Raw genomic sequence first — 115,343 nt, forward strand, 5'->3', positions numbered from 1 at the left:
ACTGTAGTTTGTTGATACGAAAAAAGAGTCCTTTGCGGTTACTGAACCGTACATATAGGCATTGGGCATCGAGCGAAAGAGCCTCGAATCGACGCACGAAATCCCATTCGGCCTCATTCAGAAGATTACCATAAAGCCGTTTGACAAAGTCCAGTACGTAGCGGAAATTGTCGAGGTAATAGCGGGGAGTAAGGATAAGTTTCTGTCGTCCAACCATACTGTAGTGCGGGCGGAAACCCGCAACACGTTTATGAAATTTACGGGTTTCCACCCGCATTACATAACAAAAAAACAGCCATTTATGTCCCCGAACGACATACTGAATGAACTAGGTAAACAAGGTATTTTACGCGCCGATCAGCCGACAGAAATCGCTGAAATCGAGCGAAAAAGACCCTTTTCACTGCATTGGGAACTCCGGTCGATGCTTTATATTGGCATTTTGCTGTTGAGTACCGGGCTGGGCTTATTGGTCTACGATAATTTCGATCGAATTGGCCACGGCGCGTTACTGGCAACCATTGCGACAGGTTGTGCAGGCTGCTTTGTGTTTGCCTGGCGTTACCGGCCGGAGTGGACCATGGTGCAGGCCAAAAGCCGCTCGACATTTGGCGATTACGCTCTGATTATGGCCTGTCTGTTGTTTCTTACGCTGGAAGGCTATGCGCAATATGCCTATACCATTTTTGGAAATCGCTACGGTTTGGTAACCCTGCTGCCAGCTGTGCTGTTTGTGCCATTAGCGTATCGTTTCGACCATCGGGGTGTGTTGGGTATGGCATTGACCGCGCTTATCTCGTGGGTAGGCTTAACCGTTCGGCCGCTTGAATTGTATTTCAAGACTAACTTTTTTGAGCGGGAAACAGTATTTTCTGCCGTTATTCTGGCATTGATTCTGATTGGTCTGGCGTTCGTGCTGGAGCGGCAACGTATCAAAGCACACTTTACTTATACCTACCTCACCATCGCCGGAAATCTGCTGATGGTGGCCTTGTTGGGCGGCCTGTTCAATTTCGATGACCTCCGAATCGGGTTCGCACTTGGACTGGCGGCAACGTGTGTTACGTTCGACCAATACGCCCGCCGAATGCGCAAAAACCCAACCACGGCTGATGGGTCATTTCTGTTTCTTCTGATGAGCGTAGTGTACGGATACATTGGTGTTACGTACCTGTTTTTTCATTACCTCCGTCCAAAAGGCGACGATGCCTATTACTGGTATTTCATTCTGACCGGCATTGCCCTGGTTTATTATCTGATGAGTCAGTTACCTAAAGGAAACAGAACGAATGAAAGCCTATAACGAGCAGTGGATTTATAACCGCGAAATTCTTGGGCAGGCAGCGCGCTGGCATCGTCAACGGTTGTTGACGGATGAACAACTGGTTGCGGTGCAGAAAGCCTATCCGGTGGAGTTTCGGCAGACAAACGGCTTTATTGAAATTGGGTTATTTCTGTTTACGGCGGTTGCCATTCTGGCTTGTTACTTGCTACCGGCCAGCATTTTTTCGACCTTGCTGAGCGACCAGACCACTTATGGTATTTTCAACATAGTGTTTGGTATTGGCGTGGGCATTGTGGGGCATGTCCTAATCAACCGACGGCTTCTGTACCGGAATGGTATTGATAACGCCTTTGTCGTTACGTTGACCGGCTTTCTGGCTTTCGGATTGAACCAGCTTTTTCCGAATGGTCTTTCTCTGGCTACGCATTGTTTAATTACATTGCCCTTATTGCTTCTGGTGCTCTGGTATTATGGCGATACGTTGATTGCCTTCTTTACACTAGCTACGCTGTATACTTATGTTTTTGATAGCATATTGAAGGTGAGTGGAGGGAAAAATATGCTTCCATTTGTAATGATGGGCATTTCTCTGTTGATTTATACCGCGACAAAACAAATCATTAATCGAAATCCGAAACAGCTCTACTACGCTGATCCGCTGAATCTGGCGCAGTGGATTTCGCTGATTGTTCTGGCTGCCAGTGGTAATTATTACGTAGTGCGGGAGCTAAATGGTGTCCTGCTAAAAACGTCCATACTTCGAAGCCACGCTGCGGTCGCACCGGAAATTAGCCTGGCGTGGCTATTCTGGTTGCTTACCTTTCTGATTCCAACTATCTATTTGTGGCAAGGCGTAGCGAAGAGAAATCGGATGCTGATTATTCTCGGTATGCTGGGATTAATTGCCGCTTTTATGACGGTACACGAATATCATGCGCTGGTGCCGCTCAACGTAGCACTAACTATTGGTGGATTGGTGCTGATTGGCCTTTCCATTCTGGGCATTCAGTATTTGCGGACGGCAACGGCGGATCGTTCAACCAGCAGCTTTACCGACGATCCTGACGACGATTCGCCCAATGAGTTTTTTACGAATGCGGCATCTGTCGTAGCGATTCAGGCAGCAGGTACTACGTCGCCCGCACCACGAGACGATGTTCGATTTGGTGGAGGGGAGTTTGGCGGTGCCGGGAGCGAAGGGAAGTATTGAGATCATCGCGTTCGTGTCTGCCAAAAAAGCCCTAAGTTTGGCCCCGCAAACCAACGACCATACGCAGTCGCATGAAAACCCTGGATTCATACAATTTTGCCGGTAAGAAAGCCCTCGTTCGGGTAGATTTCAACGTACCGCTCGACAGAGAGTACAACATCACTGACGACACTCGTATCAAAGCCACCATTCCAACCGTCCTAAAAATCGTAAACGACGGTGGGTCGGCTATTCTGATGTCACACCTCGGTCGGCCGAAGGGTGGTCCCGAAGAAAAGTATTCCCTCAAACACCTCTTGCCCGCGCTGGAAAAAGCGTTCGGTCGCGAAGTGAAATTTGCTGACGACTGCATTGGACAATCCGCTACTGATCTGGCTGCCAGCCTGAAACCGGGCGAGATTCTGTTGCTCGAAAACCTGCGTTTCTACAAAGAAGAAGAGAAAGGGGACGTAGCATTCGCCGAAAAATTAGCCAAACTCGGTGATGTTTGGGTAAACGATGCCTTCGGAACGGCACACCGCGCTCACGCCAGCACGGCCGTTATGGGGCAGTTCTTGACGGATCGTGTTGCTGGCTACGTGATGCAGGCAGAGTTAGACAACGCTAAAAAGATTCTGGAAGAAGCGCAACGGCCTTTTACGGCTATTATGGGCGGAGCCAAAATCTCGGACAAAATCCTGATCATCGAAAAACTCCTCGACAATGTCGACAATCTCATTATTGGGGGCGGGATGACCTATACGTTTACTAAAGCGAAGGGTGGCCAAATCGGTAACTCGCTGCTCGAAGCCGATAAGCAGGAACTAGCGCTTGAACTGCTGAAAAAAGCTGAGGAAAAAGGGGTTAACATTTATATGCCGCTTGACAACCTCTGTGCCGACGATTTCTCAAATGATGCGAATCGGAAGGTTGTGCCTACAGGACAAATTCCTGATGGCTGGCAGGGGCTTGACATTGGTCCTGAAACCATCAAGCTGTTTAGTGATGTCGTTTCCAAGTCTAAAACTATTCTCTGGAATGGTCCAATGGGCGTTTTTGAGTTCGAGAATTTCGCTCACGGTACCAATGCCATTGCCGAAGCGGTGGTGAAAGCAACCGAAGAAAATGGCGCGTTCTCGCTTATTGGCGGGGGCGACTCAGCGTCGGCCATCAACCAGGCTGGCTATGGCGACCGCGTTAGCTACGTATCAACGGGCGGTGGTGCTTTGCTGGAATATATGGAAGGTAAAGTGCTGCCAGGAGTAGCAGCACTGGAATAACTGCCAAAATTTGTCACAGAAATGTAAAGGCTGTTCGGGATTGTCAATTATAATTAATAGCTTGACAATCCCGAACAGCCTTTACATTCTCTACCTATTCTTAGTCTTTCTTAAACTAAAACAGCTTTCAGAATCTGATCCAGAATCAGTCGACCGTCGGTATTGCCGAGAACAGGATCGGCCGCACGCTCAGGGTGTGGCATCATGCCAAAAACGTTTTTGCCCAGGTTGGTTACGCCTGCAATATTCTCTAAACTACCATTCGGATTTGAGGCATCCGTAATCGCTCCTGTTTCGTCGCAGTAGCGAAAGAGTACCTGACCGTTATCGTTCATTTCGTTGAGCGTATCGCTGTCCGCAAAGTAACGACCTTCGCCGTGAGCCATCGGAATTTTGTAGGCAGGGCGGTCCAATCCGGCGGTCAACAGAGCGTCGGGCGATTGGGGGGTCAGGTAAATGTTTTTGCAGATATACTGCTGGTTTGAATTACGCAGCAACACGCCCGGTACGAGCCGAGCCTCGGCCAGCACCTGGAATCCATTACAGATACCCATCAGATACCCACCCCTATTTGCATGGGCGATAACTTCGTTCATAATGGGTGAGAATCGGGCGACAGCCCCCGTGCGGAGGTAGTCGCCGTAGGAGAAGCCACCGGGTAGAATAATGAAGTCGCACCCTTGAAGGTCGTGGTCTTTATGCCAGAGTTTTACGACCTTCTGGTCCATCAGTTCCAGCGTATCGACTGCGTCCTGATCGCAGTTAGAGCCGGGGAAAACAACAACGCCAAATTTCATAGCGAGTGAAGAGCTAAATCAGATTGATACACAAAGGTAACATTTCGAACGCTACTTCTACGCTTCTACTCCCTTCTTCTGCCGTTATCAATAGACGTCTATAAGGCAAAATTGCTATAGTGGAGCGGTATAATGACAGCCTTGCCAATAGAATTCGGCAAAAGCTGTCAGAAATTTGCCTGGAAAGGATAGAGGAGAGGAATTACTAAATATAGTAAACAACTTGCGTATCAAATTATACCTCTTAGAATCCATTATTAGATTTTATGCGTATATAGCTGATAATGTGAAGATTTTGACGATCTGCAGTGTCGTGAAAGTAGACTATAGCTGGTGTTAACGGGGAATAAGTGTATTCCTTCTGCTATTAGTATGATTTTTTTTATTGAGCGGATTGCTTGATTACATCAGGTGTTATAAGCATATTTGTATCTACAGCAAAAGTATAGGCGACTTTTTAAGTAGTTAAGATTATAGCATAAGTTTACTAGTTCCTCTTTAAATACACAAAAACGATCCAGATGTATGAAAATTGTTAAGCGGAGAAACCGCCAGATGACCATGGAGCGTATTCTGCGCGCTATGGGCGACGTAATGGCCGAGCGAGGTACTGAGAAGGCTGGCATTAATGCCGTTGCCGAACGTGCTGGCGTAAACAAGGTGCTTATTTATCGCTATTTTGGTGGATGGAACGGATTGCTCGAAGCTTACGTGCAACGTGGTTTTTTCCTGTCAATGTTTAACGAAAAGTATCTGGATTCTGTACCGGATAATTTGACTCCCGAAGCCCGGAGCAAAGCCTGGTCAGATTATACGATTCAATTCATGAACGAGTTTCGTGACAGAAAAGCCTCGCAGGAGTTGATTCGCTGGGAGATGTCGAATGGGGAAACCGAGTTGGCCCGTCGGCTGGCCGATTTTCGTGACCAATCCTACAAAAATATGGTGTCTAAACTGGCACCTAATACTGATTTTGATCCAATCGCTATCAACAGTCTAATGACGGCAGCCGTCACTAACCTGGTGCTTACCAGTACCCAGCGGGATCACATTGGCGATATTGATCTTCGCTCCGATGCTGGCTGGGAGCGCCTGGAGAAGGCTATTCGTCGGATATATTCCAGCTTGAATACTGCGCTCGAAGTTGAACAGACGAAGAAAGCAGAAATCGCTTGATTAAGAAAAGTGAGTTAGTCAGCTAAAATCGTTTCTGTTGCTTAAGCTGGCTAACTCACTGTCCAGTGCCCGGTCAGGACTGATTATTTATTCATTAGCTCCTCAATCTCAGCGGCTTCCAGTGGAATATTTGCCATCAGGTCTACATTGCCCGATTCGGTAATCAGTACGTTGTTTTCCAGCCGGATGCCCAGTTTTTCTTCCCGAATATAAATCCCCGGTTCGACGGTAAATACCATGCCCGGCTCCATTTTACGGTATTTGTTGCCAACATCGTGAACGTCGAGACCCAAAAAGTGCGACGTGCCGTGCATGAAATACTTTTTGTATAAAGGAGCATCCGGGTCCTGCTTCTCCACCTCAGTTTTGTCTAGCAGGCCTAATCCAATCAGTTCCGATTCCATTACTTTGCCTACTTCGCGGTGGTAATCATCCCAAAGGTTGCCCGGACGTAGCATTTGTGTGGCTTCCTTCATAACACGTAGTACCGCGTCGTAAACAGCCCGCTGACGTTCCGTAAATCGACCATTAACGGGTATCGATCGAGTCATATCCGCATTATAGTTGGCGTACTCGGCCCCAATGTCCAGCAGAATTACGTCGCCATCCTGACACTGTTGACTGTTGTCAATGTAATGGAGCACGCAGGCATTAGCCCCCGACGCGATAATTGGGCTATAAGCCGCTCCCCGTGACCGATTCCTAAGGTATTCATGCATCATCTCGGCCTCAATTTCGTACTCCCAAACGCCGGGTTTGATGAAGCCAAGCAGCCGCCGGAACATCTTGTCGGTAATGTCGATGGCAGTCTGGATAAGGGGGATCTCCTGCGGTCGTTTAATGGCCCGGAGATAGTGCATCAATGGAGCTAGTCGCTCTAGCTGATGTAATGGATATTTCTGCCGGAACTCATTGATATAGCGGGCATCGCGGGTTTGTACCTCGATGCCTGCACGAGTATGCTCGTTGGTATTCAGATACACGTGCTCAGCCTCGAAGATCACCTGCATAAAAATCTGCTCAAACTGGCTGTTCCAGTAAATCTGCTTTTGGGGAATGCCCGTTACCTGCTCGGCTTCGGCCTTTGTCAGTTTGTGCCCTTCCCAAATTTCGATAAGCTCACTGGTTTCGCGTAAAAAAAGAAGTTCACGAAATTTAGGGTCCGGATGCTCGGGAAAAAGTACCAGTTGTGTTTCTTCCTGATCGACACCCGTTAGATAGAAAAGGTCGCTATTTTGCCGGAATCCCATAGTGCCATCGGCATTGGTAGGCATAATATCGTTCGCATTCAGAATGACTAATGACTTAGGTTTCAGCAGACTAACGAGCCGCTGGCGGTTTTTAACAAATAGCTGACTGTCGATTGGTAAATAACGCATATATCGGGCCGTTGGGGCTAAGTTTCTGATTAATTTTGCAAAGAAAACCAAAAGCTATAATAGTTTCCGGGCGTTTTTGTGTTTAATATACTACGTGGTCTTTCAGCCAAAGGCCCAACCCGTTTTCTTCCTGAACGAATTATGACGTTTCGACTGATCATGTTCTTTTGCCTGCTGTCGCTATCCACGCAGGCCCAACTCAACGTAGTACGTCCTCAACCGAACGTATCGAATGGAATCCAGCCCATGCAGTCGGGCACTAAATATTGGGTTTTGTTACGTGATAAAGATCAGGCATCGGCGCCCGCTTTGTCCCAACAATCGATCAATCAGCGGAAAACTCAGAATCTTCCACTGGATGCTACCGATCAGCCGGTTTCTGCTACGTACCTGAAGCAACTCAACGAGGCCGGTGTTAAACCCGTTTGTCAGTCGCGCTGGCTCAATGCGGTATCGGCAAAGCTAACCGCTCAGCAATATGCACAGGTTGCCGCCATGTCCTTTGTGAAAGAAATTCGGGCCATAGATCCGGCTATTGTCATTACGTCGCTCAACTTGCCGGTAAACCCTCAGCTGGCTCCTGTAATGACCCAGATTCAGGCGTCCGACTTTGCGCAGGCGGGTCTGACGGGTCGTTTTGTGAATATTGGCGTGATCGATGCCGGATTTTTTGGTGCCGACTCGGCCAACGCGCTCAAACATATATTTGCCCGAGATGGCGTGAAGCAGATACGTGATTATGTGAATGAAAAAAAGACGCACAATAACCTGCTCCGGACACTGGAGACCATGTCGGATTTTCATGGTACGGAAGTATTGGCGGCCATTGCCGGTAACGACCCTACCGATCATATTCAATATGGACTGGCTACCGATGCAAGTTTCTACCTCGCTCGATCTGATCAGGGAAACCGCGAATATCGGGGCGAAGAAGATAATTGGGTGGCGGCTATGGAATGGATGGATAGCCTTGGCGTTCGGCTTATCAATACGTCGCTGGGGTATGCCAGAGGCATGAGTAATCCCAAAGATAATTATGAGCCCAGCCAGATGGATGGGCATACGAGTCTTATCAGTCGAGCCGCGCAGATTGCCGCCGACAAAAAAGGTATTCTGATCATCGTGTCGGCAGGAAACGAGGGCGACGACCGTTCGTGGCGCATCATCAGCACCCCCGCTGATGCAGAGGGTGTATTAGCCATTGGCGCTACCAACGCCAAACTCTGGAATCGTATCGGGTACAGCAGCATCGGTCCTGAAAGTCTACCGTATTTGAAACCCAATGTATCGTGTTTTTCGCTGTATGGGACGTCGTTGTCGGCACCGGTCATTACGGGTTTTGCGGCTTGTGTGATGCAGGCGAATCCGAAGTTGACCAACAAACAGGTGATGCAGATTATCGAAAAATCCTCGCATCTGTATCCGTATGGCAATAACTTTATTGGTTATGGGGTTCCACAGGCGTCGCGGGCCATTGCGTTGCTCCGAAATCAGGAACTACCCGCGACAAACCGATTGGTGAAAGCATCAGGCAAAACCTTTACCCTGGCTGTGGAGACGAGCGAGACATCCGTATCGGTCTTTCACAAAAAAGACGCGACGCACGTATTACAGCAGGAAGCCACCAAAGTTGCAGGGGGCAAGTTGATCTTGCATCGAGCCGCCGATGAAAAACAGACAACGGTCGATCTGAAAAAAGAAGTGATTGAGGTCGTTTGGGAATAGAAATGAAGGAAAATTAATTTCGACCTCATACCGGCTTTACCTGGCGGCTGTAGGTTTGCTTCCGTAATCAACAGTAAACAACAATTGACTATGGAACTTCAAGCAAAATTAACCACCGCCGTTTTAGTCGCGACTCTTCTGGCCGCTCCCCTTATTAAGGCTCAGAATCAATCTGCGGCTGATGCATCCGCTCCCGCTGTAGCCATGACGCCACCTGGTCCGGATGGACCTCGCGGCCCACACGCAGGTGGTCCTGACCGAGGTGGACGTCAGGGAGAGAGGCATCAGCCGGGCCAACCAGGCCGCCCAGACGAAGGTCGTCGTGGTCTGACCTCCTTAACCACGGTTTCTGGAACTGTAGGGCAGTGGGTTAGTAACGATGATGCAATTCTCGACGGCTTCACGTTTACCGGAACGACCAATGCACCGACAACCGTAAAATTTCCACCGCATCTGGGCCAGCAGGTTCAGAAAGCGATCAAACCGGGGAGTAGCATTAGCGTAACGGGCTTCACTGACACAAACCCACAAGGTGAGTCGACGTTTAGGATGGTTAGCCTGACGGCTGGTAAAAGCGTTATTACCGACACGCCCCCGGCGGCACCGACAACCACTCCACCCACTCCAACACTCACAACCGTATCGGGTAAAATCAGCGATTATCGGCTGGGTCGCGATGGTCGGGTCAACGGCCTCGTGCTCGATGACAAAACGATTGTCCGTATTCCTCCGCACGTAGCGTATCAGCTCACAAATCTGGCTACCAAAGGCAGTGCCGTTACGGTGCAGGGCTATGCGAAAAACCTCCGTGACGGACAGGTTCAATTGGAGAAAACAAACATCCTGAATGCGTCGGTGTTGACCATCAACGGCCAGCAATACCTGGTTCGGTAACTAGATAGTGAAAGAGCGAATGAGTGAAATCGGACCACCGAAGCGGAGTGGTTAGCTCAGCGTTTCACTCATTCATTCTTTCGCTCATTCACTCTTTAAGCATCGTGAAAATCCTGATTATTGAAGATGAACGTAAGCTGGCTCGGTTTATCAAGCAGGGACTGGAGCAGCATGGCCATGTTGCCGACCTGGCTCACTCCGGGTCGGAAGGTCTCGATCATGTTGCCGGAGGGCTGTATGACCTTGTGCTGCTCGATTTGATGCTGCCTGGACAAACGGGCTTTGAAGTGCTTCAGAATCTTCGGGCCTTTGGTCTGTCGGTGCCCGTCATGATCCTGTCGGCGCTCAGTGATCCCGAAAAAGTGGTGCAGGGGCTGGATCTTGGCGCGGTCGATTATCTACGCAAGCCGTTTGATTTCAGTGAGTTGTTGGCCCGGATTCGCGTGTTGCAACGGCGTACTGATACCAGTGATAACATCGTTTTGCGTGTCGCCGATCTGGAAATGAGGCTTGTCTCCCACAACGTAGTAAAAGCCGGTACTACGTTGGAGCTGACCAATCGGGAGTTCGCGTTGCTTGAATTGCTCATGCGCCGGGCGGGACATGTCGTGACAAAAAACGAGATCGCGGAGAAAATCTGGGAGGTTGACTACGATATGGGTAGTAATGTCATCGAAGTCCACATCTATCAGGTCCGAAAAAAAATTGACGCTGTCGGGACAACGGGATTGATCGAAACGCTTATCGGGCGGGGCTACCGGCTCAAAACGGTATGAGTCTGCGTAGTCGGATTGTGCTGGCCGTAACGGCTGTGTTTGCAACGGTCAGTCTGCTGGCGGGCTGGCTAATGCTGGGCCGTGCTGAAAAAAGTTTGCAAACTGCCTTCGACCGGGCTGTTCAGACGCGGGCCGAGTGGTTGCTATCGCTGGTGAGTATGGACCCGGTGATACTACCCTTACCCACAGAAACGGAGCGCATGCAGGTAACCTACAACAGCTATGGAAGCATTCGGGAACTCTTCCGCAGTCCTGGTTTCCCTGAAAAAATCAACAGTGAACAGTCCAGCGACCAACATCAGCGTTCGTATCGGTTTATTACAGTGCAAACCACGCGCGACCAGTTGGCCAATGGTCAGGTTAGCCTTACACTGGCCGTACCTGACTGGAGCTTACGGCAGGATGCCAGCCAGTTACGCTGGGTCTTTGGACTAGGCTGGTTACTCAGTTTAGTGATGGCGTTTGCGGGTGGATACGTAGTAGCCGGTTTATTATTAAAGCCTATTCAACGTATTGTCAATCAGGCCAATCGAATTGATAGCGCATCCGTAATCGAACCAATTTCGCTGCCAGATTCCCGTGATGAACTTTATCAATTGACCGATACGCTGAACCGAATGCTGGCCCGGATTCGGGAAAGCGCTGAACAGCAGCGAAATTTTTTCGGGGCAGCGGCCCACGAACTTCGAACGCCCCTGGCCGTCATGAAAACGGGTCTGGAAGTAACCTTGGGTAGTGGTCAGGTAGACGGCCGGACGACACCATTTCTGATTGGACAACTCGATGAAGTAAGCCGCCTAAATCGCCTGCTCGATGAATTTCTGACACTTAGTCGGCCCGATAGTGCCGCTCCGTCGCTCAACATAGTGTCAGTCGATCTAGCTGAACTCATTAAAAAATGCTTAAATAAGCTAGAAATTCTTTCCACTGACTATGATGTAACGACCCGGTTTGATGATTCGAATATGGTAAGCCAAACTTTTCAGACAGACGTACTAAAACTGGAGCATATTCTGCTGAACTTAATCGAAAACGCTATTAAATACGCTGTTTCGGGGAGCGTCGTTAGTGTGCAGTTACACTATTTTGACAGCTGGACAGTTCGTGTGCAGAACCAGACAGTTCGTGAAACAGGCCCAACGCTCAATTTGATGCAACCCTATTTTCAGGCTGATCCGCTCAAAGAAGGGCATGGGCTTGGCTTGTGGATCAGTCATCGGTTAACAAGGCTACTCGGTGGAGAGTTAAGTCTCAACTGGCAGAACTTCACGTTTACCAGTACGTTACGTTTCACAACAACGTCGACGCATTAATTTTTCAACTCTATATCTATCAAATGAAAGCACTTTACTGCGTCCTGTTGTTGACGCTATCGAACATTTTTATGACATTGGCCTGGTATGGCCATCTCCAGATAAAACAGTATCCTACGCTGGCTAAATTGTCGCTCTTCGGCATCATTATGCTGAGTTGGGGATTAGCCTTTTTTGAATACATTTTTCAGGTGCCCGCCAACCGGATCGGGTCAGATGAAACGGGTGGGCCCTTCTCCCTTTTTCAACTTAAAACTATTCAGGAAGCCGTTTCACTGACGGTTTTTACGCTCATTACCGTATACGTTTTCAAGACTGATAAACTAGCCTGGAATCATCTGGTCGGCTTTGTGTTTATCGTCATCGCGGTGTTCTTCATCTTCAAAAAATGGTAGGCTCACTCGGGAAGACCGACACCCGCAAACCGTCGGATAAGAGCCTGAAAGCACTCGACTGGGCCAATTTTTTTCTGGCAGATGTTCGCGATGGTCTTGGGCCGTACCTGGCCATTTACCTGCTTACGTCGCTGCACTGGACTGCCCAAACCATCGGGTTCGCTATGTCGGTAATGGGTGTCGCGACCGTAATTACCCAGACTCCTGTTGGCATACTTGTCGACCGAACGCGCAAAAAACGGCTGCTTTCTGTCATAGCATCGCTGCTTATTGCAACGGCGGCTCTGTTGACGATTCGGTTGCCAACTTACAACGTTGTGATGGGTGGACAGGCCATTATGGGCGTAGCTGCGGCCTGGTTTACACCTGCAGTTGCCGCCATTACGCTTGGCCTGGTTGGCCATAAAGTGCTCGACGGACGGATCGGCCGAAATGAAACATTCAACCATGCCGGTAATGTGTTTGCTGCTTTGATGGCCGGACTGATTGGCTACTACGTTAATAATGAAGGCATCTTTATTTTGCTCGCCGTAATGTCACTCATTAGCAGCGTGGCCATCTGGCGCATCCGCGAAGACGACATTGATCACGATCTGGCGCGGGGCGATGGCCAGTCCGAAGAGGGAAATGCGGCCAGTGAGAAACCATCGGGCTGGCATGCCATTTTGAGTAACCGGGCTATTGTGTTCTTTGCACTGGCGTGTGTGCTCTTTCATTTTGCCAACGCGGCCATGCTGCCTTTGCTGGGACAGCGATTAGCCAAAGGGATCAATGCGGGCGCATCCGCTGCTTATATGTCGGCCTGTATTATTGTGGCGCAACTGGTCATGATTCCGGTTAGTAATATCACGGGGCGATTAGCACCCAAAGGCCGTAAGAACTTACTACTCATTGGGTTCGCCGTATTACCCATTCGTGGACTGCTCTACACGATGACCAACGATCCGGTCTTGCTGGTCGCTATTCAGATTCTGGATGGTGTAGGTGCCGGTACGTTTGGGGTGCTGTCTATCCTGATCGTTTCCGATCTGACCAAAGGAAGTGGCCTCTTCAATACGACGCAGGGGGCAATTGCTACCGCGATTGGGCTGGGGGCCTCTCTCAGCAATGCCTTCGCCGGAAGTATCGTCCAGCGGGCTGGTTATACTACGGCTTTCCTGACCCTATCGGGTATTGCGTTGGCTGCGCTGGCCGTGTTGTGGTTACTGGTACCAGAAACGAAAGTAGAGTAGCGGTCTTTACAAATACGTATTCTGGTTCATGTAATTCTTCACGTAATCAGCAATGCCATCTTCAAGGGATGAGAACGGCCGATCGTACCCAATGGACCGAAGTTTGGCCATATTCGCCTGGGTGAAATACTGGTAATTGTCACGGATATCGGCGGGGGTGTCAATAAAGTCGATATCGGGTTCAAGGCCAAGCGCGTGAAATGTGTTGGTGGCCAAGTCGTGAAACGTACGAGCCTTGCCGCTACCGAGATTATAGATACCGGAGTTACGCCGGTGGTGCATTAAGAATGAACATACATCCACTACGTCCTTTACATAAATAAAATCACGCATCTGTTCGCCATCGGCAAAGTCGGGATTATGCGACCGGAACAGTTTCATTTTTCCCGACTTCTGAATCTGCTGGAAGGTATGAAAAACTACCGATGCCATTCGGCCTTTGTGGTATTCATTGGGACCATAGACGTTGAAAAATTTCAGTCCAGCCCAGAAAAACGGCTTTTGCTCCTGCTCCAGCGCCCAGATGTCGAACTCGTTTTTGGATTCCCCATACGGATTCAAGGGCTTCAATTGTGGGATCAGCGATTCATTATCGTCGTAGCCTAGCTCGCCCAACCCATACGTAGCAGCCGATGAGGCATAGACGAGCGGTATTTGATACTCAATACAGCGTTTCCAGATTTGCTTGGAGTATTCGACGTTCAGATGCTCAAAAATCTGCCGATCAAACTCGGTCGTGTCCGTGCGGGCACCGATGTGAAAGATAAACTCAACTTCCTGATAATTCTGGTCAAGCCACTCAAAAAACACTTCTCTATCTACCCGCTCCTGAATCCGTTTTCCGGCTAAGTTGGCTTCTTTTTCAGGATATGAAAAATCATCTACAGCAATGATAAAATTGAAATTTTCCTGATTCAGCTTACTGATCAAACAACTTCCAATAAAACCGGCAGCTCCCGTAACGATAATCATAAAGTGGTAGTGGTAAACGTGTTTATAGGATAAATCAAGTATTAATAGCTTGAAATGAAGCGAAATAAGCTGTAAAGATACAGGTTTTAAATTGGAGAAATGAATAGCGTTTTTGGTGATTAAATTGTGTTTTTCCAATATGGATTTTTCTTCGCTTTAGGTAGTCAGCCATTGATACTTGTTTTTATCACGGCTTAAGAGTGTGTACCTTTGCAACCGATTTTTAACAACCGGCGTTTCTGGCAACCGCCCCATCTAAACCAGAAAAATGGTCTATATTAACAGAATTGAACATTTTAACGCGGCTCACCGGCTCTATAACCCAGCTTGGTCGGAGGAACGTAACAAGGAAGTTTTTGGCCCCTGCGCCAATGCGAACTGGCATGGTCATAATTTCGAATTGATCGTAACGGTCAAAGGGGAACCCGATCCTGACACCGGATTTGTGATTGACCTCAAAGTGTTGGGCGAGATCATCAAAAATGAGGTGATCGAGAAAGTGGATCACAAAAACCTGAATCTAGATGTGGATTTCATGCAGGGCAAAATGGCCAGTTGCGAAATCTTCATCATGGAAATCTGGAAGATCCTCGAACGGGCCCTTGAGCCCATCACCGAAGCTCATTTACACCAACTTCGGCTCTACGAAACTCCGAAGAATTTTGTCGATTTTTTTGGCGAGTAGAGACGCATAGTTGCCGGGGCCGCCCGTACGGCCTTCTTACACCGGACGGTTTGGCTGTCGCATAGGCGACCGCACGGGCGGCCCCGGCAATCATGCGTCTCTAGAATAGAACATGACTTACTATCTCATTGCCGGTGAACGCTCCGGCGACCTTCATGGTGCTAACCTGATTCGGGCTATCCGACAGCATGATCTTGATGCGACGTGCCGGGCGTATGGTGGTGAGCAGATGGAAGCTGCCGGTGCTACGTTGGTACGCCATTATCGGGAGATGGCGTTTATGGGGTTTCTGGAAGTGGCGAAAAATCTCGGAACCATTCGCCGGATTATGCGTGAATGTCAGGCCGATTTGCTGGCTCACCGCCCTGATGCGCTTATTTTGATCGACTATGCAGGTTTTAACTTGCGAATGGCCCGTTTTGCCAAAAAACACGGCATTCGGGTTTTCTATTACATCTCGCCGAAAGTGTGGGCCTGGAACCAACGCCGGGCGCTGAAAATAAAAGCGACCGTAAATCGGTTGTTTACGATTCTACCCTTCGAGACCGAGTTTTTTGCCAAATACGATTACAAAGTCGACTACGTTGGAAATCCGCTGCTCGACGCTCTCGCTGATTTTCGTCCCGATCCAGCTTTTCAGTCAAAGCTGGGGCTGAATGAGCAAGCGATTATAGCTTTACTACCGGGGAGCCGCCGTCAGGAGATCATATCCATACTGCCCAGTATGCTACGTTCCACCCGACAATTTCCCAACTACCGGTTTGTCGTTGGAACGGTTAGTAATCTGCCGGACGATTTATACGACGGCTTGTTAGCTGACTATCCCGATGTACTACGCATCAGTGATGCTGCTTATGACCTGTTACATATTTCTACAGCCGCGCTTGTTACGTCCGGCACAGCTACGCTCGAAACTGCGCTATTGAATGTACCGCAGGTGGTGTGCTACAAAACCACCGGCGTTTCTTATTTCATTGCCAAACGACTTATTGCTGTGCCGTTTATCTCGCTTGTAAATCTGATTGCCGGGCATGAAGTAGTCAAGGAGTTAATTCAAAGCGACCTCACAATCGACAACATAACTACTGAGCTGAAGGTCATTTTGCCCAGTAGCCCGCGCCGGGGTGTCCAGCTAGCGGGCTACGCTGAGGTGCAGCAAAAAATGGGCGAGCCCGGTGCTTCAGAACGGGCAGGACGCTTAATGGTCGATGACCTTCTTACAATAAAAAATAAGTAGGTGTGTCCGGGAAATTCCCTGATACACCTACTTGCTGAAATAGTTGATTTTGTCGGTATCCGAATTGTTATTGATCGTTATCTCCCCACATCACTACCCGTAATAACAGCACTTACTGTAAGCGTTCCTTTTGTCGCAGCAGGGGTAGATACACCATTCAGGCCAAAGGATAGTTTGCTTCCGACTCCGATTACCGTATTCGTGGTTAGTATATAGGCATCAGGATGGCTGGTAGCATCAAAAGTCGGCATTGGTCATGGTAACAAATTCTGTACCAGCCAGCTCACCCATAACGTAATTGGATAGACCTGGTCCCTGACCCTGACCAAGCGGAACGCGGCTCCGTAAATCAGGCAGGGCAAAGGTGGTCTGTCCATTGCCACCGTAGGTAGTTCCCAGCAATGAAAACAAGGCGGTATTTTGTGCGATAGATAATAGCGATCCATCACAGACAGCCCAGCCACGTGGGAGAAAACCGAAGCCAAACCGGGCAATCATACCAAGAAATGGGTCATTCATGAGAGTAATTGGCTAAAAAGAGGAAGTAAAGAGTTTACTTGCCAATTGACGTTTAGCCGGGAAATGGATCATTTCCTGCTTGTCAATGACCTGACAAAGGTGGGGTATGAGGAGAGGAGTGACGCTCAAATTTCAGACAATGATGATCACTTTTCGGATATCATTATCTCAGCGTTCAACTAAGAAAAGCAGACAGTGGGAGCGAAGTATACACAGGAGACTTACAAACCAGACTTTTGGGTCATGTATGATACAGTGACGTATCAATTGAAGTGGTTTCTCTTAGTTTTAATGAGGGTTATCTTTACTTTCGTCCATAAAATAAAAAATTAGGCTTGGCAGTCGCCCATGTTAGATCAGTACAAACAGCAGCATCCCTATTTACTGGCCCTTGATTCCATTATTTTTGGATTCGATGGTGAAAGCTTAAAGGTCCTATTGGTTAAACGTGGGGTAGAAGAAAAAACCTGGTCGCTGATGGGGGGGTGGTTACAGCCTGATGAGGGCCTCGAACAAGCCGCGGCCCGTATCCTGTTTGAACTTACCGGGCTAACCAATGTGTATCTTGAACAATTATTTGCCTTTGGCGATCCACATCGTGATCCGATTGTCCGCACCATATCGGTAGCTTACTTCTCATTAGTTAAAGTTGCGGACTATGAGTCGAAAATTTCGGAGACGTTTCAGGCTCAGTGGTTTTCAATCTACGACTTGCCTCCTTTACTTTTCGATCACGGTGACATGGTTAAACTGGCAATAAGACGGTTACGCTATAAAGCGGCACAGCACCCCATCGGTTTTGAACTGTTACCCGATAAATTTACGATCCCCCAATTGAAGAAACTGTACGACGCTATCTACAACACAGACTTTGATAAGCGTAACTTCAGCCGGAAAATTCTTTCAACGAATCTGTTGATCAAGCTCGATGAGAAACAGAAGGGATTCTCGAAACGTGGGGCATACTACTATCAGGTTGATATGGCTAAGTATCAGCAGACTACCGACTCCTTTTTAAATTTTATTCCTTCCTGATTAACTTTGTGGCCTGAGCTTCTTGCAGGGCTGGTTCCAGGTTTCTCTCAGAACCTATCACCAAGCTATTTTGTAAAAATTTTGTGTGTCGATTTGACATTTAAAATATTAGTGTCAAATTTACACTAATAAATCAACCGTCAGTATCAGCCGATTTTTAGCAGCGGATTTCCCGGCTACCCGTCTGTTGAATGCTCGTTTTGATTTTGTAAACCCAACGATAATTGTATAAAACCACTTATTAAATCATGTCGACGATCACATTAGGCGATCAGGAATATTTTAAAGGCATTGGTGCTATTGGCTACGAAGGCCCTAAATCCAAAAACCCGTTAGCCTTCAAATGGTACAACCCCGACTTAGTTATCGGCGGAAAAACCCTGCGCGAACAGTTGCGCTTTGCCATCAGCTACTGGCACACTTTCTGCGGAACTGGTGGCGATCCCTTTGGCCCCGGCACCCGCGTTTTTGCCTGGGATCAGGATAACGATGCCAATGTGCGAGCCCGGCTGAAAATGGATGCGGCCTTTGAATTTTTTACCAAAATTGGCGCACCCTATTATTGTTTCCATGACATCGATCTGGTCGATGAGGGCTCGTCGGCAAGTGAGTATGAAAGTCGGTTGCAGAAGATCGTTGAGTATGGCAAGCAGAAACAGCAGGCAAGTGGAGTGAAGCTGCTGTGGGGTACGGCCAACGTATTCTCGAACCCGCGCTACATGAACGGAGCATCGACCAACCCGGATTTTTCCGTGCTGGCTTATGCTGGAACGCAGGTGAAAAACGCCATCGATGCGACTATCGCGTTAGGGGGCGAAAACTACGTGTTCTGGGGTGGGCGGGAAGGCTATATGTCGCTGCTGAACACCAATATGAAGCGGGAGGTCGAACACCTGGCTAAGTTCCTGACCATCGCCCGGGATTATGCCCGTAAGCAGGGTTTCAAAGGCACGTTTTTTATCGAACCCAAGCCGATGGAACCGACCAAGCATCAGTACGATTACGATGCCGCTACGGTCATCGGCTTCCTGCGTCAGTACGGCCTGGATAAGGATTTTCAGTTGAATATCGAAGTTAACCACGCAACGCTGGCGGGCCATACGTTCGACCATGAATTGCAGGTTGCTGCTGATGCGGGGATGCTGGGTAGTATCGATGCCAATCGGGGCGATAACCAGAACGGCTGGGATACGGATCAGTTCCCGATTAACCTGTACGAACTAGTTGAAGCTGCGCTGGTGATTCATCAGGCAGGGGGCATCAAACCCGGTGGGATAAACTTCGATGCGAAAGTTCGCCGGAACTCGACCGATCTGGAAGACTTGTTCGTCGCTCACATCAGCGGCATGGATGCCTTCGCCCGTTCATTCATCGTGGCCGATGCCATTCTACAGGATTCCGACTACCTGAAATTCCGCCAGGAACGGTATGCTTCGTTCGATAATGGTCAGGGGAAATCATTTGAGGACGGCTCGCTGACGCTGGAAGACCTGCGGAACTACACACTCGAAAACGGCGAACCAAAACAACGTAGTGGCAAGCAGGAATGGCTCGAAAGCATCATCAATCAGTACATTTAACCTGGTTTCTCCAATCTTACCTCATGGTTTTTTTTAGCGATCATAAAAAAGTTAACCCGCTCCTTTCCGCATGAAATCTACTGACTTAGAAAAAGTAGCCTCGCAGGTGCGTCGGGACATTGTGCGCATGGTACATGGCGTGGCATCCGGGCATCCAGGCGGCTCCCTGGGTTGTACCGATTTGCTGGTCAGTCTGTATTTTGAGGCAATGGACCTGAAAACGGATGAGCAGGATTCGGTCGTGTTCGATATGAGCGGTTCGGGCGAAGACATGTTCTTTTTGTCTAACGGGCATATTTCGCCGGTGCTGTACTCCGTTCTGGCACGTCGGGGGTACTTCCCGGTTTCGGAACTCGCTACGTTCCGCAAACTGGATTCCCGTTTGCAGGGGCACCCGGCCACCGCCGAACATCTACCGGGTATCCGCATTGCATCGGGGTCGCTGGGACAGGGGCTTTCGGCAGCCGCTGGAGCTGCCTATGGTAAAAAACTGCGTAAAGATCCTCATCTGGTTTACTGCCTGATGGGCGATGGCGAACAGCAGGAGGGGCAAATCTGGGAAGCTGCCTCGTTTATTCCGCACCGGCAACTTGACAACCTGATTGCGTTTGTCGATTTCAACGGGCAGCAAATCGACGGGCCAACGGATGTTGTACTGAATAATCGGGACCTGGGTAAAAAATATGAAGCCTTTGGCTGGACGGTACTGCACATGGATGGGAACGACCTGACCGATGTAGCAGCAACGCTGAAAAAAGCGAAACAGGCTTCGGGCAAAGGGTCACCGATTTGCATCATCATGAAAACCGAAATGGGGCAGGGCGTCGATTTTATGATGCATACTCACAAATGGCACGGAACCGCGCCCAACAACGAACAGTTGGCGGCAGCATTGGCTCAACTGGACGAAACCCTCGGTGATTACTAACCCCGACGCAACATGAGAACCTACACATTTACCGAAAAGAAAGATACCCGGTCCGGTTTTGGCGCGGGCATGGCCGAACTGGGCCGGAAAAATCCCGATGTTGTGGCCTTATGCGCTGATCTGGTTGCTTCGCTCAAACTCGATACGTTCATCAAAGAAAACCCGGAGCGCTTTATTCAATGCGGGATCGCCGAAGCCAACATGATCGGTGTGGCGGCTGGCCTGACGTTGAGCGGTCTGATTCCATTCGCAACGACCTTCGCCAATTTTGGTTCCAGCCGGGTATACGACCAAATTCGACAGGCTGTGGCGTATTCGAACAAGAACGTCAAAATCTGCGTCTCGCACGCTGGCCTGACGCTGGGTGAAGATGGCGCTACCCACCAGGTGCTGGAAGACATCGGCATGATGAAATCGTTGCCCGGTATGACCGTTATCAATCCCTGCGATTTCAATCAGACCAAAGCGGCCACCATCGCCATTGCCGACTACGAAGGGCCGGTTTATCTGCGGTTTGGCCGACCGGTAGTTCCCAATTTCACGCCTGCCGATCAGCCGTTTGAGATTGGAAAAGCCATCGTGCTGAATGAGGGAGCTGACGTATCGATTTTCGCTACGGGTCACCTGGTCTGGCAGGCACTGGAAGCGGGTAAGTTACTGGTCGAGCAGGGTATCGATGCGGAAATCATTAATATTCATACGATCAAGCCATTGGATAAAGAAGCGATTCTCAAATCGATTTACAAAACGGGCTGCGCCGTTACGGCTGAAGAACACCAGATGAATGGTGGATTGGGCGATAGCGTAGCGCAGGTTTTGTCCTTAAATCATCCGGCTCCGCTGGAAATGGTAGCTGTGAACGATTCGTTTGGGGAAAGTGGCACGCCGGACCAGCTTATGGAAAAATATGGGTTAACGGCAGCTTCCATTGTGGCTAAAGCACTAGCGGTTATTCAGCGGAAGAAGTAATTAAGATTAACCTTAGGCCAGTTTGAATCCTGCTATAAATAATATTGTGCGGCTAGTATTGCCGACATACATTTCACCATAGGTTAGTAATCTGTAAAGCTCCACTGGAATCCAGTGGAGCTATTCTTAAAAATAGTACACCTGATGGATTTAAAATGGAGATGTATAAAGCAAGCAAAAATATAGGGCTATCATCTTGAAATTTATATTCTGCTTATTGTACAATTTAGTGTATATTTATATTTTTTCTTATTTTAGCTTAAGTATATATCCCTAGACTGCATGACTCCTGAAGACCACGTGTTATGGCACTTATACCGTGAGGGTAATAAGCAGGCATTCGGTCAATTGGCTGAACGCTATTATCGCACGCTGAAACACTATGGCCTGAAATTCATGGTCGATGACGTTGTCGTTGAAGACTGTATTCAGGAGTTGTTTCTACAACTCTGGCAGAATCGTTTGCAAATAAATGATACTGAATCGGTTAAGTATTATTTGTTAAAAGCACTCAGGCATCATATTCTCCAATATCTGCGGAATCTGAAGCGGCTGAATCAGGAAGAGGTGGACTGGGACGATTCGATAGCTGAAGAATTGGACTCAGAAACACTATTGATTCAGCAGGAATCTCTCACTTTACTAACCAATGCAATACAGGCTCAGTTAGCATCTTTACCAGCTCGTGAACGGGAGGCTCTTTATCTGCGCTTTTACGAAAGCTTATCCATACAAGAGATTGCCGAAGTGATGAATGTAAACCGGCAGTCGGTTTCCAATTTTCTACAAAAAGCCCTTAACAAGCTTCGTAATCAGTGGCTTGTCCACACATTTTTAACTAGTTGCATTTTTTTGTAAAAAAATTTGCTTTAAGGAGGGTATCATTGAAGCGATTCTCCATACTATCAATGAAAATCGCCGAAAAGTACTAATGGGCCTTCCTTCCGAGAATTTTTCTACTGTTGATGATTTTTTAGAAAACGACGCTTTTCGGACTTGGGTTCGTGAAAGGCGGCTGGAAGATCAGGTATATTGGCAACAATGGTTAGTCCAATATCCCGAGAAAAGACCTCTTTATGAACAGGCAGTAGCTACGTTATTGGTCGTTCAGGGAAAACAAATCGAGCTTTCAGATCAGTACAGTAAAGAAAATACAAAAAAAATTCTGGATCAGCTTACCCCACCAGTTACCGTAGTAAAGCCTTTGTTAGGTTGGCACTGGGGGCGTTGGGTTGCTGTAGCATCGGTAGTTTGTTTACTGATCTGGTGGCAAATGGATAACTCCAGTTTCAGGCAACTGACGGTATTTAATAAAAGGGTGGAGCAGCCCATACAGAAGGCCGACTGGAAGATAGTAAAGAACGTAACGGGTCAGCCACTGGTCGTGCTGCTGCCGGATAACTCCTCCGTATTGCTATCATCGGGAAGCCAGTTACGGTTTCATAAACACAACACCCATACGCTTCGGGAAGTGTATCTTCAGGGAGAGGGATTTTTTGAAGTAAGTAAAAATCCCGCTAAACCCTTTCTCGTTTACACGGCCAATCTGACCACTAAAGTGCTGGGTACCAGTTTTCAGGTACGTTCCTTTGATAAGGAAACGGCAGCCTATGTGAAAGTAAAGACGGGTAAAGTTTCGGTTACTACCGTTGATTCACCCGGCAAAACGGTTTTGCTGACAAAAAACGAACAGCTCAGTCTTGAAACAAAAACGGATAAGGTTGTTAAACGTACCATTATTCTAGCCAAAGAAAATTCGTCACTTATTGTCAATCAGCCATTTAAATTCGAATTCACGCCCGTACCAGACATATTTGCTCAATTGGCAGCCAGCTATCATATGCCTATTCACTATGATAAACAACTGCTTAGCAAGTGCACTTTTACAGGACAGCTCAACGATGTCCCTTTTTTAGAGAAAATCCGGCTTATCTGCCTAACTACGGAGTCTACCTTCGAAATTGTTGACAACCAAGTGATTATCCAAAGTCACGGTTGTAATTGATCGTCTCCTAACTTTTAATAAAATGGCTACTTATGGTATAAAAACTATCTCTTTTTAACAGAAAAGCGATAGTGCTACCAACACTATCGCTCGAATGTCTACAAATGTGTCAGACACACACATTGTCTCTTCAGGAAGAGACGAGACATGATTTTTGTCATTTTTTCCTAAAACCAACAAAAACGCATAAATGTATGCAATACCGTTTCACCAATCGCAATGTTTGGATCAGGATTATGAGAATTTCAAGCCTGCAACTCTTACTTGCCCTAACCTTAACTAACATCGGCTTTGCTTTCGATAGCAAGGCGCAGGAATTGCTAAGTCGACGAGTTAGTATCTCAGCTCAAAATGAGGATGTTGAAGTGACGATCAGCCGAATTGAAAAACAGGCTAACGTTCAATTTTTATTTAGCCGGGAGATCATCCAGTCGAAACGAAAAGTTAATTACCAGGCCAGAAATGAACAGCTATCTCTGGTATTAGATCATATTTTGACACCGCTCAATTTAAGCTACGAGGTCGTTGGTCAACAGATCGTGATAAGGAGAGAGGTCAGTCCTGCCAGCATCCAGCAGGACAAGACATCCGGCGAGATCAACGTAGAGCAGGCGCAGGATATCCAGATAACGGGTCGGGTTACGGGTGAAAATGGCGAAGGCCTGCCGGGTGTCAACCTTCAGATTAAGTCAACCCAGCGCGGAACGACGACCGACGGAAACGGTACGTACCGAATCAGTGTTCCGGATCGAAACGCCGTACTGGTTTTCTCTTTTATCGGCTACGTTACCCAGGAAGTGCCCGTTGGCTCGCAATCGACCCTTAATGTTACGTTGGCTACGGATGACAAAACGCTGAATGAAGTAGTGGTCGTCGGGTATGGAGTTCAACGTAAACGCGATGTTACGGGCTCGGTCGTTTCGGTTAATGAAACAACCCTACGGGAAGTACCTGCCCCTAACCTGGTCAATCAGTTAAAAGGCCGGGCTGCGGGGGTAACGATTATCAGTAATGGATCGACGCCAGGCTCTCAGGGACAGATCAGAATTAGGGGTAATCGCACCCTGACAAACGGCCAAGGGTCGAACAGCGATGGGCTTGATGGTCCATTGGTTGTGGTCGATGGTATACCCTACGGTGGACTCAACGATATAAATCCGGATGATATCGCCAGTCTTGAGATTCTGAAAGATGCATCCGCGACGGCCATTTACGGGTCGAGAGGCTCGGGGGGGGTTATTCTGATCACAACAAAACGGGGTAAAATCGGAAAGCCCGTATTCAGCTACGACGGCTATCATGGTATTACCACGGTTATGGGTAAATTCAATGTGATGAATGGCCCGGAGTATGCCCGGTTTAAAGACGATGCGGCCAAATATAACCGTACCAGCCCTGGCACGACCGCCTATCCCCTCACTCAGAAAGAAAGAGATGCCCTGGCGGCTGGTATTTCAACCGACTGGCAGGATTTATTGTACAAACCCGGCTTCAACACCAACCATCAGTTAAGTATGGCAGGCGGGGTTGAGAATACGCAGTATTCGTTGGGCCTGGGTTATTTCAATGAGACAGGTATCATTCCCAGTCAAAAGTTTGAACGTTACACCATCCGGGCGACGATCGATCAACGCCTGGGCAAACGTATCAAGATTGGCTTGAACACGCTGAATACCCTTACCTACACCAATACACCAGGTGGTGGTGGGGTTCCGGGTGGTCTGGTGCGATTAACGCCACTGGCAGCTCCTTACAATGCCGATGGTACGGTAAACCTGTTCCCATCGGAAGGTTCCATTGATGCCGCGGGAATAAGCCCCTTAACGATCATTACTAAAACCGATTCGTATCTGGGCCGTACACGCGCATTGCGAACGTTCAATAGTATATACGCCGAGGTAAATATTTTGCCCGGCCTGCGGTATCGGATGAATGCAGGGTTGAATTACAGCCAGTCGAGTTACAATGGATACGGTGGTCCGCTCACTTACTTTAATAGTGCTACGGTTCAGTCGTCTTCTACGGCCGAGGTTAGTAACACCGAATACTGGGATATCAACCTCCAGCACCTGTTGTACTATGACAAGACAATCGGGAAACATAGAATAGGCGTTACGGGGTTGTATGAGATTACAAAGAACCATTCGTTGGGCAGCCGATTTACTATAACGGGGGTTCCGGCCGATTACATCAAGACGTCTAATTTCTCGCTGGCTTCCGGAACACCCGTTGCTCCGTCGGACTTTGGCAACTCATTTTCAGAACTTGGTCTGCTTTCCTACATGGGTCGGGTAAATTATAGCTACAATGATCGCTATCTGTTAACCATGACGCTGAGACGGGATGGTTCGTCTACCTTATCGCCCGGTAACCAGTATTTTAACTACCCGGCCATTGGAGCTGGCTGGAATATTATCGAAGAAGGCTTCATGAAAGGAGTCCCTGCCATTTCGAACCTGAAATTACGGGGTAGCTGGGGTTTATCCGGAAACAGAAACGTAGGTGCTTATGCGACGCTGGGTGCATTGTCGGCTGGCTATTACAATTTCGGTACGAGTACGGCCGGACAGCAGCTGGCGTATACCGTCACCAGTTTACCGGCTACAGATTTGGGTTGGCAGTCGACCTCTCAGGTGGATCTTGGGATTGACTTCGGCTTCCTGAATAATCGCATTACGGGAACTGTCGATTGGTATCACCAGCAAACGAAAGACATTTTGCTGTCAGTACCGTTACCACCCAGCAATGGAGCCGGTTCGACCTTGAAAAACCTGGGACGAACGGAAGGGAAGGGCCTGGAAACGGCGCTGACGTTTGAGATTTTCAGAAACCCGAAAGGCTTCAACTGGAGTGCCGATGTAACGTATTTCTTTAACCGGGAAAAAATTACGCAGCTCACGACGCCAACTGAACTTTCCAATCTAGGAGCAGGCTGGTTTGTGGGACAACCCCTTTCGGTCATTTTCGATTACAAGAAGATTGGCCTCTGGCAAACATCGGATAAGGAAAACGGTACGCTGGCTAAGCAAACCTCACCGGTTCAGTTCCCCGGCCAGATCCGGGTGGAAGATGTGAATGGCGATGGTAAAATTGATCCGGCTGATCGGCAGATTCTTGGCAATTTCCAGCCCAACTGGGAGGGAGGCATTACCAACCGTTTCAGCTTCAAGAACTTTGATCTGTCCATTGTTACGTTTGCCCGCATGGGCATGAAAGTAATCGTACCCTATCTGACGGGGAACTCTACGGGCTCGGGCGGTTTTGCGTTCTATAACCAGGGTCGGGTAAACCAGGTAAAAACCGATTACTGGACCGAAACAAACCCGACTAATGCGTTCCCGGCGCCCGATGCCGGTGGTGCGGTTGCCAACTTTGGCTCTACGTTAGGCTATTACGACGGTTCGTTCATTAAAGTCAGAAGTATTAACCTGGGCTATACCTTTTCCAGCGCAATGATCAAAAAAATCGGGATGAGTTCGGCCCGGGTTTATTTCAACGCCACTAATCCGTTTATCCTGTATTCGCCCCTGGTAAGCCAGAAACTGGCCATCGATCCAGAAGGAAATAGCTATGCCAGTGGTCAGTCGACGCTGAATCCACAGAATGCCAGCGAACGCGGTACGCCGGAGCGTCAGATTTCCGTCAACCTGAACAATCCACCCGTGCGTCAATTCACGCTTGGGGTAAACCTTAAATTCTAATCATTGATAGAACCATGAAAACAATAAAAATCTGGTCCATCATTGGCCTTGCCGCATTGCTCAACACGGGCTGCGAAAAAATATTACAGGAGAACCCGCAGTCCCAAATTGTCCCTTCCTATTTCAATAGTCCCTCTGGCGTATTGGGTGGCATTGCCGGTGTCTACAACGACATCCGGGGTCAGTGGGGTACCGAAGGCTTCACGGTAGAAATGCAGGCTGGTACCGACGATTTTATCCAGGGTGCCAGTAGCGGAGGAGTGCCGCCCTATACGTATAATGGGCTAAACGGGAGTAACTTCGGTGCGGCCTGGGGCACAGCCTTTCAGGACATCAACACGCTGAACGGCGTACTCAAATATGGCCAAACGATCGATCTGCCGGAGGCTACCCGCAAGCAATACCTGGCACAGGCTAAGTTTCTGCGTGGGTTCTGGTACTTTTATCTGGTACAGACCTGGGGAGACGTACCGCTCAGTACTGAATTTATTACGGTACCCTCTCAGGCAGCCTCCCGCCAACCGGTAGCTCAGGTTTATGAGTTGATTATCAAAGATCTGACTGAAGCCGCTGCCGATTTGCCCAACCAGCCCACGGCTCCATTCCTGGGAAAAGCCGCCACGAAACCGGTGGCTCAGTTGCTGCTGGCCAAAGCCTATCTTACCCGTGGCTGGCTCAACAATACGGCCGCTGATTTTACGCAGGCAGCTACCCTTTGCGCCGACATCATCGCCAACAAATCAACCTACGGGCTCGATTTGTGGCAGGATTATGGCGATGCGTTTGTACCGGCAAACGACTACGGCAAAGAAACCATGTTTGTCAGCGATCACATGCTCGATCCGAAATATGGCTATTATAAAGTAGGCGCTGCCGAAGGTGGTGGATTTGCCAATAACCTGTCTCCCTGGTTTACAAACTGGAATTACCCGAACAATAGCGGCATCAACTCCTTCAAAAGTGCAACCGGTGCCTACGTTAACAGCGGAACGTCCCTGATGATCCGGGATTCGCAGTACGGCCGTCCCTATACGCGCATGCGCCCGAACAGCGACAAGTTGAAGACAGGGGCGAATGCCGGCAAGAACTACTTTCTGGATCAGGCGTTTACGAACCGGACTGTCGATTCACGGTTTATGAATTCCTTCTACACAGTTTACATTGCCAATACGGCTGTTACCAATACGCCTACGACCGCCAATAACAGCCGGGGAATCGGTTACACAACCGTGGTTGGAGCGGATACTGCCGTTTGGTTGCCTGATTTTGAAGTAGCTGGTGCGCCACAATTTATTGGGACGCGTCCCTTCAAGGGAATCGTAGTACCACCCAGCTTATGGGATAACGGAATTTTTCCGGCCTTGAAGAAATTCATGGACCCCAGCCGCGGTGCCAACTTCAACGATCCCTCGACCCGGCCCTGTGTGTTGTACCGCTTTGCCGACGTATATCTGACGGGTGCCGAAGCCTACCTGAAAGCAGGCGATGCTACCAAAGCAGCTGCCATGTTGAATACGGTTAGACAACGGGCTGCTTACCGCAAAACCAATACAGCCGCTCAAAATACTGCCGCAGCAACGGCCATGGCCATTACAGCAGCCGACGTAACGGTTGACTTTATTCTGGATGAGCGGTCTCGCGAGCTCTTTGGCGAATGGCAACGGTGGCATGATCTGGTCCGTACCCGGTCGCTGGTTCGTCGTGTAAAAGCCTGGAATCAGGAAGCGGCCCCCTACATTCAGGATTACCATATGCTACGTCCTATTCCGCAAACGCAAATTGACCGGGTTGTTGAGGGCCCCAAGTTCCCACAAAATCCTGGTTATTAACCCTGGCAATAACGTAGTGTCCCTATTTATAACCGACCAATGTCTTCCTGGAAATGATCAGGGACATTGGTCTGGTTTTATAAAATGGCATCTGGCAAACCAACCCGGGCAATACAGCAGCTAATTTTCCCCGTCTCAGTCGGTTCCGGCAGGCAGTTCGAAAATATTGCCAAACGAATTACAGTAATCTACTATAACCCCTATGAGAAAATACCTTTTCTTTCCTGTTATTTCGGCAATTTGCTTTGTATTGAGCCATACTCTATCGGCTCAGACCACGTTGGTCAACCCCATCCTGACCGGCTTCTATCCTGACCCAAGTATCGTGAAGGTGGGGTCAGATTATTACCTGATCAATTCGACCTTTTCCTATTTTCCGGGTATCCCGGTCATGCACAGCAAAGACCTGAAAAACTGGAAGCAAATCGGAAACGTCATTGACCGCCCTGAACAACTGGATTTCATGGGCGAACGACTGACCCGAGGCCTTTTTGCACCAGCCATTAGTTATTACAAAGGGACGTACTACGTGACCTGCACCGACATCGATCACGACGGAAACTTCGTTGTTACGGCCAAAAATCCCGCCGGGCCGTGGAGCAATCCTGTGAAGCTTCCGCAGGTACGCGGCATTGACCCATCCATTTATTTCGATGAAGAGGCTGGCAAAGCCTATATTCTTTACAACAGCGACGCCCCCGACCGTAAACCCTTGTATTCGGGGCACCGAACGATCCGCATGTATGAGTTCGATCCAGCGAAACTGACGGTTATTGGTGAAGAAAAGCAACTCGTTAACGGAGGTGTCGATCTGTCTAAAAAGCCGGTCTGGATTGAAGGCCCGCACATTATGAAACGTAACGGCTGGTACTACCTCTACGCGGCCGAGGGAGGTACGTCGGTCAACCACTCCGAAGTTATATTACGTAGCAAAGAGGTTTGGGGACCGTATGTACCGTTTGCCGGTAATCCGATCTTGACGCAGCGTGAGTTGCCTGCCGATCGGAAAGACGCCATTACGTCGGCGGGTCATGCTCAATTTGTGGATGGGCCGGATGGAAAGATGTACTGCATTTTTCTGGCGGTAAGACCTTACGAAGGTGATTATTACAACACTGGTCGTGAAACGTTTATTGCGCCCGTAACCTGGAAAGACGACTGGCCCATGATCGAGCATGGCGAGAAGGCAATTGCGTATAGCTATACAACCAATAGTAAAGAAGCTAAACAAAAGGGAGCGCTGCCGCAATCGGGTAATTTCGGTTATACGCTGACTTTCGAAAAAGAGCTTGATCCGGCGCTCTTGTTCATGCGGACAATTGACAAAAGTTCGTATTCACTGTCGAAGAAGGAGGGGCTGACGCTGAAATTGAAACCTGAAACCATCATGGAAATGGGCAATCCTTCTTTTATCGGGAAACGTCAGCAACACCTGTACAGCACGGCCGAAACCGAGCTGGTTTTTACACCGAAATCCGAGAAAGAGAAAGCGGGTTTCGTGATTTTACAGGATGAGGGTCATTTCTACTTCTTGTGCAAATCGAAGGCGCAGGATAAAGATGTGCTTCAACTTTACAAGAGCGTTCCCAAAGAGAAGACCATGGAACTGCTGAACGAAATACCACTGGAGGCAAAAGTCGATAAAGTAGGCCTGCGTATTAGCTCGCAGGGGGATAGCTATAATTTCGATTACTCCACTGATTCAAAAACCTGGATGTCGCTGAAAGACAAGGTAGACGGCAAATTTCTGAGCACGAAAGTAGCGGGCGGCTTTATCGGCTGCCTATATGGCATGTATGCTACATCATCGGGCGAGCCAACCACCAGCATAGCCTCTTTCCATTATCTGAAATATCAGGGCGATGACCCGATGTATAAAAAATAAGCGTACCGAATTCAGTAAAGATGTTCGTACATCACCTGCCCATTGCCAGATAAAAACCAGACGGGTAATTACGTAAACATGCATGCTTTTATGGACTACAAGCCCCCCGCTTTAATTAAACCAAAATTTTAACGCGTTAATGAATAATTCTTTTTAATAAGAAATAAGGATGATGACTATCTATAAATGTGTCCGAATAACACTATTAGTGCTTGTGAGCGGGTTAAGCACCTATGCTCAATCCAACTTCACTAACAAAACAATTGGCGTTGGGGTGGTTGTCGCCGACCTCGAACGTTCACTGAATTTTTACGTAAATGGGATTGGCATGGTCAAAACGGGCAGCTTCACGATCAACGAAGATTTTGGCAAACGCTCGGGCCTCACAAATGGCGTGCCGGTGAACGTAACGATCCTGAAACTCGAAAACAGCCCTGAAGCCACCGACTGGAAGTTGATGAGTTTCGGCAAAAAAGGCTCCCATCCGACGCCCAAAAATATTCAGGACGACACGGGCATGCAGTACATCACCATCAATGTAAAAGCCCTTCAACCTGTCATTGACCGGCTGACGCAGATGAAAGTGCCGTTTCTGGGCAGTACACCCACCCCGTTGAATGCGAAATCGCACTTTGTCTTCGTGCAGGACCCCGATGGTACATTCATTGAGCTAATCGGCCCGCTCCAATAGCCAAGGCAAGCAATTTAATTTCACTCATCCGCTTCTTTACCTTTAGATGAAAACCACCTTGTTCCGATACAGTCTGCTGGCAATTGGGTTACTGCTCAGATACGTAGCAGCGGTGGGTCAGACCGCCCGGAATCCGATCATTTTTGCCGACGTGCCTGATATGGCCATGATTCGTGCCGGTGATACGTATTACATGAGCAGCACCACCATGCATTTAAGTCCGGGATTGCCGATCATGAAATCGAAAGACCTAGTTAACTGGCAATTGGTTGGATATGCGTATGATACGTTGGCAACTATCGATGCACTGAATCTGACCAACGGCAAAAGCACCTACGGCCGAGGTTCATGGGCCAGTAGCCTGCGTTTCCACAACGGTACGTACTACGTGACCACATTTGCTCAGACGACAGGGAAAACTTACATCTACACCACAAAAGACATTGAAAAAGGACCGTGGCAGGAGGTCTCATTCAAACCTGCTTACCACGATCATAGCCTGTTTTTTGATGACGACGGTCGTGTGTACCTGATTTATGGGGCGGGCAAACTCCGACTTGTCGAACTTACCGCTGATGCATCGGGCGTAAAGCCAGGCACTACCGAACAAACCTTAATCGAAAATGCCAGTACGCCCTCGGGAACGTCGGGCGGCCTCCCGGCCGAAGGTTCGCAACTGTTCAAGGTGAAGAGTAAGTATTACCTCTTTAACATTACCTGGCCCAAAGGGGGGATGCGAACGGTGGTCATTCACCGCGCCGACAAATTAACTGGTCCCTGGGAAGGCCGGGTAGCATTACAGGATTTGGGCGTAGCACAGGGCGGGCTTATCGATACGCCCGATGGCAAATGGTACGCATATCTATTTCGTGATTTCGGCGGGGTGGGTCGGATACCATATCTGGTGCCGGTCAACTGGGAAGGTGACTGGCCGGTACTAGGTGTCAATGGCAGAGTCTCTGAAACGCTTACCCTTCCGGCCAGTAAAGGCTTGATTCCCGGCATTGTTGCTTCCGACGAGTTCACCCGCAAAAAAGGGGAGGCTGCGTTGCCTCTGGTATGGCAATGGAACCACAACCCCGACAATAACCTCTGGTCGGTTACGGAACGGAAAGGTTTTCTGAGGCTTAAAACCGGGCGTACCGATACGTCGTTTGTACTGGCCCGTAACACACTGACCCAACGTACCATTGGTCCCGAATGCTCAGGCTCGACGGCGCTGGACGTATCGAATCTGAAAGAGGGTGACTTTGCGGGACTGAGTCTGTTGCAGAAGAATTACGGACTGGTCGGCGTGAAGGTCGAAAATGGCGCAAGATCGATTGTCATGGTCAGCGCCAGTTCGGGAAAACCGGTGGAGGTACAGCGTGTTCCGTTGAGTCAGAAGACGATCTATCTAAAAGCAGCGTGTGATTTCCGGGATCGCGCAGACACCGCTCATTTCTTTTACAGCCTGGATGGTAAATCCTGGACACCGATTGGCGAACCGCTGAAGATGCCTTACACCATTCCGCATTTTATGGGCTACCGGTTTGGGCTGTTCAACTACGCGAGCCAGAACGTAGGTGGGTTTGCCGACTTCGATTATTTCCGAATTACCAATTCAACTACAACAAAGTGATGAAGCGGTTATTTCAAGGGTTGACATTTATGCAAAATGCGGCTTTGTGGCTGCTTGCATCTTCTTGTCTGGCTCCGATACAGGCCACCACCCAATCGGCAGCGGTCCCTAAACATAGCTTCATCTATACTAACCCTATCACCCGCGACACGGCTATTTCGATGCGCGACCACTTTATTATCAAGGTGGATAATAAATGGTATTGCGTTGGTACGTCCGAGTTGGTCTTGACGGGACATAATCCGGAGGTGCGGTTGCTGGAATCCGACGATCTAATTCACTGGAAGCAACATTCCTTTCTGATCGACGCGAAAAAACTCCCCCTCAATAGCCCGTACAATGGTAGGTCCCGGGCGCCCGAAATTCACTTTATCCAGAACAAATACTGGCTGACAGTTAACAACGGGAAAGTGACCGCCGACGATCCGAAAGGCATGAAAACGCACAGCGTCTGGTTGTTTTCGGCGGATAAGGTGACTGGCTCTGGCAGTCTCATGAACGGGCCATTGATGAACCAATACAATAACGACGCGACACTGTTCGAGGATGAAGATGGGCAAACGTACTTGTATCGCAGCGGTGGCGGCCTTTTTCAGGCCAAAATAGATCTGAAGTCGGGCAAGCTGACCACGCCGATTCAGAAATTCCTCGATAAAAAACAGCCCGGTTGGCCCGAGTGGATGGTGGGTGGCATCGAAGGGCCGTTTGTGATCAAGAAAGAAGGGACCTACTTCATGTTTTTCTCGACCTGGACGCGTGGGTACGAAGTGGGACTATTGAAATCGAAAACGCCATTAGGTCCGTGGGAACTGGTGTCGCCCGAACCCATTTTCAGCACCCGCAAAAAAGGCTACCGCCCCGAACTGGCGAAGGGTGGCGGCTACGATCATCTGAAATTCGAGGACACCGAAGACTCCTATCAGGACACCGGCCGCAACGCCCTGTTTGAAGGCCCCGACGGGCAGCTCTGGAGTTCATGCCACTATTTCATGTATGAAAAGCGGCCCTATCCTTACAGCCAGACGTTTGAGGCCTGGGAAAAGACGCCCCAGATGGGTTTCGAACCCGTGTATTTCAAAGACGGTCGTTTTTTATCAAAGGCCCAACCTGGACAAAACAGACAATTGAATGCTAACCGATTGACTGCACGAAAAAGAAGTTAATAGCCGTCAAATTAAGCCTAAACACCAACTTCAATGAACATTCACATAAAGGTTTTTTCCATCGCGTATCTGCTCCTGTTGAGCTTAAGTGCCTTTTCTCAGGACAAGAACTTCCACATTTACCTCTGTTTCGGGCAATCCAATATGGAGGGAAACGCCAAAATAGAACCGCAGGATACGGTTAATATAAACCCCCGTTTTCAGGTGATGGAGGCTGTAGACTGCCCCGATCTGAATCGAAAAATGGGCCAATGGTACACGGCCATTCCACCCTTGTGCCGTTGTAAAACGGGGCTAACTCCCGCTGATTATTTTGGTCGTGAACTGGTGGCCAATCTTCCCGAAAAAGTCCGGGTGGGCGTGATCAACGTGTCCATTGGTGGCTGTAAAATCGAGCTATTCGACAATGACCACTACGAGTCGTACGTCACGACGGTGCCGGGCTGGATGAAAAATTTCATTAGCCAATACAACGGAAACCCATATGCCCGGCTGGTCGAGATGGCGAAACTGGCACAGAAAGATGGTGTTATCAAAGGCATTCTGCTGCATCAGGGCGAGTCGAATACCAACGATACGCTGTGGACCCAAAAGGTGAAGGTGGTGTACGACAACCTGATGCACGACCTGAATCTGAAACCCAGAAAAGTGCCGTTGCTGGCGGGCGAAACGGTTAACGCCGATCAGGGTGGCATCTGCGCGAGTATGAACAAAATCATTGCTACGTTACCACAAACGATCAAAAATGCGCACGTAATTTCATCGGCAGGCTGCACCGACTCGGCCGATAATCTACACTTCAATGCCGCCGGTTACCGGGAGTTAGGCAAACGGTATGCTACGCAAATGCTGTCATTGCTGGGGCATAAACCGATGGCGACAAATTAAAGGCATACCACTATGAAGCGTTTTAGTTTGTCGATTTCGTCTGATAGCGCCCGGTTGAAAGGCGTAAAAATAACAACCAAAACACTGTTACTGGGTCTATTATGGCTTGCCTCGTACGCCACCCAGGCGCAGGAAATCATTCCGTTATACGCCGGCCCGGTTCCCAATTCAAAAGCATCGGATGTGCAGGAAACGGGGGCAGAATCGGGTGTGTTGAAGGGCACAACAAAACCCACGCTGGAATATTTCAAACCCGCCACTGGCAAGGCGTCTGGGGCAGCTGTGATCATCATTCCCGGTGGTGGCTACGGCGTAGTAGTGTACCAGGGCGAGGGCATCAATATAGCTAAGGCAATGGCGGAAAAAGGCGTCGCTGCTTTTGTGTTGAAATATCGTTTGCCCAGTGACGCGATCATGCCTGATAAGAAAATCGGCCCATTGCAGGATGCGCAGCAGGCCATCAAACTGGTGCGCGAGAATGCTGCTAAATGGGGCATCGACGCTAGTAAAGTAGGCATTATGGGCTTCTCGGCGGGTGGACATCTAGCCTCAACGGCAGCTACGCACTTTGAGAAAGCGTACGTCGATAACACCAGCAACACCAGTCTGCGGCCCGATTTCCAGATCCTGATTTACCCGGTGATCAGCATGCAGGATAGCCTGACGCATGGCGGCTCACGCGATAACCTATTAGGCAAAAACCCGTCGCGCCAGGACATCGATCTATTTTCCAACGAGCTACAGGTACAAGCCAACACGCCCCCGACCTACCTAACCCACGCGGCCGACGACAAGCTGGTCGATGTCGATAACAGTATCGTGTTTTTTGAGAAGCTCCGACGTCAGAAAGTACCTGTCGAGATGCACATCTACCCAAAAGGCGACCACGGTTTTATTTTCCGGCATCCCGGCTGGATTGACCCACTGTTTGCCTGGATGAAAGCGAATAACTGGCTCACTAAATAAGCCTACTTATGCCAAAGACCTTACTCTTTCGATCGGCCTTTTTTCTACTGACAAGTCTTGCCGGATTTGCTCAGCCAACACCGCCCCAACCCGTTGGCCCGCTGCCCAGCGAGAACCAGTTGCGATGGCAAAAAATGGAATATTATGCCTTCATCCATTTTTCGATCAACACCTATACCGACATGGCCTGGGGACTGGGCAACGAAGACCCGAAGCTGTTTAATCCCACCAAAATGGATTGTCGGCAATGGGCGCGGATTTGTAAGGAGGCTGGGATGAAAGGCATCATTTTTACGGCTAAACACCATAGTGGTTTCTGCCTCTGGCCCTCGAAATACACCGACTACTCCGTAAAAAATGTGCCCTGGCGCAATGGGAAAGCCGACATCGTGCGCGAATTGGCTGATGCCTGCAAAGAATATGGCCTGAAATTCGGCGTGTACCTGTCGCCATGGGACCGGAACCATGCCGACTACGGAAAGCCTGAATACATCACCTATTTCCGCAACCAGTTAACGGAACTGCTGACCAACTACGGTGACATTTTTGAGATCTGGTTCGATGGGGCTAACGGTGGTTCGGGCTATTATGGCGGGGCTAATGAAACTCGTAAAATTGACTCAAAAACGTATTACGACTGGCTCGATACCTATAAACTCGTGCGGAAACTCCAACCCAACATCGTCATCTGGAACGACGGTGGCGACCGGGCCGACCTGCGCTGGGTGGGTACCGAAGCCGGGTACGTGGGCGAAACCAACTGGAGTTTGTTGAATGCAACGGGCGATGTGGCGGAGGAGCAATTGCGCCACGGCGTCGAAAACGGCAATGCCTGGGTTCCCGGTGAAGTAAACACGTCCATCCGGCCCGAATGGTTTTACCACGAGCGGGAGGACAGAAAAGTAAAAACGTTACCTCAACTGATGGATATTTATTACAATTCCATTGGTCGGAACGCTACGCTGCTGCTCAATTTTCCGATCATGCCGAATGGCCTGATTAACGAGTTAGATGAAAAGGCCGTACAGGCCTTTGCCAACGCGACGAAAGAAGCATTTGCCGTGAATCTGGCTAGAAATGCGAAAGCGACGGCTCCGCAGGTACGCAGTAAAAGCGCAGCGTATGATGCCGGTAAAGCCATTGATGCCGACCTGGACAGTTACTGGGCTACGGATGATAACATTCGGAACGCATCACTGACGCTTCAATTTGCTAAACCCACGGCGTTCAATCGATTTCTGGTACAGGAACCCATTCGGTTAGGGCAGCGGGTCAAATCGTTCACGGTTGAGGCTTTGGTCGATGGAAACTGGAAAGAGATCGCCAAAGAAACGACCATTGGCTACAAGCGCATTCTCCGGTTCCCAACCGTCGAAGCCACGCAACTGCGCCTGACGATTCTGGACGCCAAAGGCAGCCCGTTGATCTCGAATCTGGAAGTGTACAAAGCTCCCCTGATCTTAACGCCCCCGATCGTCACCCGCAATCAGGCCGGGGATATTCAAATCAAACCGGGTGATGCCGAATCGGAGGTATACTACACCCTCGACGGGAGTATGCCAACGGCATCATCCAGTAAGTATACGGCTCCCGTAAAAACCAACAACGGCAAAGTTGACTTAAAGGCGATTGCCTGTAATCCGTTTACGAAGCAAAGTAGCGTGGTCAGTGAAGAAAAATTCGACATTGCCCGTAGCAACTGGAAAGTTGTGAGTACCGATGCGAAGTCGGCCTATCAGGCGCTGGATGGAAATCCGGGTACGTCATGGCACCAACCCAAAAGCCAGCGGCAGGCGTCCCTGACGATGCCCGCCGACCTGGTCATCGATTTGGGTAAGGAAGAAACATTGGTCGGATTCCGGTACTTACCCGCCCAGAACTGGTGGGAAGAGGCCAGTATCATTACTCACTATCAGTTTGAAGTTTCCGCCGATAACGCCAACTGGAAACGGGTCAGCGAAGGCGAGTTTTCGAATATCAAAAACAGTCCGGTCTGGCAAACCAAATCGTTTGAGCCAACCAAAGCCCGATACATCAAACTCAGCGCCCTGAAAAACACGCAGGAGGGTTCTGCATCTGGCTACGCGGAAATTGACATCGTTACCCAGTGAGCCTCTTTACCCCCAACCCCCTGAAGGGGGCTTTGCTCACATTTGGACTAAGCCCCTTCAGGGGGTTGGGGGTAAAGAGGCTTAAAAATGAACCACTTAAACCTTTTAAAGTCAATGAAAATAATATTTAAACTTTTACTATTCGCTGGCTTATTAGCCCTGTCGAATATAGTTTGGGCCCAGCCGCCACGCGGCCCGCTGGTGGTGTCGCCCCAGGTAAACGCCGACAAGACCGTTACGTTCCGGTATCAGGCTCCGCAGGCTAAAGCGGTGGAATTGAGCGCGCAATTTGAGAAAGCGCCCGTACCCATGACCAGAGATGCGCAGGGTATCTGGAGCGTTACGGTCGGCCCGGTCAAACCGGACATTTACCCCTACAACTTTCGCGTTGATGGTATATCCGTCATGGACCCGGCCAACGTAGCATTCTTCCCCAACGAGCGGTTCAAAGCCAGCCTTGTCGACGTACCCGGTGACGCGCCCTTCGTCCATGCCATGAAGGACGTACCCCACGGGTCGATCAGCTACGAATATTACCCGTCGATGGAAGGGACAACGGGCTCGGTGGTCGTGTATACACCACCGGGTTACGACCAGTCGCCGTCGAAGAAGTACCCCGTTTATTACCTGATCAGCGGTACAACGGATACGGAAGAGACCTTCTTTAAAGTTGGCAAAACCAACCTGATTCTGGATAATCTACTGGCCGAAGGCAAGGTTAAGCCGATGATCATTGTGATGCCTTACGGCAACATTGCGGCCCGTGTAGCCGAGCAAAAAGGGGGGACCAAACCCGCCGACCCGACCGTTCGGGACGGAGCCGATGCGGTGAAACGGGCCAACGATTTTACAACCGATCTGGTGAGCAACGTCATTCCGTACGTCGAGAAGAACTACCGGGCTATTCCCAACCGGGAGAACCGGGCTATTGGCGGATTTTCGCGCGGGGGCGGGCAAACGCTCCGGGCAGCATTCAGCAACATGGACAAGTTTGCGTACGTGTGCGCCTACAGCTCGTACCTGTCGCCCCAGGAGATGGATGGCAACTTCAGTCAGATTTTGACTAAACCCGACCAGACCAACAAACAACTGAAACTGCTCTGGGTGAGCGTCGGCAGTGATGATTTTCTCTACAAAGGCACGGTGGAGTTTATGGACTATCTAAAGGCCAAAAAGGTGAATTACAAAAGCCTGATTACCGACGGGGGCCATACCTGGATGAACGTGAAAACGTACGTTGCCGCTACCACGCCACTGCTGTTCCAACCATAAACCCAACCGACCATGAAACGTATTCTATCTATTCTGCTGGCTGTTGTCGTTTCGGGCGTTACGGGTGCAGCCCAGCAACGCCCGCCCGCCATCAGTTCGCCCGATGTTCATCCCGACCACAGCATCACGTTCCGGTACTTCTCCCGCAACGCGAAAAGGGTGATGGTTTCCGGCGAGTTTCTAAAGGTGCCGGTCGCCATGACCAAAGACACGTCGGGCATCTGGAGCGTGACAGTGCCCCCGGTTAAGCCCGACATCTATCCGTATAGCTTTATGGTCGATAGTGTGTCAATCGCCGACCCGAGTAACACGTACATCTTCGCCAACGAACGCTTCAAACGCAGCATCGTCGATGTACCCGGCGATCAGCCGCTGGTGCATTCGCTCCAGAACGTACCCCACGGCAAGATCAGCTACCGGTATTACAAGTCAGGTTCGTTAGGCACGACGCGGCAATTGCTGGTGTACACGCCACCGGGTTTCAACCCCAACGGCAAAACGAAATACCCGGTGCTGTACCTGATTCACGGCGGCTCCGACACCGAAGAAACCTGGACGAAAGTGGGCCGCGCCAACCTGATTGCCGACAACCTGATCGCGCAGGGGAAAGCCAAACCGATGCTGATTGTGATGCCCTATGGTAATGTTCGCCCCGCTCCCATGCCCGATTTTACTAAAGATATGGTGAACGACATTGTCCCGTTTGTGGAGGCTAATTACCCGGTCATCGCCGACAGCAAAGGCCGGGCCGTAGCGGGTTTTTCGGTGGGTGGCGGGCAAACGCTCAACATCGGCCTGACCAATCCCGATAAGTTTGCTTATGTGTGCTCCTATGCGCCCTACACGGCCACCGACGAGTTTAAAGCGAACTTCGCCAACTGGTCGCCTAATGTGGAGCAGATGAACAAGCAGTTGAAGCTATTCACCGTCAGCGTCGGTACGGAAGACTTTCTGTACGAGCCGGTGAAGCAGAACATTGCGATGTTTACCGAGAAGAAAATCAACGTCAAACCGCTCATTGTGCCGGGCGGACATACCTGGATGAACTGCAAACTATACCTGGCCAATACGTTGCCACAGCTTTTTAAATAGAACCCTGAGCCCTTATCCCCAACCGTATCCTCGGTCTGTGTCCTCACAGACCGAGAATATGATGTATTCAACCCGTTTGAATTTCCTAACATAACTCAATAATTAGATGATTACTAGAACTTTAGCTGCCTTCGTGGTAGCCACGATGATCAGCGTAAGCAGTTATTCGCAAACAGCTACGGCGTTTGCGGAAGATTTCAAACCCTCCTCATTGAATCAGCCGGGGCAGGAATACCCGCAGGTAAACTCGCAGGGCTACGCCCGATTCCGGATCAATGCACCCAAAGCCGATAGTGTCAGGGTAAGTTTGGGACTGGGTGGCCGGGGAGGTACCATTCTTACCAAGGGAGCCGATGGTTTCTGGACCGGTACTACGGCGGGGCCAATGGACGAAGGGTTTCATTATTACAACGTAACGATCGACGGTGGTAAATTCAACGACCCCGGTGCCAAGAATTACTACGGGTCCGTCCGCTGGGAAAGTGGCATCGAAATACCGGCCCACGATCAGGAGTTCTATACCTTAAAAGACGTACCCCACGGCCATGTGCAGCAGGTGCTGTTCCCCTCGAAAAGCACGGGTACACCACGTCGGGCGTTTGTGTATACGCCCCCGGGTTATGAGAAAGACAAGTCGAAAAAGTACCCGGTTCTATACCTGCAACACGGTTGGGGCGAAGACGAAACGGCCTGGAGTAATCAGGGGCACGCCAACCTGATCATGGATAACCTGATTGCCGAAGGAAAAACCAAGCCGTTCATCATCGTGATGACCTACGGCATGACCAACGAAGTGAAGTTTGGTAAGATAAGGGAGTTCAAGATCGACCCTTTTCAGACGGTGCTGACCGATGAGTTGATTCCCTATGTGGATGCCAACTTTCGCACGATGGCTAACCGTGACAATCGGGCGATGGCAGGCCTCTCGATGGGCGGTATGGAAACCAAAATGATTACCCTCAACAAGCCTGAGGTGTTTGGTTACTACGGCCTGCTGAGCGGTGGGGTCTACGCGCCGGAAGACCTCAACGGCAAGGCAAAACCAAAGCTTGTGTTCATTAGCTGCGGAAGCAAAGAACGGCCCGATGGTGTGAAGAAGTCGGCCACCGACCTGAAAGGGGCCGGTTACAATGCCGTCTCCTATGTGTCGGAAAACACAGCACACGAATTCCTGACGTGGCGTCGGAGTCTGCACGAGATGGCTCCGTTGCTATTTAAGTAATAGGCTAGAAAAATGAGAAAGAGATTGATACACAGCATGTTGTTGGGAAGTCGCTGGTTGCTGCCCTTGCTTACAGGTATTTGTTTGATGACCGCCCAAGGAGTTTTGGCTCAGAAAAAGAAGAGCCAGACAACTACAGCGTCTCCATCCCCCAACTATCGGAACCTATTCCGCGAAGCGGGCTACAAACAGGCCGACATCGACGCGAAATTGGCGAAAGCGTACCACGACGTGTTTGAAGGGCCGAACAAAGTCTATTTTGAAGTGGGCGATACGATGGCGTATGTGTCGGACGTAAAGAACAAAGACGCCCGGACTGAGGGTCTTTCGTATGGCATGATGGTGGCCGTTCAACTCGATAAAAAAGACGTGTTCGACCGCATCTGGCGGTGGTCTAAAAAGTATTTGCAGCATCAGAGCGGACCACGGGAAGCGTATTTCGCCTGGAGCATCAATCCGCAAACGATGAAGAAAAATTCGGAAGGATCGGCTTCGGATGGCGAGTTGTATTACGTCACCAGTCTGTTGTTTGCGGCCAATAAATGGGGCAACAATACGGGCATCAATTATTACGGCGAAGCCCGCCGGATTCTGGATGCGATGTGGAAGAAAGACGGTACCGGTAACATCTACAACCTCATCAACACCGATGCCAAACAGATTTCGTTTGTTCCGGAAGGCAACAACTACAAATGGACCGACCCCTCGTATCACCTGCCCGCTTTTTACGATGCCTGGGTGCTGTATGCCAAAGACGGTCACGAAGCATTTTATAAGGAGTGCGCCGATACGTCGCGGGTGTTTCTGCACCGGGCCTGTCACCCGGTAACGGGCCTCAATGCCGACTATACCGAGTTCAGCGGCAAACCGCACGATACCCGCTGGTCGCCCTCGGCGTTTCGCTACGATTCGTGGCGGGTGCCGATGAACATCGCCATGGATTACACCTGGTCGGGCAAGGACAAAGCCTGGCAGGAAGACTACGCCAAACGATTCCAGGGTTTCCTGCGCTCGAAAGGCATGGACACCTACGAGGACCAGTTTAACCTTGATGGCTCACGGCCCGAATTTATTCTTCAGGCCGGACCGGTGAAAAAACTCCGGCACTCGATTGGGCTGGTCTCAACGGCCGCTACGCTGTCGCTGATCAACAAGGAAAAGAACAGCCTCGATTTTGTGCATGTTTTGTGGAATGCCAAACTGGAACCCTTCGAGGATGGCTATTTCGACCCGTACTACGATGGGCTGCTGTATGTGTTCAGCTTGATGCACTTGAGTGGTAAATACCAGATGATTAAGCTACAATCGAAATAAATCCCTCAGTAATTCCTAAGCCTTTACCATGAAACCATTAATCGCATTACTCATCGGGGCAATAACCCTGACGGTGCCAGCCCTGGCTCAAACCACTGGCGTACCGGCCTCGACAAACATTCCGGGGCAGAAATACCCGCAGATACTGCCTGATAATCGGGTGGTGTTTCGCGTGAAAGCCCCGGACGCACGCAAGATGCAAATTGACCTGATGAAAAAGTACGACATGGTGAAAGATACCAGCGGCTTCTGGACGGTCACGACGGAGCCCGTCGGTGAGGGCTTTCATTATTACTCGCTCATTGCCGATGGCATGGCCATTTGTGACCCGGCGAGTCAGACGTTTTACGGTATGGGGCGCATGGCCAGCGGGATCGATATTCCGGACAAGGACATGGAGTATTATCAGCCCAAAAACGTGCCGCATGGTCAGGTACGTTCCGTCAATTATTATTCCGACATGACTAAAGCCTGGCGCCGGGCCAATGTATACACGCCCCCCGGCTACGACGAAAATCCGAAGAAACGCTACCCCGTATTGTACCTGCAACACGGCTCGGGCGAAGACGAAACCGGCTGGCCAACGCAGGGTAAGATGGATATGATTCTCGACAACCTGATCGCCGAAGGCAAAGCAACGCCGATGATCGTGGTAATGGAACGCGGCTACGCCACCGACCCTACCAAACCCGTCAGCGCAACTGGCGGCATGTCCGCCAACGTGTTTCCTGAGCTACTGGTAAAAGAGGTTATTCCAATGATCGACAAATCATTCCGGACGCTGACCGATCGCGACAACCGGGCGATGGCGGGGCTGTCGATGGGCGGTTTTCAGACCTTCCAGACCACGATGACCAACCTCGACAAGTTTGCCTACATCGGTGGGTTCAGCGGAGCGGGGCGTTTGCAACCCGGTACCGACATCAAAGAGCTTTACGACGGTGCCTGGGCCGACCCCGACGCGTTCAACAAGAAGATGAAACTAGTGTATGTGAGCATCGGCACCAAAGAACCGGAGCGGATGTACACCGGCGTGAAAGGCTTCCATGAAGGGCTTGAGAAAGCGGGCATCAGGCACGTGTATTACGAGTCGCCGGGTACGTTGCACGAGTGGCAAACCTGGCGTCGCTCGCTCCGGCAGTATGCGGGCTTGATCTTTAAGAAATAAACCCACGATTGACGGCCCGCTGGGCCGTCAGCCAGCATTAAAACTATGAAACGACTCCTTATACTAGCGATGGCTCTCGGCATTTTTTGCAGTAGCAGCTACGCGCAGAAAATTGAGAAAGAAGCCCCGAAAGGCTTCGATCAGGTACGTTCGGGCATTGCCACCGGTAAGCTCGACTCGGTTGCGTATCCGTCGAAGACGGTTGGTACCACCCGGAAAGCGTTGATTTATACCCCGCCCGGTTATTCGAAAAAGAAAAAATATCCCGTTCTGTATCTGCTTCACGGCATTGGGGGCGATGAAAAAGAATGGCTGAACGGCGGCCAACCACAGGTCATGCTGGATAATCTGTACGCCGAAAATAAACTGGAACCGATGATTGTGGTGATGCCCAACGGCCGCGCCATGAAAGACGACCGGGCCATCGGCAACGTATTTGAGAAGGACAAAGTCGAAGCCTTTGCTACGTTCGAGAAAGACCTGCTGAATGACCTGATTCCGTTTGTCGAAAAGAAGTACCCAACGCTGACCGACCGCGAGCACCGCGCCATTGCCGGCCTGTCGATGGGGGGCGGTCAGTCGCTTAATTTTGGGTTAGGGAATCTGGACAAATTCGCCTGGGTGGGTGGTTTCTCGTCGGCCCCGAATACTAGAACCCCGCAGGAACTAGTGCCTAACCCCGCCGATGCCAAAAAGCAACTGAAACTGCTCTGGATTTCGTGCGGTGACGCCGACGGTTTGATATCGTTCAGCAAACGTACCCACGACTATCTTTACCAGAACGACGTGCCGCACATCTATTACGTAGAGCCGGGCGGGCACGATTTTAAGGTCTGGAAAAACGGATTGTACATGTTCTCGCAGTTCCTGTTCAAGCCCGTCGATGTGGCGTCGCTGACGAAATACAGCATTCTGGGAACACCCGCTTCGACCAACATCCGTAACGCGAAGTACCCGCAAATTCTGCCCGACAACCGCGTTGTATTTCGCGTAAAAGCCCCCGAAGCGCAGAAAGTGCAGGTAGATTTGGGAAAGAAGTACGACATGGTGAAAGACACGGCCGGTTTCTGGACTGCCACCACCGATTCCATCAGCCGGGGCTTTCATTATTACTCCCTGCTAATTGACGGGGTAGCCATTGCCGATCCGGCCAGCGAATCGTTTTACGGTATGAGCCGCATGGCCAGCGGGATTGAAATTCCGGATAAAAACGGGGCCTTTTACGCGATAAAGGACGTGCCTCACGGCGATATACGTATCAAACGCTACCTCTCAAAGGCTACCAATAGCTGGCGCGAAATGTACGTCTACACGCCACCCGGCTATGAAAAATTGACCGACAAGTACCCGGTGCTGTACCTGTTACACGGTGGGGGCGAAGATCAGCGCGGCTGGTCGACGCAGGGCAAAACGGACATGATTCTGGATAACCTGATCGCCGAGGGTAAAGCCAAACCCATGATCATTGCCATGCTCGACGGAAACGTAAGCGCCGGTGGACTGGCGGGTTTCAACGAGAACGTACTGAAGGCGTTTGAGAACGAGTTAAAGCTGGGGGCTATTCCCTTCGTGGAAAGTAATTTCCGGGTCGAGACCGACGCGAAACATCGGGCACTCGCAGGCCTGTCGATGGGTGGGTTGCAGACACTATACGCGGGTATCAAAAACAACAACATGTTCTCGTCGCTGGGCGTGTTTAGCTCGGGCTGGTTCGCCAACAATCCCGCGCTGACCGACCCGCAGTATGCGTTTATGAAGACCAACGCGGCTGCCATCAATACCAACCTGAAACCGCTGTGGATTTCGATGGGTGGCAAGGAAGATATCGCGTATCAGAACTGCCAGGTGATGATGAAAAAGTTCGATGAGATGGGTGTCAAGTACCAGTACAGCGAATATGCCGGTGGGCACACATGGCCCGTCTGGCGGCACGATTTGTTCCAGTATTCGCAGGAGATTTTTAAGTAAATTAACTACCCCACCCCAACCCCTCCCCTTTTTTTAGGGGAGGGGTTGGGGTGGGGTAAATACGCAACCAAGATTCACTCAACTCAAAAATCACATAGCGTATGCTTCTGAAAAAATACATTCTTACCACTGGTGCAGCTGCACTGGTCCTATCAAGCCTGTCCCTGCCGAATGCCGCTTCAGCCCAAAAAATACCATCGTTGAAAGACACCTTCAAAAAGGATTTCGGCATTGGAACAGCGATGAACAACGCCCAAATCGACGAACGGGACCCGGCCACGACAGCCTTTATTGCAAGCCAGTTCAACATGGCCACGCCCGAAAATATCATGAAATCGGCACTGATCCATCCAAAGTGGGACACGTATAATTTCGAGATGGCCGATAAACTGATTGTCTTTGGGAAGAAGCACAATATCAAGATCAACGGCCATACGCTGATCTGGCATAGTCAGTTACCATCATTCATTCGGGGGATTAAGAATGCCGATTCGATTCGAACGTTCTTTACCGATCACATCAAAACAGTTGCCGGGCGTTACGATGGAAAGGTGCTTTCGTGGGACGTTGTCAATGAAGCGCTCAACGAAGACGGAACAATGCGGAAATCCGTATTTCTGCAATACCTGGGTGATGACTTCGTAACGGAAGCGTTCCGTCTGGCCCAGCAGGCGGCTCCCAAAACGGAGTTGTACTACAATGACTATAACAATGAACAGCCCGCCAAACGCGCTGGCTGTATGGCGCTGATCAAAAAGATAAAGGCTGCCGGGGTACGTATCGATGGCGTTGGTATTCAGGGCCACTGGCACGTGGGCAAAGTGCCGTTTAAAGACATTGAAGAAAGCATCCTTCAATATGCCGCATTGGGGGTCAAAGTCATGTTTACCGAACTGGACATTGAAGTACTGCCCCGAAACTTTCAGGGTGCCGATGTGGGCCAACGAATGACCGCTAATGCCCAATCGAATCCCTACCCTGAAGCCTTACCCGACAGTGTTCAAAATCAACTGGCTGCCGATTATGAGAATCTGTTCAGGCTGTTTTTGAAACACAAAGATAAAGTCACCCGTGTCACGTTCTGGGGTGTTAACGATGCCGACAGCTGGCTAAACAACTGGCCCATTCGCGGTCGTACCAGTTACCCGCTGCTATTTGACCGTAAGAATCAGCCCAAGCCCGCTTTTGAGAAGGTGATTGCGTTAAAAAATTAATTTTCAGTGAGTTATGTTTGTTTAAATTGTTTTTCTATTCCATTTCTTTTCAACTAATACTCAGTCAAGCCTGAGTTAACGTAACGAAATCTGATGAAACGCCTATACACAACAGTAGTCCTGACAGCCTTAACCGGTTGCTCGCTGACCACCCTTGCGCAAACCAGCGGTGGTAAAACACCGATTTCACAGCCCTTGGTATCGCATATCTACACGGCTGACCCATCGGCTCATGTATTCAACGGTAAAATTTATATTTACCCTTCGCACGACATTGATGCGAAGGACGTCAAAGAGGATGATGAAGGCGGGCATTTTGCCATGCGCGACTACCACGTATTGTCGATGGATAAGATTGGTGGCCCCGTCAAAGACAACGGCGTAGCCCTCGACCTGAAAGATATTCCCTGGGCGGGTCGTCAGCTGTGGGCACCCGATGCTACGGTCAAAAATGGTATATATTACCTTTATTTTCCGGTTAAAGACAAGCAGGATATTTTTCGCATCGGTGTAGCGACCAGCAAAAGTCCGACTGGACCGTTTAAGGCCGAACCGGAGCCAATAAAGGGTAGCTACAGTATCGACCCCACCGTCTTCCAGGATACTGATGGCAAGGCGTATCTGTACTTTGGCGGCATTTGGGGCGGGCAGTTGCAGCGCTGGAGTGGTAATCAGTACGACCCGAAAGGCGCGTTGAAACAGAAAGATGAGGTCGCGTACCTACCCCGCATTGCCCGGTTGAGCGCCGACATGAAATCCTTCGACGAGCCGGTTCGGGAGGTGCAGATTCTGGATGCGAACGGAAAACCGTTTCTGGAAAAGGACAACGACAAACGGTTTTTCGAAGCAGCCTGGCTCCACAAGTACAACGGCAAGTACTACTTCTCCTATTCGACGGGTGACACGCATAACCTTTGTTATGCCATCGGCGACAATCCGTACGGTCCATTTACCTATAAAGGCGTAGTGCTGAAACCCGTTCTTGGATGGACGAATCACCACTCTATCGTGCAAGTGGGAGGCAAGTGGTATTTATTTTACCACGATGTGCAGCTTTCCGGAAAGACCCACCTCCGTAATGTAAAAGTGACCGAGCTGACCTACAATCCAGACGGTACGATTAAGACCATTGATGCCTACAAGTAGTAAGCCTTTCAACTCATTTTGACCTATGCGTAAACTAAGCTGCTTCGCCCTGATTACCCTGACAATCGCCTTCGTAGCACCCGAAAAAGGGCTGAAAGATTATTACAAAAATTACTTTCCCATTGGCGTGGCTGTCAACCCGCGCATGGTGCAGTCCGGCCCGGATGCTGAGTTGATCAAAGTCCAATTCAACAGCATGACGCCCGAAAATGCGATGAAAATGGGACCCATTCATCCGGAAGAGAACCGCTATAACTGGAAAGATGCCGACGCCATCGCCGAATTTGCCCAGCAGAACAACATCAAACTGCGGGGCCATACGCTCTGCTGGCACAACCAGACACCCCGTTGGTTTTTTACCGATTCCACGGGTAAAACCGTGAGCCGGGAGGTGTTGCTAGCCCGCCTGAAACGGCACATCACCGACGTAATGGGCCGGTACAAGGGCAAAATTTATGCCTGGGACGTAGTGAACGAAGCTGTTCCCGATACCGGAACAAGCCTGTACCGTCAATCGAAATTTTACGAAATTATCGGCGAAGACTACATTGAAAAAGCGTTTCAGTACGCTCATGAAGCCGACCCGTCCGCGCAATTGTTCTACAACGATTACAACACGGAAACAGCTTCCAAGCGGGACCGGATTTATCAGGTGCTGAAGAAGTTAAAGGACAAAAAGGTGCCTATCAATGGCGTAGGCTTACAGGCGCACTGGTCCATCTACGAGCCTACCAAACAGGAACTGGAGGAATCCATCAACAAATTTGCCAGCCTGGGTCTAAAGATTCAGTTTACGGAAGTTGATGTATCGGTGTATCCTAAAGAACACGAACGCCGGGCTCGTCGCGATACAGACAAAAGCGAATTTACACCCGCGATGAACGACCAGCAGGCAGCCCATTACAAAATGCTGTTCGAGGTATTCCGCAAGCACCGCGACAAGATCACCGGCGTTACGTTCTGGAACCTCAGCGACAAGTACTCTTGGCTGGATAATTTTCCGGTTCCGGGTCGGAAAGATTATCCATTGCTGTTCGACCAGAACGGCCAGCCCAAGAAGGCGTATGAGAGTGTAGTGAAGTTCTAAGCAGAAATCATGTCAACAAAACAGTTTAGCAGCACAACGTCAACGAAAAAATGAAAGTAAATCTGATTGCTGGCTTACTAACGCTTTGGTTTTCAGTAACTGGATGGGCGCAACACATCACCAGTGACAAATCTTCCTTTGCCGTTACTGAGGCTGCGATTTACGTCGATAACAGCGAACCTGAACTTGTAAAAACAGCCGCAACGCTTCTCCAGCAGGACATTCAACGGGTTACCGGGAAAGAGATACCCATCGTTACGGACGTTAATCAAGTGCGCAAAAACGTGATTGCTATCGGAACGATTCAGCAGTCTTCTTTCCTGAAACAACTGGCTTCGCAGAACAAAATCAGTACGAAGGCTATCAACGGAAAATGGGAAGCGTCGCTGACACAAATGATTCGTAATCCTGCTCAGGGCATAGCCCAGGCCTTGATCGTGGTGGGTAACGACCGGCGGGGTGCGGCTTATGGCGTGTTCGAACTATCGAAACAATTCGGCGTTTCGCCCTGGTATTGGTGGGCCGACGTACCCGTTGTGAAGCGAGACGAGATTTACATTAAGAGCGATGTTCGCGTAACGGATGCACCGAACGTTAAATACCGGGGCTTATTCATTAACGATGAAGCCCCGGCGCTCTCCGGCTGGACTAAAGAAAAATTCGGTGGATTCAACCACAAATTCTACGAGAAGTTTTTCGAGCTGATACTTCGGCTGAAAGGCAATTACATCTGGCCCGCCATGTGGGGTAATGCTTTTTACGCGGACGATTCGCTGAACATCAAAGTTGCTGATACATACGGCGTTGTTATTGGTACCTCGCACCATGAGCCGCTGATGCGAGCGCATGATGAATGGCGCAGAACGGGGGGAGGGCAATGGAATTATGAAACCAACAAAGAAAAGCTGCAACAGTTCTGGCGGGATGGCATCAAACGGGCTACCAATGAAAAGATCGTAAGTGTAGGTATGCGGGGCGATGGCGATGCGCCCATGTCGAGGGAAACCGCTACGGCCTTGCTGGAACGTATCGTGGCCGATCAACGGAAAATTATCAGCGATGCAACGGGTAAACCGGCGGCCGAAACCCCGCAGCTATGGGCGTTGTACAAAGAGGTTCAGGATTACTACGACAAAGGGATGCGGGTGCCGGACGACGTGACCCTGCTGCTTTCCGACGACAACTGGGGGAACCTCCGTAAACTACCCCGGCTGGATGAAAAGCCTCGCAAAGGTGGGTATGGCATCTATTACCACTTCGATTACGTCGGCGGTCCCCGTAACTACAAATGGCTGAACACCAACCCGCTGCCCCGAATTTGGGAGCAGATGCACTTAGCCTGGGAATATAAGGTTCGGGATATCTGGATTGTGAATGTCGGCGACATCAAGCCCATGGAATTCCCAATTTCCTTCTTTCTGGACTATGCCTGGAATCCGGAAAAAATCGACGCTGATGAGTTGATGGCTTACACGGAAAACTGGGCAACAGACCAGTTCGGGAAACAATACGCCAAAGACATTGCTTTCTTGCTGGCGAAATATGGAAAGTATAATGCCCGCCGAAAGCCGGAACTGCTCGATGCCAACACGTACAGCCTGCCCACTGGCGAATGGAAAACCGTAGTTGACGAGTGGACGGCGCTGCTGAAAAAAGCGGAGGAAATAAACAACGTATTACCGGCTGCGTATAAAGACGCTTATTTTCAGTTGGTGCTGCATCCGATCAAAGCCTGCGCCAACCTGAATGCGATGTATTACAACGTAGCGCTGAATAAAGACGCTTATCAGCATAAATCGAAAGAAACCAACCAATATGCCGATAAAGTAAAGGAATTATACGCCAGCGATTCGCTGATCACGCTACAATACCATCAACTTAACAACGGTAAGTGGAATCACCTGATGAGCCAGACCCACATTGGCTATACGTACTGGCAACAGCCCGACCGGCAAAAAATGCCAGCCGTACGCTATATCTCGCCTGATTCAGTGGTGGCAGGTAACTCGACTCCCGTTCAGGTTGCGAAACGGGGGATTTCCATTGATGCCGATCAGTACGCCAAAACCGTAAACACCAATGGCGTCACGTGGAAAGTCTTGCCGGATCATGGCCGAACCGGTTCGGCCCTTACGCCTTTTCCGGTGACGGCGGGCGGACAGAAACCCGGTGGTAATTCGCCACACGTACAATACGATGTTGTCATGGATCGGGCGGGAGAGGTTACGATCAATGCCTATTTCTCACCCACATTGAATCTGTTCAGGGATGAAAATGGTTTGCAATACGCCCTGTCGGTGGACGACGAAATGCCACAGATTATCAGCCTCAACAGAGAAGACAAAACCAGCGATAAGGGCATCTGGAATAAATGGGTATCGGAGAATATTATTATCAAAGCCACGACCCATAAAATTGCCAAACCCGGAAAACATACCATAAAATTCTGGATGGTAAATCCCGGCGTTGTGCTGCAAAAGCTGGTCGTGGATTTTGGTGATCTGGAACAGAGCTACCTCGGACCGGAAGTACCGTAAAAAACAATGCAACGAATTAACCATATGCAAGCCAGATTAACCACCATCGTTGGACTGTATCTCGTCAGTTTACTGTTGATAATCACTAGTATAGCGCAGGCTCAAGTTCGTTTGCCCAAATTAATCAGCGATGGTATGGTGCTGCAACGGGATGCTACGCTGAAGATTTGGGGATGGGCAACCCCAGGCGAACGGATCACCATACGGTTCAATAAAAACAACTACAAAACCGTAACCGAGGCCAATGGGCAATGGCAGGTAAAGCTGCCCCCCATGCCCGCAGGTGGCCCCTACAGCATGGACATCGTGGGGAATGCCCAGCTTACTGTAAAGGATATTTTGGTGGGTGATGTCTGGTTTTGCAGCGGCCAAAGCAACATGGTCCACCAGTTAAATATTCATGACGTAACGTATGCCAAAGAAATCAGGGAGGCCGACTTTCCTCAGATCCGGCAGTTCTGGATACCGACCCTGACAAACCTGCAAAGTCCTCAAAGCGATCTGCCGAATGGGCAATGGAAATCGGCTGTTGGTGAAGATGTCCGGCCATTCTCGGCTGTGGCGTATTTCTTCGCCAAAAAATTGTACGATAAATATAAGGTACCCATTGGTATTATCAACGCCAGTGTGGGCGGTACACCCATCGAAGCCTGGACAAGCGAAGAAGGACTCAGGGATTTTTCTGACCTGAATGCGACCATTGAGAAGAACAAAGACACTACGTATATCAATAGTCTGACTCGGAAACCAACCGCACCGATAAACAGACCCGCCCCGCCCGTTGATTTCGGGATGGCGGGTACTGCCAAGTGGTTCGACGTTGCATACGTACCCAAAGGCTGGCGACCGATCAACGTACCCGGCTACTGGGAAGATCAGGGAATTAAAGACCTGAATGGGGTCGTGTGGTACCGAAAAGAGATTGACCTACCTGCTTCGATGACAGGCAAGCCCGCCAGGGTTTTTCTGGGCCGCATTGTCGACGCCGATGAGCTATACATCAATGGTAAATCGGTTGGGAAAACCACCTATATGTATCCGCAACGTCGGTACAACGTTGCGGCTGACGTACTGAAAGCCGGCAAGAATGTTTTTGTGGTACGGGTCACCAATAACGGGGGTAAAGGCGGCTTCGTGCCCGACAAACCCTACTGTATTTTCGCTGACGCCGACACAGTTGATCTGAAAGGCACCTGGCAGTATAAAGTGGGCATTGCCTACCAGCCCTTTGCCGGGGGAAGTCAAGCCGGGGGCATTAATGCCCAGAACCAGCCGACGGCGTTGTATAATGCCATGGTAGCCCCGGAAATCAACTATGCAATCAAAGGTTTTTGCTGGTATCAGGGCGAAAGTAATGCCGGTAAGCCCCAGGAGTACGAAAAATTACAGGTAGCGTTGATCCAGGACTGGCGAAACCACTGGAAACAAGGACCTTTACCGTTTCTGTCTGTCCAGCTTCCGGGCTTTATGGACTATAATTACCAGCCTACGGAAAGCAACTGGGCCGTGCTTCGGGAAGCGCAACGCAAGGCACTGTCGGTTCCCAATACGGCGATGGTCGTAGCCATTGACCTGGGGGAATGGAACGATATTCACCCCGATAACAAAAAAGATGTCGGCGAACGACTGGCTCTGTCGGCTATGAAAACGGCTTACAAAGAAAACCTTGTTTCTTCGGGTCCATTGTACCAATCATCAGCCATCGACGGCAACAAAATCGTGGTTAGCTTTACGAATGTCGGCGGTGGATTGATCACTAAGGATGGGGAAGAGTTGGGCGAGTTTGCCATTGCGGGTGCTGACAAAAAATTCATTTGGGCGAAGGCCAAAATTGAGGGCAATAACGTAGTGGTTTGGAGCGATGAAGTCGCTACTCCCCAATACGTTCGCTACGCCTGGGCCGACAACCCGGTTAATCCCAATCTGTATAATAAAGAAGGATTACCCGCTTCCCCCTTTCGAACCGACCAATAAATCCTTTCCAGTAGTCAGTATCCTCCGCTTAAAATTGGACGACCGTTCAGGATCAAATCAGCATGATGCAGCCGCTCGGCATCAAGAAGAAAATCGGCTATCCACCTGATTTACGTAGTAAACGGTCAGTGGCTTCCTCATCACTTTAAAACTGCTCCAATGGCCGTTTCCCGCACCAGCAAATCAACTACATCCTCAAGCTTACCCCCGCGTTCATAGGCCGCTCGTTGCCGAGCCGAGCCGGTCCCTCCCTGGATAACCTGATCAACTAAGCTCGAAACTTCATCCCAGTCGTTATACGCTTCCAGAGCTGACCGAACATAGCTCAGAAATTGATAAATGACACTCGACGCGGCAACTGCCCGACCAGCCAGGGGATCGATCAGGGTTTGAGCCAGTCCATACCGAGCGGCCTGCCATTTAACTGCCTGTAAGATTTCGGGACGTATCGTCGGTAAAGCCACATTTGCTTCAGCCTCCAGGGCGCAGGTTAGGACTAATGCCCGAACCAGACCCGCCACTAAAACAGCCTCGTCGATGGTTAGACACACATCGGTGACGCGAAATTCCAGGGTGTCGAAATGCGACGAGGGGCGCACGTCCCAATAAATTTTTGATGCGTCGGCGATACTGCCCATAGCCGTTAAGTCCTCGATCAGGCGGTCGTAATCAGCCCGTGAATCAAAGAACTGAGGAATACCCGCTGTCGGCCAGCGCCCCCAGATTTCGGTTCGAAAGCTGGCGTAGCCCGTGTCGTCACCCAGCCAGTAGGGCGAGTTACTGGCCAGAGCCAATAAGGCGCCTAGCCAGGGACGGACCCGGTTCATCACCTGAATGGCCAGTTCCCGATCGGGGATGCCCACGTGAATATGACAACCAAAAATGAGTTGTTCCCGGGTGAGTTGCTGAAAGTCGGATTCCAGACCTAAGTAGCGTTCGGTGGGTGTCAACTGCTGATCCTGCCAGTGGGAGAAAGGATGCGTACCGGCGGCCACCAGCCGACTCTCCGATTTTTGGGCGGCTGCGATAACCTGGCCCCTTAACACCTGAAGTTCAAGTCGGACCTGCTGGAGGGTTTGGCAAATGGAGGTGCCAATTTCGATCTGAGACAGATAGAGTTCCTGGGTTACCTGATCGCCCAGGGTTTGCTGGGCGTTGGCCAGAACGGATTTCGCCCGGGAGCGTAACTGCCGGGTTTGGGGATGAATGATCTGATACTCCTCTTCCACACCAAGGGTGAAAGCTTCCAGAGAGAGGGCCATGAAGGTAATAAGTTAGGTGTGCGCTGAGTAAAAAATAGTTCTACAAGGGTAGCCAGTTTTGGCAAACCGATTCAAGCGGTGACAGCTATGAAACGTTCTGGCTTTATACACAATTAAAAACGGAGATTACCCTTTTTAGCCAGCCTTGGTTAAATGACTTTCCAGGCCTTGATTCTAAGTTACCGATGTGACGTTCAGAAGCGATGGGCCTATAGTGCCGGAGCGAATAAGAATACGTCGCATCATCGGTTGTCACAGGCTCGATCCGTAGTATCCGGGAGGGCAGCATAAAGAGGTGACTCATGCTTACATAACAACGTAGCATGATGAGTGTTCATGGTCTCTACATGAAGCCGCTTGACTGCCAAAGAGCCAGTTGGTTACGCGGGTATGGCCCCTTTGTTTCTGATGATGTAGCCGCCTGCTTCCGATTCTTACCCAATTGGCCCTCAGTCTCTTTTAGCCGATCCGAAGCTGGTAGGCTATGTTTGGCCAAAATACGGGCCTGCTCGCTCTGCCCCACGTCGGTCTGGCGGGGTTGATGGAGTAGGATGCGGGCCTGGCGGGCCATCACCGAAGCATCGATGATCGGAGCAGGGTAGTCGATGCCAATCTGAAAATGTTCCATCATCTGTTCCAGCGGTGGCATCGTCCACGGGTGATGAATATAGGCCACCGGACAGTTGGCTAACTCGGGTACCCACTGTCGGATAAACACTCCCTGCGGGTCATGGTCCTGCGACTGCTTGACGGGGTTATAAATCCGGACCGTATTGGTGCCCGTCATGCCCGACTGCATTTGAAGTTGAGCGTAGTGGATGCCCGGTTCGAAATCGGTAAAAAGCCGGGCCAGGTGCCAGCCCCCTTCCTGCCAATGCTGAAACAAATGGTGCGTTAGAAAGGAGGTAAGCATGGCCCGCATTCGAAAGTTGATGTAGCCTGTGGCAGACAGACAACGCATACACGCGTCGATGAGCGGAAAGCCCGTACGCCCATCCCGCCAGGCTGCGTAGTGATCAGGATTGGTGTTTTTGGGGAGAGCATCGAAAGCCCGGTTCACATTCTCAAACTCCATGCGATCTTCGCCCTCAAACTTTTGTATGAAATGGCAATGCCAGCGCATTCGGGAGGCAAATGCGCCGAACTGCCGTCCTACACCTACTAACCCCGGATTTTTGGTGGCCTGCTGCTGGGCCTGATACACTTGCCGGATGCTTAGACAACCCCAGGATAAGTAAGGCGACACGCGACTACACCCTCGTCGGCTTTCGAGGGGCTTAGAGATAGAGGCCGCATACTGCCCGATTCGCTCGCTAAGAAAGCTGATCAGGTACCGATGCCCGTTATGTTCTCCGCCGGGTTGAAATGAAGGGTTCGGCATTTGCCATGCTGTGGGCAGATCCGGGCCGCGCTCCGTCTCAAACCACGTACTGGATACATTGGCCGGGTACCAGCGGGCCAGGTCGGGATGCTGCTGGGGAGCTTGCATGGTCTGCTGCCAGTTGGCAGCCCAGGTTTCCCGGTTTTTCAGGCGTCTAATCACGCCATTATGCTGGAATTCATGCCAGCTAATTCCCTGCTGGTGGCAGAACCGGGCAACAGCTTTATCCCGGTTGTAGGTTACGGCCAGGCCGGTTTCTTCGTGGGAAAAGATCGTACCGATGGCAAACTGCGTCTGCAAGGCAGTTAGTACCTCAAGTACTTCCCGGTGAAATACCCAAACGGTGGGTTGACCCGTTTCGGGCTGGGTATCTTCCTGGTGATCCTCGAATTCAAACGGCAGCCACTCGTACACCAGATGGTTTGTTTCCGACTGGAAAGCGGGGGGCGCGGGCAAAGTTGCCAACTGCTGATTGATGTCGGCCAGGCACTCGTGCACGAACCGCCAGTGGCGGAGATCGTAATTGGGATCGGCCATCAGAGATGGTTCGAAACAGTAGAGTAGGAGTAGGGGACGTTTGGACGCACGCTGTCCCATCGCAATAGCTGCCTGGAGGGGAGCGTGGTCGCGCAGGCGTAAATCCCGCTTGAACCAGAGTACATTAATTGTAGGGCGGTTAGGCATGGAGTCAAAGTTTGGACAACCATTTGGCAACTAGTAGTGCTTGATGAGTATCGCTGAGATGCTTTGAACGTAGTAATATGATGAGGTAATGGTGTTGTCTGATAGATTTAAGTTATATCATAGCGTACAAGTCTGGAACCCACTGACGCAGTTGATTGTTTACTGACCAACTCCATCGTTTGTCGATGCCTCAAGCCAACAACCAACATATTTTTGTAGTCGATGATGACGAAGACGATCAATTCCTCCTTCGTCAGGTCCTGATCCAGTATACGCCCAACACGTCAATTCGGGTATTGACCGATGGCGAAGAACTATTAACAGCTCTGACGGACGAACAATCCCTACCTGATTTGGTCCTACTGGATTTAAATATGCCTAGAATGGGCGGTTTGGAAGCCCTTAGGCATATTCGGGCCGACCCTACATACGATCGGTTGCCCGTTGTCATTCTGACCACCTCGGATAGTGACGGTGACCGTCAGCAAGCTTATGACCTGAAGGCTGATGGCTATTTAGTCAAACCGGGTACCCAGCAACAGATGAATCAGCTGATCCTGACCGTTAAACGGCAGTGGTTATAACGCCTTTTTCGTAGTCTGTATCTGACCGTGCGAAGCTCTGATTAGTAACGTATCACGCTATGTAGTAAATACATAAAAACAGGCAGGATAGCGTATCAGCGCGAAACAGATTGTAAGCGAGGAAGCTTAAGCGCACGATTGTATACTACAGGCAAGCTGTGGGTAGAAGCCTACAAAATTGGGCAAAAAAGTCGCAGCCCTCCACGAATATAATTTTGTGAATATTGAATTAATATTCTGAAAATGAGGCAATTGATTTTTGGTAATTGAGTTGGCACAATTTAGGTTCATAAAAAAGTACACGGGTTTTATCGTCAGTTGTTGGCTGCTTATCGAGTTATCAAGCTGCTCTGCTTTAGATTGAATACCGGTTTACTCAACGTTACGAAAAACAGAAAAACTTTGAAAGCTCGGTATTGAACCGGGCTTTTATTTTACCATTTATTCTTAAAGCATGGTAGCCATGGACGAACACCCTATCATTTTTATTGATGCTGATGAAGATGATCATGATATGTTCAAGCAAGCCCTAGCGGAGTTGGCCCTCCCTCATCCCATTTTACTGTTCTCCAACTGCCAAACGGCTTTGGACTACTTGACGACGAACGCTGAAATCCCATTTTTGATTATTTCCGAAATCAGTATGCCGGGTATGAGTGGGTTAGAACTTCGTAAACAAATCGATCAAGATCCTGTACTACGTCGAAAGTGTATTCCCTTTATTTTCATGACGAATCCGGTGGAAGACTACCTGGTGGAAGAAGCTTACGAGTTGACGATTCAAGGGCTGTTTGAGAAAAAAGAAACGTTTGCTGCCTGGAAAACTCAGTTAGGCTCTATCATTGCTTACTGGACGGAGTGCCATCATCCCAAACGATTTAATAGGTAGGACTTATTCCGAAAGTATACTGATTTCAATTGATAGGGTCAAGCTCAAAGAGTCTGATGTTACTTGTTTTATTTGCATCATGTTTATCAAAAAAACTCATCAACGTACAACCGGGAGCGTGTGCACCCCGCGTTGAACAGGCAGGGAATACGCCATCTTGACCAGTCGCAACCGCGTCGGCTCCCTACTTTCACCTAACAGTGTATCATGACCAGAAAAATATCCTTGCTTTTTCAACAGCTTAAAGGCTCTGTAGAAAATCATAAAACGCCTGTTTACTGGTGAGCTTTAATTTGGCGTTAATGTTTTTGCGGTGTGTTTCCACCGTCAAATAGCTAAGCCCCAACCCCTGGGCGATTTGTTCCGTCGTCTTTCCGTCTTTAAGGCCCAAGACGATCTCAAACTCTCGTTTGGTCAACTGGTGTTTTAACGCAAAAAAATCGTTAACCGTACTCGCTTTCTGTTGGTGGCCCACACTCAGGATACGATCTCCCGCCATGATTTTTTGTAGACTGGCAATCAACTCAGTGGACGGAATCGTCTTAGCCAGATACCCGTCTACATTGGCCGCCGTAAACAGGTTGAGTTCTTTTTTTTCAGCATACATGCTGATGATCACGATGCGCGGTTTAGGTAGTAGGGTTTTCAATTGGGCGACCACCTCCAGACCATTCAGATGAGGCATGTTGTAGTCAACTAATATCAAATCCGGAACCATACGCTGACAGGTGTACATGGCCTGGCGGCTGTCATAAACCTGTGCCACTACCTCAAAACAATCCGACTCCTTCAGGATCAGCGCCAGTCCGTCATTAAATAAGGCGTGATCGTCGATAATAACGGTTCTATTATTCATCGAATACTATTTTTTACTGGCTGTTGCTGGTTTGACTGATAGCTGGTTGAGAGAATATCAACTTTTTCTACTATCCTTTTCTATATCCACTGGTCAACCACCCAGGGGTGTTTCAATGGTGACCGACGTACCACTAACACTACCATCAATGGACAGTTTCAGCCTGGCCAGCTCAGCCCGTTTATACATATTAGCCATACCAATACCACTGGTTGGCTGATTGGGCGTATACCCGATTCCGTCGTCTTCTATACTCACCCGTACTACGTCCTCACTTAAAAAAGCCTGTATGGTGACCTCTTTGGCCTGAGAATGCTTGACAACATTGTTAAGCACTTCCTGCACGATCAGGTAGATACCCTGCTGTTTGAGTAATGGTAACTGATTGATTCTCTTTTCTGTGTAATCACTGTAAGCAAAAGAAATCGTGGAGAAATCATTGAACCGCTCGGCCAGATCCTCCAGCTTTTCGTCCAGCGGTCGATTATCATCTTTGACCAAGTTGTGGCTAATCACCCGGGTTTCGTTGATGGCATCCAGAATCATGTCCCGGGCGACCTGTATCCGGGGCTCCTTCAGGTTCAGGTACCCCAGTGCGGAAGCCAGCGTATTGCCTAACTGGTCGTGGAGGTTACGACCGATCTGCTCGATCTCGGACTTTCGTAGCATCTCCAATTTCCCCTGCACCAGCCGGATTTTCTCCTCGGTCATTTGCTGGCTTATCAGTTCCCTGCGGAATAGGGAAACGATCAGATAACCAAAAAGAAGCAGGTAATAAAATGGCTGAAAATAGGAGTAGCTAAGGGCCGGGCTATCCAGCACATACGTCCGATAAAGGATGGGAACAAACACCAGTGTCGCCGTAATCAGCAGGTACTTTTCCCGCTTTACACGAAACCCCAGCATCGAAATATAGAATAGCCAGCCGATATTCAGGGTCGTCAAAATAAGACTGGCATTTGTAACCATAGCATTCGTGGTCCGAGTGAGCGGAAACAGGAGCAATCCCATGGGTATCAGGTTGGCCCCCACTAAAAATAGCACGGCGTAGCGGTGCCATCGCCCATACACGTTGAGGCTTTTGATATACGCCACGCCGAAGGTATGGAACAGACAGTTGGTGGCGAATATGATGAAGAGTCCGATTGAATTCGCATTCAGCCCCAGCCAGGCCGGAAAAGGGAAGGCATCAAAAAAGTAATTGTAATTGAGTTGCCCCAACCCAATCGGGAAAACATAGAGGCCAAAATAAATTAGCAGCCGGTGTTTAAAGATCAGGCCGAGGGAGAAAACCGTAAACATAAAAAAGAACGCGCTCGACAGAGCGACCAGCCGGATACTCTCTTCTTCATCCCGCTTGATGGTAAACTGTTTTTCGGTCGAAAGTGCAATTGTCAATTCATGGATACCTGTGCTACGTCGGCTTCGTAATAACAGACCCGCGCTATCGTGCGGTGCCAGCTCAAAAGGCAGGGCGAATGCCCTGACCGGAATGGCCCGCTGCACCAGCGGCATACGGCGGAATAATGTCCCTAGGTGTACCAGTTCCCGCTGCTGGCCACGCAGTAAAAATGCGTCCAGTGTATCACAGCGATTATGGTCCAGGTCGACGATCATTTTTCGAGGCAGGTTCGATGGATTGACGAGGGGCAGGTACACCCAGGCCTCTGGATGCGCGTAAGCCGGGCCAATCATCACCTGTTGGGGATCGACGTTAGGCAAAAAATCGGCTGACATTATTCCCGAAATTGTCAGTAAAGGTCGCTTTTTATTCACGGGTACTTGGTAAACCAGCACCCTATTGTTGACAGATGTCGTACTAAACTGGCTATCCACGACCAACGGTCTGGCCGGATGAGCCGTCGGTCGTCTGTCAGGTTGCCCATAAAGTTTGCCCATGCAGACCATGCCGATCAACGTAGCAAGTAGCAGCCCTTTTCTGGTGCTGATGTGGACAGGGTTTCGTTTGATGGATCTACAGGTTTACTACCGGAACAGGACCGCCTTTCACAAAAATCATTGTTGTGCTGCAAAGATCACCTCAATCAAAACGTAAACATATACCTGTCATCAGGTATAAACTAATCGGAAAGTAGTCTGCTTTTCATGAAAAAAGGTACCTATCTACCTGCTACCAGGTATGTTCTCCCCAAAAAGACTGGTCTAAGTTTGCATCCCAGTTACATCAAGTAATAAAAAATCCGTCTTTCTACTCCACTTACCAGCAAAATGTGAGGGACTGTGCTGCAGCGCAGTGGCTCTATCAGATAGGGACTTTACAACTCACTCCGTCAGGGAACCATACAAAACCCAGTAGACAATGAAACAGCAAGACTCCGTGAATGAAGGCCCAAAGAACCGGTATCCAAAACAGGCTATTCTGGTTGACGATTCATTTAAGCGTTCTTTGGCGCTCTACCGTCGGCGCGTGTATGAACAATATGGTTCCCTGCTTATGCTCGATGTTTCGGATGAACAAGAAGGGGTAACCCCACACCCTTACCAGCAACCCTTTGATTCCTGATTATTTATACGTCCTCATTTGCCATAAACTGAATCTCAATATTTTATGAGTCGAATCTCTAGCTTCGCAATTTTCACAAAAAAGAAGATTACCGGATTTCTGTTGCTGCTCACTGTACTAGGTAACAGCGCCTTCGCCCAGTCTCCCTTTTTCCAGGCTGTGTCCCAAAAGGCAGATCCCGCCTTTTTTCAATCGGCTCCAACCTACTTTAGTCACGTAAACCTGTATGAAATCAACGTAGCGGGCATTCGCCAGCAGTTAGCCAGGGCACCCCTTGAAAGTCAGCGCCAATCACCTGCTATCCCGATGCTGGTACCCATGCCCGATGGCACTTCAGAAGTATTCAATATAGTGGAGAGCCCTTTACTGGCCCCTGCCGTGGCTAAACAATTCCCGGATATCAAAACCTATTCGGGGTATGGACAGAAAAATAAAAAGGCAACTATCCATATAAGCCTGACGTCAGGTGGATTCAACGCGATTATTCTTAACACTGACAAAGGACCTGTATATATCGAAAAAATACAGGGAACCAGCAGGACTGATCGATACCGTAGTTACTACACGAAAGATGCCATTGTACCTCAAACAAAAACGGGTAATGCTACGCGTCCCCATTGTGGAGCGGTAGGGGTGATGGGCCTGACTCCTGTTTTAAAAGGTGGAGCCAGGGCGGCTGCCAATATAGGCATTGGCAACAACATCGTGGGGGCTCAGTTTCGCACATTCAGACTGGCTGTGGCGGTTACTGGCGAGTTCACGCTGAAACACGGTGGGCAAATGAGTGCCTTCAATGATATTGTGGCCTACATCAGCCGGGTAAATGCCGTATACAAGAATGAGCTGTGTGTTAACTTCTCGCTGGTCAGTAGCACAAATGTCGTATATACCAACCCCGCCACTGACCCCTACACGGGCAACAGCACCGATGTTATGTTAAACGAAAATCAGCCGGTGCTGGATGCCCAAGTTGTTGACGCTAACTACGATCTGGGTATGGTCGTTACGGCCACATACCCTACCGTATCGGGAAACTCATCAAGTGGTGGCGGTATTGCTGCACTCCGGTCGTTGGGGCAAACGGGAGAAAAAGCGAAGAACGCGATGGAAGAAGGAGATTGGCAGGCAGATGGAACCGCTTATTCTCAGACCTATACTGACCAGGTGTTTGTCCACGAAATCGGCCATCAATTCGGGATGCAACATACGTTCAACAGCAATCTCGGTGCCTGTAAAAGCAATGGCACTGTCGAAGGGGCTGTGGAGCCGGGAGCTGGTACAACGATCATGAGTTACGGCTACACCTGCGAAAACACAGAGGCAGGCAAAGGGCCAATCGGAGACGATAATTACGGTCCCTCAGGCTTACCCAATGGCCCGATCCTCAATTTTCACGCGGGCAGTTTTGCACTGGCCACTCAATACATGGCCACGATTCCCAATGTGGGAACAACTGTCCCAACCGGTAATACACCTCCGGTCGTTGCCGTAGCCACTACGTCCTATACCATTCCCAAATCCACACCCTTTTCCCTAATGGGTTCCGCCACCGATGCGGATAACGATGCCCTCAGCTACAGTTGGGAAGGAATCGATATCGGGACTACCGCCACGCCGGACCCCACTGTATTTACTGATCCAACGAAGCCGCCATTTTTCAGGAGTTATGCGCCTTCAGCGACAGGGAATGTGCGTACCTACCCCATACTTTCTGCCATACTGGACGGCAGCAACGTAGTCAAAGGCGAGAAATTACCTGCTGTATCTTTTGCTACGACGCACCGGTTAACCGTACGGGATAACAGCGCCAAAGGGGGAGGTGTCGCCAGCACCGATGTTACCGTAACGATAGATGGTAACACAGGCCCCTTTTTAGTCTCCAATGACTGGCAGGGTACCTTTGCCGGCAACACGACCCAACCTGTAACCTGGAGTGTAAATGGCACCAACACCACTACCCCTAATGTGAAAATTTCATTATCGACTGATGGTGGGCAAACATTTCCAACGGTTTTACTCGCCAGTACGCCCAATACCGGCACGGCCAATATTACCGTACCGAATGTTGCTACGTCTACGGGCCGGTTGAAAGTAGAGGCCGTTGGTAATATTTTCTTTGACCTGTCGAACAAAGATTTTTCCATTATTCCGGCTACTTCATCAGCGCCTGTCCTCAGCGGTCTGGTGAATGCAACAACCTGTTCGGGCGTAGCGAGTGCTACCCAATCATTCAATGTAACGGATAATGACGTATCATCGGTGAATCTGGTGGCCAGCAGTAGCAATACGGGGTTGGTTCCCGTAGAGAACGTAGTGATAGGCGGCACAGGATCGAATCGAACCATTACGGTGACGCCCGTTGCCGGACAGAGTGGTACGGTTGTCATTACCCTGACTGCAACCAATAGCACAAGCCTGACCGGTAGCGCCAGCTTTAGCTTACTGGTAACCAGCCCACCCACTCTCAACGATCAGCCCGCCAGCGCCACAATTACCGCAGGCCAAAGTGTCAGTTTTACCGCAGCTACTACGGGTGATAACCTTACCTATCAATGGCAGATAAATACCGGTAACGGCTTTACAAACCTGACCAACGACCCAACGTATTCGGGGGCTAATTCGGGCACATTAACGGTATCCAACGCAACAACGGCCCTAAGCGGTTATCAATATCGCCTGTTGGTCAGCAGTGGGATCTGCTCTGCAACGTCTGGAGTAGCAATGTTGACCGTAAATGGAAAACAAGCTGATCTAACCCCGATCATCTATACCACACCTTCATTAACTTATGGGAATACGCTCATCAGCGTAGTGGTAGATGTCTTCGAGGTCAACGGCGTCAGTACAACGGCTCCGGTCACGGTTAGGATCAGCCGGGAATCACGTTTAACGCTTGGTTTCGACCCGACAATCACGACTCTGGGCCTTAAGTCAGTGAATAATCAAGCCTGGCGTTTCGATGGTACGAATCCGGACTATTACGAATTAACTACGTTGCCTAATCAGTTTATTACGGCAGGAAGTAAGCTGTCGTTCGGATTAAGCGGAACCTTACAACTCAACGCCACAAAGGGAGCTTTGGCCATCACGGTGGTAAGCACACTACCCGCAGGAATGGAAGCCAGACTCACTAACAACAGTGACGCCGACAAACTCGAATACTTTCCCTGACGGGTAGGGCCAAAGTTAAAACAGGACTAGTATTGGCCGACATTGTTTCCAAATCCTGATCGCTGATTCATGACTGAAATAAAGTGCTAAATAAGGCTTAGTATGTTTCGTTGAGCACAATAAAAGAGCTAAATGATCGTTTTTCATTCATTAAGCGTCTCAAGCCCCGATGGTCAGCCATCGGGGCTTTTTTTTTGCATGCCGGTAAGGCTCATCTTGGAATGGCTTATCCTTGAACGAGTCGGCCGTTTTTGAACGGTCATAAACAATGCTTAAAAAAACTTATGTAACAGATTTACAGGCTATTACATAGTCAATAAGTTGAAACGACTACCTCTTAATGGATGATGTAGGTGATTCCAGGCCAGTCAAGCTTATACAGTCTGTAAACTATTATCGAAGCCTGTAAGAAAGCTTAATAAACGACGGCTATCAGCAGATACGAAGTCATTTTCAACGACACGTCAGGCCTTTTAACTAATCCGGTTTAGGGAGCCAGGACTATAAAAAGCCCATTAGATGCCGGTTTTTCATGATGTAGGTAAAACTAGTTTATACAGACGGGCCGTATATATATCGGTTACAATTCGTAGTTTATCCAATGTTTTAGCAGACCAGCCGTCTTTTAGGGCATTTGGTTAACTCTGTTTTAGTTAAGACGATTTCATGGCTACTCGTTATATCTGTTTATTACTTCTTAGTGTATTTTATTCATTATCTGTATCAGCTACTCCATTCCTGCATCAACTAGAAAAAGCAACGCCCGCCCGGCGGGTGATTCTGCTGTTAAATCAGTTTGATACCTCCGTAGTCGTTACCAAAAACCGTACCTATGCCTTTCGGCTGTTGAATGAGGTTGAGGATCTGGCGAAAAAAAACGACGATGATCAACTGACCCGCTATAGCCGGTATTTAAGAGATACCTACGCTAAAAATACGGCTATAAGCAACGCCCAGAAAGCCGCCCTGTTTCTGTCGGTCGGCAAGCGGGCCGCCGAAGATTATGACCCGCAGATTGCGGCCGTTTGCCAGCACTTTGCCGGACAGTATTATTTTCTGAATGAAGAATACGGCAAGGCATTTGAGTATTTACTAAGTGCTAACAAAGCGTTTCGGGAAATTGGTTATCAGCACATCCCCGAAATCAGCCGGTATCTTTACGAGCTAGCGTTCGATTATCATTACTTCAGGGAATACGATAAAACCATTCGTTTACTGGAGCAAGCGATCCACTACCCGCCCTTCAATTCGAACCTGGCCATCCAAAGCTATAATACACTGGCGCTGGCGCATAACATGCTCCATTATACCAAGACGGGAACCGACGGATCAATACTGGCCGAACGAAGTTTTCTGAAAGCCCGTCAAGTAGCCATATACTACGGAGATTCGTTGTGGGTAGGAATTATTTCCACCAACCTGGCCAATGAGTACGCATACCAGAAGAGATGGTCTGATGCACTGTCGCTATACCGCGTGGGGTATGACCTGATCCGCCGATTCGGCCAAACGCGCGAATTGCCCGACGGGGCGGCCCTGCGGATCGGTAATGTGTTTTTTCGCCTTGGTCAATTAGACAGCTGCCGTTACTACTTAGAACGAACCACTCAGTTTCGTCAACAAAAAAGAACCCGCCAGTTTGCCTCGAATCTACAGGATGAATACGGCACAGTAAACTACTATGACCTGTCCCGGCTCTACTACTATGCAGTTGGTAATTTGCCCCTTGCTTATGAATACCTGGATAGCCTGACGTTTCTGAAGGAACGCATTAACAAACGCTATAACTCGGAACGCCTATCGCTGGTCAATCAACGGCTCATGATTCAGCAGCACCAGTCGGAGGTAGCTGCTATCGAAGTCGAAAAAAAGACCCAGCGAACACTATTTTGGCTGGTAGCCACCGGGCTGGCGGTACTGGCCGGGCTGTTTTTACGGCTCTATTCCCTCAGTCAAATCCGACGCCGACAGGAGCGGGTCATTGACGCGGAAAAGGAAAAATCGCTACGCTTAGAAAAGCAATTAATCCAGGAAGAACTAAGCCGGGCCAAAGCTGACTTAGCGGGCTTCATGCACAACCTAAGCCAGAAGGAAGCCCTTATCGATACCATTACTGCCCAACTGGCAGACCACGCTATCTCAGAGACGACTAACCCTAAGGCCCACCCAACCGCCGATACCCACCAGCATTTGGTTAACTCCAGCCTGCTGACCAACGACGACTGGGACGAGTTTCGCCAACGGTTCGAGCGGGTGCATCCTGGTTTTTTCTGGCAATTGAAAACCCAATTCTCCGATCTCAGCCCCGCTGAAGAGCGACTGCTGGCCCTTTCTCAACTCCGGATAGATTCCCGGCAGATGAGCCGGATGCTAGGCATCTCGCCTGAATCGCTCCGTAAAACCCGGTATCGGCTCCGCAAAAAACTAGGTATTCACGGGGATTCTCCGCTGCTGAGCCTGCTGAATGAACCGCAGGGTACGTTACATTTGCCTGACTAACAAGTGATTATAGCGTTGTCCACGCGTTTGTCCACGCCCCAAAATAGGGCTTTCATGGTTTATGCACTTCTTTTGACGTAGTTAAACTAAGCTAGTGCCTGAACTCAACGCGGATCTTACGTTATGAAACAGCCTATTCTTGTTACCTCGCATTCCTGCTTTTCTGTTACGTCGGCTTCCACACCTGATCTTCACCGCCTGCTGCCTCCGGCCCGGTGGCGGCAATGGCTATGGCTGTGCCTCCTGGCAACGGTTCCCCTGGGCGGGTGGGCGCAGTGCTTTCTGCCTACCACCTATGGCTTGGGGCAGCGAGTAGATGACCCTAAAGATATGGCCCTGGCCGATATGAATGGGGATAACCGGCTCGATATCATCACCGCCAACGCTGGTTCCGACGACGTGACGGTGCTGCTGGCCCAGGCCGATGGGAGCTACGTACCTACCAACTATAGCATATACGGCAACCAGTCAAGGTTCGAGGTAAATAGCCCTAAGGCGTTGACGATCGCGGATGTAAACGGGGACAATCGACTCGATATGATCACGGCCAATGGTAGCAATAACGTGACAGTGCTACTGGCTCAGCCGGGTGGGGACTATCTGGCCACTAGCTATACCAGTTCAACGACTAAGCCTCGTGAGATGGCGGTCGCGGATATAAACGGGGACAACCGACTCGATATCATCACGGCTAACTTTGACGACGTCAACGTGACGGTGCTGCTGGCCCAGCCTGCTGGGGGCTATGCGACCACCAACTATGGGATCGGCGCCAGGCCAAACGATGTGGCCATTGCCGATATGAACGGGGATAACCGACTCGACATCATCACGTCGAATCCGCTTGAGCATTCAGTTACAGTGCTGAAGGCCCAGCCCACCGGAGGTTATGCCGTCTTCAACTACAGCGGTTTGTCGGAGGGCCCTACAGGGGTAGCCATTGCCGATATGAACGGGGATAATCGGCTCGACATCATCACCGCGAATAGCAACAGCAGCGTGTCGGTACTGCTGGGCCAGCCAGCTGGGGGCAACGACTATGTGGGTACAAACTATACCGGTTTATCAGCCAGCCCCATGGATGTGGCGGTCGCCGATATAAATGGGGATAATCGACTCGACATCGTCACCGCCAACGCTCAACTCGCCACCGGTCAACCCGCCAATGCGACGGTGCTGCTGGCCCAATCCGGTGGGAGCTACGTGCCTACCACCTATAGCGTGAGTAGTTTTCCTTTTCGCGTAGCCCTGGGGGATCTCAACGCCGATGGTCGGCTGGACATCGTCACGGCGAATGGTTACTACTATGACGTGACGGTGCTACTCAACACGCCGGCCACAACCATTACCCGACAACCTAGTAGCGGGGCCTCGGCGTGCATTGGTACTACCGTGACGACCTCCGTTGGTACCAGTGGGGCAGTGGGTACCTACCAGTGGTATCGAAACGGTAGTGTGGTCAATGGACAGGTCTCAGCTATGCTTAGCCTGACCAACGTGCAGCCCGCCGATGCGGGCAACTACTCGGTAGTGGTTACCAGCTCTTGTAACAGCGTCACCTCCACCACCGCCTTCAGTCTGAGCGTGACACCCGCTAGCTCCGATGTACCACCTCTGGTGAATCTCTACAATAGTGCGGGGGGGGGCAACTGGACTAACAAAACGGGTTGGCTCAGCGGCTGCTCGCCCTGCGGCTGGTATGGGGTGACCTGTGATGGCAACGGCCGGGTGACGGGGCTTAATCTAATCAATAATAACCTCGTCGGTACGCTGCCGACCAGTTTGTCGGCCCTTACCAGCCTGAAAAGCCTCGAATTAGGGGCCAATGCCTTGACGGGCGGCATACTCTCGGGCATCGGCAGCCTGACGGCCCTGCAAACACTCAACCTCAGCCGCACCCAGTTGGGTGGCACCATCCCCGCAAGTTTAGGCCAGCTCACCCAATTGCAGAACCTGCTGCTTAATGAGAGTGCGCTTACCGGTACGCTGCCCGCCAGCCTGGGCAACCTCCCCCAGCTCCAGAACCTGCAACTCTATACCAACCAGCTCAGCGGCTGCTTTCCCGGCAATTATACAGCCTTGTGCAGGCGGGCCCAGATCAGCTTTTCGGGCAACCCCAACCTGCCCGGTGGGGGTGACTTTGCCGCCTTCTGTAGTACTGGCACCGGCAGTGAGCTGGTCATCAGCCAGGCCCCCAGCTCGGCGACGGCCTGCGTGGGTAGCCCTTTCAGTTTCTCGTTTGTGGCCCGGGGGGCCGCCAGCTACCAGTGGTACCGAGACGGACAGCGGCTGGCCGAGTCAGGTCCGGTGCTGAGCTTATCCAGCGTGAGTGCGGCCGACGCCGGCACGTACCAGGTCTACATCAACTATGCCTGCCGGCCTGGGGCCGTTCAGTCGGATTACTTTACGTTGACGGCCCGCACGGATGGCAACTGCCCGGCCTCCGACCTGGTGCCGTTGCTGTATGTAAGCCCCGGCCTGGTGTATGGTCCCAGCTCAGTGAGTGTGGTCGTGTCGGTGGTCAATGTGGGCGCCCTGGCCACTAGTGGGTCCATCACCCTACGAATCAGCCGGGACCCGATGCTGCTCTTAAGTTTACCGGCTAGTGCCACGACGGTTGGCGCTCGGACGGTTCAGAACGGGCAATGGTCGCTCGACAGCAGCAACCCTGACGTCTATGTACTGCGCACGCGTCAGGTGATTGGGTCGGGTAGTCAGCTTTCGGTGGGGCTGGTGAGCAGTCTGGGGGTGGGCAATACGCGAGGTCGGCTGAGTGTGAGTGCGGTTATGGAGGGTGGCAGTGGGGGGGAAGTACAGGTCACCAACAAACTGGACGCCGAAACGATCGACTATTTTAATAAATGACGACTACCGCCAGCTGGCCCCTTGGGCTGGCGCCGAGTTTACGTTCCTTCTGCGCTGGTATGGCCTGTTTCTAACTTCGCTATAGCTAGCTATTGTGGCTGCTGCAAGTAGGTATGCTCCCGGCAGCCACCCACTTTTTCGTGGCCTCGATTTGGCCGGGCAGCCAGGATTTATCGAGACTTAGTTCCTGACTTAGCCGCGTCGGAACTAATGCCTGGTGGCGACCCTGTATGTCAACCGGGCCGCTGTCAGCGGGGAAAAGTAACCTCTCACCAACTACGTTGATGGTGACTAAACAACCTATTTCGGGAATATTGAACAAGTCTGTTCAAGGCTCGTGCTAGAGTTAAATGGTATAAGGCTGATTGCTACTAAGAAGCTTAATGCCTGCGAAAGGAGATTTCAGTTGAGTTCGCACCCTAACCCTTTATTCTGCACCTAAGGACAATGATCCGCTTAGCCGAGTAGCTCGTATTGGGTTTTTGCGACTAGTAGATTTAAAAAAGGCTACAAACGAAGAAGATTGATGAGACGGACCAAAGTGCGTTTACCCTTCCTGTTCCTGTTAGTGATGCCGGTACTTCCTTCCAATGGGGTCAGTGTGACTGTGCCCAGGCGGTTTTTGCCCGACCAAGTCTGGGCTACAAATGGTCGATTAAATCAAGTTCGAGTCGATCAATTTTCTCCCTATACGGGCGAGAAGAGAAATCTGGAATGGGGCGAATGGCTATTCATTGTTGAAAGGCAATAAATCGCTGGTATAGATGCCAGAAAACAGGGTCTAATGATCCGGATTATAGCCTGTTGTAGCCAGCTAAATGGAACTACTTATCGCTGCGTATCGTGTGTTTGCTGGACTAATCGGAGGGGTTCATGGACGATTCTAAAAGACAATAGCCCATTAGTAACCTATTAATTTACAGGGGCTTTTAACAAAGTAATTTATTTTAACCACCCTTTTATTGGACGAAATTGGCTAAAGCTGTCCATCTCAAGTTGTCCTCGGTATTCAAGGGTGCTTACATATTTGCGGGTTTTCAGTTTACGTTCAATCATACTCAGTAGCTTAGGTTCAATTTTGAGATAAGTTAATCAGTGCATCGGTAAGGCCCTGTTTGGTAATGTCAAAGAAGGCTGGGCCAGCCAGGATTGTCAGTTTTCGAACGGGCGATGGCGAACTAAGCTTATGTTGATATAAGTAAAGTTGGGTCTGGTATGCCGCCGACAGCCCGTCAATTATTTGTTTGGCAACCTCTGTTGTAGGGGAATCAATGCCAGCATCTTTCAGGTCGCTGGCTTGCGAGTAGCTGTCGACACCGAGCCGACTGGCTTCCCGATAACCTACTGTTGTGACTTGCTTCATGAGTTCAGGCGTAAATTTAGTACGGTCACCTAGACCTATCAACAGCAGCTTTGTCGCTGGAATTACCCCTGGCGATGGGGTGATCAGCAACGTTTCGAGGGCATGTCCTTGAAATCGACCGCTTTTGCGAACCTCCGTAATGAGTCCGTGTAAAGCTTGATCTAAATGGACCATACCATTAACCGAAGCGGGCAGGGCAGGTGGTGAGTTAAATATATCGCCTTCGGTGTACTCAAATAAACAGGCAATCTGCAAGGGCGTTTTTTGACCGGATGGGCCGGCAACTTTTAGCTCCACCGCTACGGTATTGCCAACTTTACCAATCGTTTGGGCTGTGCCTATAGCGGTTGTGCCACCAATAGATTTAGTGTTTTGCGCTGTAACCGCGCTAAATGATCCTGGCACGATCAGTAAGAAGCTAAAAAATAAGTGTACCGGTTGTACAGACAATGACATTCGTGAATAAGTCATACGAATAGCTAGTTAGGAGTAATTAATTAAAAATATACCTGAAGCCGAACATTACTGAACAGGCCGGATTGATCGGCTCCTAAATCCCGCAGAAAGGAACCGATTACAGACCGCTGTATACCGCCACTGAAACTAATAAAAGTATTAATTTGGTATGTAGCCTTTAGTAGATAAGCCGTGGCGATATATCGGCTATCTGACCCTACTGCTCCCTGGCGAAAACCGCCACTAGGCCGGTAGATACCATCGCCCAGAGAATAGCGCCAATTACAGATTACTTCGGCTCCAAGAACCAGTTTGCTGCTAATACCCACATTTAAATAGGGATGCACATCAATGAGGTTCGCCGGACCAATTTGCGGATCGAACCCGAAATACCCACCTTTCGGATAAAGCGCGTTAAACGTTTGAAGCTTGTCATCTCCCGCCTGGTGGTCTCCGCTAATCACATCAGTTCGGAGCCCGAGAACGGGTCGCCATTGCCGAGACGTATTAAGGTTAAGGGTATAGCTAAGGTCAGATGACAACGTCCAGGCGATAATTGACTGCTGGCCAAAACTACCCCATTGAAACGCTCCTTCCAGATCATGCGTGAACCGGCTGCCAAGTCGTCATAGCCGAGCGCCCACCGTATGCCGTGTTTCAGTGGCCTGACCATCTTTATAAATGGCACGTGGGCGGAACACCCCCAGGTAATACCAATCCAGATGATTCGTTGCATCTTGCCCTTGTCGAGTAGCATAAATGCCCCATAAATTTATCTGACCACTCCGGTAGTTATCTAGTAGGCCGGGGGGTACCTGAATCGACTGCATCAGTAGCGCATCCGCCTGCCAGCCAGTACCAACGTATCTGATCGTTAAGCCGTCGAACGATAGCCGAAGGTTAGGGCCATCGCGAACGGAAATGAAACGTTCTGAACCGTAATTAATCTCTTGCCGCCCAAACCGCACCCGAATGGAGGATGACTTATTTGCGTTACCAATCGTGTAATCGGCGAAGAGGAGTTGAACGTTTAACTGGTCTTCATCAATGGGGCGGGGGCCTGTTCGCCGTCCCTGTTCCAGACCGCTTCTTAACTGACCAAATACCCTTAACCGCCATCCCAGATGTATATCTGCGTGAAGCTGGTAGCGCTGAAGCCAGAACGTTACATTTCCTTCATTTCCTTCGCCCCAGTCTTCACCGCCAAACCGAGCTATCTCCGTCCGCGCTTCGCCACCCAGGGAGAGATACGCTTTCCGGTTGGTGCTCAGGGGAATAAATTTCACTCGTTCATAAGCATTGGTTCGTAAGGAGTCAGTTGCCAGGTAGGCATACGTTTCATCAAAACGCAGCTCTTTAAACGGTGCTATTTTTCGAACGGCTGGAGATTGGGCCCGGATCGTTTCAATCGTTAAGGCGATGGCAACCAAGGATATGATCAACCAGGAATAGGTAAGCCATATCCTTTTGTCATTGTTCATCTCGGGCATGTTTAGCTCGTTGTATACCCGGCTGGTGTAGATCGTAATCGCCAAACCGGTAGGCAAATATACTGGACGTGCGAACTACGAAAGCGGTACAAAATGAGGGTATTGCAGTAAAAATTGAGGGGTTTACTGAGGTCCTACTCCGCTGATCAAGCCTACATAAGAGGCAAGCTGCCTGGCCAAAAACCACGCTTTTTACTGCAATACCCTCAATTTGTACCGCATCGATTGCATGGGTAATCGATAGGTTTGTACCGGCAATCCTAGGAGAAAAATGTCGCTGGATTCAACTACGTCTGAGGGAGTACCTAAACATATTTACTGAGAATGGAGCCATTCGAGTTAAACGTGGAGGCCAGTCAGGCAGCCTACGACGGAGCTGATTACAAACTAATCAAATAACGGAATGGCTAAAAAGATAGCGGATCAACTTGTTGACATGCTGTTCGAAAACGGCGTAAAACGCATCTACGCTGTAGCAGGTGATAGTCTCAATGAACTAAACGATGCCGTGCGCCGAAACGGTAAAATCAAATGGATACACGTTCGCCACGAAGAAGCGGGTGCCTACGCGGCTGCCGCCGAAGCCGAACTGGAGGGATTAGCCTGTTGCGCCGGTAGCTGCGGGCCAGGGCATGTTCATTTGATCAACGGGCTGTATGATGCCCATCGCTCCGGCGTTCCGGTCATTGCCATTGCGTCAACGATAGATACATCCGAATTTGGTACCGATTATTTTCAGTCCACCAATACCATACGGCTATTTGACGATTGCAGTGGCTACAACCAAATCGCGACCACGGCTACCCAGGCTCCCCGTATGTTGCAGGCGGCCATTCAACACGCGCTTCACGTGAAAGGTGTGGCCGTGTTCGGACTCCCTGGTGATGTAGCCGCTCTGGACGCTGTGGAAAGTCCCAGCGCCATGCACAATTACCGGACTGAGGTGGTGATGCGGCCTACCGACGCCGATTTAGTGCAAGTTGCCCATTTACTTAATTCAGGAACCAAAGTCGCCATTTATTGCGGCATTGGGGCCGCTCAGGCACACCAGCAGGTCATCGCCCTGGCCGCTTTATTGAAGGCACCCGTCGGTTATTCGTTCCGGGGTAAGATGGGCATTCAATATGATAATCCGTACGAAGTAGGCATGACCGGGCTGCTGGGCTTGCCCTCCGCTTACCACAGTATGCACGAGGCCGATGTCGTTCTGTTATTAGGGACCGATTTTCCGTACACACCCTTCATGCCGGTCAAAAATAAAATCATTCAGATTGATGAGAAGCCGGAACGGCTTGGCCGACGGGCCAAGCTGGCCATGGGCCTTTGTGGTAAAATCAACGACTCGCTGGTCGCTCTTCTGCCCCTGATCAACGAAAAGGTAGATGACAGTTTTCTAAGAGCCCAACTGAGCTTGTACGATACGGTGAAACGTCACTTGCATACCTATGTAGAGGATGAAGGCGGTACAAACGCCATTAGTCCGGAATTCGTAGCCGCTTCAATCAATAATCTGGCCAGCGACGACGCGATTTTTACGGTCGATACGGGTATGTGTTGCGTTTGGGGTGCCCGCTACATACAGGCCACGGGCAAACGACGCTTGTTGGGTTCTTTTAATCATGGTTCCATGGCGAATGCGATGCCCATGGCCATTGGGGCGTCACTAACGTATCCGGGCAGACAAGTCATTGCCTTCTGTGGCGATGGGGGCCTCTCTATGCTATTGGGCGATCTGGCCACGATCCAGCAATATCGTCTGCCGATAAAAGTGATTGTGTTTAACAACCGGGCGTTGGGCATGGTCAAGCTGGAGATGGAGGTGCAAGGGCTGCCGGATAATGAAACCGATATGGTAAACCCTGATTTCGCCTTAGTGGCTCAGGCCATGGGCTTCAAAGGCATTACTGTTCGTCAACCTGCCGACCTGAATAAGGCGTTAACCGAAGCGTTTGCCGAAGAGGGGCCGGTTCTGATCGATGTTTTTACGAATCCAGCTTCCTTAGCGATGCCCCCAAAAGTAGAATGGGATCAGGTCAAAGGGTATACGCTGGCCATGAGCAAACTCATGCTGGGTGGCCGTATGGACGAGGTACTGGATACCGTGAAAGCTAACTACAAGCATTTATCAGAGATAGTATAAGCGATAGCCCGCTTGAACCTATGATTCTACAATCAGCGAGCCCTTTTTATGAGCCAGTCTAAATCGACCAGTATCTTTTCGCCCTTTCAGGAAGAGTTGTTTCGGACTCTTTGGGTAGCGGCCTTTATCTCCAATGTGGGAACCTGGATGCAAAATGTAGGGGTAAGTTGGGTAGCCGCCACGCTGACAACATCGCCCTTGATGATCTCATTGATTCAAACAGCCTCCTCCTTGCCTGCCCTGTTTTTTAGCTATCCTGCGGGCGTCATTTCAGACCAGTCGGATAGGCGTAAATTATTAATGGCGCTGCAAGTATTTCTTTTCGTGGTGGTCATGCTTCTTTCTCTCTTCACCGAGATGCACCTCCTTGGCATCCATTTGCTGATTTTTTTCACCTTTTTAATTGGCCTCGGCGCTGCTTTTACAACGCCCATCTGGCAGGCAATCACCCCAGAGGTCATCACGCCAGCCCGATTAAAAGAAGCCATTGCCTTGAATGGGGTCAATTTTAATCTGGCCCGAGCTGTTGGTCCCGCTTTAGGCGGCATCATTTTAACCCTTGGGGGTATTCAATCCATTTTTGTGTTCAATGCCGTCTCCTTCCTGTTCTTAATCGGTGGCCTTTACCGCTGGAAGAATGCTGTTTCACCGGTAAAATCCATTGAGTTTCGAAAAACGGCCATTGCAGGCTTGCAGGCAGCAAACAGATCAAAGCCCTTTCGCCATCTGCTGATCAGAACCATTTCATTCACGGCGTTTGTCAGCATTCTTTTCGCCTTTCTGCCGCAGCTGTCGAAATACGAATGGAAGCAGAATAGCGGCCAGTATACTTGGTTGTGGGTTAGTCTGGGTATTGGCGCTTTGGTGGGGAGCTATTTATACGGCATTGGGAACCGCTATTTAAAAGCGACCCAACTCATATTTTTCAGTTGTGAATTAGTGGCCATATGCCTCTTCCTTTTATCGCTGACGGCCAATTTTTATCTACTCCTTGGTATCTTATTTATAACCGGTATCGGCTGGATAAATGCGACCTCCATGATGAATGTGCTCGCCCAGCAATACTCGCCTACTGAATTGAAAGGGCGCTTTTTGGCCATCAACGTAACGGTATTCCAGGGTAGTATCGCCCTATCGAGTCTGGGTTGGGGCTACTTATCAGAACTGGTTACTACCTTGACGGTACTGAAAATTGCGGCTGTTGGTATGGCTATCGGTTGTGGCATGTTGTTATTCTTTCCCCTAGAAGAAGCGGAGGATGTATCCAGCGAATCGGTTGCTTGCGCCGATCCCTTAGTACAGTTTCATTTACAGTAAAGGGGTGTCTTGTCCGGAAATCAACCGGATGTGTTCGTGGACGATTTTAGTTTAAAATTGAATTACCCCAACTAATTAACTAGTATCGATTAAGTGCCTGACAAGTACAATTAATTGCCCCATTCATTGACCGAAATGGTCAGTTAAAAATGAGGATGGTGTATAGGAAAACAAGCATTTAGAAAGCTAATAAAGTCAGTAACTTGACTTGCATGGAACCGCGTATGTGCGGTGAAATATTTGGTCATCAATCCCTTAATATACGTTGGTTCATGATTAGTCCCATTCCTCCAGTAATTTTTGAGAGGTGGGCCTAATCTTATCACCCAAAAATAATCGAAACTAACTGAGGCTTGAAAATTCCGTTCAAAATTAATTTTGGGCACTTCCGGTCAATTTTCAGGCGATTACAACAATTAAGTAAATTCAAAAAATGGCTGACTGTCAAATAGTTATACTGAGAATATTCCTCAATTAGGCGTTAAGATGTAAATAGTTGGTTTGATTTTTCTTTTCTAAAAAATTTAACGTAATAAATCAGCCAAAGGAGCACCACAAATAGCCAAATAAAAGGCACCCTATTTTTAGGCAAAACGGATAAAGCAGCTCCGGCGAAGTACCCAATGCAAACTACTAATTGACGAGTTGGACGTTTGGTTTGAACTACTTTTTCCTGGCCACGTTTTTCATAAAAAATAGCCATTTCGCTACTGAATAGCTTCGTGATATTCCCTGTTAAAACTAGGGTGGGTGTACTGACGCCTATTTCTTCCGCAAATGCGCCTTGCATGCCCATAGCTACGGTGCTACAAATGATAAGTACAGGTATGGAGAGCGATACAGTAAAGATAAAGCAAAGGGCCAATGCGACTAAAATACTTGCGTGTAAAATGATGATGGATCGTATGGCATTTTTAGTTAGTTTAAGTTGATATAAAATAGTATAGACGACTACAATGCCCAGCACGAAACTGACTAAAGCGACTAGTTTAAGAAAGGCGGCATCTACATGTCCTTTTGAACTATCTATAGCAAATACCACAAAGTTACCGGTCATATTTGCGGGAAAAATGGCACTGAGCTGGTACACAAAGGCATCGGTAATGCCAGCGATTAGGCTTAGCAATCCGGTGGCAATGGTGGTATCATTTTTTAAGGCAGGCATGAACAAAATGGGACTATACTATAAACCGGTCGGCTTTTGGAAATTTAGCAACCAGTGCATCATTGGCCATAAAATTGCCTTTTAATATATCTGAGGGATTGCCGGCAATCCAGGCGCTCAAGTCAATGGATTCGTATTTACCATTGTTAAACCCTATTAAGACAATGAGTACTTCTTGGCCAATGTTTTTGATGTAATGACCGGCGCCCATTGGTACGTAGCCAATATCGCCTTTTTCAAATTCGTCTTTTATGAAGGTTTGTTCGGCCAAAAAAACACCCATTTCTGCTTTGCCTTGTAGGTAATATTGCCACTCATCAGCGTTGGGATGCCAATGCATTTCCCGCATACAGCCCGGCTCAATTTCAAACAGGGTTCCTGTAATAGTAGCGGCAACGGGAAATTCGTTTTGTGAAACGATCCGCTGTGTACCGCAGCCGGGAATGATGATGGGCATTTGGGCTTCTAAGGGATAGCGATGTGTGGTGGTGAGGTCGTTGGTTTTTCGCGTTTGTGCTATGCCATTGTGTACGCTGGGCAATTCGCAGTTGGCAAAATACATTTCTTTTTGTGGAAGCTGAGCTACTTCTGCTTCTGTAATGCCCAGGCATTTTGCGGCCACATCAGCGGGTACTGAACTGATAAAATCGGTTACACTAAAGGTATGGTCTTCGGAGAAATCGCCATTGTCAAAGATTAAAATGAAATGACAGGCTGTTGTACCAACGCATTGTAAGCAATGGCCGAATCCACGGGGAAAATACCAAACATCACCTGTATTGAATAGATCTACATATACGTTTCCCTGGGGGTCGATTAATGTGGTACGCATTTGCCCGTTAACGACATAGCCCCATTCGGCGGCATTTGCGTGCCAATGCATTTCTCGAATGGCTCCGGAGTCTAAGTGCATGCTTACTCCGGCAAGGTTTTGCGAGGCTGGAAATTCTTTAACAGATGCTCCTCGTGTTATACCACCTGGTAATATTTTGGGTTGTTCTTTTTCTAATTGATACTTGAATGATACTGTATTTTGTGACATAATACAAGGTTTTGTTTTAAGTCAAAGAGTACTTTGTTCTATGCTTTTCTTTTTGATAAAAAAATTTAAATCGTTTTTTGCAATGAATCTGTTCATAGTTTTTGGTTGGGGCAAACATAGCGGAAAGGTGAGCAGGTAATCAGTATAAATAGCCGATTTTTCGGTACAATGAGTGGTTTTCGGCTGAACAGATAATCGAAAAATTGACAGAAAATAAGAGCTTAACAGCGTAATGGAGTACTTTGTAACTTATCTTATCCTAAAAATCATTGGGACGTTTAACTGAACGGTATGGAAGGAAGGCTATCAAAAGCTATGCGTAATTTCGTTTGCTCATTTTAACGACCTGAGATAAATCCAAGCCTCGCTGAATTAGATGGGTAAAAGAACAAACCGGTGAATAAAAGACTTCATCAGGTAAGGCGGATATACTGTAGCTTAGTTTATTGTCTGTAAACGGTTATGGATATTCTGACAAAAAGAACGTTATTTTTAGTAACGAGAAGGGAGATAGCAGTAAACGGATTGACCCTCGTTCAATCGGCCTATCACAACCCCCGTAGCTGTTCCTGGCATTATTACGAAAAGCCTTATTTTGCCTTTATCTCTACTGGGCTCATTGAATCTTATAAGCGACAGGAACGAAGCCTGAGCGCGGGTTCTTTGACCTACCATCATAGTCAGGAACCTCACAGCAACAGCTGCTATTCGCCGTACGTATCAGTCCTGCACGTCAATTTTGAGGATGCCTGGTTCGACCGTCTTGATATTCCTAAAGCCAGAAGAATTACTGGAACTCCGCTCGCCCGGGTTGAAGCTATCTTTGCCCGATCTGCCCCTTGATTCTGTTCTATTTTCCTGCTGGAAATGACCGCGATTTCACTCTGGAAACACAACCCCTTCACCATACAGGTACAACTATGAACAGAAACCGATTTATGACAGCCCTCCTCAGTCTGGCAACCACCCCTGTTTTCGCCAGATTTCTAAAACCATTCCAGCGGACCAGAAGCTTTAAAGCCAAGGCTGGCGAAGGCCGATTACACGGCCATATTCAGCTTAAAGGCGTCAACGCGAACGTATTGGATGTGAAAATTTCTGGAAGTGATACGGCGGGTGATCTGGCGATTTTTGAGCAAACGTCGCTATCACCTGGGAAAGGAACACCTTTGCACGTGCATCCCGATCAGGATGAAGTTTTTTATGTACTGGACGGGAAGTATGTCTTTCAGGTAGGTGATGAAAAATATGAATTAAACGTGGGCGAAAGCATCTTTCTGCCTCGCAAAGTGCCTCATGCCTGGACTCAGGTAGCTGACAAAGGCAAAATGATGGTGATTCTCCAGCCAGCGGGTAAACTGGAAAATTTCTTTGTCACGATGGCGGCTCTGGATCATGAACCTTCCAAAGAGGAGGTTGCCAAGATATTCGGTGCCAACCAGATGCAGGTGGTTGGCCCGCCGTTAAAACTTGACTAGGACACGTCGTTACGTTTACTCGTGAATGGGAGCCGCTATTATACCCATGGGCTCTTTACCGACTTATCACGTTCTCACCTGGTTTGGCTTCGTCTAATAACTTCCGGCGTATTGTTGAAAAGGCAAGGTCTGCCATTGGCAGACCTTGCCAGGCGTCAATCCACAGGGTTTGCGTTGGCCTTGGTTGGCTCGACTTTATCCGGATCGCTTTTTTCGGTGGTCTTCTTCGTTGAGCGTTGCCAATTACCTGATTTGCCAGCCCGCCCTTCTCCCTGCTGGTTTTTAGGACTATTGCCGCTGTTACTTTGCGGGGCGTAGTACTTGACAGATTAGTTCATTGCTGTACTGGGTTAACGCTCTATTTATTACGTCCCGATTTGCTGCCTCCCGTTGATCCACCCGCACTTCGGCTGCTTTTTGAGGAACTTTTATGGGAGGTGGAACTACGTCCATTGCCTTTGCTGCCGTGACCGGTTCCATTAACCTGGTTATCGGTAATACGTTGATCTTCGTATTCTTTTTCAACTTTTTCCAGCGTTTTGTCTCCCATGATGTTGGGTACTTAACGGTTAATTAGGATCATTTTTCAGCCGAAAAACCTGAATTTATTGGTAGCTGTTCGACGGACTCAGTCAATAACGAAGTACCGGACCGCTTTTAGGTTTGATCGATGCGTTACAGTCATACCGTTGAGAACGAAAGACAGGTCAGTTAACCAAGCTGTATTTTTAATACGCTACCCGTTAAGGGATAATCGATTAGTTGCTGGTTGGAGGCTCCTTCCCGGGCACTGGTGACGAAGAGGGTTCCATCCGGATGGATGGCTACTTTAGTGGGGTTGACCACCGGAAGTTGAATCGCCTGTAGCAACTGGCCTTCGGCGGAATACTGGCGAATAGTGTCCCCGCCGTAATGCCCCACCCACAGGTTGCCCGCCGAGTCAGTAGTGCCCCCATCCGGGGAGCCCTCATAGGGCCAGCCGAATAACAACGTACCGGTCTTCAATCGACCATCAGCTCCGATAGACATTCGCCAAATGCCTTTTGTGCGACCAGGATGGCCACTGCTTTCCAGGATGTAGAGCGTTTGGCCGTCTGGAGACAGGGCTGGACCATTGGCAACCATAAAGTTACTGACCAGAACGGTCTCGGATAAACGTTGACCAGACGTTGGAAGCGAATACCGAATGATCGCACCTAAAGGCGTTTGTGTCTCCATATCCATAGTGGTCGCATAAAGATTCCCGTCCGTATCCAACGTAGCATCATTGAAGCGAATAGAGGGGTGGTCCGTATCAATGTAGTTCAGCCGCCGGATAGAAAACGTGTGCGTAGGCGGCAGAGTTAACAGGTGTAGACCTGATTGTAAACCGGCCCATAATTGCCCATCGGCACGAGGCAAGACAAAGCCAATCGGTTCGGGCATGAGCCAGCACTGGACCGAGCGCCCCCCGGCCTGAGCAAAGTAGACTTGCTGCCCGACAATATCGACCCACCACAGGCCATTGCGATCTGTGTCCCAGACCGGACCTTCCCCTAACGAGCATTGAGCTTCTACAAAGCAGCTTATTTGAAGATTGTTAGTCTGCATAGCGGATTATTAAAAAAGTACATGGCTAAAAAAAGTGCCGTTCGAGGCTGTATATGGCTGGACGTACCAACCTAGGACGCACCAGCCGGATACGCAGCTTCTGTATGAGCGGTGAATTCAGCTAAAAGAGCCAGGGCCTGTGCTACGCTGTCCAGTCGGTAGTGGGCGTAGGTTGGTTGCGTACCTATTTTGATGGTATATGGGGTTGTACCCACTAATGCAGCGAACATGTCTTCGTCAGTTTGGTCGTCTCCCATGACCAGCATAAAGTCATACGCTTGCGCTGTTGCCCACTGGTAGGCTATTTTTCCTTTATCCGTGTCCGTTCGCTTTATTTCCACTACTTTCTGGCCGTCCAGTAACCGGAGTTCGGTGGGCAACAGATGTTCCAGCAGGTCGATCAGTTCCCGGGACCGGTCAAAGCCCATTCGTTCGCTTACGCCCCGGTAATGCCAGGCCAGAGAGGCTTCTTTTTCTTCAATAAAGGAGCCCTTACACCGGCTGACAAAATCGGCCAGTATTGGCCGTATCGTATCTTTCCAGACCTCATTTGATCCCTCATTCCGATGCCATACGCCGTTCTGTTTGCTGGATGCCCCGTGTTCAGCGACAAGGTTAACCGGCAGATGGCCCAGCCATTTCTCCAGCGTCTGCTCCGGTCGGCCACTGATCACAAGTACGTTGTTCTGAGGGACAGCCGCTAGCGCACGTAACCAATTGAGAACGTCAGGCGTTGGACTGGCCAGCTCCGGGTCCTGCGTAAACTCGACCAGCGTTCCATCGTAATCCAGTACAATTAACCGGGACCTGGCCTGGGCATACTGGTCCAGCAGAATTTGTCTCTCATTGCCTTCCAGGGCAACCGCCTGGCCCGTTTGATCGGCCTGCTGCGTCGTTAGCAAAGCGTCGATAAAGTCATTTGCCCACTGCCTGACATCGTACCCTGAAATTCGAGCCTGCATCGTAATCATGCGTTGCCGTTGCTCGTCGGGCGGCATCGTCAGAGCATACAGCAACCGATCGGCAACCTCGTATTCGTCCAGTGGATTGACTAACAGGGCTTCGCCCAGTTCATTGGCCGCGCCCGTCAGTTCACTCAGGATCAGAACGCCCTGCTGGTCCTGCCGGGAAGCTACAAACTCTTTGGCTACCAGATTCATGCCATCCCGAACGGGCGTAATCAGGGCGATATCACAGGCCGTGTAGAGGGCGACCAATTGAGAAAACGTTACGTCCGAATAGCGGTAAACAATGGGCAGCCAGGTCAACGTACCAAACTGGCCATTTATCCGCCCGACGGCCTGTTCAATCATTTGCTTCCGTTCCCAATACGTTTGAATCTGATCGCGGGAAGGTACGACAACCAGAATAAAGACCAGTTTTTCAATCCAGTCGGGATGTTGCTTTAGCAGCACTTCCAGCGCGTCCAGCCGTTGCATAACCCCCTTTGTGTAATCCAGGCGGTCGACGGAGAAAATTATTTTATCGGGATAGGAACGTTTCAGGTCCAGCCGCTCCTGCACCACCTCTTCATCCGCACTGGCATCATGAAATAAGCTGTAGTTGATGCCAATGGGGAAGGTACCCGTTTGAACCTTCGTTTGAGGAGTCACTATGGTGCCCAGCCGGTGGGAGAAACCCAGACTTAACCGGACCGATTGCAGAAAATGAACCCGGTAGTCGGTAGTATGAAACCCGACCAGGTTAGCACCTAACAGCCCATTGAGCAGGTAAGAACGGCATTTTCCCGGCAACAAGCGGAGGAGTTCGTAGGAGGGAAAAGGGATATGCAGAAAGAAACCGATGGTCGCCGAGGGCTGACTCTGCCGAATCAGCATGGGCAGGGGCAGGAAGTGATAGTCATGCACCCAGACCAGATCATCGGGTTGCAGAAGCTCAACCACTTTGTCGCAAACGGCCTGATTAGCCGCCTTGTAGGCCGTTAGGTAGTCATCGTGGTAGTCAATGTACGCGGGGAAATAATGAAAAAGCGGCCAGAGAACCGAATTCGCAAAGCCGTTGTAAAAGCCCTTATTGGTGGTCTTATCCAGAAAAACCGGTACGTACTCAAAATCATCGTTGACCAGATGCTTATGCTTTTCCCAAACGCGCTGGGAGAAATCCGCACAGCCGACCCAGACGGGTTTCGGAGCCGAAGGCGGCAGGTCCAGCGATTTTACGGCGGTTACCAGCCCGCCCGCTGATGCTTTGACGGATGTCACCCGATTTTCGGTCTTGAACGAGAACGGGAGCCGATAGGAAATAATAATTAAACGATTGTCATTCATAGAAAAGCGGGTAAACGATCAGCTAAAACGTACGGGTTGATTCCTTGCAGGAGACATTGGAAAGGCAGATTAGAATAGGCAGACACCATTACCTTACAAGGTGAAGCTTTACATCCGGTGAAGGCACCTTTACGCTGGAGCCGGAATTTGGCGTGTTAATAAGTTTCAAAACACTGGAAAAGAGTATGGAAAATCAGCAACCTCAGGAGACAACACTGGATCAAACGGATTACGATTTAATAGAATTTCATTCCGCTACCACCGACAATGAAGCAGTCGCCATGGAATCGGGTGTTGAACTGGACGATGATGAATAAGACCGACGGTTGGATTCGCACAGCCAGCGTCTCGCCGGATCGGTCAGGCGCTGGCTACACGGTTTAATCATCTATACCCATCACGGCCGCTTCATATTCATCGGTCCGCTCGCCATCCCCCGATAGGCCCCCGGACAGGCCACCTGCGCCCAGGATGGTGGAATCGTCATCGCTCCATCTCTGCTCATCGTCCTCACTGCTCATTACGTTCTCCGCAGCAACCTTGTTGTCATTATCGCTCATGGCGGCCGTACCCTGTGGCAGGTCGATGGTGTGTTCCTCAGCAGTAGCTTCGTGTTGTAAACCGGCTCCTGTTGGTTCAGCAGCCTGATCTGGGCTATAATACCTACTATGTGGGCTCATCATGATAGTCGTTTCGAATTTAGTACGTCTTCACTGATAGGCATAACCTCAGTTAGGCTGAAAGGGTACAGCGAAGCGCTCTGAAAGTGAGGATTTGAGCCCTTCATACATAGGCTGTGTAAGGTTGTGGTCCAGAACCACCCGACGCGTCAACCTTCGGTAATCAATTAGGGTTGTGTCCTACTCATTTGACTATGTTGCCCATGTACACCATCGCGAAAACAACTGGTAATGGATGTTTTTTTAGCATTACATTGAGAAATCAGGTGTATTATGAGTCAATGGATAATGTACAATGCATGACGAATATATCATATAAAATGCTTTTTTAAAATAGTATAAGCTATTGACAGTTAACTAATTACCTGTGTTGGTTCACTATCAATTGTTCATTTACTTCGTATCGTCAGGCGAAAACGTTTTTGGGAATGTGCGTGATGCGGCAGGCCAGGTCACCTTCTCCCGAAGCGACAACGTAGTGATCACCGGCATCGACAAGTCCCGTTGTAAAAACTACGTCCGATAAATACAGTTGGTCTTTAATGGGTTCGGTCAGCGCCGGATTGGCTTCCAATACCGGTTTGGTATCCTCCAGATGTGGAATTCGGGTTGGATCATGCGCATCCAGCAACGCCCAGAACGTGCGGTAGATACCAACGATTCCCTGCAACTCAACGCCGTGGTAAAGCATCAGCCAGCCTTGATCGGTCGGGATCGGTTGCGTGCTTCCACCCAGTTTCATGGTCGAGGCCGAGCCTTTTCGGGCGCGGATAAACGGTTCATCGAGCGGTTTCCAGTGCAATCCGTCGGGCGATTGGGCAATGTTGATCGTTGGCCCGGCGTAGTATTGACTATCCGGCCAGGTAGCAAAATACAGATCGCCCAGAGGCCGGGTGAGGGCAAAAAACTTTCCGTCGATTTTGCCTTTAAAAAAGACCATATCCTTGTTTTGATGGTCCAGAATGATGCCTTCCATATTGTAGTTAAGCTCATTGGTTGAGGTATACAACGTAGTGAAATGCCGTTCTGAACTTACCGAATAGTTGGTCATGTAATACGTATCGTCAATCCTGGTGATCCGCGCATCTTCAACGCTATATTCCTGATACGTCCGCTGGGTGCAACGGTTTTAAACTGTAGCACGGCTCTAAACGAAAATCATACCTTCAATCGTGAATAGAATTTTTGGACCGCTACTGGCTTACTTAAACTTTTGTGAGGGCCGCTACCTCACTAAAAAGAGAGCTTCCTGAGAAAGCTGGCTGGCCATTGGTTGATGACTGATTGTTACTCACCCCTGCCTTGTACTATGAAAAGCCCAAACGAGTCCTGGTGGCCTATAGATAGGCTCGTTCTCTGTTCATATAGCTGGCTAAGGAGGATAAGACTTTGTGGCTGTATTGGACCCCTAGCTTGCTTACTTTTGGTTGGATGCAACAGACATTCCTTTTCGAATTGGTTTGTCGAAGAAGTCTCAAAACCCAATGCCACAAAGGTTACGGCTGTCCGGCTAACCTCAGATTATACGATTCTGGATGTGCAATTTACCAATCCAGGACAGACCTTTTATACCCACGAAAAACAGGTTTTGCCAATTGGCTACATTTGTGTCAGTTCCGGTGCCAAACTTGTTGCTGCTCAGGGCAACCGGAGTTATTCATTGATCAAGGCCAAAGGCATCCGGACTTTGCCCCATGTAGTCAAGGTAGACCCTTTTGAACAGGTGAGATTTTCGTTGTACTTCGAGCGACTGGATAAAGGAATTGAAACGTTTGATTGGGTCGATACGATAGTGCAGGATACGCATACGTTCCACTATGAATTTCCCGGTTTGTATATTGCCAATCCCGTTGATGGTCCTCCTGTTCGGTAAACCAAAGTGGGCGGGGGGAATTAAAAAGGTGTTGTCTTATCCTTTGTATTTCAGATCCTGTCCGGGTGATAACTGAGGTCAGAAAAAAATGACAAAATGTCATTTTTTTCTGAGTCGTAAAAACGTTACTAGCTTTTGGCATACGGCTTGTTTAGAGGCTTTTTGACACGGTTTTATGTCAAACCTTTAAACCAATTAATTACTATGTCACCTGTAAAATTCAATGGAAACGGACAACTGCCCTCTCTACTGGATGAATTCATGGGCAGAGACATGGACGAATTGTTCAACTTTAACCGCAACTGGCCGGGCATTACCCGCTCCCAGGTAGGCACGCTGGTGCCAGCCGTCAACATTCGGGAAGATGCCGATGGTTACCAAATTGATGTAGCCGCGCCAGGCATGAAGAAGGAGGCCTTTAACCTGAGTCTGCATAACGGCAAGCTCACGGTGTCGACGCAGCAGCAGAACCAGCATGAAGAGCAGGGTCAACAAGGTCAATACACCAAGCGCGAGTTTAGTTATCACGCTTTTTCCCGCTCGTTCTGGCTGCCTGATTCGTGTCAGCAAGACCAGATTCAGGCTCGTTATGAGGATGGTATCCTGCACATTACGTTACCTAAAAAAGAGGAAGCCAAACCAAAGGCGCCTACTCAAATCCAAATAGCATAAGGATGGTTGTTCCTCTGGCTGAGCGTTTAGTCTCAGCCAGAGAACTACCTATTAATAATGAGTATGTTCTGTAAGTAGACAGTGCCTGGAACTCCTCATTTAAAGCCAAACAGTAGCGGAAATAGAAACGTGACGATGATGGCCCATACACTGTAAATGGGTAGGTAATCGGCAATGGCCTTCCCGACTCCAGGTAGGGTGTCCTTCCTTGAAAGAACCCTGAAAAGTTGCGCAGTTACCAACAAAAGATTGAGCAGAATCAACACATTACTACCAAGCACCGCAGCCCTGTTGGGTGTAATGCCCCAGGCTGAAATGCGGAACAAAATGGCCGACAGCGCAATCCCATTCACTATCACGGTTACCGTCGACAGCAGAAAGAGAATCCAAATTTCCGGTAGGCTTTTCGTTGTCTTGGAGGTTTCAGCTACGGAAAAGAAAATGATGGCCATTACACCGATCAGTAATGCATTGAACACCAGCAAAAACTCCCGGTCGTTGTACGGATCTTTGCCCGAATACAGAATGGCTACGAGATAAATGACCAGCATTACTAACACGAGCGGGCTGAATAGTTTAGCCAGTACCGGCGACACTTTACCGACTAATTGCGGATTGGTCTGGGTGAGGTAGGTGCCAACAATGGGTGCGGCAGGAAGGCCGAAAACGACCACGTTTTCGAAATAAAACGTTTCAATCTTAAAGCCGATTAGCTTGAAAAGACCCAGGGTTATGGCGGTCATAATGCCGCCTGCGATCAGAATGAGCGTTGTCATGACGATGAGGTCGCCGTTATACCGTAAGTAGCTGAGCCGCTTCTCTTCATTATTTCGGGTCTCGCCAACAAACGCAACACCCAGTATCGACCAAAGGAATAAAAGGAGATGAATGCACGATAAAAGTAGTGTGTCGCTCTTTTTAACATCGGGAAGGAAATTGATAAATAGCAGACCAGTGAGGGTTAGGCCAGCTATAACCGCCATGGTGCGGGTTGATACGTTATTCTTCCACGCGAAGTAGGCCGTTAGTACCGGAAAAATGATAAAGCCGATGTTTCTGGGGTAGAAAAATTCCTGGTTTATGGCCAAAAACGTTGGCAGCTTGGCGATAAGCCCGGCCACCAGCGAAGCCACGATCACAAGGGCTAGTTCACGGCCTGTGCCCCAGCTAAGCTCATCGGGTTCGTAATTGAGTCGTTCATGCCAGCCGTCAGCCAGTAGGTTCCCTTTCAGCTCCGGATAGAGTGTACGGAACGCCCGTTGAAAAGAGGCCTTGTTCGCCCGGTACATTTTTTCAAGTTGCCCGGGGTCATCTAGGTAGATGCGTATTTGCTCTTTCATGAGTTTATAAGTGAATAGTTTCTTGAAAGTCAACTAGTTAGTGTCGTTTAGTTCCACAAAGTTCCGTCTAAACCCAGAACAAAGCCAATCCATAAACCGATAAGGCAGACCAGTACACTGACGATAATAGCAATTGCCTTGTTTATACCGAACTGCTTCTGAAAATGACTAATGAAGTAAGTACATAACCCTCCGATGGCTCCGGCTAAAGGAACAATGAGCAGGGGCCTGATCATCCATAGCTTTCCCCAGCCAGGATTCGGTTCTCTAACTGAAAGCAGAAAAAGTGAGATCAGAATTAAGCCAATCCCGGCGCCTATCGCCATTCGTTTACCTGGTGAAGCCGGATGAATCGGCGGTGTCGTTAACTTGTTGCTCTGTGTCATGGTCATTTGGTTTTAAGCGTTATAAACAGTTTTGAACGGTTTCATTAAAGTCACTTTGAATTTCAAAGTGAGTAAGTAAAAAAAAGCCGTTATCACCCAGCTATTCAGCAACTCCCTTTATTAGTTTTTCCAGGGCATTTAGGTGATCGCTGAACGCTTTCCGGCCAAGCTCGGTAGCGGCATAACTGGTGTTCGATTTTTTGTCAACAAATGATTTTTCTACCCGAATAAACTCGTCTTTCTCCAGAGCTTTCAGGTGGCTTGCCAGATTGCCATCCGTCACATCCAGAAATTCCTTCAGTGAATTGAAATCAAGCGTATGATTAACCGCCAGGGCCGCCATAATGCCGAGCTTGATCCGGCTTTCGAATGCTTTATGTAAACCATGGATCGATATCTTCACCTTTCGTACCGGTAATGCATATAAATACCATACATAATATGGGCTACGCCAAAGCCTAACGCCCAACACACCAACCCGTACTCAACGTAGTAGGCGCTCAATAACCCCAGCCCTATCTGGATAAGCCCTAAACTTTTCACTTCTTCATACGTGAACTGGCTGGCATTATACAAGGCCAGGCCATAAAACAGTAACGCAACCGGGGCCAGTAAGCCGATCAGTCCTTTCCCGATTAAAATAAGGAGTAGAAGTCCACCGGCAAGTAGCGGAACGGCCATATTGATCAGAAGCCGCCTGACGATAGCATTCCAGAGTTTTTCCCTCCGTTTCGTCGCCTTATTATAGGAAAGCAGAATCGCTGTACCGATTGCCAGTACCAGAATGAGGCTGGCCAAACCAATCACCTTCACTAAACCAGCCGATGACCCACCTGATTGGGCTGGACTATAAACCAGTTCGTCAGGGTTGAAATCGAGCACTGCATAGGCAATGTAGGCGCCTGCCAATGCATAAAGGCCCGCCATTATCCCTGCCCAACCGGCGAGCGACAGAAATTTGGAAGATCGCTCCATGATGGAACGTATCTGTGCTATATCCCGAATATAATCCTGCTCTTCTTGCATTTAAAAGCACTTTGAATTTCAAAGTAAAGATAGAAATTACAGTTATGCAAGCGTTGCCAGAAATTTTGATAGTTAATGTCGAAAATTTTATGATTCCCCCGCTCATCCTTCTTATTCAGCGATTTAGTCGGATTCTGATACAAGATCAGCGAGAGGAATTTGCTATTGGATGACAAAGCGGGTCTAACCGAACAACGCTGAGTAGATAGACAACCAGAATGGTAAAATAGGACCCAGTTAACGTAGTATCAGACCGTTACGGAACTGGCGAATTCTTTAGGAGTCACCTGATAGACTTCCTTGAAGCATTGACCGAAGTAAGAAGGTGTCTCGAAACCCACCATATAGGCCGTTTCTGATACACTATGCCCAGCCCGAAGCAGATCAGCCGCCTTACGCAGGCGGTACTGCCGGATCAATTCATTGGTCGATAACTGGGTGAGCGAATGTACTTTACGTAGCAGTGTCTTGCTGCTCATCATCATAATCCCGGCTAATCGTTCGACATTAAGCGACGAATCGTCCAGGTGCGTCTCTAAGGCGGTGTAAAGCGTTTTGAGCCAGCCCGTCTGTACGGTTTCCAGGGGTTGAGGCAATTCATGCTTTACCAATTGCTGCTGATAAAGCGTTCGTAACCGCTGCTGGCGGGTGATCAGATTGCGTAACCGAAGCGATAGTTCTTCAAACTGGAATGGCTTGGTGAGGTAGTCGTCGGCGCCCTGCCGTAAACCGGCCAGTCGGCTGTCGCTGGCCGCTTTGGCGGTCAGGAGAATGACCGCGATATGGTCCGTAGCTGGCGTAGTTTTAATATAATGGGTTAGCTCATAGCCGTCCAGGCCCGGCATCATGACATCCGAGATGACAATATCGGGCAACTCAGCCTGAATCAATTGCCAGCCCAGATCGCCGGTAGCAGCTGTCATTACCCGATACTGATGGGCCAGTTCATGCGACAGAAAGGACCGGAGCTCGTCGTTATCCTCCACCACCACCACAAGCGGAGCGTCGGCCGCGACAGTATCATCAAGTGGGCTGTCCTCCTGTTTGATGGGTGACGCCGGAAACCAGTCCCACAAGGCCAGCGTATCGTCAACGGGTTCTTCGTCCGCCGATAAGCACTCCATCGGTAAGGTAACCGAAAATAAGCTTCCCGAGGGCGTCGTCGCCGTGCCTATAGTGCTCTGTACCGATACGTTACCCCCCATCAGTTCGGCTAGCTCTTTCACCAGCGACAGGCCGATGCCCGTGCCACTTTGCAGCCGCTTGGTCGATGGGTCTACCTGATAGAATCGATCGAAGATGTACGGTAAATTGCTGGCTGGAATGCCAACGCCACTATCCGAAACGGTTAATCGAATACCAGCATCCGCTTCTAGCTGAACCACAATATACCCTTCCTGATGATTGGCTCTCGCCGTGAATTTGATCGCGTTTGCAATCAGGTTATACATAATTTGCCCTACTTTCTCCGCATCGAATAACCAGGTGCCCATTACGTCGGTGTGGTAGGTTAGCAGAATTCCCTGTTGATCGGCCAGCGGGATAAACGCCTGCACCAACTGCTCAAAAAACTCCCGTAAATTACCCGGCTTTGCGTATACTTCAAGGTGACCGGTTTCGAGTTTTGCCAGATCCAGGAGCTGATTGATCAGGCGCAGCAGGTGGCGGGCGTTTCGCTCAATAGATAGCAGATCCCGGTACGTTCGCTGGCTTTCGTCCTGTTCACTCATCAATCGCTCAACGGGTGATAAAATGAGGGTTAACGGTGTGCGGAATTCGTGGGTTATGTTGTCGAAGAGCCGGGTTTTAAGTTCGGCAATTTGCTGCAAATGAACCGACTGGCGAAGCTGGCTAACGTGCAGGGCCGTTTTCTGAATCGTCAGCTCGAGATCGCCCATATTGATCGGCTTAAAGACGAAGTCGAAGGCCCCCCGATTCATGGCCGCCCGAACATTGTTCATGTCGCCGTAGGCCGATACCATCACGGCCCGGCCATTGGGGAGCAGATTCGGAAGGTAGCCCAGCAACGTTAGCCCGTCCATATCCGGCATGTTGATATCGACCAGCAGTACGTCAAAGTCGGCCTCTGTCTGGAGCATTTCCAACGCCTGCCGCCCACCCGAAGCAAATCGAAACTGGTAGGCGCCTTCCTGAATTTTATGGCGAAACAGTTGCTGAATCAGCGATACAATATCCTCTTCATCATCAACAACCAGTATTTTAGTACTCATTCACCGTTGGCGTTAAACGTTGGGTTTCTGCCGCGAGACTTACGGGCAGACGGATAATAAATTCAGCGTACTCGCCCTCAGTCGAGTTGACCATTAACTCACCGCCGTGTCCTTTAGTGATGATATCATAACTTAATGACAACCCTAATCCAGTCCCTTGTCCGGTGGGTTTGGTCGTAAAAAAAGGCTGAAAAATCTTCTCGATCACCGCCGGACTTATGCCCGAGCCGTTATCCCGCACTTGTAACGTTACCCAATTATTGGCGCGCTGGGTAGTAACGGTAACTTCGGGCTGATACGTCTCGTCGGTGAGCTGCTGTTTTTGCGCTACCGCATAGAACGCATTATTGAAAAGATTCAACAGCACCCGGCCCAATTCCTGAGGAATCCCGTCAATCCGGCCAATGGACGGATCAAAACTCGTCGTTAGTTTGGCATTGAACGTATTATCCTTGGCGCGTAAACCCTGGTACGTTAACCGCAGGTATTCTTCCGCCAGCGCGTTCAGGTTGGTGGGTCGTTTCTCGCCAACCTCCGTACGGCTGTGGTCCAGCATGCCTTTTATGATGGATTCTGCCCGTCGTCCGTGGTGCGCGATTTTTTGTAGATTATCTTTCAGAAAACCCGCCAGTATTTTCACGTCGTCCGGGTGATTTGCCTCAAGCTCTTCCTGAAGTTCCTTGATTAATTCACCCGACACCTCCGAGAAATTATTGACGAAATTGAGCGGATTTTGAATCTCATGCGCAATGCCAGCCATCAATTCCCCCAGCGAAGCCATTTTCTCTTTCTGTACCAACTGCATCTGAGCGGCCTTCAACTCAGCCAGCGATTGCCGGATTTGCTCGTTTCGCCGGATCAGTCGATTTTCCTGCTGCATATTCTCGATCCGAAAGATATACACCACCAGAAACAGCGTCAGAATAAACAGAAACAGGTTCACGTCGTGGACATTCGCTGACTCGGGTGTATGCCACAAAGGTGAAATAACGGTTTGGGCGTACCGGACGAGGAAAAAAGCCACTACGTTCAGGATGAATAAAAACGCGATTGGTTTTATGTTCCGAAAAAACAGCATTGGCATAATGCTGGCCGTGATCAACAAATATTCGCTACCGTCATTTTGTTTGGCGATGGGGATGAGCGTATATAAAAAGGTGTTTTGCAGAATCATGTAATAAGACGCTGCCGTATACCGCCGGTAATAGTTGAGCAGGGCCGGTTCGAAACTGATCATGAATGCCAGCACGGCAAACCAGAAGGTAGGCCGGTCGGGCGATACCAGAAACGCCAGCATGTAGGAAAAGTACACGCTAAGCCCTATGGCCGTAATGCCATTGAGGACGCGAACGCGCTTACGTTCCCAAAGCGATAGATCGTTATGTACGCCAATATTTATCCAGCGTTCCCAATGATGCGATAACCACTGAAAAGGTGTTTTTGTGATTACCTGGGGCGGTTGATCTGGTGTTTTAGTAACGATCGAATCCATGAACAGTTTTGAGGAAGGAAACCCGATCACAAATTAGATAAAATAGGGCTAAATTGTTAACAAACGAGCTGACGTACTGTTAGAAACTTGACGCTATCAGTACATCAACCCGTTGATTTTGAAGCAATACGAGCCCTTTTCTTTGGGCTCCTTCCACATCTTTTGGGACTACTTCTGGCACGAGCCAATGCTCGCGCCAGCTAGCTATAGCCCCAGGTGCTGTTGCCAGTACGTTGTCAGGAAGAGATTATACGGATCGCGTTGAGCACGTAGCGCCAGCACATCGTCCCATTTCGGGTATAGGCTGCGGAGATACGATACGCCCTGAGCCCCGTCTGGAGCCGGTAGGAATTTACCCCAGTGCGGCCGGAAATCAAACGGAGCCAGTAGCTCCCAGAATTGCTGGTAATAATCCTGGGGCGTGCCATCGGTATTGTTGGCAAACCAGAACACGTCAATCCGGATCACGTCAATGTTGTAGGCTGGACTCATCCAGAAATCGCTTTTGCGACCCGCGTAGATTTCGCAACAGAACGTACCGGCCCGCTCGGGATGGCTGGCGTCGGCATAAAAATCACGTAGCGTTGTCATGACGACTTCGGTTTTGTCGAGCGGAATCCAGAGTTCCGTAAACCAGACGGGAAACAGTTGATCGCTCATCTGATTATCCATCGGCAGAATTTCCCACCACACATCGGTGAAGGACTGTACGGGCGTTGGCAGCGTAACAAAAACATTGAGAATTTCTTCCATGATTTTAGGCTGTAGCTTTTTGCCAGTTTCGATCAGGAAGTCCCGAAGAATTTTATCATCACCCGTAAATGTATTAATCCAGGATTGCCATTGGCCGAGTGCCGTGAAAATCATATCGGCCCCCGCCGTAGCGATGGTTGGCGACCCGAAAATATAGGGTACTTCTTTGTAAGGGACCGGGAAAACGGCGGGTTCGTTGGCGGGGTCCGTGCGGTTCGCCTGCCAGACCACCATGCGTTCCATACCCGGCTGAGGCCACCAGATTATACGGCTATATTCACCCTTGTGCTGCTGTGGGTCAGGCAGCCCCCGGAAGAAATTGGCCAGACTAAGCCGTTTGGCATCACCTGGTCCGAACAGATCGATGCTGCAATCGGTAGGGGTGCTTACGGTTTCGGTTCCGGTAATATCGAAGGTCGGTTCACACTGAAACACGACCTCCGTTACGATGCCCAGCAGGCCCCGATGTGCAAACGCCAGCGCATAAAATGGATCATCAGGATTGGCGGGCGTTGGGCGTGTATACGTATTGGTTTCTACACCGTTGGGGCCGTGATGCATGATGCGTACGGAAACAACGGCGCTTTCGAATGAATACAAGACCGAACCACCCGATGAGCCGGTTGCCATAAACCCGCCAACTGTCTGGTGACTAATGCCGCCCAAGTCGGGCAATGCCCAGCCGGTAGAACCGATGCGTCGGCCTTCGTTGGGACCATCCAGCGCAGTCGGGTCGATCTGGTAAAGCAGCGAATTCTCGACGGTCGAGACACCCGTGGGGTCGAACGGATCGTAGCCAAGATGACAACCGGCCTGCACGTTTACAAGGCCAGTTGTTGCGTCGAAGTTAACATTGGCTAAGTACGCCAGAATGATAAACAGCGAGTTGGGGGCCGCTTCTTCCTGGCCAATAAGCGGAAAAGAGTGGGCCGCCCCGCGCACAACCACTTTCAGATTTTGCTGGCAGGCGTATTGCAACAGTGTCGAAATGTCGTCTTCGGTTTTTGGCAGGTAATACGTTACGTTGTTAATCTGTTTAGTTTCAATAGAACCAATGTCGATCATGATTGGATGGATTTTGTTAAAGAGGTGAACAGATAGTAAAGGGTCGGAGGCCAGAACTTTACCCAGATACTGAACGAGATACATTAAGTTTAGGTAGACTTGTCAAACGACCGCGCTTGCTTCCTGCGAAAAACCTTTAGGTCGGCTTCGGCGTTATCGGCGAAAGCTAATTTCAACTCAGTAAACGGTTCTCATGGCAGACAGTATCAAAACGGCGCTCATCACGGGCGGCTCAAAAGGCATTGGTTACGGCATTGCCGAAGTACTCATCAACGACGGTATTAAAGTAGCGATTACCAGTCGCTCATCGGTAGCCGCCGAATTAGCTGCGGCTAAACTCAACGAAATTAAGCCCGGTTATGCGCTGGGACTTGCCGCCGACGTGCGTGATCTGGCATCGCAGCAAAAGGCGGTCGATACCGTGTTGGCACAGTGGGGGCAGTTGGATTACGTTATTGCCAACGCGGGTGTTGGGCACTTTGCGTCCATTCAGGAATTGACGCCCGAGCAATGGAACGAAACGATAGACATTAACCTGACCGGCGTCTTTTATACTGCCAAAGCCACGCTGGAGGCACTCAAGAAATCGGAAGGGTATTTCATCACCATTGCAAGTCTGGCGGGTACGAACTTCTTCGAGAAAGGTGCTGCTTACAATGCCAGCAAGTTTGGCCTGGTCGGTTTTTCGCAGGCCATCATGCTCGACCTACGTAGCGAAGGCATCAAAGTGACAACCATTATGCCCGGTTCGGTAGCGACTTACTTCAATGATCACGAACCCAGCGAAAAAGACGCCTGGAAAATTCAGCCTGAAGACATTGGCCAGATCGTCGCCGACCTCATTCATATGCCTGCCCGTACCTTGCCCAGCAAGATTGAAGTTCGCCCAACACGACCGGGCGGGAAGTAATTGGTTTCGGGGAAGCCAGTGCAATAAACCAGTCATTAACAAAACCTTGCTCATTGACCGTGACGCATCACGGTCAATGAGCAAGGTTTTGCCGTTTATCCCAAAAGGTTGACTGTCAATTGGAAATAGTCTTATCTTGGTGCTAACGCTAATTTCTTGTAAGAGTCCAATATGAAAAAAGTTACCGTTTACCTATCAATGCTGCTGGCCTGGCTGGTGACAGATAGCGCGTATTCGCAAACCAAATTAGTTGAGAAAGTAACCCGAAAAGGGAATGAACTCCTGATTCCCTTTGAGAAATACGTATTGCCCAATGGTCTGACGCTGATCGTTCACGAAGACCACTCTGACCCTGTCGTGCATGTCGATGTAACGTATCATGTAGGGTCGGCCCGGGAGGAAATCGGCAAGTCGGGGTTTGCCCACTTTTTCGAGCATATGATGTTTCAGGGGTCCGACCACGTCGCGGACGATGAACATTTCAAGATCGTTACCGAGTCGGGTGGTACGTTAAACGGGTCTACCAACCGCGATCGTACGAATTACTTCGAAACGCTGCCGAGCAACCAGCTCGAACGGGCAATCTGGCTCGAAGCCGACCGCATGGGGTTTCTGCTGGATGCGGTGTCGCAGAAAAAATTCGAGAACCAGCGCGCAACGGTCAAGAACGAGCGGGGCCAGAACTACGATAACCGACCCTATGGTCTGGCGGGTGAATACGTTGCTAAAAACCTGTTTCCCTACGGTCATCCCTACTCGTGGCTGACCATCGGCTATATTGAAGACCTGAATCGGGTTAACGTGAACGATCTGAAAAACTTTTTCCTGCGGTGGTACGGTCCTAATAATGCGGTGCTGACCATTGGTGGAGACATAACACCGAAGCAGGTATTGCCGCTGGTAGAGAAGTATTTCGGCGCTATCCCCCGCGGCCCTGAAGTGACCAAAACGCAGGTGCCGACACCTGTTTTAGACAAAGACCGCTACGTATCCTACGAAGACAATGTCCGGTTTCCGATGCTTCAGATGGTCTTTCCAACGGTGCCGAATTTCCACCCCGACGAAGCGGCTCTCGATGCACTGGCCGAGATTCTGGGCGGGGGCAAGAGTTCGCTCTTCTACAAGAACTTTGTGAAAAATCAGTTAGCTGTTCAAGCGAATGCATCGCACCCGGCAACAGAACTGGCTGGCCAGTTTACCCTAACGGTGCTGCCTTTTCCAGATAAGCGGTTAGATAGCACGGAGGCCATCATCCGCCGGACATTGGCCGAATTTGAACGCCGGGGCGTTACGGACGATGACATTGCACAAGTTGCTGCCACCCGAGAGGCTCAATTGATTGACGGCCTGTCCAGCGTGTCTGGTAAAGTATCGCAGTTAGCTCAGTTTCAGACTTTACTTGGGGAGCCTAACTACCTGCCTCAGGAGCTTAAACGCTACCGGGATGTAACGAAAGCCGACGTAATGCGCGTATACAATCAATATATCAAAGGAAAGCACGCGGTAATTCTGACGGTTTACCCAAAGGGAAAATCGGAGATTGTGGCGAAACCCGACAACTATACCGTTTCGACAGCGGGCTACAAAGCGCCTGATTATGGCTACAATGGATTGACCTATGCCAAAGCGAAAGATTCGTTCGATCGGAGCAAAAAACCCGGACCCGGCCCCAATCCAGCGCTGAAAGTGCCGCCGTTCTGGACCGATAAACTGCCAAATGGTCTGAAGGTTATTGGTACCCGCAACGACGAAATTCCGACCGTAACGATGTTGTTCACCATCAAGGGGGGGCATTTGCTGTCGGCCAACGACCCATCGAAAGCAGGTATTGCTCAACTAACGGCTGCGCTGATGAACGAAGCCACCCAGCATTATTCCAACGAAGAACTGAATGTGAAACTGGAGAAATTAGGGTCCAGCATCAGCGTTCGGGCGGGCAGCGAGGATATTAACATCACGGTTGAGTCAATGACCAAGAATCTGGATTCGACACTGGCCTTGGTGGGAGAGAAACTCCTGCACCCCAAGTTTTCGCCCGACGATTTCGATCGGCTCAAGAAGCAGCAACTGGAACTCATTGCGAATCAAAGCACGCAGCCAGTCGTCATCGCCAATAAAGCGTACAACCAACTGCTTTATGGCGCCGGGAACATTCGGTCGATTCCAGTTAGTGGTACGGCCAAAACGGTGGAATCTATCACGCTCGACGACGTAAAGGCGTTTTATCAGCGCTACGTATCGCCGTCGGTAACGAATCTGGTTATCGTGGGTGATGTGGAACAGGCGGCTGTATTGCCCAAACTGGCGTTCCTGAACAAATGGGCTGCTAAGCCGGTAATGATGCCCAAGCTAGTGTCGGCGAAAAAGATTGATAAAACGAGAATTTATCTGATTGATAAGGAGAAAGCGGCTCAGTCGGAGATTCGAATCGGCTATCTGACGGATATGCCTTACGATGCGACAGGCGAATACTACCGGACAGGCCTGGCTAACTACATGCTTGGCGGGGCGTTCAGCAGCCGTATCAATATGAATCTGCGCGAAGACAAAGGCTGGACCTACGGCGCTCGGTCGGGATTTTCGAGCACGAAAACGCCCGGGCCATTTACGGCGCAGGCCGGCGTCAAAGCAGCCGCTACCGATAGCTCGGTGGTGGAATTTGTCAAAGAAATTACGAACTACGGTAAGACGGGAATTACCGATTCGGAACTGACATTCGTAAAAAGCTCACTCGGTCAGGTTGACGCACTGAAATACGAGACTTCCCTACAGAAAGCGTTTTTCCTGGGTCGCATTATTGAATATGATTTGCCGAAAAACTTTGTGGAACAGCAGAGCGCGATCCTCAAAAATATCACTAAGGAGGAAATCAACGCCATTGCCCGGAAACACCTGCCGGTCAGCAACATGATTATTGCCATAATTGGAGATAAGGCGCTTATTAAACCCGGTTTAGAGCGACTAGGCTATGAAATTGTCGAGTTAGACAAGGAAGGTAATCCCGCAACTACAGCTACCACGGCGGCTCCTGCCCCCGCTAAAGCCGGGTCTTCGTCGGACAACGCTCCGGCTAAGAAAAAGATAGAGTAAATGACGTTGACTTTTCGACAGGCTAAAACAGGAGTAAAGAATAAAAAAAACCTGTTTTAGCCTGTCGAAAAAATAAGAATTACCGCTCAGCAAAGAGCTTGCTGGCTTCTTCGTTTTTCTGCTGATGTGCCAGGGCAGGCGCTGTCAATCCTTTTTCATCCTGAATGGACGTATCGGCTCCGTGATCGAGCATGATTTTTACCAGCTTATTCCGGCCAAACAACGTAGCAAACATCAATGCGGTGCTACCGTTGCTATTTTGCAGGTTCAAATCGGCACCGTGTTGAATCAGTAGTTCGGCAATATCCTCGTAGCCTTTAAAACAAATGCCCATCAGCGCCGTGTTGCCGCTAGCATCCTGTGCGTTTATTTCGGCGTTGGCGTCTAGCAGCGCTTTTGCCGCTTCCAGATGACCTCCATAGGTTGCCACAACCAGGGGTGTAAAGCCTTTGTCATTTTTCATGTTGACATCTACGCCCTTGCTGATCAGTTCGTTAAGTTGCGCTACGTCGCCTTTACGGGCAGCATCGAAAAGGGAATATTCAGGTGGGATTGAATAGAAAGACATAATGAATAGAATATGTTTAGTGGACCTACGTGAACCAGACTTCCAAGCTGGAAACAATTGATCTGTAGCCCTTGTTCTGCTACAAATCAACGTTTATCGTAGAACAAAATTGGTCAAAGCTAACGCTTTTGCCCTAACACACAGGCCGATTGTATGGTGATGAGTAGGTAAAAAAAACTCTTTTGGTCAGTGATCTATAAATGATTATTTCCCTTTTACGGCATAACTCAGCGCGACCAATACTAACAGTAAGGCTAAGGAGCCGAAAGCCGTAGCGAGTGAAAAATGTTGAGCGATAAAGCCCAGAGCAGCAGGACCCGCCAGCATACCTGTATAACCAATGGTCGTAATGGCTGCTATGCTAACCGTCGGCGCTATGCCCGGCAGCCGGCCTGCTTCGCTGAAAAATATCGGGACAATATTAGCCGCGCCCAAACCCAGTAGCACAAAGCCCGCCAATATTCCGGCCACCCAGGGGCTTAAGACGGCAATGCCTAATCCGACGGCACCCAGCAGGCTACCAATCACCACAACTGTTTTGCCATTCAGGCGAGCCACTAGTTTATCTCCCACTAACCGCATTATCGCCATAGCGACGGAAAAGGCCGCATAACCCGCCCCCGAAAACGCCGGGTCGACCCCTTTGGTGTCCCGCAAAAAAATGGCACTCCAGTCGAGAATAGCCCCTTCTGCCAGAAAAACAGCAAAGCACATGAAGCCCAGGAATAAGACGCTGCCGCTCAACCAGCCGAACCGCTGGTTGCCCTCAACAGGATTTTCTGAAGCAGAGAACGTAGCAATCGACTGTCGCTCTACCGTTACCGGGAATAAGTATTTGTATTGAGTTAAGCTAATGACGATCATCAGCACTGCAATACTGACGATGGCATAGACCGGGTTGACCCCCAGTTTAATCAAAAAGCCTAATCCCAGAGATCCGAACAGGCCACCCACACTAAACAGGCCATGTAAGGAGGACATGATGGGCCGCCCGAACAGGTTCTGCACTTGTACGCCATGCGCATTCATGGCTACGTCAATAGTGCCAATGCTTGAACCGAAAATAAATAAGGTTACCGCCATCGCAGGGATGGATTTGAGGATGAGCAGCAGCGGCAGAACAAAAGCCATGACCAGTGCTGCACAGGCTATGACGACGCGGCTGCCATAGCGGCTTACCAGCCAACCCGAGGTAGGCATCATCACCATGGCCCCACCGCCCAACAGCAGCAGTAACAAGCCGAGGTTGGCGTCGTTCAGGGCTAAGCGATCTTTGGCAAAGGGAACCATGGGTGCCCAACTAGCCATTCCCAGGCCGCAAACCAGAAAAATCAACTGGGTGGCGATGCGTGCCTTTACTACATGTCCTGATGGTATTGCTACATTCATAACGCAGGCAGATTAAATGTATAGAAAGCGTGTGTACTCAGTTTCAACCTTGGTTGCCTGATAGGTACGGTTTTTCGCAAACGTACCTGAATTTCGGGCCAATCGCCAAAACAAAATCCAGTTACTTCATGAAATAGTTTTGCCCGGACTTTGGGCTATCCGGGCGTTTTACAAGCGCAATACGACTGTAGGTAGGATCGGGGGCAGGTCGTGACCATCGGACGCAACGTCGGCCTGACCGATGCCCCCATGTCGGATTATAGTTTTTACTTTCTGCGAGCAAAATAAACGGGAGTTCAGTATGTTTGGCTAGCTAACCAAACATACTGAACTATGACCCCAGCAACTGAAAACCAGAAAACCATACAAACCCGCTGTTGCGTGGTGGGGGGTGGTCCGGCCGGTATGATGCTGGGCTTTCTGCTGGCCCGGTCCGGCGTTGACGTAGTGGTGCTGGAAAAACATAAAGATTTTCTGCGCGATTTTCGGGGAGACACGATCCACCCGTCTACGCTGGAGTTGCTGGTCGAACTCGGTTTACTGGATGAATTTCTTAAGCTGCCCCATCAGGAACTACGTAGCGTTCAGATCACGGCCGATGGCCAAACCGTACCCGTGGCTGATTTTTCGCACTTACCGGTGCATTGCCAGTTTATTGCGTTCATGCCACAATGGGATTTTTTGAGCTTTCTGGCCGAAAAAGGAAAACAATACCCGAGCTTTCACCTGCACCTGCAAACGGAAGCAACCGATATTGTGCAGGAAAACGGACAAATAACCGGCGTACGGGCTATTACGCAAACGGGTGAACTAATAATCAACGCTGACTTAGTCATTGGTACCGACGGTAGACGTTCCACCATCCGGGAAAAGGCGGGGCTGGCCGTTCAGGATTTTGGTGTTCCAATCGATGTATTATGGATGCGGATTCCCAAAGATCCAGCCGTTGGCGAACAATCATTGGGGTATTTAAAATCGGGCCAGTTTATGGTGCTTATTGACCGAAATGATTATTTTCAGTGCGGTTTTCTTATTCCAAAAGGTCAGTTTGAGTCGGTCAAACAGCGCGGGCTGGCCGCTTTGCAAGCCGATATTCTGAGTCTGGCTCCCTTTGTCGGCGAGTATGTGAAGGAACTGGATGCCTGGGATAAAATTAGTCTGCTCACCGTCAAGATCGACCGATTGCGGCAATGGTTCAGGCCCGGTTTGCTGTGTATTGGGGATGCCGCCCACGCTATGTCGCCAGCCGGTGGTGTAGGCGTTAATCTCGCTGTTCAGGACGCGGTTGCTACGGCAAATCAGCTGATTCCCGCTTTACAAAGGGGACGGGTGACGGTCGATACGTTAGCGCGCATCCAGCGACGGCGGCAGTGGCCGGTTCGCGTTATTCAGGCGGGGCAGATTTTTATTCATAAGCGGCTAATCAATGCCTCCGTAAATGACCCCTCGACCATTCCACCGTTCATTCTCTGGCTGTTCCGACACATTCCTGCCTTTCGGCGATTACCCGCGCGTCTGATCGGCATGGGTCCGCGTCCCGAACACATTCGCACATAAGTGACTGTCAGGCAGAGGCAAGCCCTGACGGCTACATGTCTTCGTGTGCGAGGGAGGTTGATAAGTCACGATAGGCATTGAGCTGCTGCTCAAGTGTGGCAACCACCTGCTCGGCAGTACCAATGGCATCGGCCCCGGCAATGAAACGTAGGGGTGGCTTTTCCTGATTCGCGATCGTAATCAGCGCCTGAGCGAGCTTGGCTGGGTCGCCGGACTGCTGACCGTTGTAGCCTTCCCAAAATTGTAGTTGCTGAACTCTGCGCTCGTTGTAGTCCTCAATGGCCTGCTCCGCAAAATGTGTTGACTCCTTGGTGAGTAGTTCGGTGCGGAAGAAGCCTGGATTGACCGTGATGGTGCTGATACCAAACGGCTCAATCTCGGCCTGTAACGATTGCATCCAGCCTTCGAGACCGAACTTGGATGCGGCATAGGCAGCGCCAAATTCAAAGCCAACAAGGCCTGCCGTCGATGAAATCGAGATGATCAGGCCTGAACGTTGCCGACGCAGAACTGGCAGAACGGCCCGCGTTACGTTCATCGGGCCGATGAGGCTTGTCGCCAACTGATGCTCCATCTGCTCCGGTGTCAACTCCTCAAAATAGCCCGCATAAAAACTGGCGGCATTGTTGACCAATACGTCAATGCGACCAAACCGATCGATTGCCGCGTTGACCGCAGACGCTGCGTCGGCAGGTTTTGTAACGTCTAGTGTCACAATTAACAGGTCCTCGGATTCTCCAACGGCCTGAGCCACCTTGTCCGTATTTCGGCCTGTGGCAACCACTTTAAAACCCGAAGTAAGTGCGGCTTTAGTGATATCAACGCCCATTCCGCGCCCTGCGCCGGTAATGAACCAAACTTTATTAGCAGTCATATTTCTTCCTCCTTTGTTGTTAAATGGCGAGGCAAAGGTCAGCAAAGGGGTACCGAAGAAATAAAGAAATACAAAGCAAAACGTATAAAAATCAAAGAGAAAGCGCTCGCACCGATTTGGGGATATGCCCCGTCCTCTTTTTGAAAAAGTTGTTGAAATAGGTAGGGTAGGCAAAGCCAAGCGCGTAGGCAATGTCAGCAATAGTCCAGTCCGTATGTTGCAGCAGCGCTTTGGCTTCGCTGATGATCCGTTCGGCAATATGGGCGGTTGTCGGTTTGCCGGTAACTTCCTTGACCGAACTATTCAAATGATTGACATGGACGGACAACTGTCGGGCGAAATCCTGTGCCGTTTTAAGTTCCAATGGACGGTCGATGCGTTCGATAGGGAACTGTCTTTCCAGCAATTCGAGAAATACCGACGTGATACGCACAGCCGCATTTTTGTGTTCCGGGGTATTTTCTGAAGGCTGCAATTTCAAAGCCTCGTGAATAATCAGGTTGATGTAGTTACGTATCAATTCATCTTTAAAGGCGTAATCAGCATCCTGTTCGGCAATCATCTTTTGAAAGATAGACGCAAGAGCCGCTTTTTGTTCCCAGTTTATTTGTAAAATGGGCGTGCCTCCGATTTTAAATAAGGGCGACTGCAAAAGGCTCTCTGAGCGGTCACTTAGCTTTAGAAAGTCTTCGGTAAACAGACAGGCGTAGCCCTCGTTGATTGATGAAACAAGCTCGCAGGAGTAGGGAATACGCGGATTCCCAAAAAACAAAATGGTCTCATCGGTTTCAAAACTCCGGTCAGCATAATGAAAGATATACTTCCCGGTGTTCAGGCTGATTTTGTAAAAGTCCTTGCGATTGTAGCTGTGACCACCCGACTTGCTATCTATTTCGTAGGCTTTGAAGCCTTGTAGCTTTACTTCGGTAGTGAAATCTGCGGCTTGCGATCTTTCCTGCGTATTCATGATACAAAGTTAAGAAAATCAAAGCGTGGATTGAGGTGCGCTGGTTGCAGCGCACCAAGACTACCCATAGCTGGAAAAGGCGTTACCACTTCTCGATCATTGGTCAATCCGGCTGCGACGGCAGTTTCTCCAGCCCATTTCCTTTGCGTTTCAGTCGATACGTCAGTCCAACTACTACGTTACTTTTGCCGGACGCCATTTGCGGAGTGAATACACCGCTTTCGAACGTAGCGGGGTTGTAGTTCGTCTGATTAACGACGCCAAGCTGTACAATCCATTGTTTATCGAGTTGATAGCCAATGCCTGCGTAAAATCGGTTTCGTTCGAACGTGGGTCCGATTGGATTCAGGAAAATCTCGTCGTAAACGGATAGAAAAACGGTTTTGTCGGTGATGGTTCGGTTATTAATTGGCACAAATGCATTCAGCCGGTAGCGAATACGGTTACGGTAAGGGGTTGTTCCATCGCGAAACGTGAACCACCGTTGCTCGACCCGGTACCGGTGTTCAAATTTTATTCGGGATAGGTACTGATTGATAATCAGTTGCTCCCACAAACGCTTTTCAGTATTCAGCGGTCCAGCCGACAAATCCTGATAATCATACGTAGCATAATGCCCACCAGCTACCATCAGGGAAAAATTACGGTCAACGTCGTAACTGACTCCGGCCTTAAGTTCATTGTAAAAATACTGCCTGAACATGCCATTGCTACGGGCCTGTATCTCGGCAAATCCACCCCATTTTTTCTCGTTGGCGGGTAATTGAATCGTGCCAATCAGCCAGGTTCCCCAGGGCGTCGTAGGTGTAAGCGATGTTTGGGCGAAGGTCTGGCTGAGGCTAAAAGCAGATAGGAAAGCAATCAGGCAGAGGGTAAATTGGAAGCGGTTCACGAAGACAAAACGTAGTACAATCACACAAAGCTACGGGATGTTAATAAGCCGTGACCAGTGCCTGAGTAGAGTTAACAATTTCATAATCTGTTGAAAAGCCTGTTAATAATTGCGTAACATTGAAAACGTAGGAAGGAGGCCAACTTGGGATACCAAATCGCGTAATTACCTTTTCCTCAATTCATTCGTGTGAATGTGCGTTCAGTGGTTTAACTTACCTGCCTTCGTCGTACAGACGTAACGATCACTCGAAACTACTCCCCAGGAACAGGCTTATGAAATCTCGATTCATCCAACGAACAATACTGATGCTGAGCCTTTCGGCCAGTGTTAGCGCACTGGTAGCCGGTCCGGCTCCTAAGCCAACCGCCGATCGTAAATACACGATTGAGCAATTCATGAAAACCATTCGCTTTGGTGGCGCCGACATTTCGCCCGATGAGCAGACGGTGCTGTTCAGCAGCAACCAGGATGGTGTGTTCAACCTGTACGAAATTCCGTTTGGCGGTAACGGCCAACCCAAACAACTGACATCCTCGAAAACCAACGCCATTTTCGCGATTGGCTATTTGCCCGACGGCCGTATCCTGTACAGCAGCGATCAGGGCGGTAATGAGCTGACTCACATTTATTTGCGGGATAAAGATGGGGCCGTTTCGGATCTTACGCCCTCCGAAAAAGCGAAGTTTCAGTTCGGCGGGTTGAGTTACGACCGCAGGAGCTTTTTCTACCAATCGAATTTGCGCAATAAAGCGGCTTTCGACCTGTACGAAATGGACATTGCGACAATGAAACCGAGGCTGCTTTTCGAAAATCCGGGTGGTTTCTTTCCGGGAGATGTCTCGCCTGACAAACGCTACGTTGCACTTGCCAAAACCATTACGTCAAGTAACAGCGACGCGTATCTGTATGATACACAGACCAAAGAAGCCAAGTTGCTTACCAAACATACGGGTGACGTGAATAATAGTCCCGCAGAATTTACGCCGGATGGGAAGAAACTGCTGATTTCGACAGATGAGGGCAATGAGTTCTCGTATGTGAAAGCCTACGATCTGGCAACGGGTCAGAGTACCGTGCTCGACAAAGCGAATTGGGATATTTCGGCGGATTATCTATCCCATAAAGGCCGCTACCGGGTATTGTCGGTTAACAATGACGCCCGGACGGAATTGAAAATTATTGACACGAAATCCAATCAGGCGATTAAGTTACCCGCCTTGCCCGGTGGCGACGTAACGGGTGTGACAATTGCTGATGGCGAAGGCAAAATGATTTTCTTCGTCAACAGTTCGAATTCGCCGGCAACGCTGTATTCTTACGATTTTAAGTCTGGCAAAGCAACGCCTTTGGTACGTGGTTTAAATCCCGAAATCAACGCGGAGGATTTGGTGTCGGGTGAGGTGATCCGGTATAAATCGTTCGACGGGATGGAAATTCCGGCGCTGCTTTATAAGCCGAAAGACGCGAAATCGGGCGATAAACTTCCGGCGATCCTGTCGATTCACGGCGGACCGGGCGGACAGACCCGGCTAACGTATTCGCCCCTGGTTCAATACCTGGTCAACAGTGGCTACGTCGTTTTAGCGGTGAATAACCGGGGTAGTTCGGGCTATGGGAAAACGTTTTTTGCCGCTGATGATCGTAAACATGGCGACGCCGACCTGAAGGATTGCGTCGAGTCGAAGAAGTTTCTGACGCAAACTGGCTACGTTGACCCCGCTAAAATTGGCATTATGGGCGGTTCCTACGGCGGCTACATGACGCTGGCGGGCCTGACGTTCACACCCGATGATTTTGCCGTGGGCGTCGATATTTTCGGCGTGGCCAACTGGCTCCGTACGCTGAACAGTATGCCTGAGTGGTGGGGTCCACAGCGCGAGGCTATGTTCAAGGAAATCGGCCATCCCAAGACAGATTCGGTGGCTTTGTACAACAAGTCGCCGTTGTTTCATACCGAACGTATCAAAAAACCATTGCTGGTCATCCAGGGAGCCAACGACCCGCGCGTACTGAAAATCGAATCGGACGAGATCGTGGCCAACGTAAAGAAAAACGGCGTGCCGGTCGAATACGTTACGTTCCCCAACGAGGGACACGGTTTTGTAAAAAAGGAAAACGAAATTACGGCTTACAAAGCCGTACGGGAGTTTCTGGATAAGTATCTGAAAGGTACGCGTCAGTAGGCTGAATCGACGTAACGGGGTGACGTCTTTGGTTTGGCGTAGTCTCTGACTACGCCAAACAGTATTCACGTTAGTTTTGCCCGATTGTTTCAACGCTACATTTTTTATATAAACCGGTCATAAGCCACAAACAGGCAGAGGAATAGAATCACTACGTTCAGCCAGACGTTTCGTGGTTCATGCCGACGATAATGAATGACCCCTGCCGGTAGCATAACTTTAGACATATCACTGCGATGGGCGTCAGCATTGGGATAATCTGCGTGTACCACGGAACGAGTAAACCGATGGCACCGGCCAGTTCGGTCACGCCCCTCATCCATTAGTTTACTTCTTGGGCATGGCGGCCGTCATCGTCATTTCGACACTCGCCCCGAATACCAGTTTGGCTACGCCCACTGTTGTTCGGGCGGGGTAGTTTCCTTCCTTGAAAAATTGTTTATAGACGGTATTCATCTTGGCAAAATCGTCCATGTTGCTCAGGTATACCGTTACGCTCACGACGTCGTCGAGCGAGGCACCGGCATCTTCCAGTACCGTTTTGATATTTTGTATGGTTTGTTTGGTTTCGGCCTCAATGCCTCCCTCCACGACTTTGCTGGTTTGCGGATCGGTGCCCACTTGCCCGGATACAAACAGTAACCCATTACTGATAACGCCCAGGCTAAACGGGTAGGGCGAGGAAGTAGCCGCAGCTTTGCGGGGTTTAACGATCTGTTTGTGCTGCGCTATACCAGAAAGACTGGCACCAAGAATGAGGAAGGAAATCAGGACGTACTTCATAAGTAAATTGGGTTGATTTGATTGTAAACAGGCTAATTGGTACTGATATTCCGGGTCAAAATCCCGTGTTTTTGATTGGCTGCCACCCAAAAGAATGACTGATCGACGCTGGTATTACCCGAAACTGAGCCGGACCGACGATCAGGAGAACAGGAATCAGCCAGAGTACCGTTTTTTCATGTGCTGTAATGGTGGTAAGCAGGAGGGAAATGCATAAAAATAAGCACTTTAACCGAATCTCTATACGTTTGCCGCCTTCATGCAATTTTTGTCTCGAAAAGTACTACGAATGCGTTCTTCCTGGCGATGAAGCCGCCAAAAGCCAATAAATTTACGTAGCGTAAATTTTAATTATCATGAAACATACTCTACTTCTTATCGCCATTTTCTTCGGTTGGAGCGCTTGCCAGGCTCAAGTTGCTACAACTACGCAAACCGCATCGGACAGCCTGATGATCACGATTTTTCTGAAGCATCAGCAGGACAAAAGCCTGAAACAGATTCAGGAAATACAAAATCAGAATAAGTTTCTGGAGATGTTTCCGCCCAAAGAAGCACGGGTTGTATCCTGGTACGTTATGATGGGCATTGGGCAGGTGGTAACGGTAAAGATTCCAGCCAAAAGTCTCAGAACCCTGAATCTGTCGATTGAAAATGGTGCCTGGGGCGCGTATAACACCGAATTCTACCCGACTTATGACTTTGTTCCCGTTTGGCAAAACGCAATAAAAAGCAAAAAATAAACTGGTCAGACGGTGCTGCGCTCAAGTTGTAGCCTGATCATTCCCACGTTCAGTGAAATAGCCGACCTCCCCAAAGCTCTAAAACTTCCCGAACGTTTTATTGATCCCAGCTTTCTGTAAGCTCGTTTACCCGGATTAAAACAGATACTTGTAATAGTATTTGTATATATAATTTTCTTATATATTTTTGTTTAAAAATTAAGCGCGCGTAATCACCATACCTTATGGATTCAGCTAATCAGGAATTTTTACGGGGAACTCTTAAGACAATTGTTCTTCAGTTGCTGGCTCAGCAGGGACGAATGTACGGCTATGAAATCACGCAGGCCGTCGAAGAACGTACCGGGGGCGAACTGACGCTCACTTTTGGTGCACTTTATCCAGTGCTCCACAAACTGGAAGACGAAGGCTTATTGATTACGGAAAGTCAGGAGGTAGATGGGCGACTACGCAAGTATTACCGGCTTACCCCAACCGGTAGTGAGACTGCCGTGCGAAAAGCCGGTGAATTTGACCGGTTTATTCAATTGATGCGCCTGCTTATCAGGCCTTCGCCAGATGTGGCCTTCGGACAATAATTGAGGATTACTCTCTACTCATTCGCTCCATTACGTATTTATGAACAAACTGTCTCGCGACCAACTTAGCTACTTAGCGCAGCAGATTCAGCAAACCAGGCCGCATCAGGCACTGCAAGCCGAACTGCTGGACCATATAGCCTCCCTGATTGAACAACGCATGGATCAGGGCCAGGAGTTTTCAATTGCTTTCGATCAGGCTATGCAGCAGGCAAATCCGCACGCGCTGGCGCAGTTGAAACAACTCTATCTTCAGGAATTTAGCAGTAAGTCTTCGCAGGCTATGCCAGTTGCCCTGCGGGTTCGGTTACGGGCCCAACGGCGTCGGGCAACCAGGCCTTTTCAGTACATTCTATTCTCCAGCGTACTCACCTTTCTGCTATTGATGGGTTTTCTGATCCTGGTTAGTCGACCGCTGGCTGTGCCACTTGGCGCGTTCCAAACTGCCTGGGGAGCAGGGCTGGCGGGATTGATGAGCGTAGTTATCGTTCGGTGGTGGATGGCTCGTAATCGCCGTAAACCCAGGCGATTGCCGGCTGTCTGACTCCGCGTTTATCTGTAGACTGGCAAAGTCCCATTCCAACCTAATTCCTTTTCCGATGATTGTTCACTACTTCACGGTGGCCCGGCGCCACCTGTGGCAAAATTGGCATGTCAATCTTATTAGCCTGCTGGGGCTGGCGGTGGGTTTGGCGAGCGGTTTGATCATTTTTTTGGTAGTCAACTACATGTTTAGCTTTGATCGCTACCACCCGCACCTGGATCGTACGTACTGGATTGTTACCGATATCAAACGGGAAACAACCATGCAGACCGATGCCGCCCCGCGACCGCTGGCCGATGTGCTCCGGCGCGACTACGCATTTGTGGAGAGCGCGGTCCGGTTAGAAACTTTCTTTGGCCGTACCCTGAGCGTTCCAAATGGGAAAGGTGGTTGGATCAAAAAGTTTGCTGAGGCTCGTAACGTCTGCTTTACCGAACCCCAATACGTCGACCTGTTCGGTGTGGAGTGGGTGAGCGGCAACCCGAAGACGGCCCTGGCGGCTCCCAACACAATTGTGCTGAGTGAGCGCTACGCCCATAAATATTTCGACACGGCATCGGCCCTGGGTAAGACTCTGCGCTTAGACAACCGAACCGACCTGACCGTTACGGGAATTGTTAAAGACCCACCGACCAATACCCAGCTTCGGTATGACGCGTTCGTCTCGTATGCTACCATTCCGGTATTGGATGGACCGACCGCCCTGGCCGATTGGCAGGGACTACAGGCGATGTGCTTTGTGCGGTTGCGGGAAGGGACTGATCCTGATTTGCTTAGCCAAAGCTTATCTGCTATTCGACGCAGGAATCTGTCGCCCCAGGAAGCTACTCAGTTTGACTATCAGGTTCTGCCCCTGGCTGAACTCAACCACCAACGTAGTGGTACGGCTCCGCGACCGGTCCTTTATGTCCTGATCGGGGTCGGCATACTGCTGGTTATGGCGGGCTGCATCAATTTTATTAACCTGGCAACGGCCAGGGCGCTGAAACGGGCGCGGGAAGTTGGTGTTCGCAAAGTGATGGGCAGTACACGCTGGCAGTTGGTCGGCCAGTTTATGCTGGAAACAGCCCTGTTGGTGATACTATCTACGTTCGTTGCCCTCGTACTGACCCAACTTAGCCTGCCGGTAGTCAATCAGACGTTGGCGGCTACCATTGAAATGCTACGTCCGGACCTATCCATTGGCGATGTGGTTCAGCCTCAGGCAGTAGGGTGGTTTCTGTGTCTTATTATCAGCGTAATCATTTTATCGGGCCTTTATCCAGCGCTCGTGCTGGCCCGTTTCAATCCGGCAAAGGCACTCACCAGCCAACCGGCGACTCGGACTGTAGGTCGACTAACGGTACGGCAGGGCCTCATTCTTGGTCAGTTCGTGCTGATGCAATTGTTTATCCTGAGCGTACTGGTCATCACGACGCAGCTTCAGCACATGCAGCGGGCTGAATGGGGTTTTCGTCATGAATCGACTCAAGTTGTTTTCCTGCCCCAGCAGCAATCCATTCCCTTCGCGCACCTGCGTGAGCAGTGGTTGCAAGTGCCGGGTGTCGAGCAGGTTGCCTTTGGTAGCGATATGCCTGCATCGCCCTACAATCACCCCAGTCCATTCAGCTATCACACCGCGACCCAGCCCGAACCCTTTGAAACCCGCGTGCGGGCGGTTGATGAACATTACCTGTCGGTTTTCGATTTGTCGCTGGTGGCTGGTCGAAACATTCGGTCTACCGATACGACGGGTCGCGACGTATTGGTGAATGAAACGCTGGTGAAGCAATTGGGTATCTCCTCTCCGGCTGCGGTGGTGGGTAAACCCATTCGGGTGAAAGACGGTGACCGGGTTATTGTCGGCGTCGTGCGGGACTTTCGCAGCGGAGATTTACACCAGCCTATTTTGCCTATGACGCTGATTCATGATCTTCCGCACAGCCGGGTAGCGATGCTGCGCCTGAACCCAACCTACGCCGACCAGACTGGTCAGGCCATTCAGCAGGTCTGGGATAAGGTATTGCCGGATCAGGTTTATCACGCAGAGAACCTATCAGACCTAATGAGTCGCTTTACGGAACTGGAGCGTTTACTGGCGGGAATGGTTCAGGCGTTCGCCCTGGTGGCGATTGGTCTGAGCTGCTTGGGTCTATACGGGCTGGTTACGTTTATGACCGAGGCCAAAGCCAAAGAAATTGGCGTTCGTCGGGTGCTGGGAGCCCGGACGACGCAGCTGCTTTGGTTGTTAGGGCGGGAGTTCGGTAAACTACTCGGTCTGGGCTTCTTCGTGGCGGCACCGCTCGGGGCCTGGGTGTTGTCGGGTTGGTTACAGCAGTATACGTATCGAATTTCGGTAAACGGTTGGCTATTGATAGGAACCCTCGTTCTAACTGGCCTGATAACTGCCCTGACCGTCTCTCGTCAGGCATTGAAAGCTGCCCGCACCAATCCGGTTCATTATCTAAAAAGTGAGTAATTGATTTAATCCGTATTCCCACAGCGTGCCACTACGTAGCATTCAATTAGTAGGCACCTTCCCCAAAGCTCTGAGCTTTGGGGAAGGTGTTCGTTCGGGCTACCGTGTCAATCGGTAAATCAGCAGGGCGGCCCGCTGGATGAGTATCGGGAACTCCTTGATATTCATTGTTTCTTCGATGCTGTGAGCGCCTTTGCCCGACGCACCCAGTCCGTCTACGCAGGGCATGTATTGGGCCACAAATGATACGTCCCCGGCCCCGCGCGCACCCGGGTCGAACGCTTTGACGGGGCCGACGCCCATGTCCCGACTGATTTTGTCTATTTGCTTGCGCAGTTCGTCGTTGGCCGCAGAAGGCTCCATGCCTGGTATGCCGTCGGTAAAGGAAATGGTGGCCTTGGTGAGCGGCAAGCTCTTATCGACAATTTCGCGCATTTTAGCGCGGGCGGCTTCTTTCTGGGCTTCGGTCAGAAACCGCAGATCGCCTTTAACCAGGGCCGTACCGGCAATGATGTTTGTTTTGCCAATCGTTTCGGCTTTCGCCGTTTTGTCGTCATAGTGCACTTCCGAGCCACCAACGATCAGGCCGGGGTTGAAGGTGAGGTATTTTTCCTGACCGAGCGTCCGCCGAAACTCGTTCAGAATCCGAACGGCTTCGTAAATGGCACCGTAGCCCAGGTCATTAAAAATGCGGGACGAATGGCCTGTCCGGGCCTTTACGTTGAGCGTCCACCCGCTGGCTCCCCGCCGACCGGTCGTTACGTGGTGTAGGCCCTGAGCCGATTCAAAGGCCAGTGCCAAATCGCATTTCTTCGCTCGTTCGATAAAATCCCGGCGACTTTCAGAACCACCCGAACTCTCTTCGTCACCCGTAAAGTAGATGGTAATGGACGTATCGTCGAGCAGTTTTTGCTCCTGCAGCGCTTTCAGAGCCGCAATCACCACGACGTCGCCCCCTTTCATGTCGTTGACGCCCTGGCCCGCCACCGTCGAGTCATTGACCCGCGTATACGGCTCCATCG

92 protein-coding genes and 2 pseudogenes (2 of these 94 running past the window's edge) are annotated in these 115,343 nt (G+C 49.8%); 60 read left to right on the forward strand and 34 right to left on the reverse strand.

Going from position 1 to position 115,343, the window contains the following annotated elements:
* Positions 1–217, reverse strand: the 5' portion of a protein-coding gene (locus BM202_RS05790) for a VRR-NUC domain-containing protein (protein WP_093823946.1). Its footprint begins 1,472 nt before the window's first position; the window shows 217 of its 1,689 coding nt (coding positions 1–217); it begins with the start codon at positions 215–217; its stop codon lies off the left edge, out of view.
* An 84-nt stretch (positions 218–301) separates the two neighbouring features.
* On the opposite strand from BM202_RS05790, the gene BM202_RS05795 reads away from it, so the two are divergent.
* From BM202_RS05795 to BM202_RS05805, 3 genes are all read left to right on the forward strand, one after another.
* Positions 302–1,303, forward strand: a complete 1,002-nt coding sequence (locus BM202_RS05795) for a DUF2157 domain-containing protein (RefSeq protein ID WP_093825125.1) — start codon at positions 302–304, stop codon at positions 1,301–1,303.
* A complete protein-coding gene (locus tag BM202_RS05800; protein WP_093823948.1) occupies positions 1,290–2,495 on the forward strand; it encodes a hypothetical protein in 1,206 nt (401 codons plus the stop codon). The genes BM202_RS05795 and BM202_RS05800 overlap by 14 nt, the downstream gene beginning before the upstream one ends.
* A gap of 71 nt (positions 2,496–2,566) precedes the next feature.
* Positions 2,567–3,754 carry a phosphoglycerate kinase gene (locus BM202_RS05805; protein ID WP_093823950.1) on the forward strand — a complete coding sequence of 396 codons (1,188 nt, stop codon included), beginning with the start codon at positions 2,567–2,569 and terminating at the stop codon, positions 3,752–3,754.
* A 110-nt stretch (positions 3,755–3,864) separates the two neighbouring features.
* Here the strand turns inward: BM202_RS05805 and purQ are convergent, their stop codons facing one another.
* On the reverse strand, positions 3,865–4,551 hold the full coding sequence (gene purQ, locus BM202_RS05810; protein ID WP_093823952.1) for a phosphoribosylformylglycinamidine synthase subunit PurQ: 687 nt from the start codon (positions 4,549–4,551) through the stop codon (positions 3,865–3,867).
* Between the two features lie 525 nt (positions 4,552–5,076).
* On the opposite strand from purQ, the gene BM202_RS05815 reads away from it, so the two are divergent.
* Positions 5,077–5,727 (forward strand): TetR/AcrR family transcriptional regulator, encoded by a 651-nt coding sequence (locus BM202_RS05815; RefSeq protein ID WP_245776538.1) that lies wholly within the window; start codon positions 5,077–5,079, stop codon positions 5,725–5,727.
* 83 nt (positions 5,728–5,810) lie between these two features.
* Here BM202_RS05815 and BM202_RS05820 read toward each other — a convergent pair whose 3' ends face one another.
* Positions 5,811–7,106, reverse strand: a complete 1,296-nt coding sequence (locus tag BM202_RS05820) for an aminopeptidase P family protein (RefSeq protein ID WP_093823953.1) — start codon at positions 7,104–7,106, stop codon at positions 5,811–5,813.
* 246 nt (positions 7,107–7,352) lie between these two features.
* On the opposite strand from BM202_RS05820, the gene BM202_RS05825 reads away from it, so the two are divergent.
* From BM202_RS05825 to BM202_RS05850, 6 genes are all read left to right on the forward strand, one after another.
* Positions 7,353–8,831 (forward strand): S8 family serine peptidase, encoded by a 1,479-nt coding sequence (locus tag BM202_RS05825; protein WP_394333786.1) that lies wholly within the window; start codon positions 7,353–7,355, stop codon positions 8,829–8,831.
* A gap of 90 nt (positions 8,832–8,921) precedes the next feature.
* On the forward strand, positions 8,922–9,725 hold the full coding sequence (locus tag BM202_RS05830; protein ID WP_093823956.1) for a hypothetical protein: 804 nt from the start codon (positions 8,922–8,924) through the stop codon (positions 9,723–9,725).
* A gap of 104 nt (positions 9,726–9,829) precedes the next feature.
* A complete protein-coding gene (locus tag BM202_RS05835; protein ID WP_093825128.1) occupies positions 9,830–10,501 on the forward strand; it encodes a response regulator transcription factor in 672 nt (223 codons plus the stop codon).
* On the forward strand, positions 10,498–11,814 hold the full coding sequence (locus tag BM202_RS05840; RefSeq protein ID WP_093823959.1) for a sensor histidine kinase: 1,317 nt from the start codon (positions 10,498–10,500) through the stop codon (positions 11,812–11,814). The genes BM202_RS05835 and BM202_RS05840 overlap by 4 nt, the downstream gene beginning before the upstream one ends.
* Before the next feature lie 23 nt (positions 11,815–11,837).
* A complete protein-coding gene (locus BM202_RS05845; protein WP_093823961.1) occupies positions 11,838–12,209 on the forward strand; it encodes a DMT family protein in 372 nt (123 codons plus the stop codon).
* Positions 12,203–13,441, forward strand: coding sequence for an MFS transporter (locus tag BM202_RS05850; RefSeq protein ID WP_093823963.1), 1,239 nt, complete (start codon positions 12,203–12,205; stop codon positions 13,439–13,441). Before BM202_RS05845 ends, BM202_RS05850 begins: the two co-directional genes overlap by 7 nt.
* Before the next feature lie 6 nt (positions 13,442–13,447).
* Here the strand turns inward: BM202_RS05850 and rfaD are convergent, their stop codons facing one another.
* A complete protein-coding gene (gene rfaD, locus BM202_RS05855) occupies positions 13,448–14,413 on the reverse strand; it encodes an ADP-glyceromanno-heptose 6-epimerase (RefSeq protein ID WP_093823965.1) in 966 nt (321 codons plus the stop codon).
* 268 nt (positions 14,414–14,681) lie between these two features.
* On the opposite strand from rfaD, the gene BM202_RS05860 reads away from it, so the two are divergent.
* Both BM202_RS05860 and lpxB read left to right on the forward strand, forming a co-directional pair.
* The gene (locus BM202_RS05860) at positions 14,682–15,098 is read left to right on the forward strand and encodes a 6-pyruvoyl trahydropterin synthase family protein (protein WP_093823967.1); all 417 of its coding nucleotides are present in this window, start codon (positions 14,682–14,684) and stop codon (positions 15,096–15,098) included.
* A gap of 112 nt (positions 15,099–15,210) precedes the next feature.
* On the forward strand, positions 15,211–16,335 hold the full coding sequence (lpxB, locus tag BM202_RS05865; protein WP_093823969.1) for a lipid-A-disaccharide synthase: 1,125 nt from the start codon (positions 15,211–15,213) through the stop codon (positions 16,333–16,335).
* Positions 16,336–16,412: 77 nt separating this feature from the next.
* Here lpxB and BM202_RS37120 read toward each other — a convergent pair whose 3' ends face one another.
* Together BM202_RS37120 and BM202_RS05870 are read right to left on the reverse strand one after the other, a co-directional pair.
* Complete coding sequence (locus BM202_RS37120) at positions 16,413–16,586, reverse strand: hypothetical protein (RefSeq protein WP_177236512.1); 174 nt, start codon at positions 16,584–16,586, stop codon at positions 16,413–16,415.
* Complete coding sequence (locus BM202_RS05870) at positions 16,573–16,854, reverse strand: phage tail protein (protein WP_093823971.1); 282 nt, start codon at positions 16,852–16,854, stop codon at positions 16,573–16,575. The genes BM202_RS37120 and BM202_RS05870 overlap by 14 nt, the downstream gene beginning before the upstream one ends.
* Before the next feature lie 348 nt (positions 16,855–17,202).
* Here BM202_RS05870 and BM202_RS05875 point away from each other — a divergent pair, with 348 nt between their 5' ends.
* The 26 genes from BM202_RS05875 (at position 17,203) to BM202_RS06000 (ending at position 54,220) form a co-directional block, all read left to right on the forward strand.
* On the forward strand, positions 17,203–17,889 hold the full coding sequence (locus tag BM202_RS05875) for an NUDIX hydrolase (protein ID WP_093823973.1): 687 nt from the start codon (positions 17,203–17,205) through the stop codon (positions 17,887–17,889).
* Positions 17,890–18,137: 248 nt separating this feature from the next.
* Positions 18,138–19,469, forward strand: a complete 1,332-nt coding sequence (xylA, locus tag BM202_RS05880; protein WP_093823975.1) for a xylose isomerase — start codon at positions 18,138–18,140, stop codon at positions 19,467–19,469.
* Positions 19,470–19,539: 70 nt separating this feature from the next.
* Positions 19,540–20,397: a transketolase gene (locus BM202_RS05885; RefSeq protein ID WP_093823977.1), complete on the forward strand. Its 858-nt coding sequence runs from the start codon at positions 19,540–19,542 to the stop codon at positions 20,395–20,397.
* Between the two features lie 12 nt (positions 20,398–20,409).
* A complete protein-coding gene (locus BM202_RS05890) occupies positions 20,410–21,366 on the forward strand; it encodes a transketolase family protein (RefSeq protein ID WP_093823979.1) in 957 nt (318 codons plus the stop codon).
* A 282-nt stretch (positions 21,367–21,648) separates the two neighbouring features.
* Entirely contained in the window at positions 21,649–22,224 is a 576-nt protein-coding gene (locus tag BM202_RS05895; RefSeq protein WP_093823981.1) for an RNA polymerase sigma factor, read from the forward strand.
* Between the two features lie 73 nt (positions 22,225–22,297).
* Positions 22,298–23,371 carry a FecR family protein gene (locus BM202_RS05900; RefSeq protein ID WP_093823983.1) on the forward strand — a complete coding sequence of 358 codons (1,074 nt, stop codon included), beginning with the start codon at positions 22,298–22,300 and terminating at the stop codon, positions 23,369–23,371.
* A gap of 236 nt (positions 23,372–23,607) precedes the next feature.
* Positions 23,608–27,072, forward strand: coding sequence for a TonB-dependent receptor (locus BM202_RS05905; protein ID WP_093825130.1), 3,465 nt, complete (start codon positions 23,608–23,610; stop codon positions 27,070–27,072).
* Positions 27,073–27,086: 14 nt separating this feature from the next.
* Positions 27,087–28,901: a RagB/SusD family nutrient uptake outer membrane protein gene (locus BM202_RS05910; protein WP_093823985.1), complete on the forward strand. Its 1,815-nt coding sequence runs from the start codon at positions 27,087–27,089 to the stop codon at positions 28,899–28,901.
* 202 nt (positions 28,902–29,103) lie between these two features.
* The gene (locus tag BM202_RS05915) at positions 29,104–30,786 is read left to right on the forward strand and encodes a glycoside hydrolase family 43 protein (RefSeq protein WP_093823987.1); all 1,683 of its coding nucleotides are present in this window, start codon (positions 29,104–29,106) and stop codon (positions 30,784–30,786) included.
* 172 nt (positions 30,787–30,958) lie between these two features.
* Positions 30,959–31,477, forward strand: coding sequence for a VOC family protein (locus BM202_RS05920; protein WP_093825132.1), 519 nt, complete (start codon positions 30,959–30,961; stop codon positions 31,475–31,477).
* Between the two features lie 46 nt (positions 31,478–31,523).
* Positions 31,524–33,098, forward strand: a complete 1,575-nt coding sequence (locus tag BM202_RS05925) for a glycoside hydrolase family 43 protein (RefSeq protein WP_093823989.1) — start codon at positions 31,524–31,526, stop codon at positions 33,096–33,098.
* Positions 33,098–34,261, forward strand: a complete 1,164-nt coding sequence (locus BM202_RS05930) for a glycoside hydrolase family 43 protein (protein ID WP_093823991.1) — start codon at positions 33,098–33,100, stop codon at positions 34,259–34,261. Before BM202_RS05925 ends, BM202_RS05930 begins: the two co-directional genes overlap by 1 nt.
* Before the next feature lie 33 nt (positions 34,262–34,294).
* A complete protein-coding gene (locus BM202_RS05935) occupies positions 34,295–35,149 on the forward strand; it encodes a sialate O-acetylesterase (RefSeq protein WP_093823993.1) in 855 nt (284 codons plus the stop codon).
* Between the two features lie 12 nt (positions 35,150–35,161).
* A complete protein-coding gene (locus tag BM202_RS05940) occupies positions 35,162–36,115 on the forward strand; it encodes an alpha/beta hydrolase (protein WP_093823995.1) in 954 nt (317 codons plus the stop codon).
* Positions 36,116–36,123: 8 nt separating this feature from the next.
* Entirely contained in the window at positions 36,124–38,226 is a 2,103-nt protein-coding gene (locus BM202_RS05945; protein WP_093823997.1) for an alpha-L-fucosidase, read from the forward strand.
* A gap of 114 nt (positions 38,227–38,340) precedes the next feature.
* On the forward strand, positions 38,341–39,498 hold the full coding sequence (locus BM202_RS05950; protein ID WP_093823999.1) for an alpha/beta hydrolase: 1,158 nt from the start codon (positions 38,341–38,343) through the stop codon (positions 39,496–39,498).
* A gap of 12 nt (positions 39,499–39,510) precedes the next feature.
* Positions 39,511–40,590 (forward strand): esterase, encoded by a 1,080-nt coding sequence (locus tag BM202_RS05955; RefSeq protein WP_093824001.1) that lies wholly within the window; start codon positions 39,511–39,513, stop codon positions 40,588–40,590.
* Positions 40,591–40,696: 106 nt separating this feature from the next.
* On the forward strand, positions 40,697–41,812 hold the full coding sequence (locus BM202_RS05960; RefSeq protein ID WP_093824003.1) for an alpha/beta hydrolase-fold protein: 1,116 nt from the start codon (positions 40,697–40,699) through the stop codon (positions 41,810–41,812).
* An 87-nt stretch (positions 41,813–41,899) separates the two neighbouring features.
* Positions 41,900–43,126, forward strand: coding sequence for a family 8 glycosyl hydrolase (locus BM202_RS05965; protein ID WP_245776539.1), 1,227 nt, complete (start codon positions 41,900–41,902; stop codon positions 43,124–43,126).
* Positions 43,127–43,154: 28 nt separating this feature from the next.
* Complete coding sequence (locus tag BM202_RS05970) at positions 43,155–44,294, forward strand: alpha/beta hydrolase-fold protein (RefSeq protein WP_093824007.1); 1,140 nt, start codon at positions 43,155–43,157, stop codon at positions 44,292–44,294.
* 45 nt (positions 44,295–44,339) lie between these two features.
* Positions 44,340–46,262, forward strand: coding sequence for an alpha/beta hydrolase-fold protein (locus BM202_RS05975; RefSeq protein WP_093824009.1), 1,923 nt, complete (start codon positions 44,340–44,342; stop codon positions 46,260–46,262).
* 101 nt (positions 46,263–46,363) lie between these two features.
* Positions 46,364–47,476, forward strand: a complete 1,113-nt coding sequence (locus BM202_RS05980; RefSeq protein WP_093824011.1) for an endo-1,4-beta-xylanase — start codon at positions 46,364–46,366, stop codon at positions 47,474–47,476.
* A 93-nt stretch (positions 47,477–47,569) separates the two neighbouring features.
* Positions 47,570–48,622 (forward strand): glycoside hydrolase family 43 protein, encoded by a 1,053-nt coding sequence (locus BM202_RS05985; RefSeq protein ID WP_093824013.1) that lies wholly within the window; start codon positions 47,570–47,572, stop codon positions 48,620–48,622.
* Between the two features lie 25 nt (positions 48,623–48,647).
* Positions 48,648–49,709 (forward strand): endo-1,4-beta-xylanase, encoded by a 1,062-nt coding sequence (locus BM202_RS05990; RefSeq protein WP_093824015.1) that lies wholly within the window; start codon positions 48,648–48,650, stop codon positions 49,707–49,709.
* Positions 49,710–49,759: 50 nt separating this feature from the next.
* Positions 49,760–52,246, forward strand: a complete 2,487-nt coding sequence (locus tag BM202_RS05995; RefSeq protein ID WP_093824017.1) for a glycosyl hydrolase 115 family protein — start codon at positions 49,760–49,762, stop codon at positions 52,244–52,246.
* Positions 52,247–52,270: 24 nt separating this feature from the next.
* A complete protein-coding gene (locus BM202_RS06000; RefSeq protein WP_093824019.1) occupies positions 52,271–54,220 on the forward strand; it encodes a sialate O-acetylesterase in 1,950 nt (649 codons plus the stop codon).
* Between the two features lie 140 nt (positions 54,221–54,360).
* Here BM202_RS06000 and BM202_RS06005 read toward each other — a convergent pair whose 3' ends face one another.
* Both BM202_RS06005 and BM202_RS06010 read right to left on the reverse strand, forming a co-directional pair.
* Positions 54,361–55,482 (reverse strand): carboxylate-amine ligase, encoded by a 1,122-nt coding sequence (locus tag BM202_RS06005; RefSeq protein ID WP_093824021.1) that lies wholly within the window; start codon positions 55,480–55,482, stop codon positions 54,361–54,363.
* 343 nt (positions 55,483–55,825) lie between these two features.
* Positions 55,826–57,547, reverse strand: a complete 1,722-nt coding sequence (locus BM202_RS06010; protein ID WP_093824023.1) for a cryptochrome/deoxyribodipyrimidine photo-lyase family protein — start codon at positions 57,545–57,547, stop codon at positions 55,826–55,828.
* 185 nt (positions 57,548–57,732) lie between these two features.
* Between BM202_RS06010 and BM202_RS06015 the strand changes: the two genes are divergently transcribed.
* A complete protein-coding gene (locus BM202_RS06015; RefSeq protein WP_093824025.1) occupies positions 57,733–58,131 on the forward strand; it encodes a response regulator in 399 nt (132 codons plus the stop codon).
* A gap of 463 nt (positions 58,132–58,594) precedes the next feature.
* Positions 58,595–59,020, forward strand: coding sequence for a response regulator (locus tag BM202_RS06020; protein WP_093825134.1), 426 nt, complete (start codon positions 58,595–58,597; stop codon positions 59,018–59,020).
* 241 nt (positions 59,021–59,261) lie between these two features.
* Here the strand turns inward: BM202_RS06020 and BM202_RS06025 are convergent, their stop codons facing one another.
* Both BM202_RS06025 and BM202_RS06030 read right to left on the reverse strand, forming a co-directional pair.
* Positions 59,262–59,876 (reverse strand): response regulator transcription factor, encoded by a 615-nt coding sequence (locus tag BM202_RS06025; protein ID WP_093824027.1) that lies wholly within the window; start codon positions 59,874–59,876, stop codon positions 59,262–59,264.
* A gap of 93 nt (positions 59,877–59,969) precedes the next feature.
* Complete coding sequence (locus tag BM202_RS06030) at positions 59,970–61,775, reverse strand: sensor histidine kinase (protein ID WP_177236513.1); 1,806 nt, start codon at positions 61,773–61,775, stop codon at positions 59,970–59,972.
* A gap of 421 nt (positions 61,776–62,196) precedes the next feature.
* On the opposite strand from BM202_RS06030, the gene BM202_RS06035 reads away from it, so the two are divergent.
* From BM202_RS06035 to BM202_RS36570, 5 genes are all read left to right on the forward strand, one after another.
* Positions 62,197–62,400 carry a hypothetical protein gene (locus BM202_RS06035; protein WP_093824031.1) on the forward strand — a complete coding sequence of 68 codons (204 nt, stop codon included), beginning with the start codon at positions 62,197–62,199 and terminating at the stop codon, positions 62,398–62,400.
* 45 nt (positions 62,401–62,445) lie between these two features.
* On the forward strand, positions 62,446–65,571 hold the full coding sequence (locus BM202_RS06040) for a reprolysin-like metallopeptidase (protein ID WP_093824033.1): 3,126 nt from the start codon (positions 62,446–62,448) through the stop codon (positions 65,569–65,571).
* Positions 65,572–66,237: 666 nt separating this feature from the next.
* Positions 66,238–68,070, forward strand: coding sequence for a helix-turn-helix transcriptional regulator (locus BM202_RS06045; RefSeq protein ID WP_093824035.1), 1,833 nt, complete (start codon positions 66,238–66,240; stop codon positions 68,068–68,070).
* A gap of 123 nt (positions 68,071–68,193) precedes the next feature.
* The gene (locus BM202_RS06050; protein WP_093824037.1) at positions 68,194–70,935 is read left to right on the forward strand and encodes an FG-GAP-like repeat-containing protein; all 2,742 of its coding nucleotides are present in this window, start codon (positions 68,194–68,196) and stop codon (positions 70,933–70,935) included.
* Positions 70,936–71,461: 526 nt separating this feature from the next.
* Positions 71,462–71,686 (forward strand): hypothetical protein, encoded by a 225-nt coding sequence (locus BM202_RS36570; RefSeq protein ID WP_143100639.1) that lies wholly within the window; start codon positions 71,462–71,464, stop codon positions 71,684–71,686.
* A 321-nt stretch (positions 71,687–72,007) separates the two neighbouring features.
* Here the strand turns inward: BM202_RS36570 and BM202_RS06055 are convergent, their stop codons facing one another.
* Complete coding sequence (locus BM202_RS06055; protein ID WP_218160520.1) at positions 72,008–72,769, reverse strand: M17 family peptidase N-terminal domain-containing protein; 762 nt, start codon at positions 72,767–72,769, stop codon at positions 72,008–72,010.
* A 26-nt stretch (positions 72,770–72,795) separates the two neighbouring features.
* Positions 72,796–74,244 (reverse strand): annotated as a pseudogene (locus BM202_RS38130) (alginate export family protein).
* 403 nt (positions 74,245–74,647) lie between these two features.
* Here BM202_RS38130 and BM202_RS06070 point away from each other — a divergent pair.
* Positions 74,648–76,384 carry a thiamine pyrophosphate-dependent enzyme gene (locus tag BM202_RS06070; protein WP_093824045.1) on the forward strand — a complete coding sequence of 579 codons (1,737 nt, stop codon included), beginning with the start codon at positions 74,648–74,650 and terminating at the stop codon, positions 76,382–76,384.
* A gap of 48 nt (positions 76,385–76,432) precedes the next feature.
* Positions 76,433–77,701, forward strand: a complete 1,269-nt coding sequence (locus BM202_RS06075; protein WP_093824047.1) for an MFS transporter — start codon at positions 76,433–76,435, stop codon at positions 77,699–77,701.
* Positions 77,702–78,182: 481 nt separating this feature from the next.
* On the opposite strand, the gene BM202_RS06080 is transcribed toward BM202_RS06075, so the two are convergent.
* Positions 78,183–78,866 (reverse strand): YoaK family protein, encoded by a 684-nt coding sequence (locus tag BM202_RS06080; protein WP_093824049.1) that lies wholly within the window; start codon positions 78,864–78,866, stop codon positions 78,183–78,185.
* 13 nt (positions 78,867–78,879) lie between these two features.
* A complete protein-coding gene (locus BM202_RS06085) occupies positions 78,880–79,908 on the reverse strand; it encodes a cupin domain-containing protein (RefSeq protein WP_093824051.1) in 1,029 nt (342 codons plus the stop codon).
* 920 nt (positions 79,909–80,828) lie between these two features.
* Between BM202_RS06085 and BM202_RS06095 the strand changes: the two genes are divergently transcribed.
* Positions 80,829–81,386: a cupin domain-containing protein gene (locus tag BM202_RS06095; protein ID WP_093825136.1), complete on the forward strand. Its 558-nt coding sequence runs from the start codon at positions 80,829–80,831 to the stop codon at positions 81,384–81,386.
* Between the two features lie 358 nt (positions 81,387–81,744).
* On the opposite strand, the gene BM202_RS06105 is transcribed toward BM202_RS06095, so the two are convergent.
* From BM202_RS06105 to BM202_RS06115, 3 genes are all read right to left on the reverse strand, one after another.
* Complete coding sequence (locus BM202_RS06105; RefSeq protein WP_093824054.1) at positions 81,745–81,936, reverse strand: hypothetical protein; 192 nt, start codon at positions 81,934–81,936, stop codon at positions 81,745–81,747.
* 161 nt (positions 81,937–82,097) lie between these two features.
* Positions 82,098–82,976, reverse strand: a complete 879-nt coding sequence (locus tag BM202_RS06110) for an SMP-30/gluconolactonase/LRE family protein (protein ID WP_093824056.1) — start codon at positions 82,974–82,976, stop codon at positions 82,098–82,100.
* 71 nt (positions 82,977–83,047) lie between these two features.
* On the reverse strand, positions 83,048–85,264 hold the full coding sequence (locus BM202_RS06115) for a bifunctional alpha,alpha-trehalose-phosphate synthase (UDP-forming)/trehalose-phosphatase (protein ID WP_093824058.1): 2,217 nt from the start codon (positions 85,262–85,264) through the stop codon (positions 83,048–83,050).
* Positions 85,265–85,449: 185 nt separating this feature from the next.
* Here BM202_RS06115 and BM202_RS38680 point away from each other — a divergent pair, with 185 nt between their 5' ends.
* Entirely contained in the window at positions 85,450–85,581 is a 132-nt protein-coding gene (locus BM202_RS38680; RefSeq protein ID WP_262507662.1) for a hypothetical protein, read from the forward strand.
* A 63-nt stretch (positions 85,582–85,644) separates the two neighbouring features.
* On the opposite strand, the gene BM202_RS06120 is transcribed toward BM202_RS38680, so the two are convergent.
* Positions 85,645–85,947 (reverse strand): hypothetical protein, encoded by a 303-nt coding sequence (locus tag BM202_RS06120; RefSeq protein WP_093824060.1) that lies wholly within the window; start codon positions 85,945–85,947, stop codon positions 85,645–85,647.
* Positions 85,948–86,350: 403 nt separating this feature from the next.
* Positions 86,351–87,040: pseudogene (locus BM202_RS06125) on the reverse strand (glycoside hydrolase family 130 protein); the annotation flags it as partial.
* 327 nt (positions 87,041–87,367) lie between these two features.
* On the opposite strand from BM202_RS06125, the gene BM202_RS06130 reads away from it, so the two are divergent.
* Together BM202_RS06130 and BM202_RS06135 are read left to right on the forward strand one after the other, a co-directional pair.
* Positions 87,368–87,817, forward strand: coding sequence for a hypothetical protein (locus tag BM202_RS06130; RefSeq protein WP_093824062.1), 450 nt, complete (start codon positions 87,368–87,370; stop codon positions 87,815–87,817).
* Between the two features lie 204 nt (positions 87,818–88,021).
* On the forward strand, positions 88,022–88,489 hold the full coding sequence (locus BM202_RS06135; RefSeq protein ID WP_093824064.1) for an Hsp20/alpha crystallin family protein: 468 nt from the start codon (positions 88,022–88,024) through the stop codon (positions 88,487–88,489).
* 95 nt (positions 88,490–88,584) lie between these two features.
* Here the strand turns inward: BM202_RS06135 and BM202_RS06140 are convergent, their stop codons facing one another.
* From BM202_RS06140 to BM202_RS06170, 7 genes are all read right to left on the reverse strand, one after another.
* Positions 88,585–89,829 (reverse strand): hypothetical protein, encoded by a 1,245-nt coding sequence (locus tag BM202_RS06140; RefSeq protein WP_093824066.1) that lies wholly within the window; start codon positions 89,827–89,829, stop codon positions 88,585–88,587.
* A gap of 47 nt (positions 89,830–89,876) precedes the next feature.
* On the reverse strand, positions 89,877–90,221 hold the full coding sequence (locus BM202_RS06145; protein ID WP_245776541.1) for a potassium transporter KefB: 345 nt from the start codon (positions 90,219–90,221) through the stop codon (positions 89,877–89,879).
* 94 nt (positions 90,222–90,315) lie between these two features.
* Positions 90,316–90,618 carry a winged helix-turn-helix domain-containing protein gene (locus BM202_RS06150; RefSeq protein WP_093824068.1) on the reverse strand — a complete coding sequence of 101 codons (303 nt, stop codon included), beginning with the start codon at positions 90,616–90,618 and terminating at the stop codon, positions 90,316–90,318.
* On the reverse strand, positions 90,615–91,241 hold the full coding sequence (locus tag BM202_RS06155) for a hypothetical protein (RefSeq protein ID WP_093824070.1): 627 nt from the start codon (positions 91,239–91,241) through the stop codon (positions 90,615–90,617). The genes BM202_RS06150 and BM202_RS06155 overlap by 4 nt, the downstream gene beginning before the upstream one ends.
* 248 nt (positions 91,242–91,489) lie before the next feature.
* On the reverse strand, positions 91,490–93,472 hold the full coding sequence (locus BM202_RS06160; protein WP_093824072.1) for a response regulator: 1,983 nt from the start codon (positions 93,470–93,472) through the stop codon (positions 91,490–91,492).
* On the reverse strand, positions 93,462–94,964 hold the full coding sequence (locus BM202_RS06165) for a sensor histidine kinase (protein ID WP_245776542.1): 1,503 nt from the start codon (positions 94,962–94,964) through the stop codon (positions 93,462–93,464). Before BM202_RS06165 ends, BM202_RS06160 begins: the two co-directional genes overlap by 11 nt.
* 204 nt (positions 94,965–95,168) lie before the next feature.
* Positions 95,169–96,866 carry a D-arabinono-1,4-lactone oxidase gene (locus BM202_RS06170; protein ID WP_093824074.1) on the reverse strand — a complete coding sequence of 566 codons (1,698 nt, stop codon included), beginning with the start codon at positions 96,864–96,866 and terminating at the stop codon, positions 95,169–95,171.
* A gap of 109 nt (positions 96,867–96,975) precedes the next feature.
* Between BM202_RS06170 and BM202_RS06175 the strand changes: the two genes are divergently transcribed.
* Both BM202_RS06175 and BM202_RS06180 read left to right on the forward strand, forming a co-directional pair.
* Entirely contained in the window at positions 96,976–97,692 is a 717-nt protein-coding gene (locus BM202_RS06175) for an SDR family oxidoreductase (RefSeq protein WP_093824076.1), read from the forward strand.
* 171 nt (positions 97,693–97,863) lie between these two features.
* The gene (locus BM202_RS06180; protein WP_093824078.1) at positions 97,864–100,782 is read left to right on the forward strand and encodes a M16 family metallopeptidase; all 2,919 of its coding nucleotides are present in this window, start codon (positions 97,864–97,866) and stop codon (positions 100,780–100,782) included.
* Positions 100,783–100,861: 79 nt separating this feature from the next.
* On the opposite strand, the gene BM202_RS06185 is transcribed toward BM202_RS06180, so the two are convergent.
* Entirely contained in the window at positions 100,862–101,350 is a 489-nt protein-coding gene (locus BM202_RS06185; protein ID WP_093824080.1) for an ankyrin repeat domain-containing protein, read from the reverse strand.
* A 204-nt stretch (positions 101,351–101,554) separates the two neighbouring features.
* Positions 101,555–102,739 carry an MFS transporter gene (locus tag BM202_RS06190; protein WP_093824082.1) on the reverse strand — a complete coding sequence of 395 codons (1,185 nt, stop codon included), beginning with the start codon at positions 102,737–102,739 and terminating at the stop codon, positions 101,555–101,557.
* Positions 102,740–103,072: 333 nt separating this feature from the next.
* Between BM202_RS06190 and BM202_RS06195 the strand changes: the two genes are divergently transcribed.
* The gene (locus BM202_RS06195; RefSeq protein ID WP_093824084.1) at positions 103,073–104,296 is read left to right on the forward strand and encodes an FAD-dependent oxidoreductase; all 1,224 of its coding nucleotides are present in this window, start codon (positions 103,073–103,075) and stop codon (positions 104,294–104,296) included.
* A gap of 31 nt (positions 104,297–104,327) precedes the next feature.
* On the opposite strand, the gene BM202_RS06200 is transcribed toward BM202_RS06195, so the two are convergent.
* The 3 genes from BM202_RS06200 to BM202_RS06210 form a co-directional block, all read right to left on the reverse strand.
* Positions 104,328–105,170 (reverse strand): SDR family oxidoreductase, encoded by an 843-nt coding sequence (locus BM202_RS06200; protein ID WP_093824086.1) that lies wholly within the window; start codon positions 105,168–105,170, stop codon positions 104,328–104,330.
* Positions 105,171–105,261: 91 nt separating this feature from the next.
* A complete protein-coding gene (locus BM202_RS06205) occupies positions 105,262–106,137 on the reverse strand; it encodes a helix-turn-helix domain-containing protein (protein ID WP_093824088.1) in 876 nt (291 codons plus the stop codon).
* Positions 106,138–106,240: 103 nt separating this feature from the next.
* Positions 106,241–107,029 (reverse strand): DUF2490 domain-containing protein, encoded by a 789-nt coding sequence (locus BM202_RS06210; protein ID WP_093825141.1) that lies wholly within the window; start codon positions 107,027–107,029, stop codon positions 106,241–106,243.
* 275 nt (positions 107,030–107,304) lie between these two features.
* Here BM202_RS06210 and BM202_RS06215 point away from each other — a divergent pair, with 275 nt between their 5' ends.
* Positions 107,305–109,215 carry a S9 family peptidase gene (locus BM202_RS06215; RefSeq protein WP_177236515.1) on the forward strand — a complete coding sequence of 637 codons (1,911 nt, stop codon included), beginning with the start codon at positions 107,305–107,307 and terminating at the stop codon, positions 109,213–109,215.
* 104 nt (positions 109,216–109,319) lie between these two features.
* On the opposite strand, the gene BM202_RS36575 is transcribed toward BM202_RS06215, so the two are convergent.
* The gene (locus BM202_RS36575) at positions 109,320–109,538 is read right to left on the reverse strand and encodes a hypothetical protein (RefSeq protein ID WP_245776543.1); all 219 of its coding nucleotides are present in this window, start codon (positions 109,536–109,538) and stop codon (positions 109,320–109,322) included.
* A 4-nt stretch (positions 109,539–109,542) separates the two neighbouring features.
* Positions 109,543–109,998, reverse strand: a complete 456-nt coding sequence (locus BM202_RS06220; RefSeq protein ID WP_093824090.1) for a RidA family protein — start codon at positions 109,996–109,998, stop codon at positions 109,543–109,545.
* A gap of 94 nt (positions 109,999–110,092) precedes the next feature.
* Here BM202_RS06220 and BM202_RS38685 point away from each other — a divergent pair, with 94 nt between their 5' ends.
* The 5 genes from BM202_RS38685 to BM202_RS06240 all read left to right on the forward strand — a co-directional run bounded on the left by BM202_RS38685 (position 110,093) and on the right by BM202_RS06240 (position 114,321).
* Positions 110,093–110,215, forward strand: coding sequence for a hypothetical protein (locus tag BM202_RS38685; protein ID WP_262507663.1), 123 nt, complete (start codon positions 110,093–110,095; stop codon positions 110,213–110,215).
* A gap of 139 nt (positions 110,216–110,354) precedes the next feature.
* On the forward strand, positions 110,355–110,741 hold the full coding sequence (locus BM202_RS06225) for a hypothetical protein (protein ID WP_093824092.1): 387 nt from the start codon (positions 110,355–110,357) through the stop codon (positions 110,739–110,741).
* Positions 110,742–110,965: 224 nt separating this feature from the next.
* Positions 110,966–111,319: a PadR family transcriptional regulator gene (locus BM202_RS06230; protein WP_093824094.1), complete on the forward strand. Its 354-nt coding sequence runs from the start codon at positions 110,966–110,968 to the stop codon at positions 111,317–111,319.
* Between the two features lie 40 nt (positions 111,320–111,359).
* Positions 111,360–111,863: a hypothetical protein gene (locus tag BM202_RS06235; RefSeq protein WP_093824096.1), complete on the forward strand. Its 504-nt coding sequence runs from the start codon at positions 111,360–111,362 to the stop codon at positions 111,861–111,863.
* A 55-nt stretch (positions 111,864–111,918) separates the two neighbouring features.
* Entirely contained in the window at positions 111,919–114,321 is a 2,403-nt protein-coding gene (locus BM202_RS06240) for an ABC transporter permease (protein WP_093824098.1), read from the forward strand.
* 99 nt (positions 114,322–114,420) lie between these two features.
* On the opposite strand, the gene BM202_RS06245 is transcribed toward BM202_RS06240, so the two are convergent.
* On the reverse strand, positions 114,421–115,343 hold the 3' portion of the coding sequence (locus tag BM202_RS06245; RefSeq protein ID WP_093824100.1) for a M20/M25/M40 family metallo-hydrolase. It continues 352 nt past the right edge of the window; 923 of the gene's 1,275 nt are visible here — the last part of the coding sequence; its start codon lies off the right edge, out of view; it ends in the stop codon at positions 114,421–114,423.

Origin of the sequence: Spirosoma endophyticum, from assembly GCF_900112365.1 — a bacterium.
Taxonomy (GTDB): domain Bacteria; phylum Bacteroidota; class Bacteroidia; order Cytophagales; family Spirosomataceae; genus Spirosoma; species Spirosoma endophyticum.

Coding starts and splice junctions, on each gene's coding strand:
- BM202_RS05795 (WP_093825125.1), top strand. CDS start 302: ATGTCCCCGAACGACATACTGAATGAACTAGGTAAACAAGGTATTTTA.
- BM202_RS05800 (WP_093823948.1), top strand. CDS start 1,290: ATGAAAGCCTATAACGAGCAGTGGATTTATAACCGCGAAATTCTTGGG.
- BM202_RS05805 (WP_093823950.1), top strand. CDS start 2,567: ATGAAAACCCTGGATTCATACAATTTTGCCGGTAAGAAAGCCCTCGTT.
- purQ (WP_093823952.1), bottom strand. CDS start 4,551: ATGAAATTTGGCGTTGTTGTTTTCCCCGGCTCTAACTGCGATCAGGAC.
- BM202_RS05815 (WP_245776538.1), top strand. CDS start 5,077: ATGAAAATTGTTAAGCGGAGAAACCGCCAGATGACCATGGAGCGTATT.
- BM202_RS05820 (WP_093823953.1), bottom strand. CDS start 7,106: ATGCGTTATTTACCAATCGACAGTCAGCTATTTGTTAAAAACCGCCAG.
- BM202_RS05825 (WP_394333786.1), top strand. CDS start 7,353: ATGCAGTCGGGCACTAAATATTGGGTTTTGTTACGTGATAAAGATCAG.
- BM202_RS05830 (WP_093823956.1), top strand. CDS start 8,922: ATGGAACTTCAAGCAAAATTAACCACCGCCGTTTTAGTCGCGACTCTT.
- BM202_RS05840 (WP_093823959.1), top strand. CDS start 10,498: ATGAGTCTGCGTAGTCGGATTGTGCTGGCCGTAACGGCTGTGTTTGCA.
- BM202_RS05845 (WP_093823961.1), top strand. CDS start 11,838: ATGAAAGCACTTTACTGCGTCCTGTTGTTGACGCTATCGAACATTTTT.
- BM202_RS05850 (WP_093823963.1), top strand. CDS start 12,203: ATGGTAGGCTCACTCGGGAAGACCGACACCCGCAAACCGTCGGATAAG.
- rfaD (WP_093823965.1), bottom strand. CDS start 14,413: ATGATTATCGTTACGGGAGCTGCCGGTTTTATTGGAAGTTGTTTGATC.
- BM202_RS05860 (WP_093823967.1), top strand. CDS start 14,682: ATGGTCTATATTAACAGAATTGAACATTTTAACGCGGCTCACCGGCTC.
- lpxB (WP_093823969.1), top strand. CDS start 15,211: ATGACTTACTATCTCATTGCCGGTGAACGCTCCGGCGACCTTCATGGT.
- BM202_RS37120 (WP_177236512.1), bottom strand. CDS start 16,586: ATGCCGACTTTTGATGCTACCAGCCATCCTGATGCCTATATACTAACC.
- BM202_RS05870 (WP_093823971.1), bottom strand. CDS start 16,854: ATGAATGACCCATTTCTTGGTATGATTGCCCGGTTTGGCTTCGGTTTT.
- BM202_RS05875 (WP_093823973.1), top strand. CDS start 17,203: ATGTTAGATCAGTACAAACAGCAGCATCCCTATTTACTGGCCCTTGAT.
- xylA (WP_093823975.1), top strand. CDS start 18,138: ATGTCGACGATCACATTAGGCGATCAGGAATATTTTAAAGGCATTGGT.
- BM202_RS05885 (WP_093823977.1), top strand. CDS start 19,540: ATGAAATCTACTGACTTAGAAAAAGTAGCCTCGCAGGTGCGTCGGGAC.
- BM202_RS05890 (WP_093823979.1), top strand. CDS start 20,410: ATGAGAACCTACACATTTACCGAAAAGAAAGATACCCGGTCCGGTTTT.
- BM202_RS05895 (WP_093823981.1), top strand. CDS start 21,649: ATGACTCCTGAAGACCACGTGTTATGGCACTTATACCGTGAGGGTAAT.
- BM202_RS05900 (WP_093823983.1), top strand. CDS start 22,298: ATGGGCCTTCCTTCCGAGAATTTTTCTACTGTTGATGATTTTTTAGAA.
- BM202_RS05905 (WP_093825130.1), top strand. CDS start 23,608: ATGAGAATTTCAAGCCTGCAACTCTTACTTGCCCTAACCTTAACTAAC.
- BM202_RS05910 (WP_093823985.1), top strand. CDS start 27,087: ATGAAAACAATAAAAATCTGGTCCATCATTGGCCTTGCCGCATTGCTC.
- BM202_RS05915 (WP_093823987.1), top strand. CDS start 29,104: ATGAGAAAATACCTTTTCTTTCCTGTTATTTCGGCAATTTGCTTTGTA.
- BM202_RS05920 (WP_093825132.1), top strand. CDS start 30,959: ATGACTATCTATAAATGTGTCCGAATAACACTATTAGTGCTTGTGAGC.
- BM202_RS05925 (WP_093823989.1), top strand. CDS start 31,524: ATGAAAACCACCTTGTTCCGATACAGTCTGCTGGCAATTGGGTTACTG.
- BM202_RS05930 (WP_093823991.1), top strand. CDS start 33,098: ATGAAGCGGTTATTTCAAGGGTTGACATTTATGCAAAATGCGGCTTTG.
- BM202_RS05935 (WP_093823993.1), top strand. CDS start 34,295: ATGAACATTCACATAAAGGTTTTTTCCATCGCGTATCTGCTCCTGTTG.
- BM202_RS05940 (WP_093823995.1), top strand. CDS start 35,162: ATGAAGCGTTTTAGTTTGTCGATTTCGTCTGATAGCGCCCGGTTGAAA.
- BM202_RS05945 (WP_093823997.1), top strand. CDS start 36,124: ATGCCAAAGACCTTACTCTTTCGATCGGCCTTTTTTCTACTGACAAGT.
- BM202_RS05950 (WP_093823999.1), top strand. CDS start 38,341: ATGAAAATAATATTTAAACTTTTACTATTCGCTGGCTTATTAGCCCTG.
- BM202_RS05955 (WP_093824001.1), top strand. CDS start 39,511: ATGAAACGTATTCTATCTATTCTGCTGGCTGTTGTCGTTTCGGGCGTT.
- BM202_RS05960 (WP_093824003.1), top strand. CDS start 40,697: ATGATTACTAGAACTTTAGCTGCCTTCGTGGTAGCCACGATGATCAGC.
- BM202_RS05965 (WP_245776539.1), top strand. CDS start 41,900: ATGACCGCCCAAGGAGTTTTGGCTCAGAAAAAGAAGAGCCAGACAACT.
- BM202_RS05970 (WP_093824007.1), top strand. CDS start 43,155: ATGAAACCATTAATCGCATTACTCATCGGGGCAATAACCCTGACGGTG.
- BM202_RS05975 (WP_093824009.1), top strand. CDS start 44,340: ATGAAACGACTCCTTATACTAGCGATGGCTCTCGGCATTTTTTGCAGT.
- BM202_RS05980 (WP_093824011.1), top strand. CDS start 46,364: ATGCTTCTGAAAAAATACATTCTTACCACTGGTGCAGCTGCACTGGTC.
- BM202_RS05985 (WP_093824013.1), top strand. CDS start 47,570: ATGAAACGCCTATACACAACAGTAGTCCTGACAGCCTTAACCGGTTGC.
- BM202_RS05990 (WP_093824015.1), top strand. CDS start 48,648: ATGCGTAAACTAAGCTGCTTCGCCCTGATTACCCTGACAATCGCCTTC.
- BM202_RS05995 (WP_093824017.1), top strand. CDS start 49,760: ATGAAAGTAAATCTGATTGCTGGCTTACTAACGCTTTGGTTTTCAGTA.
- BM202_RS06000 (WP_093824019.1), top strand. CDS start 52,271: ATGCAAGCCAGATTAACCACCATCGTTGGACTGTATCTCGTCAGTTTA.
- BM202_RS06005 (WP_093824021.1), bottom strand. CDS start 55,482: ATGGCCCTCTCTCTGGAAGCTTTCACCCTTGGTGTGGAAGAGGAGTAT.
- BM202_RS06010 (WP_093824023.1), bottom strand. CDS start 57,547: ATGCCTAACCGCCCTACAATTAATGTACTCTGGTTCAAGCGGGATTTA.
- BM202_RS06015 (WP_093824025.1), top strand. CDS start 57,733: ATGCCTCAAGCCAACAACCAACATATTTTTGTAGTCGATGATGACGAA.
- BM202_RS06020 (WP_093825134.1), top strand. CDS start 58,595: ATGGACGAACACCCTATCATTTTTATTGATGCTGATGAAGATGATCAT.
- BM202_RS06025 (WP_093824027.1), bottom strand. CDS start 59,876: ATGAATAATAGAACCGTTATTATCGACGATCACGCCTTATTTAATGAC.
- BM202_RS06030 (WP_177236513.1), bottom strand. CDS start 61,775: ATGGGCAAACTTTATGGGCAACCTGACAGACGACCGACGGCTCATCCG.
- BM202_RS06035 (WP_093824031.1), top strand. CDS start 62,197: ATGAAACAGCAAGACTCCGTGAATGAAGGCCCAAAGAACCGGTATCCA.
- BM202_RS06040 (WP_093824033.1), top strand. CDS start 62,446: ATGAGTCGAATCTCTAGCTTCGCAATTTTCACAAAAAAGAAGATTACC.
- BM202_RS06045 (WP_093824035.1), top strand. CDS start 66,238: ATGGCTACTCGTTATATCTGTTTATTACTTCTTAGTGTATTTTATTCA.
- BM202_RS06050 (WP_093824037.1), top strand. CDS start 68,194: ATGAAACAGCCTATTCTTGTTACCTCGCATTCCTGCTTTTCTGTTACG.
- BM202_RS36570 (WP_143100639.1), top strand. CDS start 71,462: ATGAGACGGACCAAAGTGCGTTTACCCTTCCTGTTCCTGTTAGTGATG.
- BM202_RS06055 (WP_218160520.1), bottom strand. CDS start 72,769: ATGACTTATTCACGAATGTCATTGTCTGTACAACCGGTACACTTATTT.
- BM202_RS06070 (WP_093824045.1), top strand. CDS start 74,648: ATGGCTAAAAAGATAGCGGATCAACTTGTTGACATGCTGTTCGAAAAC.
- BM202_RS06075 (WP_093824047.1), top strand. CDS start 76,433: ATGAGCCAGTCTAAATCGACCAGTATCTTTTCGCCCTTTCAGGAAGAG.
- BM202_RS06080 (WP_093824049.1), bottom strand. CDS start 78,866: ATGCCTGCCTTAAAAAATGATACCACCATTGCCACCGGATTGCTAAGC.
- BM202_RS06085 (WP_093824051.1), bottom strand. CDS start 79,908: ATGTCACAAAATACAGTATCATTCAAGTATCAATTAGAAAAAGAACAA.
- BM202_RS06095 (WP_093825136.1), top strand. CDS start 80,829: ATGAACAGAAACCGATTTATGACAGCCCTCCTCAGTCTGGCAACCACC.
- BM202_RS06105 (WP_093824054.1), bottom strand. CDS start 81,936: ATGGGAGACAAAACGCTGGAAAAAGTTGAAAAAGAATACGAAGATCAA.
- BM202_RS06110 (WP_093824056.1), bottom strand. CDS start 82,976: ATGCAGACTAACAATCTTCAAATAAGCTGCTTTGTAGAAGCTCAATGC.
- BM202_RS06115 (WP_093824058.1), bottom strand. CDS start 85,264: ATGAATGACAATCGTTTAATTATTATTTCCTATCGGCTCCCGTTCTCG.
- BM202_RS38680 (WP_262507662.1), top strand. CDS start 85,450: ATGGAAAATCAGCAACCTCAGGAGACAACACTGGATCAAACGGATTAC.
- BM202_RS06120 (WP_093824060.1), bottom strand. CDS start 85,947: ATGATGAGCCCACATAGTAGGTATTATAGCCCAGATCAGGCTGCTGAA.
- BM202_RS06135 (WP_093824064.1), top strand. CDS start 88,022: ATGTCACCTGTAAAATTCAATGGAAACGGACAACTGCCCTCTCTACTG.
- BM202_RS06140 (WP_093824066.1), bottom strand. CDS start 89,829: ATGAAAGAGCAAATACGCATCTACCTAGATGACCCCGGGCAACTTGAA.
- BM202_RS06145 (WP_245776541.1), bottom strand. CDS start 90,221: ATGACCATGACACAGAGCAACAAGTTAACGACACCGCCGATTCATCCG.
- BM202_RS06155 (WP_093824070.1), bottom strand. CDS start 91,241: ATGCAAGAAGAGCAGGATTATATTCGGGATATAGCACAGATACGTTCC.
- BM202_RS06160 (WP_093824072.1), bottom strand. CDS start 93,472: ATGAGTACTAAAATACTGGTTGTTGATGATGAAGAGGATATTGTATCG.
- BM202_RS06165 (WP_245776542.1), bottom strand. CDS start 94,964: ATGGATTCGATCGTTACTAAAACACCAGATCAACCGCCCCAGGTAATC.
- BM202_RS06170 (WP_093824074.1), bottom strand. CDS start 96,866: ATGTATCTCGTTCAGTATCTGGGTAAAGTTCTGGCCTCCGACCCTTTA.
- BM202_RS06175 (WP_093824076.1), top strand. CDS start 96,976: ATGGCAGACAGTATCAAAACGGCGCTCATCACGGGCGGCTCAAAAGGC.
- BM202_RS06180 (WP_093824078.1), top strand. CDS start 97,864: ATGAAAAAAGTTACCGTTTACCTATCAATGCTGCTGGCCTGGCTGGTG.
- BM202_RS06185 (WP_093824080.1), bottom strand. CDS start 101,350: ATGTCTTTCTATTCAATCCCACCTGAATATTCCCTTTTCGATGCTGCC.
- BM202_RS06190 (WP_093824082.1), bottom strand. CDS start 102,739: ATGAATGTAGCAATACCATCAGGACATGTAGTAAAGGCACGCATCGCC.
- BM202_RS06195 (WP_093824084.1), top strand. CDS start 103,073: ATGACCCCAGCAACTGAAAACCAGAAAACCATACAAACCCGCTGTTGC.
- BM202_RS06200 (WP_093824086.1), bottom strand. CDS start 105,170: ATGACTGCTAATAAAGTTTGGTTCATTACCGGCGCAGGGCGCGGAATG.
- BM202_RS06205 (WP_093824088.1), bottom strand. CDS start 106,137: ATGAATACGCAGGAAAGATCGCAAGCCGCAGATTTCACTACCGAAGTA.
- BM202_RS06215 (WP_177236515.1), top strand. CDS start 107,305: ATGAAATCTCGATTCATCCAACGAACAATACTGATGCTGAGCCTTTCG.
- BM202_RS36575 (WP_245776543.1), bottom strand. CDS start 109,538: ATGGATGAGGGGCGTGACCGAACTGGCCGGTGCCATCGGTTTACTCGT.
- BM202_RS06220 (WP_093824090.1), bottom strand. CDS start 109,998: ATGAAGTACGTCCTGATTTCCTTCCTCATTCTTGGTGCCAGTCTTTCT.
- BM202_RS38685 (WP_262507663.1), top strand. CDS start 110,093: ATGACTGATCGACGCTGGTATTACCCGAAACTGAGCCGGACCGACGAT.
- BM202_RS06225 (WP_093824092.1), top strand. CDS start 110,355: ATGAAACATACTCTACTTCTTATCGCCATTTTCTTCGGTTGGAGCGCT.
- BM202_RS06230 (WP_093824094.1), top strand. CDS start 110,966: ATGGATTCAGCTAATCAGGAATTTTTACGGGGAACTCTTAAGACAATT.
- BM202_RS06235 (WP_093824096.1), top strand. CDS start 111,360: ATGAACAAACTGTCTCGCGACCAACTTAGCTACTTAGCGCAGCAGATT.
- BM202_RS06240 (WP_093824098.1), top strand. CDS start 111,919: ATGATTGTTCACTACTTCACGGTGGCCCGGCGCCACCTGTGGCAAAAT.